Source organism: Streptomyces sp. NPDC088747 (assembly GCF_044751025.1).
GTDB lineage: Bacteria > Actinomycetota > Actinomycetes > Streptomycetales > Streptomycetaceae > Streptomyces.
Genome location: NZ_JBIVKZ010000008.1, coordinates 115344 through 230686, shown reverse-complemented (window position 1 = coordinate 230686; position 115343 = coordinate 115344). Strand labels below are relative to the sequence as shown.

Annotated in this window: 97 protein-coding genes, 2 tRNA genes and 2 pseudogenes (2 of these 101 cut by a window edge); 54 read left to right on the top strand and 47 right to left on the bottom strand. The window is 70.1% G+C overall.

Going from position 1 to position 115343, the window contains the following annotated elements; translation table 11 throughout:
* Both ACIP79_RS20870 and ACIP79_RS20865 read right to left on the bottom strand, forming a co-directional pair.
* On the bottom strand, positions 1 to 1162 hold the 5' portion of the coding sequence (locus ACIP79_RS20870; protein ID WP_401225650.1) for an IclR family transcriptional regulator C-terminal domain-containing protein. 602 nt of this gene lie to the left of the window's left edge; only the first 1162 of its 1764 coding nucleotides appear in the window; its start codon is at positions 1160 to 1162; the stop codon falls past the left edge of the window.
* Positions 1163 to 1467: 305 nt separating this feature from the next.
* Positions 1468 to 2742, bottom strand: coding sequence for a M6 family metalloprotease domain-containing protein (locus ACIP79_RS20865; protein ID WP_401225334.1), 1275 nt, complete (start codon positions 2740 to 2742; stop codon positions 1468 to 1470).
* Positions 2743 to 3154: 412 nt separating this feature from the next.
* Between ACIP79_RS20865 and ACIP79_RS20860 the strand changes: the two genes are divergently transcribed.
* Positions 3155 to 3799, top strand: coding sequence for a TetR/AcrR family transcriptional regulator (locus tag ACIP79_RS20860; protein WP_383678302.1), 645 nt, complete (start codon positions 3155 to 3157; stop codon positions 3797 to 3799).
* Positions 3800 to 4044: 245 nt separating this feature from the next.
* Positions 4045 to 5601, top strand: coding sequence for an MFS transporter (locus ACIP79_RS20855; protein WP_401225332.1), 1557 nt, complete (start codon positions 4045 to 4047; stop codon positions 5599 to 5601).
* A 187-nt stretch (positions 5602 to 5788) separates the two neighbouring features.
* On the opposite strand, the gene ACIP79_RS20850 is transcribed toward ACIP79_RS20855, so the two are convergent.
* Positions 5789 to 6292: a MarR family winged helix-turn-helix transcriptional regulator gene (locus tag ACIP79_RS20850; protein WP_383678305.1), complete on the bottom strand. Its 504-nt coding sequence runs from the start codon at positions 6290 to 6292 to the stop codon at positions 5789 to 5791.
* 169 nt (positions 6293 to 6461) lie between these two features.
* Here ACIP79_RS20850 and ACIP79_RS20845 point away from each other — a divergent pair, with 169 nt between their 5' ends.
* Positions 6462 to 7280 carry a dioxygenase gene (locus ACIP79_RS20845; RefSeq protein WP_383678307.1) on the top strand — a complete coding sequence of 273 codons (819 nt, stop codon included), beginning with the start codon at positions 6462 to 6464 and terminating at the stop codon, positions 7278 to 7280.
* A 109-nt stretch (positions 7281 to 7389) separates the two neighbouring features.
* Here the strand turns inward: ACIP79_RS20845 and ACIP79_RS20840 are convergent, their stop codons facing one another.
* Complete coding sequence (locus ACIP79_RS20840) at positions 7390 to 7908, bottom strand: GNAT family N-acetyltransferase (RefSeq protein ID WP_401225330.1); 519 nt, start codon at positions 7906 to 7908, stop codon at positions 7390 to 7392.
* A 171-nt stretch (positions 7909 to 8079) separates the two neighbouring features.
* On the opposite strand from ACIP79_RS20840, the gene ACIP79_RS20835 reads away from it, so the two are divergent.
* A complete protein-coding gene (locus tag ACIP79_RS20835) occupies positions 8080 to 9078 on the top strand; it encodes an RNA polymerase sigma factor RpoD/SigA (protein ID WP_401225329.1) in 999 nt (332 codons plus the stop codon).
* A gap of 834 nt (positions 9079 to 9912) precedes the next feature.
* A complete protein-coding gene (locus tag ACIP79_RS20830; RefSeq protein WP_401225648.1) occupies positions 9913 to 10587 on the top strand; it encodes a TetR family transcriptional regulator in 675 nt (224 codons plus the stop codon).
* Positions 10588 to 10795: 208 nt separating this feature from the next.
* Here ACIP79_RS20830 and ACIP79_RS20825 read toward each other — a convergent pair whose 3' ends face one another.
* Complete coding sequence (locus ACIP79_RS20825) at positions 10796 to 11803, bottom strand: helix-turn-helix transcriptional regulator (protein WP_401225326.1); 1008 nt, start codon at positions 11801 to 11803, stop codon at positions 10796 to 10798.
* A 108-nt stretch (positions 11804 to 11911) separates the two neighbouring features.
* Between ACIP79_RS20825 and ACIP79_RS20820 the strand changes: the two genes are divergently transcribed.
* From ACIP79_RS20820 to ACIP79_RS20805, 4 genes are all read left to right on the top strand, one after another.
* The gene (locus ACIP79_RS20820; protein ID WP_401225324.1) at positions 11912 to 13438 is read left to right on the top strand and encodes an MFS transporter; all 1527 of its coding nucleotides are present in this window, start codon (positions 11912 to 11914) and stop codon (positions 13436 to 13438) included.
* Positions 13439 to 13696: 258 nt separating this feature from the next.
* The gene (locus ACIP79_RS20815; protein WP_383678316.1) at positions 13697 to 14458 is read left to right on the top strand and encodes a DeoR/GlpR family DNA-binding transcription regulator; all 762 of its coding nucleotides are present in this window, start codon (positions 13697 to 13699) and stop codon (positions 14456 to 14458) included.
* Between the two features lie 98 nt (positions 14459 to 14556).
* A complete protein-coding gene (gene pfkB, locus ACIP79_RS20810; protein WP_401225321.1) occupies positions 14557 to 15510 on the top strand; it encodes a 1-phosphofructokinase in 954 nt (317 codons plus the stop codon).
* A gap of 415 nt (positions 15511 to 15925) precedes the next feature.
* Positions 15926 to 17965: a fructose-specific PTS transporter subunit EIIC gene (locus tag ACIP79_RS20805; protein WP_401225318.1), complete on the top strand. Its 2040-nt coding sequence runs from the start codon at positions 15926 to 15928 to the stop codon at positions 17963 to 17965.
* A 227-nt stretch (positions 17966 to 18192) separates the two neighbouring features.
* Here the strand turns inward: ACIP79_RS20805 and ACIP79_RS20800 are convergent, their stop codons facing one another.
* The 4 genes from ACIP79_RS20800 to ACIP79_RS20785 all read right to left on the bottom strand — a co-directional run bounded on the left by ACIP79_RS20800 (position 18193) and on the right by ACIP79_RS20785 (position 22967).
* The gene (locus ACIP79_RS20800) at positions 18193 to 18942 is read right to left on the bottom strand and encodes a DUF6227 family protein (RefSeq protein ID WP_401225315.1); all 750 of its coding nucleotides are present in this window, start codon (positions 18940 to 18942) and stop codon (positions 18193 to 18195) included.
* Positions 18943 to 19099: 157 nt separating this feature from the next.
* Positions 19100 to 20329, bottom strand: coding sequence for an Ig-like domain-containing protein (locus ACIP79_RS20795; RefSeq protein WP_401225314.1), 1230 nt, complete (start codon positions 20327 to 20329; stop codon positions 19100 to 19102).
* 345 nt (positions 20330 to 20674) lie between these two features.
* The gene (locus ACIP79_RS20790; protein WP_401225311.1) at positions 20675 to 21715 is read right to left on the bottom strand and encodes a P1 family peptidase; all 1041 of its coding nucleotides are present in this window, start codon (positions 21713 to 21715) and stop codon (positions 20675 to 20677) included.
* Between the two features lie 16 nt (positions 21716 to 21731).
* Positions 21732 to 22967, bottom strand: a complete 1236-nt coding sequence (locus ACIP79_RS20785; RefSeq protein WP_401225309.1) for a low temperature requirement protein A — start codon at positions 22965 to 22967, stop codon at positions 21732 to 21734.
* A gap of 196 nt (positions 22968 to 23163) precedes the next feature.
* Between ACIP79_RS20785 and ACIP79_RS20780 the strand changes: the two genes are divergently transcribed.
* Complete coding sequence (locus tag ACIP79_RS20780; protein ID WP_401225308.1) at positions 23164 to 23349, top strand: hypothetical protein; 186 nt, start codon at positions 23164 to 23166, stop codon at positions 23347 to 23349.
* A gap of 67 nt (positions 23350 to 23416) precedes the next feature.
* Here ACIP79_RS20780 and mscL read toward each other — a convergent pair whose 3' ends face one another.
* From mscL to ACIP79_RS20750, 6 genes are all read right to left on the bottom strand, one after another.
* Positions 23417 to 23899 (bottom strand): large conductance mechanosensitive channel protein MscL, encoded by a 483-nt coding sequence (mscL, locus tag ACIP79_RS20775; RefSeq protein ID WP_401225305.1) that lies wholly within the window; start codon positions 23897 to 23899, stop codon positions 23417 to 23419.
* 141 nt (positions 23900 to 24040) lie between these two features.
* Positions 24041 to 24625, bottom strand: coding sequence for a hypothetical protein (locus ACIP79_RS20770; protein WP_401225303.1), 585 nt, complete (start codon positions 24623 to 24625; stop codon positions 24041 to 24043).
* A 442-nt stretch (positions 24626 to 25067) separates the two neighbouring features.
* On the bottom strand, positions 25068 to 25946 hold the full coding sequence (locus tag ACIP79_RS20765; RefSeq protein ID WP_401225302.1) for an S-methyl-5'-thioadenosine phosphorylase: 879 nt from the start codon (positions 25944 to 25946) through the stop codon (positions 25068 to 25070).
* Positions 25947 to 26084: 138 nt separating this feature from the next.
* Positions 26085 to 26429 (bottom strand): FmdB family zinc ribbon protein, encoded by a 345-nt coding sequence (locus ACIP79_RS20760; protein ID WP_383678336.1) that lies wholly within the window; start codon positions 26427 to 26429, stop codon positions 26085 to 26087.
* Between the two features lie 68 nt (positions 26430 to 26497).
* The gene (locus tag ACIP79_RS20755; protein WP_387184676.1) at positions 26498 to 27760 is read right to left on the bottom strand and encodes an MFS transporter; all 1263 of its coding nucleotides are present in this window, start codon (positions 27758 to 27760) and stop codon (positions 26498 to 26500) included.
* A 451-nt stretch (positions 27761 to 28211) separates the two neighbouring features.
* Positions 28212 to 29759 carry a potassium/proton antiporter gene (locus ACIP79_RS20750; protein WP_401225299.1) on the bottom strand — a complete coding sequence of 516 codons (1548 nt, stop codon included), beginning with the start codon at positions 29757 to 29759 and terminating at the stop codon, positions 28212 to 28214.
* A gap of 287 nt (positions 29760 to 30046) precedes the next feature.
* Between ACIP79_RS20750 and ACIP79_RS20745 the strand changes: the two genes are divergently transcribed.
* Positions 30047 to 32803: a penicillin acylase family protein gene (locus ACIP79_RS20745; RefSeq protein WP_401225298.1), complete on the top strand. Its 2757-nt coding sequence runs from the start codon at positions 30047 to 30049 to the stop codon at positions 32801 to 32803.
* A 71-nt stretch (positions 32804 to 32874) separates the two neighbouring features.
* On the opposite strand, the gene ACIP79_RS20740 is transcribed toward ACIP79_RS20745, so the two are convergent.
* The gene (locus tag ACIP79_RS20740; RefSeq protein ID WP_401225296.1) at positions 32875 to 33489 is read right to left on the bottom strand and encodes a 5-formyltetrahydrofolate cyclo-ligase; all 615 of its coding nucleotides are present in this window, start codon (positions 33487 to 33489) and stop codon (positions 32875 to 32877) included.
* A 93-nt stretch (positions 33490 to 33582) separates the two neighbouring features.
* On the opposite strand from ACIP79_RS20740, the gene galU reads away from it, so the two are divergent.
* The 7 genes from galU (at position 33583) to ACIP79_RS20705 (ending at position 39350) form a co-directional block, all read left to right on the top strand.
* Positions 33583 to 34488, top strand: coding sequence for a UTP--glucose-1-phosphate uridylyltransferase GalU (galU, locus tag ACIP79_RS20735; RefSeq protein WP_383678344.1), 906 nt, complete (start codon positions 33583 to 33585; stop codon positions 34486 to 34488).
* Positions 34489 to 34492: 4 nt separating this feature from the next.
* Positions 34493 to 35815 (top strand): gephyrin-like molybdotransferase Glp, encoded by a 1323-nt coding sequence (glp, locus tag ACIP79_RS20730; RefSeq protein WP_401225294.1) that lies wholly within the window; start codon positions 34493 to 34495, stop codon positions 35813 to 35815.
* Between the two features lie 60 nt (positions 35816 to 35875).
* Positions 35876 to 36388, top strand: a complete 513-nt coding sequence (gene moaC / locus ACIP79_RS20725) for a cyclic pyranopterin monophosphate synthase MoaC (RefSeq protein WP_383678348.1) — start codon at positions 35876 to 35878, stop codon at positions 36386 to 36388.
* Complete coding sequence (locus ACIP79_RS20720; RefSeq protein WP_383678349.1) at positions 36385 to 36930, top strand: molybdenum cofactor biosynthesis protein B; 546 nt, start codon at positions 36385 to 36387, stop codon at positions 36928 to 36930. Before moaC ends, ACIP79_RS20720 begins: the two co-directional genes overlap by 4 nt.
* A complete protein-coding gene (locus tag ACIP79_RS20715; RefSeq protein WP_401225645.1) occupies positions 36927 to 37691 on the top strand; it encodes a GNAT family N-acetyltransferase in 765 nt (254 codons plus the stop codon). The genes ACIP79_RS20720 and ACIP79_RS20715 overlap by 4 nt, the downstream gene beginning before the upstream one ends.
* Before the next feature lie 173 nt (positions 37692 to 37864).
* Complete coding sequence (gene glpR / locus ACIP79_RS20710) at positions 37865 to 39181, top strand: gephyrin-like molybdotransferase receptor GlpR (RefSeq protein WP_401225291.1); 1317 nt, start codon at positions 37865 to 37867, stop codon at positions 39179 to 39181.
* Between the two features lie 95 nt (positions 39182 to 39276).
* Positions 39277 to 39350 (top strand) — tRNA-Ala (locus ACIP79_RS20705).
* 153 nt (positions 39351 to 39503) lie between these two features.
* Here the strand turns inward: ACIP79_RS20705 and ACIP79_RS20700 are convergent.
* On the bottom strand, positions 39504 to 39983 hold the full coding sequence (locus tag ACIP79_RS20700) for a GNAT family N-acetyltransferase (protein ID WP_401225289.1): 480 nt from the start codon (positions 39981 to 39983) through the stop codon (positions 39504 to 39506).
* Between the two features lie 83 nt (positions 39984 to 40066).
* Between ACIP79_RS20700 and ACIP79_RS20695 the strand changes: the two genes are divergently transcribed.
* Positions 40067 to 40870, top strand: a complete 804-nt coding sequence (locus tag ACIP79_RS20695) for an exodeoxyribonuclease III (protein ID WP_401225287.1) — start codon at positions 40067 to 40069, stop codon at positions 40868 to 40870.
* Between the two features lie 78 nt (positions 40871 to 40948).
* On the opposite strand, the gene ACIP79_RS20690 is transcribed toward ACIP79_RS20695, so the two are convergent.
* Positions 40949 to 41575 carry a MerR family transcriptional regulator gene (locus ACIP79_RS20690; protein WP_401225643.1) on the bottom strand — a complete coding sequence of 209 codons (627 nt, stop codon included), beginning with the start codon at positions 41573 to 41575 and terminating at the stop codon, positions 40949 to 40951.
* A gap of 154 nt (positions 41576 to 41729) precedes the next feature.
* Between ACIP79_RS20690 and ACIP79_RS20685 the strand changes: the two genes are divergently transcribed.
* The 4 genes from ACIP79_RS20685 (at position 41730) to ACIP79_RS20670 (ending at position 45622) form a co-directional block, all read left to right on the top strand.
* Positions 41730 to 43262: a flavin-containing monooxygenase gene (locus ACIP79_RS20685; RefSeq protein WP_401225286.1), complete on the top strand. Its 1533-nt coding sequence runs from the start codon at positions 41730 to 41732 to the stop codon at positions 43260 to 43262.
* A gap of 205 nt (positions 43263 to 43467) precedes the next feature.
* Positions 43468 to 44385, top strand: coding sequence for an alpha/beta fold hydrolase (locus ACIP79_RS20680; RefSeq protein ID WP_401225284.1), 918 nt, complete (start codon positions 43468 to 43470; stop codon positions 44383 to 44385).
* Positions 44382 to 45266: an SDR family oxidoreductase gene (locus ACIP79_RS20675; RefSeq protein ID WP_401225281.1), complete on the top strand. Its 885-nt coding sequence runs from the start codon at positions 44382 to 44384 to the stop codon at positions 45264 to 45266. The genes ACIP79_RS20680 and ACIP79_RS20675 overlap by 4 nt, the downstream gene beginning before the upstream one ends.
* 92 nt (positions 45267 to 45358) lie before the next feature.
* Entirely contained in the window at positions 45359 to 45622 is a 264-nt protein-coding gene (locus ACIP79_RS20670; protein ID WP_401225279.1) for a hypothetical protein, read from the top strand.
* Positions 45623 to 45760: 138 nt separating this feature from the next.
* On the opposite strand, the gene ACIP79_RS20665 is transcribed toward ACIP79_RS20670, so the two are convergent.
* Positions 45761 to 49357, bottom strand: coding sequence for a S41 family peptidase (locus tag ACIP79_RS20665; RefSeq protein ID WP_401225277.1), 3597 nt, complete (start codon positions 49355 to 49357; stop codon positions 45761 to 45763).
* A gap of 194 nt (positions 49358 to 49551) precedes the next feature.
* On the opposite strand from ACIP79_RS20665, the gene ACIP79_RS20660 reads away from it, so the two are divergent.
* Together ACIP79_RS20660 and ACIP79_RS20655 are read left to right on the top strand one after the other, a co-directional pair.
* Positions 49552 to 50139 (top strand): TetR/AcrR family transcriptional regulator, encoded by a 588-nt coding sequence (locus ACIP79_RS20660; protein ID WP_401225274.1) that lies wholly within the window; start codon positions 49552 to 49554, stop codon positions 50137 to 50139.
* 143 nt (positions 50140 to 50282) lie between these two features.
* Positions 50283 to 52499: an MMPL family transporter gene (locus tag ACIP79_RS20655; RefSeq protein WP_401225272.1), complete on the top strand. Its 2217-nt coding sequence runs from the start codon at positions 50283 to 50285 to the stop codon at positions 52497 to 52499.
* 65 nt (positions 52500 to 52564) lie between these two features.
* Here the strand turns inward: ACIP79_RS20655 and ACIP79_RS20650 are convergent, their stop codons facing one another.
* Entirely contained in the window at positions 52565 to 53476 is a 912-nt protein-coding gene (locus ACIP79_RS20650; RefSeq protein ID WP_401225270.1) for a hypothetical protein, read from the bottom strand.
* Between the two features lie 53 nt (positions 53477 to 53529).
* Positions 53530 to 54006 (bottom strand): ATP-binding protein, encoded by a 477-nt coding sequence (locus ACIP79_RS20645; protein WP_401225267.1) that lies wholly within the window; start codon positions 54004 to 54006, stop codon positions 53530 to 53532.
* A gap of 136 nt (positions 54007 to 54142) precedes the next feature.
* Here ACIP79_RS20645 and ACIP79_RS20640 point away from each other — a divergent pair, with 136 nt between their 5' ends.
* Together ACIP79_RS20640 and ACIP79_RS20635 are read left to right on the top strand one after the other, a co-directional pair.
* Positions 54143 to 54988, top strand: a complete 846-nt coding sequence (locus tag ACIP79_RS20640; RefSeq protein ID WP_401225265.1) for a helix-turn-helix domain-containing protein — start codon at positions 54143 to 54145, stop codon at positions 54986 to 54988.
* Positions 54985 to 55236, top strand: coding sequence for a DUF397 domain-containing protein (locus tag ACIP79_RS20635; protein WP_401225263.1), 252 nt, complete (start codon positions 54985 to 54987; stop codon positions 55234 to 55236). Before ACIP79_RS20640 ends, ACIP79_RS20635 begins: the two co-directional genes overlap by 4 nt.
* A 13-nt stretch (positions 55237 to 55249) precedes the next feature.
* On the opposite strand, the gene ACIP79_RS20630 is transcribed toward ACIP79_RS20635, so the two are convergent.
* Positions 55250 to 55609, bottom strand: coding sequence for an SsgA family sporulation/cell division regulator (locus ACIP79_RS20630; protein ID WP_383678377.1), 360 nt, complete (start codon positions 55607 to 55609; stop codon positions 55250 to 55252).
* 296 nt (positions 55610 to 55905) lie between these two features.
* Here ACIP79_RS20630 and ACIP79_RS20625 point away from each other — a divergent pair, with 296 nt between their 5' ends.
* The 5 genes from ACIP79_RS20625 to ACIP79_RS20605 all read left to right on the top strand — a co-directional run bounded on the left by ACIP79_RS20625 (position 55906) and on the right by ACIP79_RS20605 (position 60288).
* Positions 55906 to 56949 (top strand): energy-coupling factor ABC transporter permease, encoded by a 1044-nt coding sequence (locus tag ACIP79_RS20625; RefSeq protein WP_401225260.1) that lies wholly within the window; start codon positions 55906 to 55908, stop codon positions 56947 to 56949.
* A gap of 1 nt (position 56950) precedes the next feature.
* On the top strand, positions 56951 to 57712 hold the full coding sequence (gene cbiQ / locus ACIP79_RS20620) for a cobalt ECF transporter T component CbiQ (RefSeq protein WP_401225258.1): 762 nt from the start codon (positions 56951 to 56953) through the stop codon (positions 57710 to 57712).
* The gene (locus ACIP79_RS20615) at positions 57700 to 58464 is read left to right on the top strand and encodes an energy-coupling factor ABC transporter ATP-binding protein (protein ID WP_383678383.1); all 765 of its coding nucleotides are present in this window, start codon (positions 57700 to 57702) and stop codon (positions 58462 to 58464) included. Before cbiQ ends, ACIP79_RS20615 begins: the two co-directional genes overlap by 13 nt.
* Before the next feature lie 152 nt (positions 58465 to 58616).
* The gene (locus ACIP79_RS20610; protein WP_383678385.1) at positions 58617 to 59063 is read left to right on the top strand and encodes an organic hydroperoxide resistance protein; all 447 of its coding nucleotides are present in this window, start codon (positions 58617 to 58619) and stop codon (positions 59061 to 59063) included.
* 67 nt (positions 59064 to 59130) lie between these two features.
* Entirely contained in the window at positions 59131 to 60288 is a 1158-nt protein-coding gene (locus ACIP79_RS20605) for a serine hydrolase domain-containing protein (protein ID WP_401225253.1), read from the top strand.
* A 10-nt stretch (positions 60289 to 60298) separates the two neighbouring features.
* On the opposite strand, the pseudogene ACIP79_RS20600 reads toward ACIP79_RS20605, so the two are convergent.
* Positions 60299 to 60421 (bottom strand): annotated as a pseudogene (locus ACIP79_RS20600) (EamA family transporter); the annotation flags it as partial.
* 26 nt (positions 60422 to 60447) lie between these two features.
* On the opposite strand from ACIP79_RS20600, the gene ACIP79_RS20595 reads away from it, so the two are divergent.
* A complete protein-coding gene (locus tag ACIP79_RS20595; protein WP_401225251.1) occupies positions 60448 to 61944 on the top strand; it encodes a recombinase family protein in 1497 nt (498 codons plus the stop codon).
* Here the strand turns inward: ACIP79_RS20595 and ACIP79_RS20590 are convergent.
* The 6 genes and pseudogenes from ACIP79_RS20590 to ACIP79_RS20565 form a co-directional block, all read right to left on the bottom strand.
* Positions 61901 to 62005 (bottom strand): annotated as a pseudogene (locus ACIP79_RS20590) (IS5/IS1182 family transposase); the annotation flags it as partial. The gene ACIP79_RS20595 and the pseudogene ACIP79_RS20590 sit on opposite strands and share 44 nt — an antisense overlap.
* Before the next feature lie 379 nt (positions 62006 to 62384).
* Positions 62385 to 65372: an NACHT domain-containing protein gene (locus tag ACIP79_RS20585; RefSeq protein WP_401225248.1), complete on the bottom strand. Its 2988-nt coding sequence runs from the start codon at positions 65370 to 65372 to the stop codon at positions 62385 to 62387.
* A gap of 215 nt (positions 65373 to 65587) precedes the next feature.
* A complete protein-coding gene (locus tag ACIP79_RS20580; RefSeq protein ID WP_401225247.1) occupies positions 65588 to 66331 on the bottom strand; it encodes an EamA family transporter in 744 nt (247 codons plus the stop codon).
* Positions 66328 to 66855, bottom strand: coding sequence for a YbaK/EbsC family protein (locus ACIP79_RS20575; protein WP_401225244.1), 528 nt, complete (start codon positions 66853 to 66855; stop codon positions 66328 to 66330). Before ACIP79_RS20575 ends, ACIP79_RS20580 begins: the two co-directional genes overlap by 4 nt.
* 85 nt (positions 66856 to 66940) lie before the next feature.
* Positions 66941 to 68617 (bottom strand): penicillin-binding transpeptidase domain-containing protein, encoded by a 1677-nt coding sequence (locus tag ACIP79_RS20570; protein ID WP_401225241.1) that lies wholly within the window; start codon positions 68615 to 68617, stop codon positions 66941 to 66943.
* Between the two features lie 97 nt (positions 68618 to 68714).
* Positions 68715 to 70358: a penicillin-binding transpeptidase domain-containing protein gene (locus ACIP79_RS20565; protein ID WP_401225239.1), complete on the bottom strand. Its 1644-nt coding sequence runs from the start codon at positions 70356 to 70358 to the stop codon at positions 68715 to 68717.
* Between the two features lie 276 nt (positions 70359 to 70634).
* Here ACIP79_RS20565 and ACIP79_RS20560 point away from each other — a divergent pair, with 276 nt between their 5' ends.
* Positions 70635 to 71021, top strand: coding sequence for a hypothetical protein (locus tag ACIP79_RS20560; RefSeq protein WP_401225237.1), 387 nt, complete (start codon positions 70635 to 70637; stop codon positions 71019 to 71021).
* A gap of 80 nt (positions 71022 to 71101) precedes the next feature.
* On the opposite strand, the gene ACIP79_RS20555 is transcribed toward ACIP79_RS20560, so the two are convergent.
* Complete coding sequence (locus ACIP79_RS20555) at positions 71102 to 72841, bottom strand: dolichyl-phosphate-mannose--protein mannosyltransferase (RefSeq protein ID WP_401225234.1); 1740 nt, start codon at positions 72839 to 72841, stop codon at positions 71102 to 71104.
* Positions 72842 to 72947: 106 nt separating this feature from the next.
* On the opposite strand from ACIP79_RS20555, the gene rsmI reads away from it, so the two are divergent.
* The 10 genes from rsmI to ACIP79_RS20505 all read left to right on the top strand — a co-directional run bounded on the left by rsmI (position 72948) and on the right by ACIP79_RS20505 (position 85943).
* Entirely contained in the window at positions 72948 to 73814 is an 867-nt protein-coding gene (gene rsmI / locus ACIP79_RS20550) for a 16S rRNA (cytidine(1402)-2'-O)-methyltransferase (RefSeq protein ID WP_401225232.1), read from the top strand.
* A gap of 281 nt (positions 73815 to 74095) precedes the next feature.
* Complete coding sequence (locus tag ACIP79_RS20545; RefSeq protein WP_401225229.1) at positions 74096 to 74548, top strand: hypothetical protein; 453 nt, start codon at positions 74096 to 74098, stop codon at positions 74546 to 74548.
* 145 nt (positions 74549 to 74693) lie between these two features.
* Positions 74694 to 75566, top strand: coding sequence for a TatD family hydrolase (locus tag ACIP79_RS20540; protein WP_401225227.1), 873 nt, complete (start codon positions 74694 to 74696; stop codon positions 75564 to 75566).
* A gap of 80 nt (positions 75567 to 75646) precedes the next feature.
* The gene (locus ACIP79_RS20535) at positions 75647 to 77071 is read left to right on the top strand and encodes a ubiquitin-like domain-containing protein (protein WP_401225225.1); all 1425 of its coding nucleotides are present in this window, start codon (positions 75647 to 75649) and stop codon (positions 77069 to 77071) included.
* A gap of 256 nt (positions 77072 to 77327) precedes the next feature.
* Positions 77328 to 78218 carry a 16S rRNA (adenine(1518)-N(6)/adenine(1519)-N(6))-dimethyltransferase RsmA gene (rsmA, locus tag ACIP79_RS20530; RefSeq protein WP_401225223.1) on the top strand — a complete coding sequence of 297 codons (891 nt, stop codon included), beginning with the start codon at positions 77328 to 77330 and terminating at the stop codon, positions 78216 to 78218.
* Positions 78215 to 79165, top strand: coding sequence for a 4-(cytidine 5'-diphospho)-2-C-methyl-D-erythritol kinase (locus ACIP79_RS20525; RefSeq protein WP_401225222.1), 951 nt, complete (start codon positions 78215 to 78217; stop codon positions 79163 to 79165). Before rsmA ends, ACIP79_RS20525 begins: the two co-directional genes overlap by 4 nt.
* A gap of 56 nt (positions 79166 to 79221) precedes the next feature.
* Entirely contained in the window at positions 79222 to 81030 is a 1809-nt protein-coding gene (locus tag ACIP79_RS20520; protein ID WP_383685767.1) for an ABC-F family ATP-binding cassette domain-containing protein, read from the top strand.
* A gap of 227 nt (positions 81031 to 81257) precedes the next feature.
* The gene (locus ACIP79_RS20515; RefSeq protein WP_401225220.1) at positions 81258 to 83063 is read left to right on the top strand and encodes a PQQ-binding-like beta-propeller repeat protein; all 1806 of its coding nucleotides are present in this window, start codon (positions 81258 to 81260) and stop codon (positions 83061 to 83063) included.
* Between the two features lie 82 nt (positions 83064 to 83145).
* Complete coding sequence (locus tag ACIP79_RS20510) at positions 83146 to 85032, top strand: PQQ-binding-like beta-propeller repeat protein (protein ID WP_401225218.1); 1887 nt, start codon at positions 83146 to 83148, stop codon at positions 85030 to 85032.
* Between the two features lie 206 nt (positions 85033 to 85238).
* Positions 85239 to 85943 carry a LuxR C-terminal-related transcriptional regulator gene (locus ACIP79_RS20505; RefSeq protein ID WP_383685773.1) on the top strand — a complete coding sequence of 235 codons (705 nt, stop codon included), beginning with the start codon at positions 85239 to 85241 and terminating at the stop codon, positions 85941 to 85943.
* 66 nt (positions 85944 to 86009) lie between these two features.
* On the opposite strand, the gene ACIP79_RS20500 is transcribed toward ACIP79_RS20505, so the two are convergent.
* From ACIP79_RS20500 to ACIP79_RS20490, 3 genes are all read right to left on the bottom strand, one after another.
* Positions 86010 to 86852, bottom strand: coding sequence for an FkbM family methyltransferase (locus ACIP79_RS20500; RefSeq protein ID WP_401225216.1), 843 nt, complete (start codon positions 86850 to 86852; stop codon positions 86010 to 86012).
* Positions 86853 to 86968: 116 nt separating this feature from the next.
* Complete coding sequence (locus ACIP79_RS20495; RefSeq protein ID WP_401225215.1) at positions 86969 to 87262, bottom strand: hypothetical protein; 294 nt, start codon at positions 87260 to 87262, stop codon at positions 86969 to 86971.
* 21 nt (positions 87263 to 87283) lie between these two features.
* Positions 87284 to 89002 (bottom strand): sodium:solute symporter family protein, encoded by a 1719-nt coding sequence (locus tag ACIP79_RS20490; protein WP_401225212.1) that lies wholly within the window; start codon positions 89000 to 89002, stop codon positions 87284 to 87286.
* Between the two features lie 179 nt (positions 89003 to 89181).
* On the opposite strand from ACIP79_RS20490, the gene galT reads away from it, so the two are divergent.
* From galT to galK, 3 genes are read left to right on the top strand one after another with little or no spacing between them, the layout of a single operon-like run.
* Entirely contained in the window at positions 89182 to 90246 is a 1065-nt protein-coding gene (gene galT, locus ACIP79_RS20485; RefSeq protein ID WP_401225210.1) for a galactose-1-phosphate uridylyltransferase, read from the top strand.
* On the top strand, positions 90243 to 91220 hold the full coding sequence (gene galE, locus ACIP79_RS20480; RefSeq protein ID WP_401225208.1) for a UDP-glucose 4-epimerase GalE: 978 nt from the start codon (positions 90243 to 90245) through the stop codon (positions 91218 to 91220). Before galT ends, galE begins: the two co-directional genes overlap by 4 nt.
* Positions 91221 to 92366: a galactokinase gene (gene galK / locus ACIP79_RS20475; RefSeq protein ID WP_401225206.1), complete on the top strand. Its 1146-nt coding sequence runs from the start codon at positions 91221 to 91223 to the stop codon at positions 92364 to 92366. It abuts the gene before it with no gap.
* A gap of 233 nt (positions 92367 to 92599) precedes the next feature.
* Here galK and ACIP79_RS20470 read toward each other — a convergent pair whose 3' ends face one another.
* Positions 92600 to 93055, bottom strand: coding sequence for a GNAT family N-acetyltransferase (locus ACIP79_RS20470; protein WP_401225204.1), 456 nt, complete (start codon positions 93053 to 93055; stop codon positions 92600 to 92602).
* Between the two features lie 255 nt (positions 93056 to 93310).
* Between ACIP79_RS20470 and ACIP79_RS20465 the strand changes: the two genes are divergently transcribed.
* The gene (locus tag ACIP79_RS20465) at positions 93311 to 94078 is read left to right on the top strand and encodes a LuxR C-terminal-related transcriptional regulator (protein WP_383690239.1); all 768 of its coding nucleotides are present in this window, start codon (positions 93311 to 93313) and stop codon (positions 94076 to 94078) included.
* On the opposite strand, the gene tamR is transcribed toward ACIP79_RS20465, so the two are convergent.
* Positions 94037 to 94534, bottom strand: a complete 498-nt coding sequence (gene tamR / locus ACIP79_RS20460) for a MarR family transcriptional regulator TamR (RefSeq protein WP_383690241.1) — start codon at positions 94532 to 94534, stop codon at positions 94037 to 94039. The two genes, ACIP79_RS20465 and tamR, sit on opposite strands and share 42 nt — an antisense overlap.
* 138 nt (positions 94535 to 94672) lie before the next feature.
* On the opposite strand from tamR, the gene ACIP79_RS20455 reads away from it, so the two are divergent.
* Positions 94673 to 95485 (top strand): trans-aconitate 2-methyltransferase, encoded by an 813-nt coding sequence (locus ACIP79_RS20455; RefSeq protein ID WP_401225200.1) that lies wholly within the window; start codon positions 94673 to 94675, stop codon positions 95483 to 95485.
* Between the two features lie 22 nt (positions 95486 to 95507).
* On the opposite strand, the gene ACIP79_RS20450 is transcribed toward ACIP79_RS20455, so the two are convergent.
* Positions 95508 to 96188, bottom strand: a complete 681-nt coding sequence (locus ACIP79_RS20450) for a TetR family transcriptional regulator (RefSeq protein WP_383686629.1) — start codon at positions 96186 to 96188, stop codon at positions 95508 to 95510.
* On the bottom strand, positions 96185 to 97198 hold the full coding sequence (locus tag ACIP79_RS20445) for an acyl-CoA desaturase (protein WP_401225197.1): 1014 nt from the start codon (positions 97196 to 97198) through the stop codon (positions 96185 to 96187). Before ACIP79_RS20445 ends, ACIP79_RS20450 begins: the two co-directional genes overlap by 4 nt.
* 431 nt (positions 97199 to 97629) lie before the next feature.
* Between ACIP79_RS20445 and ppc the strand changes: the two genes are divergently transcribed.
* A complete protein-coding gene (gene ppc, locus ACIP79_RS20440; RefSeq protein WP_401225195.1) occupies positions 97630 to 100362 on the top strand; it encodes a phosphoenolpyruvate carboxylase in 2733 nt (910 codons plus the stop codon).
* Between the two features lie 65 nt (positions 100363 to 100427).
* Here the strand turns inward: ppc and ACIP79_RS20435 are convergent, their stop codons facing one another.
* The 7 genes from ACIP79_RS20435 to ACIP79_RS20405 all read right to left on the bottom strand — a co-directional run bounded on the left by ACIP79_RS20435 (position 100428) and on the right by ACIP79_RS20405 (position 106230).
* Positions 100428 to 100937 (bottom strand): hypothetical protein, encoded by a 510-nt coding sequence (locus ACIP79_RS20435; protein ID WP_383686637.1) that lies wholly within the window; start codon positions 100935 to 100937, stop codon positions 100428 to 100430.
* 110 nt (positions 100938 to 101047) lie between these two features.
* The gene (gene pth / locus ACIP79_RS20430; protein WP_401225641.1) at positions 101048 to 101650 is read right to left on the bottom strand and encodes an aminoacyl-tRNA hydrolase; all 603 of its coding nucleotides are present in this window, start codon (positions 101648 to 101650) and stop codon (positions 101048 to 101050) included.
* A 138-nt stretch (positions 101651 to 101788) separates the two neighbouring features.
* A complete protein-coding gene (locus ACIP79_RS20425; RefSeq protein ID WP_401225193.1) occupies positions 101789 to 102370 on the bottom strand; it encodes a 50S ribosomal protein L25/general stress protein Ctc in 582 nt (193 codons plus the stop codon).
* A gap of 183 nt (positions 102371 to 102553) precedes the next feature.
* Positions 102554 to 103528, bottom strand: coding sequence for a ribose-phosphate diphosphokinase (locus ACIP79_RS20420; protein WP_383686641.1), 975 nt, complete (start codon positions 103526 to 103528; stop codon positions 102554 to 102556).
* 180 nt (positions 103529 to 103708) lie between these two features.
* On the bottom strand, positions 103709 to 105154 hold the full coding sequence (glmU, locus tag ACIP79_RS20415) for a bifunctional UDP-N-acetylglucosamine diphosphorylase/glucosamine-1-phosphate N-acetyltransferase GlmU (RefSeq protein ID WP_401225190.1): 1446 nt from the start codon (positions 105152 to 105154) through the stop codon (positions 103709 to 103711).
* Positions 105155 to 105272: 118 nt separating this feature from the next.
* Positions 105273 to 105343: transfer RNA gene (locus ACIP79_RS20410), tRNA-Gln, on the bottom strand.
* 11 nt (positions 105344 to 105354) lie between these two features.
* Positions 105355 to 106230 (bottom strand): hypothetical protein, encoded by an 876-nt coding sequence (locus ACIP79_RS20405; protein WP_401225188.1) that lies wholly within the window; start codon positions 106228 to 106230, stop codon positions 105355 to 105357.
* A gap of 167 nt (positions 106231 to 106397) precedes the next feature.
* Between ACIP79_RS20405 and ACIP79_RS20400 the strand changes: the two genes are divergently transcribed.
* Positions 106398 to 107714: a sensor histidine kinase gene (locus tag ACIP79_RS20400; RefSeq protein WP_401225186.1), complete on the top strand. Its 1317-nt coding sequence runs from the start codon at positions 106398 to 106400 to the stop codon at positions 107712 to 107714.
* A gap of 303 nt (positions 107715 to 108017) precedes the next feature.
* On the opposite strand, the gene ACIP79_RS20395 is transcribed toward ACIP79_RS20400, so the two are convergent.
* On the bottom strand, positions 108018 to 108512 hold the full coding sequence (locus ACIP79_RS20395) for an SUKH-3 domain-containing protein (RefSeq protein WP_383686157.1): 495 nt from the start codon (positions 108510 to 108512) through the stop codon (positions 108018 to 108020).
* Positions 108513 to 108609: 97 nt separating this feature from the next.
* Positions 108610 to 109125 carry a YwqJ-related putative deaminase gene (locus ACIP79_RS20390; protein ID WP_401225184.1) on the bottom strand — a complete coding sequence of 172 codons (516 nt, stop codon included), beginning with the start codon at positions 109123 to 109125 and terminating at the stop codon, positions 108610 to 108612.
* A gap of 229 nt (positions 109126 to 109354) precedes the next feature.
* Between ACIP79_RS20390 and ACIP79_RS20385 the strand changes: the two genes are divergently transcribed.
* The 3 genes from ACIP79_RS20385 (at position 109355) to ACIP79_RS20375 (ending at position 114151) form a co-directional block, all read left to right on the top strand.
* Complete coding sequence (locus tag ACIP79_RS20385) at positions 109355 to 110368, top strand: SMI1/KNR4 family protein (RefSeq protein WP_401225182.1); 1014 nt, start codon at positions 109355 to 109357, stop codon at positions 110366 to 110368.
* A 7-nt stretch (positions 110369 to 110375) separates the two neighbouring features.
* Positions 110376 to 112979, top strand: a complete 2604-nt coding sequence (locus ACIP79_RS20380) for an SUKH-4 family immunity protein (protein ID WP_401225180.1) — start codon at positions 110376 to 110378, stop codon at positions 112977 to 112979.
* A 284-nt stretch (positions 112980 to 113263) separates the two neighbouring features.
* The gene (locus ACIP79_RS20375; RefSeq protein ID WP_401225178.1) at positions 113264 to 114151 is read left to right on the top strand and encodes a cellulose-binding protein; all 888 of its coding nucleotides are present in this window, start codon (positions 113264 to 113266) and stop codon (positions 114149 to 114151) included.
* A gap of 19 nt (positions 114152 to 114170) precedes the next feature.
* On the opposite strand, the gene ACIP79_RS20370 is transcribed toward ACIP79_RS20375, so the two are convergent.
* A protein-coding gene (locus tag ACIP79_RS20370) for a cation acetate symporter (RefSeq protein WP_401225175.1) crosses the window boundary here: on the bottom strand, positions 114171 to 115343 show its 3' portion. The gene runs 468 nt beyond the window's last position; only the last 1173 of its 1641 coding nucleotides appear in the window; its start codon lies off the right edge, out of view; its stop codon occupies positions 114171 to 114173.

Sequence of the window (115343 nt, the reverse complement as noted above, 5' to 3'; positions counted from 1 at the left end):
TGACGTATCCGAGGTGTTCCAGGGTGATCAGGGCGCGCCGGGCGGTCGCGCGGGCGAGCCCCGTCGCCTGGGCGACCTCGGTGAGGGTCAGCTCGGCGCGGCCCTCCCCGAAGGAGGTGATCACGGTCAGGCCGCGGGCCAGTGACTCGACGAACTCCCGCCCCAGTTCCTGCTTGGAGGCGCCGGTCCAGGTGGCGAGGCCGGACGGCGCTCCCGGTTCGGCGGGCGGGGCCTCGCGCAGTTCCCGTTCCATCGCGGCCACCGCCGCCCGCAGCCGGGGCAGCAGCGTGTCGCGCAGGTCGGCCGCGGTGTGCCGGCTGGTGTGACTCACCACGCTGACCACACAGGCGATGCGCCCCGCCTGCCGTACCGGCATGGAGAGGGCGACGAGCCCCGGCTCGATGAGCTGGTCGTCGAGCGCCCAGCCGTCCTTGCGCGCCTCCTCCGTACGCGCCTCGAAGTCGTCGCCGACGGTGGCGAGCCGCCCCGGCGGGGCAGAGCGGGCCGGAGCGGGACGGCCCGCACGGTCGCGGCCCGCACGGTCGCGGCCCGCACGGTCACGGTCCGCGGGGGCGGCGGCGGCCCAGTTGGACCTAAACGTCCCGGTGGTCCCAGTGGTCCCAGTGGTCCCGGCCGTCCCGGACGGCGCGTCGGCGAACGGCCTGCTCCGCGCCGGTACGGCGGGAAACCCCCGGTCCTCCGGATCGGCCGCCCGGCGCCCGTGCCACCGGGCCCACTCCGCCTCGCCCCACTCGGTGGCGAACAGCGGCCCCGGCGCGGTGCGTTCGGCGGGGAGCAGGTCGCCGATGCGGAAGCTCAGGGACATGGCGCGGCGCCGGGTCGCCTGGTGGATGAAGCGGATGCCGTCCCGGTCGCCGACGGCGAGGGACACCGACTCGTCGAGCTCGTCGGCGAGGGCGTCGGCGTGCGCGTCCAGGAGGCGGGGGAGGCGGAGGGCGCCGAGATAGGCGTTGCCGAGTTCCATCAGACGGGGCGCGAGCAGGGCGTCCCGGCCGTCGAGCCGTACGTACCCCATGCGCGCGAGGGTCGCCGTGATCCGGTCGACGGTGGAACGCGCGAGCCCGGTGGCTCGCTCAAGGCCGCTGAGACTGGACACCCCGTCGGCCTCGGTCAGCCGCCGCAGCACGGCGATACCGCGCATGAGCGGTGCGACGGCCTCAGCGGGCACCCCGGCCACGGCTCCGGGCCCGGCGCTCCCGTCCGGGCCGGTGCCGTTCGACTCGGTTCCAGCCGGAACGACCCCGTCCTCGACCCCGTCCTCGGGCTCGTCCCCAGCGGCCGGCACGACGTTTGATGGCATGGGCTCTCCGTTTGCGGCTCTCAGAAGAGACACGGTAGTCCTTGCCCGGCCACCTCAGCAGGTTCTGAGCGGGGCCTGGGGGGTTCCTGAACAGGTCAGTGGCCGGTCACAGGCAGGTCAGTGACGCACCGGCCGGTCCGGCGGGCTCAGCGCCGGGTCACGTCCACCCGGTAGTTCCCCTGGAGATCCACTCCCGTAACCCTGACGGCGACGCCGGTCCTCGGGTCCTTGAAGGTCTCACCGGGGACGAAGGGCGCGTCGGAGAGTTCCGCGTGAACGTTGGGGGAGCGGGTGCAGCCGCCGCTGTCGCGGTGGGAGTCGTAGACGGTGACGGGGCCGTTGCCGGTGTCCACGTTCGCGTCGACCTTGTAGACGAGGATGCCGGGGCGGCAGACGGCCACGTCGTTGCCGTCGCGGGTGCGCAGTTCGAGGGCGTACCCGGTCCTTGGGCCGGTCGGTACGAAGACCAGTTTGGCCCCGCCGGCCTTGGCGAGCGGGGTGAGCGTGTACTCGGTGGTGCCGGACGCGGACGCGCAGCGGACCTGCGTCTCGTCGAGCCAGCCGAGCTTCCACTTGTGCCAGCCGAGCAGGTCGTTCCCGGCGCCCCAGTCCTCGCTCATGATGTCCCAGTGCCCGACCGCGCCCCCGCCGTCCTGGGTGTAGAGGTCGGGCAGGCCGAAGGTGTGGCCGTTCTCGTGGGGGAGTACCCGGTATCCGGTCTCGCCGTAGGAGCCGGAGCCGTCGTCCTGGCGGCTGTAGACGAAGGAGGCGTTGGAGACCGGGACGCCGTCGGCGACCGGTGCCTCGGCGTTGCCGGCGAAGGTCACCGACAGCACGGTGTCCAGGGCGGAGGGGCCGGCGTTCGGGGTGACCAGCACGTTCAGGAGGTCGTACGAGCGGAAGTCCACGTCGGGGTCGGCGGCGGCCACGATGTCCTGGACCAGCTCGCGGTACCCGGGGTCGAAGGGCGCGCCGCGTTCTATGCCGTACTCCCTGAACGGCTTGGGCATGCGCAGCCAGTGCCGTACGGGGGTCTCGGGGCGGTAGTCGAGGCGGCCGTAGGAGCCGGTCCTGAACCATTCCTGGGTCTGCGGGAAGAACTCCGCGAGGCGGTCGAGCGCGCTGCCCTGACCGGGCGCGTCGGAGAAGTCGACCATCAGGGTGAGGGCGCGGACGGTACCGGTGGAGCGGGCGTATCCGGGCGGTGTGGGTATGCCCTCGCCCATCTGCACGCCGAGCGCGCCGTTGATCATGCAGGAGCCGAGCGCCGTGGAGCGGGCCAGCGCCGTGGAGCCCGCCGTCGTGGAGCCCGCCGTCAGGTGTCCGGTACCGGCGGAGGTGCTGACCGCCAGCGTCAGAACCGCCACCGAGGCGAGCGAGGCCACGCGGCGCGGGCGTATCCGACGGCTGGTCGGCTGCATACGTGAGCCCTTCGCTCGACGGCAGCCGCCGGTCACCGGCTGCACCCTTTCGATCACCCTGTGGTGAGGGGTGCGTAGGCGCGCGCTGGATGGGCCCGATCGTGGGTTTCTCGGATACGGAAGTGTGACTCAGGTCACAGTGAGGGCGGGAAATAACCGGGGATCGTTTCCCCGTTTAGCCAGGTGTCCGAGTGAAACGGGGAGCTAGTCCCCGGATCGCGGAGGCAGTCTTCGGAGAGGCGCGAGAGCGACGAGCGGGACCCGTCGGTGAGAACCGCGAGGCCCGCGAAACCCGCAAGACATACAAGACCTGTAAGACATACAAGTCATGTAAGGCATTGACCCTGTAAGTCATACAAGACCAAAGACCCGCTGGACCTACTGAACCTACGAGACCTACGAGGAGTACGCCGTGGAGACCGCAACCCGAGCGCAGCGCCGAGTGCCCCGGCCGCGCGCCGATGCCCTGCGTAACCGGGAGCGGATCGTCGTCGCCGCCCAGGAGATGTTCATCGAGTTCGGCCCCGAGGTGCCGTTCGACGAGATCGCCCGCCGGGCCGGCGTCGGCAACGCCACGGTGTACCGCAACTTCCCCGACCGCGACGCACTGGTCCGGGAGGTCGTCTGCACGGTCATGGACCGTACGGCCGAACAGGCCGAACTGGCGCTCGCCGAGAGCGCGGACGTGTTCGAGGCGCTGAGCCGCTTCGTGCACGCCTGTGTGGACGAGCGGTTCGGCGCCCTGTGCCCGATGCTCTCCGGCAACTTCGACCAGAACCACCCTGATCTGCGTGCCTCACGCGACCGGATCGAGGCCCTGGTCGAGGGAATGATGGAGCGCGCCCGCGCGACCGGCCAACTGCGTACCGACGTCGCCGTCGGGGACCTGATGGTCGCCGTCACCCAGCTCACCCGACCGCTGCCCGGCACCGCGTGCCAGGGCTTCGACCGCTTCGTGCACCGTCACCTCCAGCTGTTCCTGGACGGACTGCGGGCCCCGGCCCGCTCCGAACTCCCGGGTACGGCCGCGACCATGGAGGGGCTGCGAGGAGCGTGACCACCGCCAGCGGGAGTGATGGCCTGACCGGTTAGCCCCGCGCATCCCACCAGTCCTCATCGACCTGGACCGATCCAGACCGACTTTGACCGGTCGCCGCCGGTCATCACCGGCACAACGCTTCCGGTCATCACCGGCACAACGCTTCCGGCCGTCGCCACAGCCGTCGACGAGCCGTCCCCATCAGTTCGCTTACTCATCACTCATCGTTCTTTTCGCTACGAAGTCCCGGAGTGGGTACTCCCATGTCTGAAACAGCCAAGTCGACAGTGTCGACAGCACCGTCCGACAGTCACGAAGCGCATTCCAATCGCTGGAAAGCGCTCACCTTCATCGCGCTCGCGCAGCTGATGGTCGTCCTCGACGCCACCATCGTGAACATTGCGCTTCCCTCCGCCCAGCAGGACCTGGGGATCTCGGACGGCAACCGGCAGTGGGTCATCACGGCCTACGCCCTCGCCTTCGGTGGTCTGCTGCTCTTCGGCGGCCGCATCGCCGACCTGTGGGGACGCAAGCGCACCTTCGTCACCGGCCTGATCGGCTTCGCCGGCGCGTCCGCCCTGGGCGGCGCGGCCACCACCGAGGCCATGATGCTCGGCGCCCGCGCCCTGCAGGGTGCCTTCGGCGCACTGCTCGCGCCCGCCGCGCTCTCCCTGCTCGCGGTGATGTTCACCGACGCCAAGGAGCGCGCCAAGGCGTTCGGCATCTACGGTGCGATCGCCGGTGGCGGTGGCGCCGTCGGCTTCATCCTCGGCGGTGTCCTCACCGAGTACATGGACTGGCGCTGGACGTTCTTCGTGAACATCCCGTTCGCGATCATCGCCGCCGCGGGCGCGTACTTCGTCATCCGTGAGCCGGCCGGCGGCCGCAACCGTTCGCCGCTCGACATCCCCGGCGTGATCCTGTCCATCCTCGGCCTGGTCACCCTGGTCTACGCCTTCACCCGCGCCGAGTCCGACGGCTGGGGCGACTCCGTGACCGTCGGCCTGTTCGTCGCGTCCGTCGTCCTGCTGGCCGCGTTCGTCTTCACCGAGTCCAAGGTCAAGGCCCCGCTGCTCCCGCTGCGCGTGCTGACCGAGCGCAACCGCGGTGGCGTCTACCTCTCCCTCGGCCTCGCCATCATCGCGATGTTCGGCCTGTTCCTCTTCCTGACCTACTACCTGCAGATCGTGAAGGGCTTCTCGCCCGTCAAGACCGGCTTCGCCTTCCTGCCGATGATCGGCGGAATGATCGTCGGTTCCACGCAGATCGGTACCCGTCTGATGACCCGGGTCCCGCCGCGCCTGCTGATGGCGCCGGGCTTCCTGGTCGCCGCGTCCGGCATGCTCTTCCTCACCCAGCTCGACCTCGACACGTCGTACGCCAGCACGGTGCTGCCGGCGATGGTCCTGCTCGGCCTCGGTATGGGTACCGCGTTCATGCCCGCCATGTCGCTCGCCACCTACGGTGTCGAACCGCGTGACGCCGGTGTCGCCTCCGCGATGGTCAACACCTCGCAGCAGGTCGGCGGCGCGATCGGCACGGCGCTCCTCAACACGATCGCCGCGTCCGCGACCACGTCGTACATCAAGGACCACATCGGCTCGGCCACCTCGCAGTCCCAGCAGCAGCTGGTCCAGCTCCAGGGCCAGGTGCACGGCTACACCAACGCGATCTGGTTCGCCGTCGGCATCCTCGTCGTCGCCGCGACGGTCGCCGCGACCCTCATCAACACCGGCCGCCCGGACATGAGCGCCACCTCCGGCTCGGGTGCGGGAGAGGGCGCCGAGGACGAGTTCCGGGTCCCGGTGGTCGCCCACTGACCCCGGCCGCTCGTACCCCGTAGTACCCCGGGCACCTCGTACCGCGCGTACGGGCGGGGGGTGGGGACGCCTCGCCCGTACGAATCCCAGAGTCCGCCCCGGTTCCGAGCACAACGGAGCCGGGGCGGACCCACGTCCGGCCCGGCTGTGGCTGTGGCTGCGCCGGCTCTGGGCGGCTCTGCGCGGTTTAGCGCAGCCAGGGCAGGTCGGCGCCCGCGTCCGTCGGCTGGAGTCCCTCGGCGATGATCCGCATGGCCTCGCCGAGGGACTTCTGCTGGTCGGGGGAGAGCCGGTCGAACAGGGCCTGCCGTACGGCGGCGACGTGTCCCGGCGCGGTCCGGCTCAGGACCTCGTAGCCGTCGTCCGTCAGGACCGCGAACTGGCCCCGCTTGTCGGAGGGGCAGTCCTCGCGCCGCACCCAGCCGTTCTTCTCCAGGCGCGCCACCGCGTGGGACAGCCGCGACCGGGTGATTTTCGCGTTCATGGCCAGCTCGGTCATCCGCAGCCGCCTGCGCGGGGCCTCGGCCAGCTGTACGAGCAGGCCGTAGTAGACGTGCGGCATCCCCGCGTCGCGCTGGAGCTGGCGGTCGAGATGGTCCTCCAGGAGCGTGGAGGCGTGCATGTAGGCACGCCAGGTGCGCTGCTCCTCGTCGGTGAGCCAACGCGTCTCTTGAGCGGATGCCGTGTTCATGTACTCCACTGTACGAGCCCCTTCTTGAAAATTAAACAAACGGGGACTAGGGTGATGGTTGATATTGAGAGTTCAAGTATTAGTTGAGGTCTTGGTCCAGGTATCAAGGGCGCCCGTCGTTCCGTGTGCCCGTTCCTGTGATCGAACCTGTCCGGAGGGAGTCGCCGTCATGTCTGCCGCCACGTCTGTCGCCACCGAGGAACGTGCCACGCGGGAGCGCATGCCCGCCCTCTACCTCAGTCATGGTGCCCCGCCGCTCGCCGAGGACCCGGTATGGCCCGGCCAGCTCGCCGCCTGGTCCGCCGACCTGCCGCGCCCCAAGGCGATCCTCATGGTCTCCGCCCACTGGGAAGAGGCCCCTCTCGCCCTCGGCGCCGTCGAGACGGTCCCCCTGGTCTACGACTTCTGGGGCTTCCCCCAGCACTTCTACCAGGTGCGGTACGACGCCCCGGGCGCCCCGCGACTCGCCGAGTCCGTCCGCAAACTGCTGCGAGCGCCCGGCACCCCGGTGCAGGACATCCCGGACCGGGGACTGGACCACGGCGCGTACGTCCCGCTCGTGGAGATGTTCCCCGAGGCCGACATCCCGGTCCTCCAGATCTCCATGCCGACCCTCGACCCGGTCCGGCTGATGGAGATCGGCCGGAAGCTGGCGCCGCTGCGCGACGAGGGCGTGCTGATCGTGGGCTCCGGCTTCTTCACCCACAACCTCGCCGCCCTGCGGCACACCGGCGGCGGTGTGCCCTCGTGGTCCAGCGAGTTCGACGACTGGGGTCACCGCGCGCTGGACGCCGGCGACGTGGACGCGCTGCTCGACTTCGAGCGCAAGTCCCCGGCGGGCCGGCTCGCCCACCCGCGCACCGAGCACTTCGCGCCCCTCTTCGTCACCATGGGCGCGGCGGACGCGGCCGGTGAGCTGGACGGGCAGAAGTCCGTGATCGACGGCTTCTGGCTGGGGATGGCGAAGCGGTCGGTGCAGTTCGGCTGAGGTCGGGTGGTGACGGGCTGTGCTGAGGTCCTTGTGACCTCGTGACCTCGTGACCTCGGTCGCCTCGGTCGCCTCGGTCGCGGCTCGGGGCCGGTCGGGGGTCGGCCGGTCACAGCTCCTTCTCGTACCAGGCCACGTCCCAGTACCGGCCGAACTTACGGCCCACCTCCCGGTAGGTGCCGACGTACCGGAACCCGAAGCGTTCGTGCAGCCGCACGGACGCTTCGTTCGGCTGGGTGACGCCCGCGTAGGCGCGGTGCACGTCCTCGCCCGCGAGGGCCGCGAAGAGGGCCTCGTAGAGAAGGGTGCCGATACCGCGGCCGGCCGCGTCGGGGGCGAGGTAGACGGTGATCTCGACCGACGTGGCGTACGCCGGCTTCACGCGGAACGTGCTGCTCGTGGCGTATCCGTGAATCGCCTGTGAGTCCGCGTCCGTGGCAACCATCAGGCGGTGCGGTCCGTCTTCAGGGTGGGAGAGCAGCCACGAGCGACGCTCCTCCGCGGTGAACACAGCGGTATCAAATGTGATGGGCGTCTCGCGTACGTAGTGGTTGTAGATGGCCGTGAGGGCATCGAGATCACTCTCGATTCCCGGCCTGACCTGCACTTCTGTACGTTCTGCCATCATCTGACCCCCCTCTGTGGCCGGACAGGGTACTGCATGATCAGAAAAATCGAGGGGCGGGTTGGGAATTCTGTCCGGATTCCAGTCGTTGTTTCCATCGGATGCAGGGCACCCGGGAGGGTGAGCCCAAAGTGTCCGTCCGACCCGCAAGCCCACCATCGCAAGGGAGCACGCATGGCAACCCGTGCCGTCGCCCGTCGTCAGTCCGCCTCCGGCGAGACCAGCGTCGGTGCACGCAGTGTTCGCGTCGTAGGCGGCGAGATCGCCGACCGCGACCTGGTCGGCATGTACCTCGACGAGATCGCGCGTACACCGCTGCTCGACGCCGCCAAGGAGGTCGAGCTGTCCCAGACCATCGAGGCGGGTGTGTTCGCCCGGCAGATCCTCGAAGGTGCGGAGCAGGCCCAGGCCGACGCGTCCCGCGAGGAGCTGGAGGCGCTCGTCGCCGAGGGCGAGCGGGCCAAGGACGTCTTCATCCGCTCGAACCTCCGCCTCGTCGTCGCCGTGGCCCGACGCTATCCGCGCAGCGGCCTGCCCCTGCTCGACCTCATACAGGAGGGCAACGCCGGCCTGGTCCGCGCGGTGGAGAAGTTCGACTACCGCAAGGGCTTCAAGTTCTCCACGTACGCCACGTGGTGGATCCGCCAGGCCATCACCCGCTCCATAGCGGACCAGTCGCGCACGATCCGCCTCCCCGTCCACCTGGTCGAGGAACTGGGCCGGATCCGGCGCGTGCAGCGCGAGTTCAACCGCGAGCACGGGCGGGAGCCGGAGCACGCGGAGATCGCCGCCGAGCTCGCCTCGACGCCGGAGCGCGTCTCCGACGTCCTGGACTGGGCCCGCGACCCGGTCTCACTGAACATGGCGGTGGATGACAACGGAGACACCCAGTTCGGTGACCTCCTGGAAGACACCTCCGCCGTCTCGCCCGAGCAGTCGGTGATGACACTGCTGCGCAGCGAGGAGCTGGACGACCTGATCGGCCGCCTCGACCAGCGCACGGCCTCGATCATCAAGATGCGGTACGGCATCGAGGACGGCCGGGAGCGCACGCTCACCGAGGTCGGCAAGGAACACGGCCTCACCCGCGAGCGCATCCGCCAGATCGAGAAGCACGCACTGCTCGAACTGAAGAAGCTGGCTCGCGACACGGGGTTCGACGCGGTGGCGTAGGCGTACCGTGAGGTGGAGGGTGGTCCACGCGGACCTTCCTCCACGCGGTTCAGCCTCCGCCGCTGTGGTCGGTCCTTCGGAACCGACAGATGTCGGCCACAAGCTGACCGGAGATGGCCGTCTTAGGCCGCTTCAACTGACTGAGCTCTGGGAACAAGACTTCAGGACCCAGGGTTAGGCCTCCGGGTCCCGGGCATACGCCCTTGACCCCCTGAGCCGAGTCCCGACGCACTCCCCCCCCCCGCGCCGGGACTCTTCCAGAGCCGAGCTTCGACGCCTCCCCCCCCTGGCGTCGGGGCTCGGCTCCATTTTGTTCGCGGGACGGGATGGGGTGGGTATCGCTCGGGGACGGCTGGGGCTTCGTCCGAGTTCCGACGGGGATTCGCCTGTTGCGGGCAAGGGGATCCGCCCGGTCGGACAAGAGGCAAGACCCGGGACGCTCGCGCGTGGGAGGCTGGATCCGGGCAGGTCGTTGACGGGCCACCCCGAACCTGAACCCCGGGGTGACCCGAATGGCAGATTCTGCCACAGGGGCATAACCTGCCGTTCGTGACCGGTACCGAACATGTGGCCCGGCCCTCCTCGAAGGCGGCGGCCTCGGCTGATTCGGTGGACCCGCTGGACTCGGTGGATCCGACCGCTGGGCCGGACTTTCCGGAGCCGGGGTCTCCGGCCGACCAGGAGCCGGGCGAGCGTGGAGCGGCTCCGCGTTCCCCCGATTCCCCTGGCTCCGCCAGTTCTCCCAGTTCTCCGAGTTCTCCGAGTACCCCGAGTTCCTCGTCCGGCGGGCAGGTGCGCCTCTCGCTGATCGAGCGGCGCAAGGCCGCCACCCGTATGGATATCGCTCGGGCGGCAGCGGGCCTCTTCATGCGCGAGGGCCTGCGTGCCACACGCGCCGAGGACATCGCCCGCGCCGCGGGCATCGCCCCGCGCACCTTCTACCGCTACTTCGCGAGCAAGGAGGAGTCCCTCGCACCCCTCTTCGCCGCCGGTGTCCAGAAATGGGCCGAGACGGTCCGCGACGCCCCGGCCCACCTGAGCGTCTCCGAGGCCCTCCGGCACGGGGTGGTCCAGACGATGACGCCCGGCGTCGGGGTACGCGCGGAGTCCCTCCAGTGGGTCCGCTCCCTGCTCCGGCTGGCCGAGGGGAGCCCGGCCCTCCTCAGGGTGTGGTGCGAGGCCTGCCACACGGCGGAACGGACACTGGCGGAAGTACTGGCGGCGCGTAACCCCACCACGCCGGAAGCGGAGGCCCGGCCCACGGACGCCGAGCCCGCGTCCCACGCCCGGCCGTCCGAGGAGCCGCCGCCGTCGTTGTCGTCGTCCGACGCGTCCCCGCCGCTATCCCCCGGACTTCGGCTCAGCGCCGCCGTGGCCAGCGCGGCGGTGCGCGTCGCGGTGGAGGCGTGGGCCGCCGGCGACGACCCGGCGGACGGCCCCACCGGCCCCGTCGCACTCGCGGTCCGCAACCTCGACACCCTCCGCGGCTTCCCATGGCACACGGAGTGACCGAGAGGCCGGGGGCCGGGTGCACCCGGCGACTGACTGACCCGGAGGCGGGTGACCGGGTGACCGGCTGACCAAGCGACCGAGCGACCGAGTGGCCGAGTAGGGGAGACGCCGCGCGAGCCCCGTACGCCGCGCGAACCCCGTACGTTCCCGCGAATCCCGTACGCCCCACCCCACGTGGTCGGATACCCGTCCCCCTGGGCGCAACTCAGCGCCCCGCCCCGCCCTCCGCCAGCCCACTTGAACCCCCACCCCCGCCCCCGCCACGCGTCAACCGTGCCCCCAACTCCCGTACGCACCGCACGAGTTCCGCGGGTTCCCATACCGTGAACTCGCACTCGACCGTCGCGAGTCGTACCGCCAGCCACTCGACGGCGTCGCCGGCCGAGGAGCGCAGTCGGCAGCTGTGGTCGTCGACGGGCTCGGGTACTCCGAGCCAGGGGGGCAGCCGGGTGGCGACGAAGGCGGCGGGTGCGGCGAAGCTGACGTCGAACTCGTACGTCTCCTGGCGCCGGTACATCGACTGCCGCAGAAACTCCGCGGCATCCCCCGTGGGCAGCTCGCGCGGAGTGAAGCGGGCCCCGGTCGCGAAGGGCTCGGCGACCCGGTCGACGCGGAAGGTGCGCCAGTCCTCGCGGTCGAGGTCGTACGCGACGAGGTACCAGCGGCGGCCGGTGGAGACGAGCCGGTACGGCTCGGTCAGCCGTCGCGACGGTGTCCCGTCCTTGGCGCGGTAGGCGAACCGCAGCCGCTCCCGGCCCGCCACCGTCGAGGCCATGACGGTCAGCGTCTCGGGCGCGATGCCGGCCCCGTCGCCGCTGGTGAGCGGCGTGGTCGCCGCCTGCAACGTGGCCACCCGGTGCCGCAGCCGCGACGGCAGCACCTGTTCCAGCTTGGCGAGGGCCCGTACGGAGGCCTCCTCCACGCCCTCCACCGCGTGCCCGGCGCCGGCCCGCAACCCCACCGCGATGGCCACCGCCTCCTCGTCGTCGAGCACCAGGGGCGGCATCGCCTTGCCCGCCACGAGCCGGTACCCGCCGTCGGAACCCTTGGTGGCCTGCACGGGATAGCCCAGTTCGCGGAGCCGGTCGATGTCCCGCCGGACGGTACGACGGGACACCCCGAGCCGGTCCGACAGCTCACCGCCGGGCCACTCGCGGGGTGTCTGGAGGAGGGAGAGGAGCTGGAGGAGCCGGGCAGGCGTGTCCGTGGTCATGTGCGGGCCCCCGTCGTCACGTTGTCGCTTCCATCGGCGTGGTCATGTTCCTCAGAGTGCCGCACCACTAGGACGTGATCTGTCCTAATGGGGTCCTAGCTTTGCCGCATGACCTCCACCGAGACCACTCTCAGCAGTCCGGCCCCCGCGGCCGACCGGCGTCGCTGGTTCGCACTCGCGATCGTGATGACCGCGGCCTTCATGGACCTTGTCGACGTCACGATCGTCAACATCGCGATCCCGTCCATCCAGCGGGACGCGGGCGCCTCGGTCAGCCAGATCCAGTGGATCACGGCGGGTTACGCGCTGGCGTTCGCCGCGGGACTCATCACCGGCGGACGGCTCGGCGACATCCACGGCCGCAAGCGGCTCTTCCTCGTCGGCATAGCAGGATTCACGATCGCATCGGCTCTGTGCGGTTTCGCAGTGAACCCGGAGATGCTCGTCGCCTCCCGCATCCTCCAGGGCGGGATGGCCGCGCTGATGGTGCCGCAGGTCCTGTCGATCGTGCACGCGACCTTCCCGGCGCACGAGCGCGGCAAGGTGTTCGGCCTGTTCGGCGCGATCGTGGGACTGGGAGCCGTGTCCGGCCCGCTGCTCGGCGCCCTGCTCACCGAGTGGAACCTGTTCGGCCTCGAATGGCGCCCGATCTTCCTCATCAACCTTCCGGTCGGCATCGCGGGCCTGATCCTCGGCCGGCGCTTCATCACCGAGTCCAAGGCCCCGCGAGCCCTCAAGCTCGACCTCGTCGGCGTCGCCCTGGTCGCCCTCGGCCTGGTCATGCTGCTCTACCCGCTGACGCGCGGCCGTGAGCTGGGCTGGCCGCTGTGGGGTCACCTGTCGATGGCCGGCGCGCTGGTCGTCTTCGCGGCGCTGGTGGCGTATGAGAAGCGCAAGACGCGGATCGACGGTTCGCCGCTCGTCGAGCTCTCCCTCTTCAAGGTGAAGAGCTTCGCCGCGGGCATCGCCGTACAGACCGTCTTCGGTGTCGGTCTCGGCATCTTCTTTCTGGTCTGGACGCTCTACATGCAGATCGGCCTCGGGTGGAGCGCGCTGCGGGCGGGGCTGACGGGGGTGCCGTTCTCGATCGCGGTGTCGGCGGCGGCCGGTATGTCGGTACAGCTCCTCGTCCCGCGCTTCGGGCGCAAGGTGCTCCAGGCGGGCGCGCTGACCATGGCCGCCGGCGTACTCCTCTACATCTGGGAGTCCGAGCGCTACGGCATGGACATCGCCCCCTGGCAGATGGCGCTTCCCCTGGTGGTCATGGGCGTCGGCATGGGCTTCATCGTGGCGCCGCTGACGGACGCGGTGCTGTCCGAGGTGCCGCGTGAGCACTCCGGTTCGGCCTCCGGACTCATCAACACCGTGCAGCAGATGGGCAACGCGCTCGGTCTCGGCCTGGTGTCCGTCGTCTTCTTCGGCACGATGGCGGACCGGCTGACCCCGGCCGAGGTGGGCCCGGCCTTCGTGAACGCCTTCCAGCACGCGCTGGGCTGGGTCGCGGTGGTGATGACCGCGATCTTCCTGCTGATGTTCGCGCTGCCCAAGCGGCCGGCGCAGCACGTGGAGGGGGGAGAGGGCGCGGACGCCGTGCCGTCCGCGGGCGGCACGAAGGAGCCCGAGCTGGTTTCGTGAGCCAGGACTGACGGGGGCCCGGCACCTCAGGTGCCGGGCCCCTTCGCGCTGCGCTCCAAGGCCGGAAGTCCGTTCCGCTGACCCTTCGTGTCGCGCTCCAGAGCCGCAAGTCCGTTCCGCCGACCCTTCGTGTCGCACTCCGAGCGCCGGAAGTCCGTTCATGCCTGAGTCACGTCCGAACCTGTTTACTTTCTGGAAATCCGGGCGTAGCCTCCGACTGAAACCACAGATTCGGGCATCAGTCGGAGGCGAACGGACATGTACGCACCGGAGCGGCAGCAGGAGATCCTCCGGCTCGCCCGTGACGGCGGCCGGGTGGACGTGGTGTCACTCGCAGAGGAGTTCCAGGTCACCGCGGAGACCATCCGCCGCGACCTGAAGACCCTGGACCGCGCGGGCCTCGTACGCCGGGTGCACGGCGGCGCGATACCGGCCGGGCGCCTGGACTTCGAGCCCGACCTCGCCGAGCGCGAGTACACGGCGGCCGACGAGAAGGACCGCGTCGCCCAGGCCGCCGTCGCCGAACTCCCGCACGACGGCACGGTGATCCTGGACGCCGGATCGACCGTCGCCCGGCTCGCCGGCGCCGTCCCGCTGGAGGCGACGCTCACCGTCGTCACCCACAGCCTGCCGATCGCGGCCCGCCTCGCGGACCACCCCGGCATCCAACTGCACCTCGTCGGAGGGCGCGTACGGCACCGTACGCGCGCCGCCGTGGACGCCTGGGCGCTCCGCGCGTACAGCGAGATCCGCGCCGACGTCCTCTTCATCGCCGCCAACGGCTTCTCCGTCTCGTACGGACTCACCACCCCCGACCTCGCCGAGGCCGCCGTCAAACGCGCGACCATGCGCGCCGCCCGCCGCGTGGTGCTGCTCGCCGACTCCTCCAAACACGGCCAGGAACACTTCGCCCGCTTCGGCGACCTGAGCGACGTGGACCTCCTGATCACCGACCGCGGGCTGAGCCCGGAGAACGCCGTCGCCATCGAGCGCGGCGGCACCGAAGTGCTGTGCGTTTAGGGCGCCGCGAGGCCTGAGCCGAGCGTCCGCATCCCGAGGCGCCGTCTGTGAAAGCGGCAAGTGGCAAGCCACCGCCGTGTGTTGAGAAACGAGTGCGCATGATCCTCACCGTCACCCCCAACCCCTCCCTCGACCGTACGTACGAGGTCCCGTCGCTCGACCGCGGCGAGGTCATCCGGGCCACCGGCGAACGCATGGACCCGGGCGGCAAGGGCGTGAACGTGTCGCGCGCGGTCGCCGCCGCCGGACAGCGCACCATCGCCGTACTGCCCCTGGGTGGCGCACCCGGCGCCCTCGTCGCCGACCTGCTCGACGCCCAGGGCATCGAGGTCGCACCGGTCCCCATCGCCGGAGCCACCCGCTCGAACATCTCCGTCGCCGAACCCGACGGCACCCTCACGAAGATCAACGCACCCGGCCCCGAACTCACCGCCACCGAGGCCGAACTCCTCCTGGACACCGTCCGCGCCCAGTACCGCTCCGGCGAGACCCACTGGATCACCTGCTGCGGCAGCCTGCCGCGCGGACTCGCACCTTCCTGGTACGCCGACCTCGTCGCCCGAGCACACGCGGCGGGCGCCCGGATCGCGCTGGACACCTCAGGACCGGCGCTCCTCGCGGCCCTGCGCGAGCGGCCCGACGTGGTGAAGCCGAACGCCGAGGAACTCGCGGAAGCCGTCGGGCGTCCCCTCGCCACGGTGGGCGACGCGGTCAAGGCCGCCGAGGAGTTGCGCGAGCTGGGCGCCCGCGCCGTACTCGCGAGCCTGGGCGCCGACGGCCAACTGCTGGTCGACGACGCGGGCGCCTGGTTCGCGAGCGCACGGGTGGACGGCGTACGCAGCAACGTCGGCGCCGGTGACTCCTCACTCGCCGGTTTCCTGATCGCCGGCGGCAGCGGCCCCAGGGCGCTGGCCTCCGCCGTCGCCCACGGCGCCGCCGCCGTCCAACTCCCCGGCAGCGTCATGCCGGGCCCGGCCGACCTCGACCCCGCCGCCGTGACGGTCACCTCGGAGATCCCCACGGATCGCGTACTTACGGAGCCGGTGTCGTGAGGGGGCGGTTCGGGAGGTTCGTCGTCGGGGTCCTGGCCGGGACCGCGGCGGGGGTCGAGGCCGGGGCCGGGGCCGGGGCTGCAGCCGGGACCGGAGCTGGGGCTGTCGCCGGGACCGGAGCTTGGGCTGCAGCCGGGGTTGTGCGGCGGCGAGGCCTGTCCGGTCACGCCGCCGGGGGGAAGCGGGACTTCGCCGGCTCCGCCTCCTCCGCGCTCCGTCCAGCGCCTTGCTCCAACCCCGTCTTTACCCCGGTACCAACCCTCGTCCCCACCTCAGTTCACACGCTCGTCCCCACCCCGGTCCCAACCCCCGTCTACGCCCTCACTCCTCTCCCCACCCCTTTCCCCATCCCCGTACTCACCCCCGCCCCCGCCCATGACTTCCCCCGGGCGATACGCGTGCGAAGGAGCCCGCGATGAGCGAGATGATCACCGCGGACCTGGTCGACCTCGACCTGTCCGCCGATACGAAGGAAGCGGCGGCCCGAGCCCTCGCGGAACGCATGGTGACCCTGGGCCGGGTGACCGACCTCGACGGCTTCCTCGCCGACGTGGCCGCCCGCGAGGCCCAGATGCCGACCGGTCTCGACGGTGGCATCGGCATCCCGCACTGCCGGAGCGAACACGTCACCGAGCCGACCCTCGCCTTCGGGCGCAGCGCCGCCGGGGTCGACTTCGGGGCGCCGGACGGACCCGCCGACCTGATCTTCCTGATCGCCGCTCCGGCGGGCGCGGACGACGCCCACCTCACGATCCTGTCCTCCCTCGCCCGGCACCTGATGAACGCCGAGTTCACCACCGCCCTGCGGTCCGTGGACGACGCGGCGACCGCGGCGGCACTCATCCGCGGGGACGAGGTCGCGGAGTCCACGGAGTCCACGGAGCCTGCGGCACCCGCCGCGTCCTCGGCGTCCGGTGAGACCTCCGTCAGCCCGGACACCTCCGAAGAGCGTCCCTTCCGTATCGTCGCCGTCACCTCCTGCCCCACCGGCATCGCGCACACCTACATGGCGGCCGAGTCGCTGGAGAACGCGGGACGCGACAGCGGCGTCGAACTCGTCGTCGAGACACAGGGCTCGGCAGGGTTCACCCGGCTCGACCCGGCGGTCATCGCGGCGGCGGACGGCGTGATCTTCGCTCACGACGTGCCCGTACGCGACAAGGACCGCTTCGCCGGGAAGCCGACCATCGACGTCGGGGTGAAGGCGGGCATCAACCGCCCCGCCGAGCTGATCTCCGAGGTCCGCGGCAAGGCCGAACGCGGCGAGATCTCCGCGGGCTCCGCACCCGGTACGCCGGTGGAGCGAGGCGGCGAATCCGGTGAGGGCTACGGCAGCAAACTCCGCAAGTGGCTGATGAGCGGCGTGAGTTACATGGTGCCGTTCGTCGCCGCGGGCGGGCTGCTGATCGCCCTGGGCTTCGCGATCGGCGGGTACGAGGTCGACAAGGCCCCGTCCGTCATGGACCACTTCATGTGGCTCCAGACGGACAGCTGGGGTGCGCTGTTCTTCCAGATCGGCGGCGTGGCCTTCGACTTCCTCGTCCCCGTCCTCGCCGGCTACATCGCCTACGGCATGGCGGACCGGCCCGGTCTCGTCCCCGGATTCGTCGGCGGCGCCATCTCCCTCACCATCAACGCGGGCTTCCTCGGCGGGCTGGCCGCCGGTCTCATCGCCGGTGCCGTGGTGATCGCGATCCAGAAGGTCAGGATCCCCACCGCCCTGCGCGGCATCATGCCCGTCGTGGTGATCCCGCTGATCTCGGCGGCGATCGTCGGGTTCCTGATGTTCGTGGTCATCGGCAAACCCATCGCCTCCGCCCAGAAGGGCATGACCGACTGGCTCAACGGCCTCACCGGCACCAACGCCATCCTGCTGGGAACCCTGCTCGGCCTGATGATGTGCTTCGACCTCGGTGGCCCGGTCAACAAGGTCGCCTACACCTTCGCCACGGCCGGTATCGCGGTGTCGAGCCCCAGTGACTCGGCGATGAAGATCATGGCCGCGGTGATGGCGGCCGGAATGGTCCCGCCGCTCGCCATGGCCCTGGCCACCACCGTCCGAGGCAAGCTCTTCACCCAGACCGAACGCGAGAACGGCAAAGCCGCCTGGGTCCTCGGCGCCTCCTTCATCTCCGAGGGCGCGATCCCGTTCGCCGCGGCGGACCCGCTGCGCGTCATCCCGTCGTCCATGGTGGGCGGCGCGGTCACAGGCGCCCTGTCGATGGCCTTCGGCGCCACCCTGCGCGCCCCGCACGGCGGCATCTTCGTGGTCCCACTGATCGGCAACCCGTTCCTCTACCTGGTCGCCATCGCCGCGGGCGTCTGCGTCACCACCGCCCTGGTCGTCATCCTGAAGGGCATGCGCAAGCAGGCCCCGGAGGGCGCGGGTGCGGGTGTCGCCGACGCTCCGATATCGGCGCGGACCGAGCGCAAGGAGCCGGTGGCGGCCGCCTGAAACGCCGACCGCCGAACGCTGGCCGTCCGCCGCCTGCCTATGGAGTATCTGCGAACCGCTCGCCTCATCCGCGAGCCGTGTCACGGTCCGGGACAGCAGTCCCGGGCCGTGCTGCCGTCACGGGGGCTCGTGCCCAAGCAGGCGCTGCGTGCTCCGTGCCGCATGTTGCCGTACTCCGTGCCGCTTACTGCTTACTGCGCGCCGCGTACCGCATGTTGCGCTGGGTGTCAGCCGAGCCGGGCCGCGCGCCGCTCCATCGCGTCGCGTGCCGCGTCCTCCGTGGCGTACACCTCGCACATGTGCCGCCGGTCGGGCGTCGCCGTGTGCTCGACCTCCCATAGGGAGATCTCCTGCCCGTCACGCAACAGGAACGCGTGCTCGTAGAGCGAGAAGGACATTCCGGGCCGACCGGTGCGGCAGGGGCGGCCGAACGCCTGGGTGATCTGGTGCGCGAAGGCCTCGCTCATCAGCAGGGTCGCCATCCCGGCCTCCGGCTGGTCCGGGTTCTCCGCCCGGCGCAGCAGCCGCCGCGCGTGATCCGCCGAGTCATCGGGCACGTACTCGTGCCGAGGCTCGGGAAACGGCGTCAGATGCACGAGTACCGCCAGTTCGAAATCCGGTGTGTCCACGGGTAATGGCAGACGGTCCGTGGCGGCGAGCAACTCCTCGTCGTCGACGTACACCTCGTGCTGCGGATCGCTGCCGGGCACCGTGTTGTGCACGAGCTCCCACAACGTGACCGCCGAGCCGTCGGCGAGCAGCCAGGTGTGCCGGTACGTCTCGCGGTGCAGCCCCGCGCTGTGGTGCGCGGAGTGCAGTGAACTGTCGTGCGCCAGCGCGCAGTCGAGCCGCCGTATGGTCTCGTCAGGCAGTTCGAAGGAGTTCAGGGCACGACCGAGGAGTCGCGCGAGATGCTCCTCCGGAGACTCGGGCGACTCGGGTGGTTCGTACGCTGCTGTCTCGTACGGAACGCTCAAGGTTTCTCCCGGCGTTGCTGCATGTCACCTTGTGGGTGCATACCGTAGCCCCTCGGTCGGACATCATGTCCGCGAACCGAGAAAACCTACGCCTGGAAAACGGGCAGGCCGCCCGGAAAGTTCCCGCGCGGCCCGCCCAGCCGTCAAAAAGCCCTCGTCAGACGGTACTTCCCGCGATCCAGGCACTCCACGACATGTTCCAGCCGTTGAGCCCGTTGTCCGGCGCGACGGTCTTGTCAGGGGAGTTCTCGACGGCCACGACATCCCCGATGAGTGAGTTGTCGTAGAACCACTTGGCGCTCGTGTCCCCATTTGCCCCCCGCACGTCGGCGAGTCCCACACAGCCGTGGCTGGTGCCCTCCCGGCCGAAGGGTGGATTGCCCTTGTTGTACCAGTAGTTGCCGTGGATGAACGTCCCCGAAGTCGTCAACCGCATCGCGTGCGGCACATCCGGGATGTCGTACTCCCCGCCATAACCGACCGTCGACCCGTTCATCCGCGTCTGGACGAACTTCTCCGAGATCACCATCTGCCCGTTGTACGTGGTGTGGTCCGGACTCCCTGCCGAGATCGGGACCTTCTTGAGGATCTGCCCGTCCCGCACGACCGTCATGGTCTGCGTGTCGACGTCCACCGTGGACACCTGCGAGCGGCCGATGGTGAAGGTGACGGTCTTCTTCTGCACCCCGAAGACACCGTTCGCGCCCTCGACCCCGTCCAGGTCGATCTTCATCGTGACCTTGGAACCGGCCTTCCAGTACCGCTCGGGCCGGAAGTCGAGCCGCTGTGCCCCGAACCAGTGCCCCTCCACCTGCTGTCCGCTGCTGGAGGAGACCGTGATGTGCGACTGTACGGCCTTCTTGTCGCTGATCACCTTGTCGAAGTTGAAGGAGACCGGCATCCCTACCCCGACCGTGGTGCCGTTGTCGGGCGTGTACGTGCCGATGAAACTGTTGCTGGAAGTGACCGTCGTGAAAATGGAGTTGGCGGCAGCCGTACGCCCGCTCGCGTCCTTGGCCTCGGCCGATATCTGGTACTTCGTACCCCGCTCCAGCTGCTCCTCGGGCTTCCAGGAGGTGCCGTCCGGGGAGATCGCCCCGGCCACGGCCGCCCCGGTCCCGGGCACCGTCATCTTCACGACGGTGAGCTTGCCGCCGCTGACCTTCACACCGGTCGCGTTGATGGACGCGCCCGTCGAACCGTCCTTGGCCGAGATCGTGAGCTTCGCCGTCGACGTCTTGGCCGAACTCGCCCCGTCCGCCTTGCCCTTGCCGCTCTTGCTGTCCGCCTTCGCGCTGCCACCGCAACCGGTGAGGGTGAGGGCGCCGACCATCAGGGCGGCACAGGCCCCCAGTGCGCGCCGCGCTGTCATGTCCGGCGTTGCCACGGGCTGCTCCAGTTTCTCGGGATATGCGTCATCCGCTCCAGTACGTCGAGAAAGAGCGCCCGAGGAGAGGAAGGGTTCCCTCAGCCCACGGTGAACGCCCTCACGTGACAGAACCGGGACAATCCCCCGATTTGCGGGTCCCTCGATCTCCGGGTCCCTCGTGGTCCCTCGTTCTCCGGGTCCCTCGTGGTCCCTCGTTCTCCGGGTCCCTCGATCTCAGGATCTCTCGATCTCCCGATCCCTTGATTACCCGATCTCCTCCGGGAACTTCTCCCTTCCTCAGGAGACTTCTCCCTGGGGGGCCTCCCCCCGCCCCCCGCCCCCTCCCCTCCACCCCCGCGAGACCTACCCCCGCCCCCCGATCCCCCCGTACAACTCCTCATACGCCGGCCACACGCCGCCCGCCCCGTCCACCGACTTCGCGGCCCGCACCGCCCGGACGATCGCCCGTGTCACCACGTCCGCGCCTGCCGCGAGGACGGCGTTGAGCGCGAAGGGGCTTTCGTCGGCCAATGGCCGGGCGCCGGTGGCCAGTGCGAACACCGTGTCCCCGTCGCTCAGCAGATGCACCGGGCGAACGGCGCGCGCGATGCCGTCGTGCGCTGTTCCCGCGAGCTTCTGCGCCTGTGCCCGCGTGATGTCGGCGTCGGTGGCCACGACCGCGAGCGTGGTGTGCAGCGGGGGAGGGCCGTTCTTCGCGGTGGCTTCGGCCAGTCGCCGCCGCGCAGCCTCGTGCACCTCGACCGACGGATACGGCGTACGGCCCTGCATCAACTCCCCGTACAGCGCCCCCGTTTCCGGTTGCATCACCGACCCGGCCGCGTTGACGACCACCAGTGCGGCCACCGTGATCCCCGAGTCGAGCACGGTGCTCGCGCTGCCGATCCCACCCTTGAGGTTCCCGGCGACGGCTCCCGTGCCGGCGCCCACGCAGCCCTCCGGCACCGGGGCGCCGGGCTCGCCGGCGGCGGCCGCCTCGACAGCCGCACGGCCCGTCGACGCGTCCGGCCGTGCCCGGAAGTCGCCGCCACGGCCCAGGTCGAAGACCGAGGCGGCGGGCACGACCGGTACGACCTGGGCAGGGTCGGCGCCCACCCGCACCCCGCGCCCGCGTTCCTCAAGCCACGCCATCACACCGGACGCCGCATCCAGCCCGTACGCGCTGCCGCCGGTCAGTACGACCGCCTCGACCTTCTGCACCAGGTTCCGTGGGTCGAGCGCGTCGGTCTCCTTGGTGCCCGGCCCACCGCCCCGCACGTCCACGGCCGCGATGGCGCCGCCCGGCGGGGCGAGTACGACCGTGGTGCCGGTGAGCCAACCTTCGCCGGTGCGTGTCGCGTGCCCCACCCGCAGACCCGCCACATCCGTCAGAGCGTCAACTGTCATGGCCCCAGTCTTCCCGTTACCCGGCCACCGCCTCCTCCCGCTTGGCCATCCGTGCCGTCAGCACCACCCCGGCCGCCACCGCGAGCGCCGATACGGTGCCCGCCGCGAGCACCGCCCGGTCACCCAGGAACGTGCACACGATGACCAGCAGGGCGGCGGTCGGCAGGACCGCCTGCTGGGCGATACCCACCTTGAAGAAGCGCGCGTGCAGCACCCACACGGTGAGGAGATACAGAGCTGTCGGCAGTGTCACCGCGGCGGACGCGGAGAGTGTCGAGATGTGAGCCTTGCCGACCGCCTGCTCGACCGCGACCTCCAGGCCCGCACCGATCGCGGCGGCCGACGCGAAGATCAGGTAGTGGCCGTAGCCCCAGAGGAAGGATTCTCTGCTGGAGCGCAGATACCCGTGGATAGGCACCACGAAGTAGATCCACCACGCGGAGAAGACGATCAGCAGCCCGCCCGCGGCGATCGGCAGCAGTTCACCCAGGGCGTCGCTCTCGTCCGCACCCGATTTCACCGCGACGGTGGCCGCGGCGATCGTCTCACCCAGCACGATGATCGTGAACAGGCCGTACCGCTCGGAGATGTGGTGCGGATGCCACGGCGTCGCGAAGTCCTTCTCCGCGTACAGCGGGACGCACAACTCGGCGATCCCCATCACCAGGAACACCCAGGGCCGGCCGGCCTCCGGCAGCACCAGCAGCCCCAGCCAGCCGATCAGGCAGATCAGCACGCCGCCCGCGTACCGCAGGGCCATGGTTCTCTCGGGTCCCGTGGCCGAGCGGGCCGCCCGCAGCCACTGCGTGATCATCGCGGACCGCATGATCGCGTAGCCGAGCCAGACGAACAGGAAGTCGTGGTCCTCGACCGCCCGCGACACCCCGGCGGCCAGGACGAGGACGCCGGCGATCTGTACCAGGGTGACGATCCGGTAGGGCACGTCGTCGTTGTCGTACGCCGAGGCGAACCAGGTGAAGTTCATCCAGGCCCACCAGATGGCGAAGAAGATCATCGCGTAGTTGAGGATGCCCTCGCCCGCGTGCCCCTCGGCCACGGCGTGCACCAGTTGGATCCCGGCCTGGGCGATCGCCACGACGAAACACAGGTCGAAGAAGAGTTCCAGCGGCGACGCGACCCGGTGGGCCTCCTCGCGAGCGCGGGCGGACATTCTGCGCACCGGCCTGTGATCGAGAGGCTGTGGCGTCGCTGCGGATCCGGAACCGGAACCGGAGCTGGAAGGGGAGGTCATAGCGCCAAGCACAGCAGAAAAGTCCCGGAAATTCTTGTGAGCCCGTTCACAAGGGGACTTGGGTGCAGCGTCCTTCAGCGGGGGTCCGCCAAGCCCGCGGACCGCGTCTTCCGCCCTCGGTCCGGCGGCCGTCGAGGTGCCGCAGCCCTTGTCCGAGCTGGGTGAGGCCGCAACCCCCTCGGCGTACTCTGGAGGCATGAGCAGCGCCCCCGCCCCCGAGCCCCGCGATCCCAAGCCCGCCGCACTGGACTTCGACGACCCGCTGAGCCGGCAGTCCTCGGACGACACGGACCATGGGTGGGGCGAGCGGCCCGGCAACGACGGCGACAGCGCGGCGGACCTCAAGCGCTTCCTCGACGAGAAGCCGCCGCACCACATCTGAACCGCGTCCCAGTACGTGGGAGCAGCGCCCCACCGCATCCTGGCCCCGACCCCGAGTCCCGCCACCGCTAAGGGGTGTCGTTGCGCTCCGGACCGCGCTGGGCCACCAAGGCGTCGCGGATCTCCTTCAGCACCTGCAGTTCGGTCACCTCGATGACCTCCTGCGTGTTCTCCTTCGCCTTCTGGCGGGCCGCCTGCCGGGCCAGGTACTTGGACATGGGCAGGACCATCAGGAAGTAGACGACGGCCGCGGTGATCAGGAACGTGAGGGTGGCACTGAGGACCGTGCCCCACATGATCGGGATGCCGCTCGTGGCGGTGCCCGTCGCCTCGTCGAACTTGCACGGCGACTTCAGACACGAGCTGTACTGGTCAAGGTCCTTGGTGCCGAACGCGCCCACCAGCGGGTTGATGACTCCCTTCACCAACGAGTTGACGATGTTGGTGAAGGCCGCGCCGATGACCACCGCGACCGCCAGGTCGACGACGTTGCCTCGCATCAGGAAGGCCTTGAAGCCCTCCAGGACACTGGGTTTCTTCTCTTCGCTCACCGAGGGGCCCCTCTGCACAAGTTGTGGAACAAACAGCTCCGCAACCTACGGCAGGGCGTGCCCGGCCTGTCCAATCAGGTAGCTCGAAGGGGGGACTTGACACCGATTCGTCACCTGCGGAGTCACCGGCCGTCGCTTGGTTCAGCACAGTGTCACCGCCAGCCGTGAGGTCGTGCTCGCTCCGGCCAGTCGCGCCGCCGTGTCCCGGGGTACGGAGAGGACGACCAACGCGCCGGTCTCGTCCGCGTCGACCCGCGGCACCTCGGTCACGCGCACCCCGGACGCGACCACCTGTGCGTCCCCGCCGCTGTCCGCCGCGACGATGTCGACCCGGTCGCCGGGTCGCAACAGCCGAACCGTGGCCGCGTCGGCGATCCGTACCGGCGCCGACACCATCTCGGCCGCGCGCCGCCCGCGCACGGGGGTGGAGCCGGAGCCGGCGGCGGACGCGGAGTCGGCGGCGGAACGCGCGGTGCCCACCGGGTGTCCCCGCGCCCGCTCGGTGTCACGAGGGCCCGCCGCGATGAGCGCGGCGGCCGTGACCGCCAGTCCCGCGGCCACGGCCCGCCGCTTGTGCCGGGTGAGGCGCCGCAGTTGGTACCGCCCGCCGCGCACCCGCACGGGGGCGAAGTGCGGCACCTCGCAGGTCGGAGGCGCGTCCGTGCCGGGCGGCCGTACGGGCGGAGCGAGTGAGGTGAGAGCGGGGAGGGGGGAGGGCTGTGCCATGGTGACCACCACCTGTGACGAGAGATCGGCTTGCGGTCCCACGATGAGGCCTCGCGGCCGAGCCCGCCGGGGCCCGTGGACCACCGACAGGTTGTGGACAACTCCCTCACCCGAACGGGAAGTTCCACCACCCGCTCACGGGGCCAGCCTCCCCGCGCACGGCACCCGCCCCCGGCACGCAACAACGCCTCGGCACGCAGCGACACTCCGGCACGCAGCAACGCCTCGATACGCAGCAACGCCCCGGTATGCCGGTCCCGGCCTACCGCTCCCGCATGCCCCGGCCGCCGACCCCCGGCCCCAGCCCCCGCCCAACTGCCGCTGCCCCGCCAACTCCCAGCTGCCGCTGCCCCGCCAACTCCCAGCTGCCGCTGCCCCGCCAACTCCCGGCTGCCGTAGCCGCTGCCCCCGCAAAACCCCCAACCACCATCGCCCCCCACCCCTACGGCAGAACGAACCCCGGATCCATCCCGCCCAGCGCCTTCGCGCACAGGCAGTCCCGTGCCCCGTTCGCCGGCAGTCCCGCGACCGCGTCGAAGAGCACGCCCCGCAGCCGGTCGACGTTCGCCGCGAACACACGCAGCACCTCGTCGTGCGAGACGCCCTCGCCGGTCTCGGCTCCGGCGTCGAGGTCGGTGACGAGGGTCATCGACGTGTAGCAGAGCTCCAGTTCACGGGCGAGCGCCGCTTCGGGGTGACCGGTCATGCCCACCACGGACCAGCCCTGCGCCTGGTGCCAGAGCGACTCGGCACGGGTGGAGAACCGCGGTCCCTCTATGACGACGAGGGTGCCGCCGTCCACCGGCTCCCAGTCCCGCCCGCGCGCCGCTTCCAGGGCGGCCTTGCGCCCGACGGGGCAGTACGGGTCCGCCAGAGACACGTGCACCACGTTCGGCACCGCGCCGTCTGGCAGCGGAAGCCCGTCGAAGTACGTCTGCGCCCGCGCCTTCGTACGGTCCACGAGCTGGTCGGGCACGAGCAGTGTTCCCGGCCCGTACTCCGGCCGCAGCCCGCCGACCGCGCAGGGGCCGAGGATCTGCCGGGCGCCGACGGAGCGCAGCGCCCACAGGTTGGCCCGGTAGTTGATGCGGTGCGGCGGCAGGTGGTGGCCACGGCCGTGCCGGGGGAGGAAGGCGACCCGCCGTCCGGCCAGTTCGCCCAGGAACAGGGAGTCGCTGGGCGGCCCGTAGGGGGTGTCCACCTGGATCTCGGTGACGTCGTCGAGGAAGGAGTAGAACCCCGAGCCGCCGATGACCCCGATCTCGGCCCTGTCCGCCGCCCGCTCTCCGGCAGGGCTCTGCGCGTTCTCCGTGTTCGCCATGAACGGCACCCTAGCCGGGCCGGAAAACGCCGAGGACCCCGCCGTCGTACGACGACAGGGTCCCGTAAGACACAAGCCTTGCGCGGCAGGAACAAGCCTCACGCGGCAGGAACTAGCCCTACGTGGCGGAAACCGGCCTCACGCGGCCGAGCTGCTGCTCGACGAGCCACTTCCCGACGAACCGCTTCCCGACGAGCCACTTCCCGACGACTTCGAGTCCGAGGAGGACGACGAAGAGGTCGAGGGTGTGGACGACGGCTTGGCAGCGGGTGTGGGCGTCGACGCCGGCGAGGTGCTCGACGACGAACCGCGGCTGTCATTGCGGTAGAAGCCGGAGCCCTTGAAGACAATGCCGACGGCCGAGAACACCTTCTTCAGGCGGCCACCGCAGTTGGGGCACTCGGTCAGGGCATCGTCGGTGAACTTCTGCACCGCCTCGAGGCCCTCGCCACACTCGGTGCACTGGTACTGGTAGGTCGGCACTGGTCTTCCTCCTGGCACTCTCACTCAATGAGTGCTAACGACGGTCCATAGTGACGTATTCCGCGAGATCAGTCCACCGCCACCGGCACTCGGTGACCCACGCCACGTGCGACGGTGCGGCTCGCGGGCCGCGTCGCCAGCCGTGATCGCAGCGCCACAAGGGTTATCAGAGCAAGTGCCGTTCCGGCCATCGGCACCAGGAAACCGGCCCCGTCCCAGAAGCGGTCCTCCAGTTGTCCGGAGACGGTGACGGCCGCGGCCTGGCCGAGCGCGACGGCGCCCGTCAGCCAGGTGAAGGCCTCGGTGCGGGCGCCGACGGGCACCAGGCCCTCGACCAGCGTGTAGCCGGTGATCAGGGCCGGAGCGATGCACATGCCGACCAGGAGGCCGATTCCGGCGAGTACGACCACGGAGTGCGCCGCCCAGAGTCCGGAGGCGGTGAGCGCGAGGGCCGCGTACCCGAGGACGAGACGCCGCTGCGGGGCCACCTTCCAGGCGACGGCGCCGCAGACGATCCCGGAGAGCATGTTGCCCGCGGCGAAGACGCCGTACAGGACGCCGTTCAGGCCGGGCTCCCCGATGGACTCGCTGAACGCGGCCAGGGAGACCTGCATGCCGCCGAAGACGGATCCGATGCCCAGGAAGGCGACGATCAGAACGCGTACCCCGGGGACCCGCAGTGCGGAGACGTGCTCCACGCGCGCGTGCCCGTCGCGGGCCACGGAGGGCTGGGTGCCCTTCTGCGCGGCGAACAGGAGGCCGCCGACCAGAGTCAGCGCGGCCTCGGTCAGCAGCCCCGCCGCGGGGTCCACGGCGGTGCACAGGGCGGTCGCCAGCAGAGGCCCGAACACGAAGGTCAGCTCGTCCGTGACGGACTCGAAGGCAGCCGCGGTGGTCATCAGGGGCGAGCCCTGGAGCTTCACGCCCCAGCGGGCGCGCACCATCGGGCCGATCTGGGGGACCGAGGCTCCGGTCGGCACGGCGGCGGCGAAAAGCGCCCACAGGGGTGCGTCCGTCAGCGCGAGCGCGGTCAGGGAGAGGCCTGACAGGGTGTGTACGAGGACGCCGGGGAGGAGTACCGCCCGCTGGCCCAGGCGGTCGGCGAGGCGGCCCGTGAAGGGCGCGAACAGGGCCATGGAGACCCCGGTCACGGCGGCGACGGCGCCGGCGGCACCGTACGAGCCGGTGGTGTGCTGCACGAGCAGCACGATGGAGATGGTCAGCATCGCGAACGGCTGGCGTGCGGCGAAGCCGGGGAGCAGGAACGTCCAGGCGCCGCGCGTGCGCAGCAGCTGCCCGTACCCGGGGCGGGAGGTGACCGTGGATGCCACGGCCGTGCCTTTCTGCCGCCTGGTAGCGCGCCCGTGCGGGGGGCGCCGAGAGCTGTCCTCTTGCGCGGAACTGCGGTAGATACCGGCTGCCCGTCGAGAGGGCACCGCGGCCGCCATACGGTCGCGCCAGCTCTGCGTCAGGCAGAGTTGGTTCGATCAAAGTATGCCTTCATCGTACAGGGAAGATCGGGTCGCCGCCTGTGAAAGCGAGCACCGCGACGCCGTACGCCTGCGAATGCATTTCCGCCGTTAAGGGGCGGTTCGCCTTGACTCCTCGTCGGATCACCCGGCGTCGGCCGGACGAAACGTGGCCCGTGGCCCGTGGTCGTGGCCCGTCGCCGGGTGGCGTGCGTGGCCGAGGCCCGGATCCCCCGGAGGGGAGGGCCCATCCCCCCGGAGCGCCCGTCCCTCGGGCCACCCCTCCCCCCCCCGTTCGACCCCTTCCCCCGTCTCAGCGCGTCCCGTGCCGGTGGCCCGTTCCGTCGCCCGTGGGTGCCGGCCCAAGCCAGTCGGCCAGCTTGCCGCCCTGGCCCACCGCGCGGAGTCGCCGTTCGGCGGCGTCCCGGACGGGGTCGGTCGTGACGACGAGGAGTTCGTCGCCGCGTCGCAGCACGGTCGTGGGCAGGGGCACGAAGGACTTCTCCTCGCGCACGACGAGGGTGACGGCGGCGCCCGCGGGGAGCCGCAGCTCGGCCACCTCCACGCCGTGCATGCGGGAGCCCGGAGGGATGTTCACGGACAGCAGGTGGCCGCGCAGCCGCTCCAGGGGTGCCGATTCGATGCCCAGGTCGGCGGGCCCCTCGGACTCGCCCAGGCGCAGCTTGCGGGCCAGCCAGGGCAGCGTGGGACCCTGGATGAGGGTGTAGACGACGACCAGGACGAACACGATGTTGAAGATGCGACGGCTTTCCTCGATGCCGCTCACCATGGGGATGGTCGCCAGGATGATGGGCACCGCGCCGCGCAGTCCGGCCCAGGACATCAGGGTCTGTTCCTGCCATGGTATGCGGAACGGCAGCAGGCTCAGGACGACGCTGAGCGGCCTGGCCACCACGGTCAGCACCAGGCCTATGACCAGCGCGGGCCAGATGTCGTCGCCCATCTCGTGCGGCGTGACCAGCAGCCCGAGCAGTACGAACATGCCGATCTGGGCGATCCAGCCGAGCCCCTCGGCGAAACCTCGGGTGGCCGGCCAGTGCGGCAGTCGCGCGTTGCCCAGCATCATCGAGGCGAGGTAGACGGCGAGGAAGCCGCTGCCGTGGGCGAGCGCCCCGGCGGCGTACGCCACGACCGCGATGGCCATCACGGCGATGGGGTAGAGGCCGGAGGCGGGCAGTGCCACGTGCCGCAGTCCGAAGGAGCCGATCCAGCCCACCGCGAGTCCGATGGCCGCGCCGATGGCCAGCTCCAGCGCGATCTCGCCGAGCAGTACGTACCAGTGCTCCACCGGGCCCGCCGTGCTGAACGCGACGACGAGGATGACCACCGGGGCGTCGTTGAAGCCCGACTCCGCCTCCAGGACGCCCGTCACGCGCGCGGGGAGGGGAAGTTTTCGCAGCACGGAGAAGACGGCCGCCGCGTCCGTCGAGGACACCACCGCCCCGATGATGAGCGCCTGGCGCCAGTCGAAGCCGATCAGGAAGTGGGCGGCCGTGGCGGTGACCGCGACGCTGACCGCGACGCCGACCAGGGCCAGCGAGGTGGCGGCGGGAAGGGCCGGCCTGATCTCCTTCCACTTCGTGCTGAGGCCGCCCTCGGCCAGGATCACGACCAGGGCCGCGTATCCGATGACCTGGGTCAGTTCCGCGTTGTCGAACTGGACGTCGCCGATGCCGTCCTGGCCCATCGCGACGCCGATGCCCAGGTATGCGAGCAGGGTGGGGAGCCCGCTGCGCGAGGAGATCCGAACCGCTGCCACCGCGACGAGCAGAACGAGCGAGCAGACGAACAGGAGCTGGTTGAGGTGGTGGACAGTCAGCGGCCGTTCCTTCCTCGTCAATCCGGTTCCGGATCGGAGGGTCCGGATCGGCGGACGCGGATCGGCGGACGCGAATCAAAACCCTCGGATCACAACACCGGAAGCCGAGCACTTCAGTGCAAGTACTTCATTACCTTACCTAACTCTTGACGCTTTCTTGACGTTCGCTCCGGCAAGATCGAACGCCCGTCCGTCCGGGTACCCGACTCCGCGTCAAGGCGCGGTGGACCCTGCGCCTATGGTTGCTCCAGCGCTCAGTCAAATGCACAGCCCCGCCTGCCGCTCGCGTTAGGACAGCAAGGACAGCGATGCCCCCCAACACCACCGCCTCTTCCGGCCAAAAGCCCGGCAAGTCCGGCAGGAAGAAGGGGCGCAAAGCCCGACTGTTCTTGATCGTCCTGGTTCTGGCCGTCATCGGGGGCGTCGCCTTCGGCGGGTACTGGGGTGTCAGCACGGTGCGCGCCTCCTTCCCGCAGACCACCGGCGAGACCACGCTCGACGGTCTGTCAGGACCCGTGGACGTCAAGCGGGACAGCTACGGGATCCCGCAGATCTACGCTTCCTCCGACGAGGACCTCTTCATGGCGCAGGGCTTCGTCCAGGCGCAGGACCGGTTCTACGAGATGGACGTGCGCCGGCACATGACCTCGGGCCGGCTGTCCGAGATGTTCGGCTCCGGGCAGGTCGAGAACGACGAGTTCCTGCGCACCCTGGGCTGGGACCGGGTCGCCAAGGAGGAGTACGACACCAAGCTGTCGGACTCCACGAAGAAGTACCTCCAGGCCTACGCCAAGGGGGTCAACGCCTACCTGAAGGGCAAGGACGGCGAGGAGATCTCCCTGGAGTACGCCGCCCTCGGCTTCAGCAACGACTACAAGCCCAGGGAGTGGACCCCGGTCGACTCGGTGGCCTGGCTGAAGGCGATGGCCTGGGACCTGCGCGGCAACATGCAGGAGGAGATCGACCGCTCCCTGATGACGAGCCGCCTCGGGCCCAAGCAGATCGCGGACCTGTACCCGGACTACCCCTACAGCCGCAACGAGACGATCGTCCAGGAGGGCCAGTACGACAGCGCCACCCAGTCGTACGTCCAGGGCGGCACGTCCACCTCGGGCTCCACGGCGGGCACCGGCCTCGCGGGCGACACCGAGGCGCCCACCGGACTGGAGAGCCAGCTGTCGGGGCTCTACGACATTCTCGACGACCTGCCGACCGCCGTCGGAGTGAACGGCAACGGCATCGGCTCCAACTCCTGGGTCGTCTCGGGCGCGCACACGATCACCGGCAAGCCACTGCTGGCGAACGACCCGCACCTGTCGGCCTCGCTGCCCTCGGTCTGGTACCAGATGGGCCTGCACTGCACGAAGATCTCCGCGACGTGCCAGTACGACGTCTCCGGGTACACCTTCGCCGGCATGCCCGGTGTGATCATCGGCCACAACCAGGACATCGCCTGGGGCATGACCAACTCCGGCGTCGACGTCACCGACCTCTACCTGGAGAAGCTCACCGGCGACGGCTACCAGGTCGACGACAAGGTGAAACCCTTCACCACCCGCAAGGAGACCATCAAGGTCGCGGGCGGCAAGTCCAAGACGATCGTCGTGCGGGAGACCGACAACGGACCCCTGCTGTCCGACCGCGACGACGAACTCGTCAAGGTCGGCCAGAAGGCCACCGTCGACACCGCCGCTCCCGACCGCGGGGACGGCTACGGCATCTCACTGCGCTGGACGGCGCTGGAACCCGGCAACTCCATGGACGCCGTCTTCGAGTTGGACAAGGCCTCCGACTGGACCGAGTTCCGCAACGCGTCCGCGTCCTTCGACGTGCCCTCGCAGAACCTGGTCTACGCCGACACCGAGGGCAACATCGGCTACCAGCTGCCCGGCAGCATCCCGATCCGCCCCGACGGCTACGACGGCTCCCTCCCGGCGCCGGGCTGGGACTCCAAGTACGACTGGACCGGCGACTACATCAAGCAGGCCGAGCTGCCCTACGAGTACAACCCGAAGCGCGGCTACATCGTGACCGCCAACCAGGCCGTCGTCGACGAGGACAAGTACCCCTACACGCTCACCACGGACTGGGGCTACGGAACGCGCAGCCAGCGCATCACCGACCTGATCGAGTCGAAGATCAAGGGCGGCGGCAAGATCTCGACCGAGGACATGCGCCAGATGCAGCTCGACAACAGCAGCGAGATCGCCAAGCTGCTGGTGCCCAAGCTGCTGAAGATCGACGTCGACGACAAGGACGTCCGCGAGGCGCAGAAGCTGCTGGAGGGCTGGGACTACACCCAGGACGCCGACTCCGCGGCGGCCGCCTACTTCAACTCGGTCTGGCGCAACATCCTCAAGCTCGCCTTCGGCAACAAGCTGCCCAAGGAGCTGCGGGTCGAGGGCCAGTGCCTGAACGTGGCCCCGGTCGACACCACCGGGCCCGCCGACGAGGACCGGACGGTGCGCGAGTGCGGCCGGCGCGCCGCCGACCAGGCGCAGCCGGACGGCGGCGACCGCTGGTTCGAGGTGGTGCGCAACCTCATCGGCGACGAGGACAACGACTGGTGGGAGTCACCCGGGACGCGGACCGACAAGGCCACCGACACCCGTGACGAGTTGTTCTCCCGTGCCATGGCCGACGCTCGCTGGGAGCTGACAGCCAAGCTCGGCAAGGACATCGACACCTGGAGCTGGGGGCGGCTGCACCGGCTGTTCCTGAAGAACCAGACCCTGGGCACCGAAGGCCCCGGCTTCCTCCAGTACATGCTCAACCGCGGCCCCTGGAAGCTCAGCGGCGGCGAGGCGACGGTCAACGCGACCGGCTGGAACGCGGCGGGCGGCTACGGCGTCGTCTGGGTGCCGTCCATGCGGATGGTGGTCAACCTCGGGGACCTCGACAAGTCGAAGTGGATCAACCTCACCGGGGCCTCGGGGCATGCCTACAGCGCCCACTACACCGACCAGACGGACATCTGGGCCGAGGGCCAACTGCTGGACTGGTCCTTCTCGGAGAAGGCCGTCGAGAACGGCACGAGCGACACGCTGGTCCTGAAACCGTCGTGACGCGATGACGTCGAAAGGGCCCTCCGCGCGCGCGGAGGGCCCTTTCCACGGGGGCGGCGCGGGCCGGGACGTCAGCGGAAACGGCGCACGCCCTCCGGGGTGACCACCGCGTGGACGGGCCGGTCGTGCGGTTCCTCCGGCACCCGCTCGACGACCTCCGGGGCGTACAGCAGCACCACCAGCGCGGGATCGGCCCCCGCGCGCTCCAGACGGGCCAGTACGCGGTCGTACGAGCCCCCGCCGCGCCCCAGCCGCATCCCGCGGGCGTCGACGGCGAGGCCGGGCAGCAGGACGGCGTCCGCCTCTTGGACGGCCGCCGGTCCCAGCCGCGCACCCGCGGGCTCCAGGAGGGCCATTTTCCCGCCGTGCCGGACGAGTTGGAGGGAGTCCTCTCCCGCGTACGGGGCCCAGTCCAGGTCGTTGTCCGGCAGCAGGACCGGAAGCAGCACCCGCACGCCCCGCGCGCGGAGCGCGTCCAGCAGCGCGAGGGTGGCGGGCTCACTCCCCACGGAGACGTACGCTGCCACCGTGCGCGCGTGTGTCAGCTCGGGCAGCTCAAGGGCACGGTCGGCCAGAGCAGCCCCTGTCGCCCGTACGTCATCGGCTGTCAACCTGTTTCTCACCGCGAGGAATTGCCGCCGCAACGTACGCTTGTCAGGCTCGGAACCAGAACTGCTGTGACGCACAGGTTGCTCCTGTAACTTCCTAATATGCTCATATGAGAGTGAATTAACCGGAGCTACAGATTCCGCACATAGCCACCGGATATGGTTGCGGACATGACTGAGTCACACCCCCCAAGGATCAGCAAGGCTGTCATCCCCGCAGCAGGCCTCGGCACCCGGTTCCTGCCGGCCACCAAAGCCACTCCCAAGGAGATGCTGCCGGTCGTCGACAAGCCGGCGATCCAGTACGTGGTCGAAGAGGCCGCGGCGGCGGGTCTTGACGACGTCCTGATGATCACGGGCCGCAACAAGCGCCCTCTCGAGGACCACTTCGACCGCAACTACGAGCTCGAATCGGCCCTCCAGAAGAAGGGCGACGCCGACCGGCTCGCCCGGGTCCAGGAGTCCAGCGACCTCGCCACCATGCACTACGTGCGCCAGGGCGACCCCAAGGGACTCGGTCACGCCGTCCTGTGCGCGGCCCCGCACGTGGGCAACGAACCCTTCGCGGTGCTCCTCGGCGACGACCTGATCGACCCCCGCGATCCCCTCCTCGCACGCATGGTCGAGGTCCAGGAGCGGCACGGCGGCAGCGTCATCGCGCTCATGGAGGTCGCGCCCGAGCAGATCCACCTCTACGGCTCCGCCGCCGTCGAGACCACCGGCGAGGACGACCTCGTGAAGGTGACGGGACTGGTCGAGAAGCCGGACCCGGCGGACGCGCCCAGCAACTACGCGATCATCGGGCGCTACGTCCTCGACCCGCACGTCTTCGACATACTGCGCAAGACCGAGCCCGGTCGCGGCGGGGAGATCCAGCTCACCGACGCCCTCCAGCAGCTCGCCAGCGACGAGAAGGTCGGCGGCCCCGTGCACGGCGTCGTCTTCCGCGGCCGCCGCTATGACACCGGGGACCGCGGCGACTACCTGCGTGCCATTGTCAGACTCGCATGCGAACGTGAGGACCTGGGCCCGGACTTCCGGACCTGGCTTCGCAGTTACGTAGCCGAGGAGATGTAGCGACTTGAGCACCGCCGCGACCCGCGTCACCGGCCAGGACCACACCTGGTCGGTGACCGAGCACCTGGAGGACATCCTCGCGACCGTGCGCCCTCTCGACCCCATCGAGCTGCAACTCCTCGACGCCCAGGGCTGCGTCCTGGTCGAGGACGTCACGGTGCCGGTGTCCCTGCCGCCCTTCGACAACAGCTCGATGGACGGGTACGCGGTGCGGGTCGCGGATGTCGCGGGCGCGAGCGAGGAGTTCCCGGCCGTCCTGACGGTCGTCGGCGACGTCGCCGCGGGCCAGGCCGAGCTGCTCCACGTGGGCCCCGGCCAGGCCGCCCGCATCATGACCGGCGCCCCACTGCCGCCCGGCGCCGAGGCCGTCGTCCCCGTGGAGTGGACCGACGGCGGCCTGGACGAGGGCCCGGTCTCCGGGATGCGGGCCCACAGCACCGCCCCCGAGGGCGCCTTCGGCCAGGTGCAGGTCCACCGCCCGGCCCAGGCACGCGCGCACGTGCGCGCCAAGGGCAGTGACGTGAAGGCCGGAGACCGCGCCCTCGACGCCGGCACGATCCTCGGCCCGCCGCAGATCGGCCTGCTCGCCGCGATCGGCCGCGGCACCGTCCGCGTACGGCCCCGCGCGCGCGTGGTCGTCATGTCCACCGGCAGCGAACTCGTCCAGCCCGACGAGGAGTTGGGCACCGGCCAGATCTACGACTCCAACAGCTTCGCCCTGTGCGCCGCGGCCCGTGACGCCGGAGCCCTCGCCTACCGGGTCGGGGCCGTCGCCGACGAGGCCGAGACACTCCGCGCCACCATCGAGGACCAGCTCATCCGCGCGGACCTGGTCGTCACCACGGGCGGAGTGAGCGTCGGCGCCTACGACGTCGTCAAGGAGGCGCTCTCCTCCGTCGGCGACGAGGACGAGGCGGGCGGCGGCATCGAGTTCCGCAAACTCGCCATGCAGCCCGGCAAACCCCAGGGCTTCGGCACCATCGGCCCCGACCACACCCCCCTGCTCGCCCTCCCGGGCAACCCCGTCTCCTCGTACGTCTCCTTCGAACTCTTCGTGCGCCCCGCGATCCGCACCCTGATGGGCCTCAAGGACATCCACCGCACGACGGTGCGGGCCGTGCTGGAGACCGACAAGGCACTGACCTCGCCCGCGGGACGCCGGCAGTTCCTGCGCGGGACGTACGCGGACGGCCGGGTGACGCCCGTCGGGGGCGCCGGATCACACCTCGTCGCGGCCCTCGCACAGGCCGACTGTCTGATCGTCGTCCCCGAGGAGGACACCTCGGTCGAGCCCGGCACCGAGGTCGACGTGGTCCTGCTCGGCTGACCGGCCCGGGTTGGCGGTACCGTGTCGCGCACAACAGGCCGACCGGGAGCGCCGCAGCACATGACAGTTCCATCCCGGGGGGAGACCCCCGGACCCCCTGCACAGGACCGCCTCACGCACATCGACGAGGCAGGCGCCGCCCGCATGGTCGACGTGTCCGACAAGGCCGTCACCGCGCGCACCGCCCGCGCCAGCGGCCGCGTCCTGGTCTCGCCCCGGGTGATCGAGCTGCTGCGCGGTGAGGGCGTCCCCAAGGGCGACGCCCTCGCGACCGCGCGCATCGCGGGCATCATGGGAGCCAAACGCACCCCGGATCTGATCCCGCTGTGCCACCCGTTGTCGGTGTCGGGTGTCAAGCTTGATCTGTCGGTCGCGGACGACGCCGTCGAGATCCTCGCCACCGTGAGGACCACGGACCGCACGGGCGTCGAGATGGAGGCCCTCACCGCGGTCACCGTCGCGGCGCTCACCGTGATCGACATGGTCAAGGCGGTCGACAAGGGAGCGGTCATCACGGACGTACGCGTGGAGGAGAAGACGGGCGGCAAGTCGGGCGACTGGAGCCGGTCATGACGGCACAGGCCCAGCCGCCGATCGGCGGCGCCCTCGTCGCCCCGTACAGCGCCCTGGTCGTCACGGCCTCCAACCGCGCCGCCGCCGGTGTCTACGAGGACAAGGGCGGCCCCCTCGTCGTGGCCGGGCTCACGTCCTTCGGCTTCGCCGTCGACGGGCCGTGGGTCGTGCCGGACGGCGACCCGGTCGAGAACGCCCTGCGCGCCGGTGCCGAAGCCGGGTACGACGTCATCGTCACCACCGGCGGCACCGGGATCTCGCCCACCGACCGGACCCCGGAGGCCACCCGCGCCGTCCTCGACCACGAGATCCCCGGCATCGCCGAGGCGATCAGGGCGTACGGCAGGGACAAGGTGCCGACGGCGGCGCTGTCCCGGGGACTCGCCGGAGTCGCCGGCGGCACGCTCGTCGTCAACCTGCCCGGTTCCACCGGAGGGGTGAAGGACGGACTGGCCGTACTGGAACCCCTGCTGACGCACGCCGTCGACCAGATCCGCGGCGGCGACCACCCCAGACCCGGCGGCAGCGGGGGTGCGAGCTGAACACCCCATCCTGGCCCGTCGAGCTGGTGGACGGCGACGTCGTCCTCCGGCCGATAAAGGTGCGCGACCAGCGGGCCTGGCGCGAGGTCAACCGCCGCAACCGGGACTGGCTGCGACCCTGGGAGGCGACCATCCCGCCGCCCACGCCCAGCGGGCCGATCGCGCACCGGCCGACCTACCGGCAGATGGTCCGGCACCTGCGCGCCGAGGCCAACGCGGGCCGGATGCTGCCCTTCGTGATCGAGTACCAGGGGCGGCTCGTCGGGCAGCTGACCGTCGCCGGGATCACCTGGGGCTCGATGTGCTCCGGGCACATCGGCTACTGGGTCGACCAGTCGGTGGCCGGGCGCGGAGTGATGCCGACGGCCGTGGCGCTCGTGAGCGACCACTGCTTCCGCACCGTCGGACTGCACCGCATCGAAGTCTGTATTCGCCCCGAGAACGGACCCAGTCGCAGGGTCGTGGAGAAACTCGGATTCCGCGAGGAAGGGCTCCGCCCCCGTTATCTCCACATCGACGGCGCCTGGCGGGACCACCTCGTCTTCGCGCTCACCGCCGAAGAGGTCCCCGAGGGGCTGCTCGGACGCTGGCAGCGGGCGCGCGCGGAGCGGATTCGCTCCGAACAGGCACGGTTGGACCAGACCAGGCCTGGACAGGTAGGACGCGAACAGGTGGGACGCGAACAGGTAGGACACGAACAGGTGGGACCCGGGCAGTCCGGCGCACAGAATCCGAGCAAGCCCGGCAACGCCGGTAAATGAAATAGGTGTTCGAAATTGATCGCTCGGCGATCGACTCGGGGCATTAAATTCGCGGTCCCGGCGGCCTGCTGATCGCATCGGTCACAAAAAAAGCTCGAAATATCAGCCAGATCGTGCGACACACCGACTCAATTGGCAGATGGCCTCACGCAAACCCCTCTACCGTGTGAGGCGTGAGCAGCAGCGGCCTCATCTACGCAGTCATCGTCGGGGCCTGGGCCGCCTACTTGGTGCCGATGTGGCTCCGTAGGCAGGACGAGCTGAACGAAGCCCGTCCGACGGAACGCTTCAGCACCGCCATCCGGCTGCTGTCCGGACGGGCGGGCATGGAGCGTCGATACGCCAAGGACCTGCAGGCGCGCTCCACCGAAGAGGGGGAGCTCAGCGCCGCTCCGGACGGCGTCACCGACTCGGTGGACGTCCGGTCCTTCGCCATGCCCCCGACCCCGACCCCCGCGCCGGCCCAGCAGCGCCCGTCCGCGCAGGCCCAGTCCCGGCCGCAGGTACGGGAGCGGGTCCAGGAGCAGCCTCCGGTTCAGCCGGAGTCGGAGCCGGCGGCGCAGGAACCGGCGCGCGCGGCGCACTCGGCGCCGGCCGCCTCCAGACCCGTACCGCAGCAGTCGGCCAGGCCCAAGTCCGAGGCGCGGTCAGCGTCCCAGGCCCAGGCCTCGCAGCAAACCGGTTCCGTGCCGCGGCAGGCTTCTGCCGCGCGGCGTGCCGCTTCGGCGGAGGCCGCGGCGCGCGCCCGGCGCACGAAGGTGCTCGCGCGCCGACGGCGTACGACGGTGATGCTCTTCCTCGCCTTCTCGCTCGGTGCGATCGTGGCGGCCGTCGGAGGGCTCGCCTTCCTGTGGGCGCCCGGCGTACCGGCGGGGATGCTCAGCGGGTACATCGTCTACCTGCGGGCCCAGGAGAAGCGGCGCTTCACCTACACGATGGACCGGCGCCGGGCCGAGGCCGCGGCGCAGCGGCTGCGGGAACGGCAGCCGCGACGGCGGCCGTCCGCCGAGGCCGCGTCCGACGACCCGGACGACGTCCCGGGACCGGAGACCGACACCGGTCTCTCCGCGCTCGCCGCCGACCGCCGCGCGCTCGTCGAGCAGACCGACCACGCGGAGTGGGTGGACCAGCAGCGTGAGCGTCAGCGCGGCCCCGGCCGCGGTGACAGCTGGGACCCGGTGCCGGTTCCGCTTCCGACGTACGTGACCGCGCCGGTCGCGCCGCGCGCCACCTCCAGCGTCGACCTGGGGGCGCCGGACGCGTGGAGTTCCGCGCGGTCGAGCGCCGTCGAGCCGAATGCGCCAAAGGCGGAGCACGCCGCCGAGGAGGAGTGCGAGGACGACGGGGGCGCCGACGGCGCGGACTGCGCCGACGACGGCCGCAGCGACGCCCGTCGTGCCGCGTCCGCCAAGCGCGCCCGCGAGCGGGGCCGCACCCCGCTGTTCGACCAGTACGAGGACGGGGACCGGCCGCGCGCGGCCAACGAGTGAGCGTGCCGCGACGGGCACTCCGGGCCGACGGCTGACCAGCCAACTACGGATTTCCGGGCACCCTGATGGGGATGCTAGAGTTTCACTCGTTGCAAGGGCCTGTGGCGCAGTCTGGTAGCGCACCTCGTTCGCATCGAGGGGGTCTGGGGTTCAAATCCCCACAGGTCCACACTGCGACCTGTTGGCGAGTCAGATCGTCGGCAGATCTGAAATCCCGCCCAGTTCACTGAACTGGGCGGGATTTCTGTTTGGCGGGCCCGCCGCGGTGCGGTGGGGCCCGTGTGCGGTGCGGTGGTGGCCTCAGCGCATTGCGGCGGTGGCCTCAGTTCAGTGGCTTGGCGAAGCAGCGGCTCATGGGGGAGTCACGGTAGTGGCCGAACTTGGTGCACGGGGTGTAGCCGCTCGACTCGTAGAGGGCTATCGCCTCGGGCTGTTCGGTGCCTGTCTCCAGGACCATGCGGATGCGACCGGCCGTGCGGGCGTCCGCTTCCAGCGCGGCCAGGATGCGGCGGGCCAGGCCGAGGCCGCGGGCCTCCGGGATCACGTACATGCGCTTGAGTTCGGCGTCGCCGTCCGTGTAGCCCTCTTCGTTCTCGTCCTGGGCGCGCCAGCCCCCGGTGGCCACCGGACGGTCCAGGTCGTCGTACGCGATGAGGTAGTGGCCGAGCGGCGGCTCGAACATCGAGGCGTCGAGCGGTGTGACGTCGCCCTCGTCGCCGTAGCGTGCCGCGTACTCGGCCTGCACCTGGTCGTTGAGCTTGACCGCGTCGGGGTGGTCGAAGGGGGTGGGGCGGATATGCATGCGAACCATCGTACTTCTATGCGTCGGGCGGGCTGGACGGATCAAGTGTCGGGCGGGCTGGACGGATTAAGTATCGTGCCTGGGTGCTGACTATTACCTCTGTGAACGTGAACGGGCTCCGGGCGGCCGCGAAGAAGGGCTTCGTGGAGTGGCTCGCCGAGACCTCCGCGGACGTGCTGTGCCTGCAGGAGGTACGGGCCGAGCCGCAGCAGATGCCCGACGAGGTCCGCGCGCCCGACGGCTGGCACGTCGTGCACGCGCCCGCCGTCGCCAAGGGGCGCGCGGGTGTGTCCCTCTACACACGGCGTGAGCCCGACCGGGTGCGGATCGGTTTCGGGTCCGCGGAGTTCGACGCCAGTGGACGGTATGCCGAGGTGGATCTGCCCGGCGTCACCGTCGCCAGCCTCTACCTGCCCTCGGGCGAGGTCGGCACCGAGCGGCAGGACGAGAAGATCCGTTTCATGGGGGAGTTCCTCGCCTACCTGAAGGAGCTGCGCGAGCGCGCCGCCGCCGACGGGCGCGAGGTCGTGGTCTGCGGCGACTGGAACATCGCCCACCAGGAGGCCGACCTCAGGAACTGGAAGTCCAACAGGAAGAACTCCGGGTTCCTGCCCGAGGAGCGGGAGTGGCTCAGCCGCGTCTACGACCCCACCGAGGGCGGGTACGTCGACGTCGTGCGCGCCCTGCATCCCGATGTGGAGGGGCCGTACTCGTGGTGGTCCTACCGGGGCCGGGCCTTCGACAACGACGCCGGGTGGCGGATCGACCTCGCTGTCGCGACTCCCGGGCTCGCGGGCAAGGCCGTCAAGGGGTTCGTGGAGCGGGCGGCGACCCACGGGGAGCGGTGGTCGGACCACGCGCCGGTGACGGTGGTGTACGACCTCTGAGCGGAGGAGCGGAGGAGCGGAGGAGCGGAGGAGCGGGTGCGGGTGCCAGCGCCAGTGGCGGTGCCCGGCCCCGGCGCGCTACGGCCGTACGTCGCGCAGTCGTCGGTCCAGGGCCATCGAGAGTTCCGCCTCCACCACGCTCTTCGCCAGCGGGCGCAGGCGTTTGAGGTCGTCCGGGGTGCGGTCGCCGGTGAGGACCAGGCCGATGAAGAGATCGGCGAGGGCGTCGGCGTGGTCGCGGACGCGGCGGGCCGAGGAGAGGACGTCCGCGAGCGGGACGCCCTCGCGGACCAGGGCCGCCGAGGCGTCGAGCAGGCGGCGGCTGATGTGGACGATCTCGCCGCCGTCGGTGCCGAGGTAACCGAGGTCGAGTGAGGCGGCGAGGTTCTCCGGGGTGGCCTGGCCCGCGAACACGTCGGCCAGTTCCTCGGGGGAGAGGCGGACCGGGGTCTCCTCGGTCGGCTCGCCGAGGCCCAGCAGTTCACCCACGTCCCGGCCGTGGTCGAAGGCTTCCGCCAGTTCCGCGATGCCGTTCAGGGTGTGGCCGCGTTCCAGGAGCGCCGAGATCGTGCGCAGGCGGGCCAGGTGGGTTTCGTCGTACCAGGCGATACGGCCCTCGCGGCGGGGCGGCGGAATCAGTTTGCGCTCGCGGTAGAAGCGCAGGGTGCGCACGGTGATGCCGGCCTCCTCGGCCAGCTCCGCCATCCGGTACTCACGCTTGTCCGTCACGTCGGCACCCTATGTCGTACCGTCGGTAACTTTCCCTGCCGCGACCCCTACCCACGAGTACGAACCTGCCCTAGTCTCCCCATTGCGCCAGTGTTCACTGGCAGAGTCTTGCGCCAAGGGAGGCTTCGGGATGACCGAGCACGAGCACGAGCATGTGCGGGTGGCGGTGATCGGGTCGGGGTTCGGCGGACTGGGGGCGGCCGTACGGCTCCGTCGTGAGGGAGTCACCGACTTCGTCGTCCTGGAACGGGCCGACAGCGTGGGCGGCACCTGGCGGGACAACAGTTACCCCGGGTGCGCCTGCGACGTACCGTCCCATCTCTACTCGTTCTCGTTCGCGCCCCATCCGGACTGGCCGCGCACCTTCTCCGGGCAGGAGCACATCCGGGCTTATCTGGAGCACGTCACGGACGTCTTCGGGCTGCGGCCGCACCTCCGGTTCAACTCCGAGGTGAAGCTGATGACCTGGGACGCGGAGAAGCTGCGCTGGGACATCGAGACCAGCAGCGGGTTCCTGACCGCCGACCTCGTCGTCTCCGCGACCGGGCCGCTGTCCGATCCCCGGATCCCGGACATCGCGGGGATCGACACCTTCCCCGGCAAGATCTTCCACTCCGCCCGCTGGGACCACGACTACGACCTGCGCGGCAAGCGCGTCGCCATGATCGGCACCGGGGCCTCGGCCATCCAGATCGTGCCGGCCATCCAGCCGGAGGTCGCGCGTCTCACGCTCTTCCAGCGCACCCCGCCGTGGGTGATGCCGCGCGTGGACCGCGCCATCACCGGCGCCGAGCGGTGGCTGCACCGGCGACTGCCGGTCACGGCCCGGGCCAGGCGCGGACTGCTGTGGGGAATCAGGGAGTTGCAGGTCCAGGCGTTCACCAAGCGGCCCGAGGAACTGGGGCTGGTGGAACGGCTGGCCAAGCGCAACATCGCGCGGGCGATCAAGGACCCCGCCACGCGCGCCCGGCTGACCCCGGACTACCGGATCGGCTGCAAGCGGATCCTGCTGTCCAACGCCTACTATCCGGCGCTCGCCCAGCCCAACGTGGACCTGGTGACCGGCGGGCTCAGCGAGATCAGGGGCTCCACCCTCGTCGCGGCCGACGGCAGTGAGGCGGAGGTCGACGCGATCGTCTTCGGTACGGGATTCCACGTCACCGACATGCCGATCGCCGAGCGGGTCGTCGGGGCGGACGGCCGGACCCTCGCCGAGACCTGGAAGGGCGGCATGCGGTCGCTGCGCGGCGCGACCGTCGCCGGGTTCCCCAACTGGATGACGATCATCGGACCCAACACGGGCCTCGGGAACTCCAGCATGATCCTGATGATCGAGTCCCAGCTGAACTACCTGGCCGACTACGTACGGCAGTTGGACGTGCTCGGCGGGCGCGTGGCCCTTGAGGCGCGCCCCGACGCCGTGACCGCCTGGAGCGACGGGGTCCAGCAGCGCATGAAGCGCACGGTCTGGAACACCGGCGGCTGCGACAGCTGGTACCTCGACGCCAACGGGGTCAACACGACCGTCTGGCCCGGCACCACCACCGAGTTCCGCAAGGCCACCCGCCGCGTCGACCTGGCGGAGTACGAAGTGCTGCGCGCACCGGCGGAGAAGCCCGCACACCAGGGACGTACGAAGAAGAAGGCGGGGGCCGGAGCGTGAGCCGAGGGGCGTACGAACGAGTGGGCGGGGGCGGGGGCATGCGTCGAGGGGCGTGCGAACGAGTGGGCGGGGGCCGGAGCATGGGCCGAGGGGCGTGTGAACGAGTGGGCGGGGGCCGGAGCATGGGCCGAGGGGCGTGTGAACGAGTGGGCGGGGGACGGAGCATGGGCCGAGGGACGGGGCGAGGAGAAGGCGGGGCCGGGGTATGAGTCGACTGACTTACGTGGCGCATGGGCCCTACGCCCCGCCCGTCGCGGCGCGGGAACTGACCGTCGTCTCCGCCGACGGGGCCCGGCTGCACGTCGAGGTGCACGGATCCGAGGGCGCGCCCGCGGTCGTCCTCGCGCACGGCTGGACCTGCTCGACGGCCTTCTGGGCGGCGCAGATCCGGGATCTGGCCGTCGACCACCGGGTCATCGCCTACGACCAGCGCGGGCACGGGCGCAGTCCCGCGAGCGACGCGTGCGGCACGGACGCGCTCGCCGACGACCTGGAGGCGGTGCTCGCGGCCACCCTCGCGCCGGGTGAGAAGGCCGTGCTGGCGGGGCACTCCATGGGCGGGATGACGCTGATGGCGGCCTCGGCGCGGCCCCGGTTCCGGGAGCACGCGGCGGCCGTACTGCTGTGCAGCACGGGCAGTTCGCGGCTGGTCGCCGAGTCGCTGGTGGTGCCGATGCCCGCCGGACGGCTGCGGACCCGGCTCACCAAGTCGGTCCTCGGTTCGCGGGCGCCGCTCGGGCCGGTCACCCCGCTCGCCCGGCGGATCCTCAAGTACGCGACGCTGGGCGCCGGTTCGTCGCCGGTCATGATCGAGGCGTGCGCGCGGATCGTGCACGCGTGTCCGCGGCGGGTGCGGCACGGCTGGTCGGTGGTCCTCGACGTGCTCGATCTCGACGAGGGCGTACGGCAGTTGACGGTGCCCACCGCCGTGGTGGTCGGTACCGCGGACCGGATGACGCCTCCCGTGCACGCCCGTTCCCTGGTCGCCGCGCTGCCGAACTGTGTCGGGATCACCGAGCTGGCCGGGCTCGGGCACATGACACCGGTGGAGGCGCCCGAGCTGGTCTCCTCCCGGATACGCGAACTGGTCACCACCTACGCACAGATCAAGGAGGGCGCATGAGCAGGGTGAGCCTCGAAGGGCAGGTCGCGGTCGTCACGGGGGCCGCGCGCGGTGTCGGTGAACTCCTCGCCCGCAAGCTCTCCGCGCGCGGCGCGAGGATCGCGCTCGTCGGTCTGGAGGCGGACGAGCTCAAGCAGGTCTCGGAGCGGCTGCACAGCGAGAGCGGGTACTGGTACGCCGACGTCACCGACCACGAGGCGATGGCACGGGTCGCCGAGGAGGTGAAGGAGCGGTTCGGCAAGGTGGACATCGTCGTCGCCAACGCCGGGGTGGCCAACGGCGGTCCCTTCGCCGAGTCCGACCCGGTGGCCTGGCGGCGGGTGATCGAGGTCAACCTCATCGGGTCGGCGGTGACGGCCCGCGCGTTCCTGCCGGTGCTGCTGGAGAGCCGCGGCTATCTGCTCCAGATCGCCTCGCTCGCCGCGATCACGCCGGCCCCGATGATGACGGCGTACACCGCGTCCAAGTCGGGCGTGGAGGCGTACGCGCACAGCCTGCGCGCCGAGGTCGCGTACAAGGGGGTGCGGGTCGGGGTCGGTTACCTGTCCTGGACCGACACCGACATGGTGCGCGGGGCCGACCGGGACGACGTGATGCGCGAGTTGCGGCAGCGGCTGCCGTGGCCGGCCAACAAGACGTATCCGCTGGGTCCCGCCGTGGACCGGATCGTCGCCGGGATCGAGCGGCGGTCCAGCCATGTGTACGCGCAGTGGTGGCTGCGGGGGATGCAGGGCGTGCGCGGCTACCTCCCCGGGATCATCGCGGCGGTCGGACAGCGGGAGATGCGGCGGCTCGACCCGCGGCTCAAGGGCGTGAGCACCGGGCTGGTGGGCGCCGGCGGGGCGGCGGACGAGCAGGAGCGGCAGGGCACCTCACCGTGAGTAGTTGATCGAAATGCGTGCTTTGTACCCCCGTGTAAGTCTGGTCGAGGTTTGACCACCTCACCCACAAACGGGAGTGAAAACTCATGGGTATGAAGGACCAGTTCCAGGACAAGGCCGAAGAGATGAAGCAGCAGGCCAAGAAGAAGATGGGCGAGAACCGGGACGAGGCGAGCGAGCTTTCCTCGCAGCAGCGTGAGCCGGGCCGCCCGGACCGTGAGCGTGGTCAGCAGGGCCGTGAGCCGGGCCGCCCCGACCGTGAGCGTGGTCAGCAGGACCGCGAGCCCGGCCGCCCCGACACGGAGCGGGCGCGCCAGGAGGCCCAGGACCGCTTCGACCAGGACTACGACATCTGATCGTAGGTCCGCACCGGCTTGACCGGAGCGGGGCGCCCTCTTCAACGAGGGTGCCCCGCTTCCGCGTTCGGCTTCGCGGTCCCCGGAGTCGGGCCCCAGGAGTCGGACCCCAGGAGTCGGCTTTCGGGGACCCCGTGTTCAGCCGCGCGGCGGAAGCTCCTCGCGCGGCGGCAGCTTCGGCCTCGTGCGGTCCGGTACGTCGGAGTAGTCCGGCGGGGAGGCCGCCGGACGCAACCGCAGCAGGTCCAGGGCCAGTCGGACCGCGTCGTCGAGCTGGGCGTGTCTGCCCTCCGCCCAGTCCAGCGGCGTACGGAGGATCTCCAGGTCGGGGTCGACACCCCTGTTCTCGACGGACCAGCCGTAGGCGTCGAACCAGGCGGCGTTCATCGGGACCGTGATCACCGTTCCGTCGCCGAGGCGGTGCCGGCCGGTCATGCCGACGACTCCGCCCCAGGTGCGCTGGCCGACGACCGGGCCCAGCTTCAGCAGTTTGAAGGCCGCGGTGATCATGTCGCCGTCGGAGGAGGTCGCCTCGTCCGCCAGCGCGACCACCGGACCGCGCGGGGCGTTGGAGGCGTACGAGACCGGCTGGGCGTCGCGGGTCAGGTCCCAGCCCAGGATCTTGCGGTTCAGCTTCTCGATGACCAGCTCGCTGATGTTGCCGCCCGCGTTGCCGCGCACGTCGACGATGAGCGCGGGCCGGGACACCTCAAGGCGCAGGTCGCGGTTGAACTGTGCCCAGCCGGAGCCGCCCATGTCGGGGATGTGCAGATAGCCGCAGTGTCCGCCGCTCAACTCCCGTACGACGGCCCGGCGTTTGGCCACCCAGTCCTGGTAGCGCAACGGCCGCTCGTCGATGAGCGGGACCACGGCGACCCGGCGCGAGCGTCCCGCGCCCTCCGCCGGGGTGAACGTCAGCTCCACCGTCGTACCGCCCGCGCCCGCCAGCAGCGGATACGGGCCCGTGACCGGGTCCACCGGCCGGCCGTCGACATGGGTCAGCACCGAGCCCTCGCGGATTCCCGTGCCGGCGAGCGGTGAACGGGCCTTGGAGTCCGAGGAGTCGCCGGGGAGGATCCGCTTGAGCATCCAACTGTCCTCCCTGCGCACGAAGTTGGCGCCGAGCAGGCCCTGTGGGCGCTGGTAGTGCGCGGGGCCCTCGTTGCGGCGGGCCGCGGCGACGTACGCGTGCGAGGTGGCCAGTTCGCCGAGCACCTCCCGGAGCAGGTCCGCGAACTCGTCGGGGGAGGCGACTCGTTCGACCAGCGGGCGGTACTGCGCGAGGACCGCGTCCCAGTCGATGCCGCACATGTGTGGGTCCCAGTAGTGGGCGCGGATGACGCGGCCGGCCTCCGCGTACGCCTGGCGCCACTCGGCGGGCGGGTCCACCTCGTGCAGGATGCGGCGCAGGTCGATCCAGACGGTGGAGTCGCCGTCGCCGGACTCGGTGGAGGGGACGGCGCGCAGGTCGTCGTCGTCGACCACGACGAGCCGGCTGCCGTCGCCGCTGACGGCGAACCAGTCGAGATGTTCGACGAGTTCGGACTTCTTCGCCTTGGCGATGTTGAAGTACTCCAGGGTGGGGCGGCCGGAGGTGTCGTCGGGGTTGGCGAAGGTCTCGCCGAGCGCGCCCGAGATCGGCCAGCGCAGCCAGACCAGGCCGCCGCCCGCGACCGGGTAGAGCGCCGAGTACTTGGAGGCGGGGACCGGGAACGGCGTCACCCGGCTCTCCAGGCCCTCCGTCTCCACGATGACCGTGCTGCCGTCGCCCGACTCGTCCTCGACCGGGTCCAGGCCCCCGGCGACCGGGCGGCCGTCGGGGTTGAGCGCGAAGGGGGAGGGGGTCGCGGAGGACAGCGGCACCAGGTACGGGCGGCAGCCGAGCGGGAACGAGAGGTCCCCGGTGTGGACGTCGTACACCGGGTCGAAGCCGCGCCAGGACAGGAACGCCAGATAGCGCCCGTCCCGGGTGAACACCGGGTTCTCGTCCTCGAAGCGGCCGTTCGTGACGTCGACGATCAGGCTGTCTCCTTGCCCCGTCGGGGAAATTCGCGCCATCTTGATCTGGCGCAGCGAGCGGCCGATCCCGGGGTGCGACCAGGTGAGCCAGGCGCCGTCCGGCGAGAAAACCAGGTCCCGCACCGGTCCGTTGATCGACCGGATGAGCTCGATGACCTCGCCCCTCCCGGACCCGCCTCCGGCCTCCGCCCCGGTGACCTCATCGGTGACCTCATCGGTGACCTCATCGGTGACCTCATCGGTGACCTCATCGGTGACCCCACCGGAGACTCCACGGGTGACCCCATCGGACGCGGCTCCGGACGGGCCGACGGTTGCTTCGGCCTCCGCGCCGGGGTCGCCCGCGGTCGCGGCCCCGGCCCCGGCTCCGGGGGTGCCTTCGGCCCCGGTCCCGGGTTCGCCCACGGCCCCCGCCCCGGAGGGGTCCCCGACACCCCCGGACTCCTCCCGACCGTCCTCACCCTCCTCCCGCGTATCGAGCAGCAGCAACCGCCCGTCGTGCGACGCGATCGCCAGCCGTTCGCCCTGTGGGTCCGACACCATTTCCTGTACGCGGCCCAGTGCGCCGGAAGCGAGGCGGCGCGGTTCGCGTGCGCCGCTCGCGCGGGGGAGGTAGGCGATCTCGACGGCGTCCTCGCCCTCCGCGTCGGTGACGTAGGCGACCTGGCCGCCGGAGCCGAGCATCTCGGGGAGCCGGACCCGTACGCCGGGAGTGTCCGCGATGGTGCGGGCGGGACCGTCGCGGTGGGTGAGCCAGTACAGGCTGCCGCGTACGACGACGGCGCTGGCCCGGCCCGTCTCGTCCACGGAGACGCCGTCGACGTGCTGGGCGGCCGGCACCTGGTACGTACGGCGTCCGGCCCGCGGACCGCCCAGGCGCACGTCGAGACGGCGGGGGACCGACCGCGGCGAGAGGTCGTCGACGATCCACAGGTCACCCGCGCACTGGTAGACGACCCGGCTGCCGTCGCTGGAGGCGTGCCGGGCGTAGAAGGCGTCGTGGTCGGTGTGGCGGCGCAGGTCGGAGCCGTCGTACGCGCACGAGTAGAGGTTGCCGACGCCCTCGTGGTCGGAGAGGAAGGTGATCCGGCCGCCGACGAACATGGGGGTGTCGAGGTGCCCTTCGAGGTCGGCGAGCAGCCGGCTTCCGTGCAGCCACAGGCGGCCGGTCGCGCCGCCCCGGTAACGCTTCCAGGCGGCCGGCTCGTGCGGCGGGGTGCCGGTGAGCAGCAGGGTCTGGCGCTCCCCGTCGATGTCGGCGACCGCGATGTCGGAGACCGGTCCCCAGGGGAGCCGCCCGCCGGGGCCGCCGTCGGTGGGGACGCTGTAGGCCCAGGTGAAGTAGGAGAAGGGCTGGCCGTGCGAGGCGACGGCGAGGATGTCGCCGTCGGGGGACCAGCCGCAGACCTGGGTGTCGGGGCTGCCCCAGTAGGTGAGCCGGGTGCCGGGGCCGCCGTCCACCGGCGCCAGATGGATCTCCGGGACGAGGCTGCGCCAGCTCGTGTAGGCGATGTGCCGGCCGTCGGGGGAGAAGCGGGGGTGGCCGACCTTGGTGCGGTCCACGGTGAGCCGCCAGGCCCGGCCCGGGGCGTCGAGGGGGGCCACCCACAGGTCGTCCTCGGCCGCGAAGCAGAGCAGTTCGCCGCTGAGGTGCGGGAATCGCAGGTATCCGGGGGTGCTCGCCCCGGGGGTCGCGTTCTCGTACTCGTCGCTCACCTCCCTATGCTTTTCCGCTCGGAGGGCCATGGCAACTCGTGCGTGGGGCGGGTCGCTGGGTTGAGCCGAGGACTCGTGACACAGGACACGTACGAAACGGTTTCGTTTCGCTGGTTCTCAGGGTATGTTCAGAGTCGTACGAAGGTCTGGAAGGTCTGTCCACGAGTCTGTCGGAGCAGGAGAAGGTGAGTGCGATGGCTGAAGCCGCAACGGTGCGACGCAGTCGGATCACGCCCGAGCGTGAGGCCGAGCTCTACACGGCCGTGCTCGATCTGCTCCGGGAAGTCGGCTACGACGCTCTGACGATGGACGCCGTCGCCGCCCGGACCAAGTCGAGCAAAGCCACCCTGTATCGCCAGTGGGGTGGCAAGGCCGAGCTGGTGGCGAGGGCGATGGGGCACCAGAAGCGGGGCCACGCCGACATCGACACCGGCTCGCTGCGGGGCGACTTCCACGCGATGGTCACCCACAGTGACGACTGCGAGATGGAGCAGAACTCCGCGCTGATGCGGGGTCTGGCCATGGCGATCCACGGAAACCCCGATCTCCTGCTCGCCTTCCGGGAGTTGATCATCGAACCGGAACTGGCGGACATGCGGCGCGTGCTGCAGCGTGCCGTCGACCGGGGCGAGATCCGGCCGGACAACCCCGCGATGGACTACATCGTGCACATGATGATCGGCGGTTTCGCCGCCCGGACCATGATCGACGAACTGCCGCCGACACAGGCCTACCTCACCTCGTACATCGACGCCGTGGTCCTCCCTGCCCTCGGCGCCTGATTCCTCGCCCCTCCCCGCAATCCCTTTTCCTTTCTCGTTGCCCCTGACGCGCCGCTCACGTCGTCGGGCTGATCCCCGCTGCCCCCACTCGGGTGATCGCACCAGCCCCTGCCATCCCACGACCTGACCGGGAGTACGCCCTCGTGGCTACGTTTCTCTACAAACTCGGCCGACTCGCCTTCAGGCGACGGCACTTCGCCGCCCTGATCTGGGTCGCGCTGCTCACCCTCGCGGGCGTCGGCGCGGCAAGCGCCCCCGCCGCGGGCACCACCTCGTTCTCGATACCCGGCACCGAGGCGCAGAAGGCCTTCGACCTGCTGGAGCAGCGTTTCCCCGGCGCCAGCGCCGACGGAGCCACCGGACGCATCGTCTTCAAGGCGCCTGAGGGCGAGAAGATGACGGACGCCGACAACAAGGCGACCGTCGCGAAGACCGTCGACGAACTGGGCGACGGCTCCGAAGTCGTCTCCGTCACCGACCCGTTCACGACGAACGCCGTCAGTAAGGACGGCACGGTCGCCTACACGTCGGTGAAGTACGACCTCCCCGGCATGGAGTTGGCCGACTCGACCAGGGACGCCCTGGAGAAGGCCGGTGACGACGCCCGCGCCACCGGGCTGACCGTCGACGTCGGAGGCGACGCGCTTCAGGCCGCGTCCGAGGCGGGGGCCGTCGGTGAGATCATCGGCCTCGCCATCGCCGCGGTCGTCCTCGTGATCACCCTGGGTTCGCTGGTCGCGGCCGGACTGCCGCTGCTGACGGCGATCATCGGCGTCGGTATCGGTGTCTCCACCATCACCGCCCTCGCCAAGGCGCTCGACCTCGGCGACACCACCTCCACGCTCGCGTTGATGATCGGGCTCGCGGTCGGCATCGACTACGCGCTGTTCATCGTCTCCCGCTACCGGAGCGAACTGGCCGAGGGCCGCGACCGCGAGGAAGCGGCCGGACGGGCCACCGGAACCGCCGGCTCGGCGGTGGTCTTCGCCGGCCTCACGGTCGTGATCGCCCTGGCGGGCCTCTCGGTCGTCGGCGTCCCGATGCTCACCAAGATGGGCCTCGCGGCGGCGGGCACGGTCGTCGTCGCCGTCCTCATCGCGCTGACCATGATCCCGGCGATGCTCGGTTACGCGGGCAAGAAGGTCCGCCCCGCGGGCGAGAAGAAGCGCAGGAAGCCCGAGAGCGACACCTCCGGCAAGCAGGCCAGGCCCAACATGGGCACCCGCTGGGCGAGCTTCGTCATCCGTCGTCCGGCAGCCGTGCTGCTGCTCGGCGTGGTCGGTCTGGGCGCGATCGCCCTCCCGGCCACCCAACTGGAGCTGGGCCTGCCCGACGACGGCTCGCAGCCGACGTCCACGACACAGCGCCGTGCGTACGACCTGCTGTCGGAGGGCTTCGGCCCCGGGTTCAACGGCCCCCTGATGATCGTGGTCGACGCCAAGAGCAGCGACGACCCCAAGGCCGCGGCCACCACGGTGACCGACGGGATCAAGGGTCTCGACGATGTCGTGACGGTCACCCCGGCCGCCTTCAACAAGGCCGGCGACACCGCGACGATCACCGTGATCCCGGACTCCAAGCCCTCCTCGACGCAGACCGAGGACCTGGTGCACGCCATCCGTGACCAGGGCGCCGACGTGACGGCCGAGTCGGGTGCGAAGGTGCTGGTCACCGGCACCACCGCGATGAACATCGACTTCTCGCAGAAGCTCAACGACGCGCTGGTCCCGTATCTGGGTCTGGTGGTCGGTCTCGCCTTCCTGCTCCTGATCGTGGTCTTCCGCTCCATCCTGGTCCCGCTGAAGGCGGCCCTCGGCTTCCTGCTCAGCGTGCTCGCCGCGCTCGGCGCGGTGGTCGCGGTGTTCCAGTGGGGCTGGCTCGCGGGCCTGATCGGTGTCGAGGAGACCGGCCCGATCATGTCGATGATGCCGATCTTCATGGTCGGCGTGGTCTTCGGTCTCGCGATGGACTACGAGGTGTTCCTCGTGACCCGGATGCGGGAGGCGTACGTCCACGGCGAGACGCCGAGCCAGGCCATCGTGACCGGCTTCAGGCACAGCGCCCGGGTCGTGGCCGCCGCCGCGATCATCATGATGGCCGTCTTCGGCGGCTTCATCAGCTCCAGCGAGTCGATGATCAAGATGATCGGCTTCGGCCTCGCGATCGCCGTCTTCTTCGACGCGTTCGTGGTCCGCATGGCGATCGTCCCGGCCGTCCTGGCGCTGCTGGGCAAGAAGGCCTGGTGGCTGCCGAAGTGGCTCGACCGCGCCCTCCCCAACGTCGACGTCGAGGGCGAGGGCCTGCGCAAGCTCGACGAGAAGACGGGCGGGGACGAGGACCGGGAGCTGGTACGGGTCTGAGGTTCGCGTACGGCTGAGAGGGCGTCCCACGTTTCCCGTGGGGCGCCCTGGTCTGTGTCGGGCCCTTACCGCTGCGGTTCGGCCGGGTCCTCGGCGAACACCTCGGAAATGGAGGTGGCGGTGATGGCCTGGTCGATCCAACGGGTCAGGGTGTCGGGGTCGTCGCAGGTGGTGATGAGGTCCCGGTCGGCGTCGGAGACGGGAATGCCGCGACGGTCGAGGTGGTGGAGGAGATAGTTGGCGAGCCCTTCGACCTCCCCCTCGGCGCGGGCCTCGGCGCGGATCTCCTGCGAGATCGATGACGTGAAGAACGAGGTTTCGACGGCCAAGAGTTGCCTCCAGGTCTTGAGGGCCTCGGTCTTGTCCAGGCCCTGGTTGGTGAATTCCGCCCAGATCCGTGCGTTTTCCGGGTCGCGGGCCTCCATGGTCCTCAAGGCTGCCGCCAGTACCTTCAGTGTGCCATCGACCGACCGGTCCCGGCCGTGCAGAATGGCGGACAGAACGGCCATCGGGACGTCGCGTGTGGCCTCGTCCAGGGTTTCGACGAGGGGGACGTCATCCGGTCCGATGACCAGGGGTCGCAGTGCGAGCCCCTGCCACTGCGGCGGCCCGATCTTCACAGGGCGGGCCGCCCATTCGGCGGTCTTACGGTCCTGGCAGATGACGAGGAGTAGCGGGGGGACCTTGTACTTGTCGTTCAGGAAGGCCATGTACCAAGCCCAGCTGAAGTGTTTGGACTTGTCCGGCTTTCCCTGCGCCTCGACAGCAAGGATGTAGGTGCCGTTCGCCTCCTCGATGCGTAACAGCGTGTCCACTCGCCGCTCCACCGGCTGGTTCTCGGTGAGGTCGGTAGGCAGTTCGGTGACAGTGATCGGCGTTCCAAACGCCGGGATGCCTAGCTTGCGGGTGAGGCGAGGGAAGAGGCCGGGTTCGTGCCGGATGACACGGTGCATCGCCTCGTGATTGGAACTGACCATCGCGGAGATTGCGCTCCTTTCGGAATGAACGATGAGGAGCATATGACGAAGGACTATTCGGAAATCCAGCCAATTGGTCGATGATCACCCCTGTGGGTGACCGGCCCGCCCACCGTCACCTCGGCCCAGACCGTCTTGCGTGGCGGGAGAGCCGATGTCACGCCCCAGCGGTCCGCCAGTGCGTCCACGATGAGGAGGCCGCGTCCTGAATCCGCCTGCGGCTCCGGCCGGTTGAGCCGGGGGAGGCGGTCACCGCGGGTGTCCGTGAGTTCGATGCGGAGGGTGTCGCCGACCACGTACAGCGTCAGGCGGAAGTCGCGGCCCGGGATCCGGCCGTGGGTCGCGGCGTTGGCCGCCAGCTCGGCGACGATCTGGCTCGGCGCCTCCAACGGGAGCCCCCAGCTGCGGAGTTGTTCGACGGCGAGCAGCCGGGCCAGGCGGGCGCCGCGAGACGTGGGGGACAGGAGCACGCTGAAGTTGCGGATGGGGTGGCCGAGTTGGGGGTGGGGGGCGGCGGCTTCTTGATTCACATCACTCAGCGTGGCCGACTCTGCGTACGGTGAGGAGTCGCGGCGCGTGTACGTACCGTTACTGTCCGGCGTTTGTCTCGGGCTGTCTCGGCTGTCTCCGTGCCGTACGGGTACGAGTGCGCGTTGGAGGTGGGCGATGAGCGAAGACGTGGACGAGGCGGGCTGGGGCATCGAGCCGGGCGACGAGATGGCGCCGATGATCGAGGTCGTCGGCGGCGTGATCCGGTTCCACCGGGAGGCCGCGGGGATGGGCGCGGCCGACTTCGGGGAGGCCATGGGGTACGGCGAGGACATGATCCGCAAGATCGAGCGCAGCGCGCGGATCCCCCGGCTGGAGTTCCTCTACCAGGCGGACGAGGTCCTCAACGCGGGCGGAGCGGTCACCGCGCTGCGGGTGCACACGGAGAAGGCCCGGTACCCGAAGAAGGTTCGTGAGTTGGCTCAACTGGAGGCGCGGGCGGTTGAGTTGCTCCTGTACAGCAACCACAACATCCATGGGTTGTTGCAGACTCCGGAGTACACGAAGGCGCTGTTTGAGATGACGCAGCCTGCGCTCTCGTTGGATGTGGTGGCGAGGGAGACCGACGCCCGTGCGGCCCGGAAGACGATTCTGGAACGGGATCCTGCCCCGACGCTCGGTTTCGTCCAGGAACAGGTGACGCTGGAGCGCCCCTACGGGGGGAAGATGGTCCTACGTCGACAACTCGAATACCTGCTGGAGGTGGCGCGGTTGCGGAACGTCACGCTTCAGATCATGCCGACGGACCGGGAGGAGCACGCCGGAACGCAGGGTCTGATCGAGGTGCTGAAGTTCCAGGACGGCACCGCTGTCGGGCGTTCAGACGGAGCGTTCAACGGTCGCCCGGTCTCAAGTCCCAGGGATCTTCGCATCCTTGAACTGCGCTATAGCATGATCCGGGCACAGGCCCTCACGCCGAGGGAGTCGCAAGCCTTCATCGAACAAGCGCTGGGGAGACTATGAGCACCACGGAACTCCACTGGTTCAAGAGCAGCTACAGCAGCAGCGGTGAACCCGGCGACTGCGTCGAGGTGGCGCTGGACTGGTTCAAGAGCAGCTACAGCGACAGCAGCGAACCCGGCGACTGCGTAGAGATAGCCGTCGCCCCCGCCACCATCCACGTCCGCGACTCCAAGAACACCCAGAGCCTCTGCCTCACTGTGAACCCCACCACGTGGACGGACTTCGTGACGTACGCGGCGGGAAGGTAGACCCCGACGCCGGTCAGCGACCCACCGGCGTAGCCGTGGCCATGTACGTCCGTCGAAGGAACCGCACCAGCGTCTTCGACTCGAACTGGACGACCGCGACGCCCTCCGTGGAGTGGAACTCCAGGACGGCCTGGACGCGGCCGCAGGGCCAGACTCGGATGTCGCCGCTGGTGACGGGGGAACGCAGGCCCTGTTCGAGGAGTTCGCGGGCGAGGACCCACTCGTGGGGGCCGGGGAGGGTGACGTGCACCTGGCGCGGGTCGGTGTCCGGGTCATAGCGAAGGGCGACGGGGACGGCCCGGTGTTCGTCGGCGGCGGTGTCCGCGGCGTCGGTGACGATATGAGCGCGTGCGTACTGTTCGACGGCGGACATGGGCCGACTCCTTACGCTGCGTAACCTGTGCGGAATCTATGAATCCGCCACCTCTCCAATGTCGCACACTCCGTGAGATCCGCTCCCGGGCGCCCGACCGGCCCCTCCTCCCTGTCTCCTACTCTCCTGCCCGACCCCCGCACGGCCCATGTCTCCCGCCGGACGCCCGCAGGGTGACGTCGCCCACCATGAGCCCCGCGGTCACCCCCCTCGGAGCCCCCGCCCGACGCCCGCCCGGTTATTCATAGCTACCTCGCTCTTGCGAGACGTTCGCAACAAGGCGCTATTCTCGTACGGTGCATGTGCCTGACGGATTCATAAACGCCCCAGTCTCCGCGGTCACCGGAGTAGTCGCCGCCGGTGCCATCGCCGTGAGCCTCAAGGGGGCCCGCCGCGAGCTCGACGAGCGGACCGCGCCGCTCGCCGGCCTGGTCGCCGCCTTCATCTTCGCCGTGCAGATGCTGAACTTCCCGGTCGCCGCCGGGACCAGCGGACACCTGCTGGGGGGAGCGCTGGCGGCGATACTCGTCGGCCCCTATACAGGGGTCCTCTGTGTCTCCGTGGTCCTGCTGATGCAGGGCATCCTCTTCGCGGACGGCGGCCTCACCGCGCTCGGCGTGAACATCACGGACATGGCGATCGTCACGACCGTCGTCGCGTACGCCGTCTTCCGCGGCCTGGTGAAGGTGCTCCCGCGCGGACGCCGCTCCATCACCGCCGCCGCCTTCGTCTCCGCGCTCCTGTCGGTGCCGGCCGCCGCCGTCGCCTTCACCCTCCTCTACGCCCTCGGCGGCACCACCGACGTCGCGATCGACAAGGTCGCCACCGCCATGGTCGGCGTCCACATCCTCATCGGCATCGGCGAGGCCGCGATCACCGCGCTCACGGTCGGCGCCGTCATCGCCGTACGACCGGATCTCGTGTACGGCGCCCGCGGCCTCACCCCGCGGCTCAAGCTGCGCGTCGGCGGCGAGCTGGTCGACGCGCCCGCGGCCGAACCGGTGCCCGTCGCCGCCCGCGTCTCCCACCGCAAGGTGTGGATCACCGGCCTCGTCACCTCCCTCGTCCTCGCCGGGTTCGTCAGCTTCTACGCCTCCGCCAACCCCGACGGCCTGGAGAAGGTCGCCACGGACAAGGGCATCGACAAGAAGGCCGAGGAGCACGCGGCGGCCGACTCCCCGCTCGCCGACTACGGCGTCAAGGACATCGACAACACCCGGCTCTCCGGCGGCCTCGCGGGCGTGATCGGTGTCGGCGTCACCGTCGTCGCGGGTACCGGGATCTTCTGGGCCGTCCGCAGGCGCCGTACGGCCGAAGCGTCACCCACCCAGGTCGCCTGAGATGGGTTCGGGCCACGCCCACAAGCTCTACCGGCACGGACACTCGCCGGTGCACGCCCTGCCGCCGCACACCAAACTCGCGGCCACCTTCGCCTTCGTGGTCGTGGTCGTGTCCACGCCGCGCGAGGCGATGTGGGCGTTCGCGCTGTACGCCGTGCTCCTCGCGGGCGTCGCGTACCGGGCGCGGGTGCCCGCCCTCGTCCTGCTGAGGCGGCTGCTGATCGAGGTGCCGTTCGTCGCCTTCGCGGTGCTCATGCCGTTCGTGGCACAGGGCGAGCGGGTCGACGTGCTGGGCATGTCGCTGAGCGTGAACGGCCTGTGGGGCGCCTGGAACGTGCTGGCCAAGGGAACGCTGGGCGTCGCCGCCTCCGTACTGCTGGCCTCGACCACCGAACTGCGCGAACTGCTCCTGGGCCTCCAGCGGCTGAAGCTCCCGCCGCTCCTCGTGCAGATCGCGTCCTTCATGATCCGGTACGGCGACGTCATCACGGACGAGATGCGGCGGATGCGGATCGCGCGGGAGTCGCGCGGCTTCGAGGCGAGCGGGGTCAAGCACTGGGGGGTGCTCGCGAAGTCGGCGGGCGCGCTGTTCATCCGCTCCTACGAGCGCGGGGAGCGCGTGCACCTCGCCATGGTGAGCCGGGGGTACACCGGCTCGATGCCGGTCATCGACGAGGTGACCGCGTCCCGGGCACAGTGGACCTACGCCCTCGCCCTACCGTCCGCCGCGCTCGTCGTATGTCTGTTGGGATGGACCCTGTGACCCTGTCTCCCTCACTGGAAGTGGCCGGACTGGCCTACGCCTACCCCGACGGGCACCAGGCCCTCTTCGGCGTCGACCTCACCGTCGGACGAGGCGAGCGCGTCGCCCTGCTCGGGCCGAACGGCGCCGGCAAGACCACCCTCGTGCTGCACCTCAACGGCATCCTCAGCGGCGGCGCCGGGACCGTGACGGTGGCCGGACTCCCCGTCGGCAAGCGGCACATGGCGGAGATCCGGCGCAAGGTCGGCATCGTCTTCCAGGACCCGGACGACCAGCTGTTCATGCCGAGCGTGCGGGAGGACGTCGCGTTCGGACCGGCCGCGGCGGGCATGAAGGGCGCCGAACTGGAGGCGCGGGTCGTCAGCGCGCTGGAGCAGGTCGGCATGGCGGAGTTCGCCGACCGCCCGCCGCACCACCTCTCCTTCGGGCAGCGGCGCCGGGTGGCCGTGGCGACCGTCCTCGCGATGGAACCGGAGATCCTCGTCCTGGACGAGCCGTCCTCCAACCTCGACCCCGCCTCGCGGCGCGAACTCGCCGACATCCTGCGGTCGTTGGACGTCACCGTCCTCATGGTCACGCACGACCTGCCGTACGCCCTCGAACTGTGCCCCCGCGCCCTCGTCCTCAGCGACGGCGTGATCGCGGCCGACGGGAAGACCGGCGAGCTGCTCTCCGACGAGAAGCTGATGCGCACGCACCGGTTGGAGCTGCCCTTCGGATTCGACCCGCGCTCCGTGACCCAGGGCGCCTGACCTCGGCTGACCTCGCCTGACCTCGGCCTGCTCGCGACGAGCGGACACGACCCGTTGCTACCCCCTGGTAACCGGTGTCTCGTGTCACTCGATAACGTGTGCGCGATGCAATCAGTCGCCCTTGCGGCGCCCGCCCCGGGGGAGGTCTCGCCATGATCGACGGCACCGCTGTCGACACCCGCCCGACGAAGATCATGTACGTCGCCGAGGCGACCGCGCACGCCGGCCGGGACGGCTATGTCACCAGCCAGGACGGCCAGCTCGAACTGAAGGTCGCGATGCCGCCGGCCCTCGGCGGCGACGGCAACGGCACGAACCCGGAACAGCTCTTCGCGGCCGGCTACAGCTCCTGCTTCCACAACGCGCTGGTCATGGTCGGCCGCCGCTCCGGCTTCGACCTCTCCGGCTCCACGGTCGCCGCGAAGGTCGGCATCGGCCCCAACAAGCGGCGCGGTTACGGCCTCGCCGTCGCCCTGAGCGTCTCGCTGCCCGTCGTCGACCAGGACGTCGCGGCCAAGCTGGTGGACGAGGCCCACGACGTCTGCCCCTACTCCAACGCCACCCGCGGCAACATCGAGGTCACGATCCTGCTGGGCTAGGAATCGCGGCCTGTGTGTGCGTGTTGCACGCACTGGTGGCAGGTGAGAGGCGACAGGGAGTACGGACGTGGACGTGAACGGCACAGTCGCCGCGGGCTTCGAGCCGGTCAGGAAGGCGTTCGCCGCGAACTTCGACGTGCTCGGCGACCGGGGCGCGGCCGTCGCCGTGTACCGCGACGGGCACAAGGTCGTCGACCTGTGGGGCGGCACGCGGGACGTCGACGGCACCACGCCCTGGGAGCCGGGCACCGCGCAGATCGTGCGCTCCGCGACGAAGGGCGTCGCCGCCGCCGTACTGCTCATGCTGGCCGGGCGCGGCCTGCTGGACCTCGACGCCCCGGTAGGCACGTACTGGCCGCAGTACAAGTCGCGGGGCAAGGAACGCACCCTCGTACGGCATGTCCTCGCGCACCGGGCAGGCGTGCCCGTCCTGGACCGGCCGCTGACGCCCGCCGAGGCGGCGGATCCCGATCTCGGGGCCGCCGCGGTGGCCGCGCAGACGCCCGTCTGGGAGCCCGGCGCGGACCACGGCTATCACGCGCAGACCTACAGCTGGCTGACGGGGGAGCTGGTACGGCGGGTCAGCGGGCGTCCGATCGGTGACTGGATCGCCGACGAGATCGCCGGGCCGCTGGGCCTGGACCTGTGGCTCGGGCTGCCCGCCGCGGAGGCGGGACGGGTCGGCCGGGTCGGACAGATCGACGCCCCGGCGGCGCCGGGCGGCCTGCGGACCAGGCCCAAGCGGTCGGTCTCCGAGGCCTACGCGGATCCCGCGTCGCTGACCCGCCGCGCCTTTGCCGCGATCACCCCGCTGCCGGACGAGAACGACGCCGCGTACCGGGCCGCCGCCCTGCCCGCCTCCAACGGCATCGCCACGGCGGAGGGCCTCGCCCGCTTCTACGCCTCGCTGATCGGGAAGGTGGACGGCGTACGGCTGTTCTCCCCGTCGACCGTCTCGGCGGCCCGCACCGAACAGTCCGCGGGACCGGACCGCGTCCTGGTCGTCAACACCCGCTTCGGGCTCGGCTACATGCTCCACGGCACGGCCTCGCCCCTCCTCTCCCCGGGCTCCTTCGGACACCCCGGCCGCGGCGGCGCCCTCGGCTTCGCCGACCCCGAGTCGGGCATCGCCTTCGGCTACGTGACCAACGGCTTCCGCAAGAGCGTCACGGCGGACGCGCGCGCCCAGGCACTCGTGGCGGCGGTCCGCACCTCCCTGCCCTGACCCCCGCGCCTCACCCCGTGTGCAGCATCAGCCCGATCCCCACCACCAGGAGCCCCGCCGCCGCGATCCGGGGCGCCCCGAACCGCTCCTTGAAGAAGACGGCTCCTATGGCGGCGCCGACGATGATCGATGTCATACCGGGCTCATACAGTGTTTGTCATGAGCCGATCCAAGTTAGCCAAGGCGGCCGTCACCCCGGGCGAGCCCGCAGCCATCTACTGCCGTATCTCGCACACCAAGGACGAGGATCAGACCGGCGTGGACCGGCAGGAACGCATCTGCCGGGAGATCGCCCAACGTCTCCAACTCCGCATCGAGTCCGCCCACATCTACGTGGACAACAACCGTTCGGCCTGGCAGCGCAACCGCAAGCGGCCAGGTTGGGAAGAGATGCTCAAGGCGATGGGGGAGGGGGCAATCCGACACGTCATCGTCTATCACCCCGACCGCCTCATGCGGCAGCCCAAGGACCTCGAAGAGCTTCTGTCGATAGCCGACGACAAGCGCGTCCTGCTGCACGGTGAGGCGAACCGGCGCGATCTGTCGGACCCCGACGACCGGTTCATCCTCCGTATCGAGGTGGCCCACGCCTGCCGCTCTTCCGATGACGCGTCGCGCCGCCTCAAGGACGCCTTGAAGGACCACGCCCGCGAAGGCCGTCCACACGTGGGTAACCGGCCGTACGGCTACACCCGCGACGGAAGCGCGATCGTCGAGGAGGAAGCGGAGATCGTCCGTGAGGTCTACCGCCGCTACTTGGATGGCGAGTCACCGAACCACTTGGCCCAGGACCTCGCCGCACGTGCCATCCCGACGTCCAAGGGCAAGACCTGGAACCCCGAGAACGTTCGTCATCTCCTGTCGTCCCACTTCGTGGCCGGACTGCGATTTCACCTGGGCGAAGAGGTGGCCGCGGGGACGTGGCCGGCCATCATCGACCGGGGGCAGTGGGACGAGGTACAGCGGCTACGGGAGTACCGCTCCCAATGGCACAGTGACACGAAGAAGCGTCCGATCCGGAACTACATCCTGCGCGGCGTCGTCACGTGTGCGTGCGGGTCCCGCATGGGAGGTACGAACGGGGACCGGTACGCCTACTACCGGTGCAACCGCGCCGACAACACCGATCAGCAGAAGTGCAACCGCTCCATCTCGGCCAGGCCCCTCGAAGAGTTCGTGCGAGACGTGGCAATCAAGGTTCTGACCAAGCTGGACACCTCTGGCTACGAGCCCGCTATGACTACGCGCCCCGAGGCAGACGTAGCCGCGGACGAGAAGGACCGCGAGAAGCTGCGGGAGTTGAAAGAGCTGTGGCTCAACGAGGACGACTTCACGACCGCCGACTTCCAGGGCATGCGCGCGCCGATCGTCAAGCGGATGAAGGAGCGGCAGCGGAAGACCGTCAAGCGGCCGGTAGTCGTGTTGGAGGGGATCGCCGGACCGGAGGCCGAAGCCAACTGGGAGAGGCTGGAGTTGGCGGAGGACTACGCGCGCATGAACGCGATCTATCGGTTCTTGTTCGCCGCTGTGATCGTTCGCCCGCCTACGCGGAGGGCAGGGGGTTCGACACGGGGCGGGTGGAGATCGAGCCGAACCCGTTCGACTATCGTGCTTACAACCCCTTACGTAGTGTGCGGAGTTGTCGGTGGGGGATGAGGCAGCAGGCGAGTTTGAGGAATGCTGCGTGGATGTCGACCCTGCGTTCCCATCGGATGCGCGAGCAAAGCCAGGCCCCAACTGCTGATGTCCCGAAGCACCTGAAGGGCCCTATACGCGGTCTGCCGTAGGGCCCTTCAAAGGGTGCGCTAGACGGGAGAGTTGTTCGAAGTCCGAGTCTGGTCAGAAGCTGTGGGCAGGAGGGATGTTCCTGGCGACAGCCGTGCGATATGAGATTAGATCGGGACGTACCCCTTCTCTCACCTCAAGCGGCTGATTGCTTTGAGCGCGGCACGGGCGACGGCCGGGCTGGGGCGAGGCGGAGACAGCAACGCAGGCCCGGCCGGCGCCTGGGCCGCGCGCGGTGAGCGGAGCGAGCCGCCTTGAAGCCAGTGAGGAAGGTTGTAACTCAGTCGCGGTTCCGGTGACGCGGACCCTCGCTATTCAAGAAAAGACCCCCGGTAAGTCGGCCCATCCAAACTCAGGTCAACAGTAAGCATCCGGCGGAAAGGATTGGCAAGATTTTTCTCCCGCCGTCCGATATCTCGATAACCGAGGATTATGATCCCTGAGACGGCGAGTGCGCCGATCCCGGTGGACCAAACCCCCATAGATATAATAAGGAGTTCTAGTGATAGGAACAGAAAGCAGGGAGCCCAGAAAAGCATGGACATGGCAAAAAGAACTTCCCCTGTTTCTGATTGATGTAATTCTCTACTGAGGAAGAAAAAGGAAATCACTGCAACGGAAAGTGCCAGAAACGTCCAGCTTGCTGGGGCGGAAAGACTGGACCATGGCCTCTGTGTAGGAGGAATCCAAGAGGGGTGCGATTTGATTACTGTAGTCAAAGCGCGCGCGAGAGCGGCAGTGAGCAAAACGCCAACCACGCTTCCAGCGATCCAATGCATCAAAGGCTTCAGCAGCACAGGCGAGCGGGGCGGTGCCACGCAAGCAGCCTGCCATGTGCTCTTGGTTAACTCCGGACCTTTTTTCTGTTCGACCAGACGTGCAAGAAGTATTGTTTCGACCTCTCGTGGAAGTAGCCCACACAGGTGACAGTAAAGGGAAGGGAGAAGCCTATGCCGACGGAATATCTCTGCGAACTCATCTCGGCGCTGTCGACCGATCAGAGAATGCACCCAGTTGTAGATCTGCTGGCTATCCGAGCCAGTTCTTCCCTGCCGCAGGTGTGAGGGGGTGGTTCCCTGGTTGTAGCGGTACCGTTCGATTCCGAGGGCCGCTATGGGAGTACCGATCCTGCGGTCTATCTCCCGTACCTCGATCGGTTCATCCGGCATGGGTGGTTCGGGTGCACGCTCATCCAGATGCCCGTTGTCCAAAAGAAAGCCTATACGCCCTGCTATACGGCGCAGGCTGGGAGAAGACTCCTGAGCATTCCATAGCCAGTGATACACGGCATCTGTCTGCGGAGTTTCGCACTCTCGCAGGGCCTCTTCTACATCTGGTACACGAATAAGCGATGCCAGCAGCCAGGCTGCCCGGCGGGCCGTGGTCGTGTGGTTCCATAAGAGCGCAGCAAGCTCCGTTGCCGCTGCCGGTGTACCGATGGTGCCCAGAGCGTCGACGGCCCAGATATCCTGCCGGACAGCTGCTGCCAGCGCGAGCTGAGGAATGGCAATCTCCCCCATAGAGCGGAGTGCCGCCCGAGCCCCCGCACGGCGCTCATCGTCTGTCTCCAACTCGCCGAGGCATAATGCCGCTTCCTGCCGGTCGGACGCTGCCAGGGCGCGCAGCGCTGCCGCCTGAGGTTCGGAGAGAGGTTCCCAAGCGATGCGGCGAAGCAGTCCAAAAGTGTCATTGCCTCGGGGCGTGTTGTTGGATGCAAGAGCGCCGAGTGAGTTTACGACAACGGTTCCTTCGTTCCCGGTGGTATCCAACCGCCCCAGGAAATAGGTGATGATCTCTTCGGCTAATCCTGCGCTAACAGATGTGGCGTCTGCGAGACTTTCCAGAGCGAGGATTTTGCTGTCGCTCCGGGTGTCTGCGAAAAGCTGAGAGATGACCGGAGTGCAGTCGACACTGGCAACGGCACACCAGAGTTTAACGACTTCCCGCCAGGCCCCCGGATCATTTCGGTAGTTTCTGATAAGCCTGCCGGGGGCGTCGTGAAGTGCTTGCGCCGTGAGGAATTCTTGGAGCGTGAGGTGTGCGAAACCGTACTGGCTCTTTAGAGCGTCCAGAGGCCGCAGTAGCTGGCTGCGCTCCACGATCTCGTCCCGCAGTGGCAGTACGTGATCGGTGTCTAGATCAAAGTCGGGTAGCAGGTCACGGACAACTGATTCCAGATTCGTACCTGATATGGCAAGACGATCGTCCCGCTCCGCCGAAGCCTCATGCATGGTAAGTGCGATGTGCTGAAGTACGAGCGCCTTGCGGTTTGCGTGGTACTGGGCGATAGCCCGGGTACGTCCTAATTGTCTATCGCGGTCGAGGAGATGTGAAATTGCTGCTTTGTAAAAGCCTGCACGGCTCTTGGGGAGAGGGCCAAATTCCTCTGCGCGATCTCCTGACTGAAGGTAGGCGATGATGGTCAAGAGGAGCGGTCGCCGGGCAATTCGCATAAGCTCACGATTGCTGCGAAGAGAGGCAATGACGCCGTTAACGTTCAGGGTAGCTTCGGCTTTATTCCAGTTGTTGAGGAAGCGTCGCATCGATGCATCATCAAACTCTGCGATGCGTGCAACACAAGAGAACTCAGGACTGAGCTGCCCGTCGTATACGGCAGTGCGGCAAGTGACGATCATGGGGCAGCCCACGTGAGTTCGCGCAAACTCGCGGAGTTCCCCTTCCACCCGCTCACGGTCTTCACGCCCCACCTCATCGAGACCATCAAAGAAGACTCGAAGGCGCCCGGAATCCAACATTCTTTCCACCAGCGAAGAGGCGCCCAGTATTTTCGCTTGACTAAATTCAGCAATAATTGAATCCCGGAGGCTTCTACGGGATGCGTTGCAATTATGCAGATTGATTATGACAGGAACTTGATTGTCGTCGCCTTTTTCTGCCCATCGCAGAATTTCGGACTTCAAAAGTAGAGATTTTCCAGCACCGGGTTCCCCCAGCACGACAATCCGGGAAGTGCTGTTTAACGTCTCACTCATGTCGGTTCGTTCCGTGCCGACAGTCGACTGGAGAGGGACGTAAATGCGCCGGATGTCAATATTGACTGTGTCGAACCCCAGCGGATGGCGGCCATGCCACGCTTCGACGCGCTGACGGTAACGTCGAAGCTGCCTTCCGCCGACCCGTCGTATGGACCCCCTCTGCCGGAAAACTGAGTCCACGGTGCGTGAAGCGAAACCCTTCATCAGCTCACTAAAATATGCGGCGAGAAGGAAGATCGCAGCAAACACGACTGCCGCAACACCCGCCCCGTAGGGCAAGACTTTGTCGAATTGATCAGCCACGAGAGCATCGTAGAGAAGAGGCATGTGCACCGGGGCCTATACTCAGAAATTTCTCTTCTCGATGGGTCCCATCGCCTCGCCTCCCGGCAGCGCATCTGACCGTGGTGATCAAATCGGTAAGCAAGGGACGCGGACGCACTGCCTGCACCCGCGTCGGGCGCCGACGTTCCGCCAGTGATGGCGAAATCACGAGTTCGGCCCATGCCATTGCTGCATCAGCAAGACTTGATCGACGATTCGCGCAGCGCCGCGATCGGTGCCAGTTCCGCGCGGGTCTGGGCCCACAGGACCAGGCCGTACGCCGAGACGGAGAGGGCCGCGCCGAGCAGGCCGAGGGGGGCGAACGGGCGCAGGACGCTGAGGAGTTCGCCGCGCCAGTGGTGGAGGGCGTACAGCGGGATCACGAAGCCCTCAAGGGCCATCAGCCAGGCGATGTAACCGAGGGAGGAGCCGGAGGCGCGGACGCCGAGGCCGTCCACGACGGTGTACGCGGCGATCGACACGCCGGTCGCCAACGCGGCGCCGATCGCCGCCCAGTTGGGACGGCGGCCACGCAGGCCCCACAGCGCGACACCCGTCAGGCCCGCGCAGGACAGCGCGATCCCGGCCGTCGCCCAGCCGTCGGGCACCTCGTGCGCGAAGACCGCGGCCAGTGCCGTGACGATCAGTGGAGCGGTGCCGCGGGCGATCGGGTAGGCCTGGCCGAAGTCGCCGAGCCGGAAGGACCGCATCAGCAGGACGTAGTAGGCGATGTGGATCAGGGCCGAAGCGATCAGATACGGCCAGGCCCCGGACGCCGGTACCGGCACGAACGGTGTCATGGCAAGCCCGATCAGCAGGCCGCCGCCCGCGATCAGGGTGAAGCCGGCCAGCTTGTCGGTGATGCGGTGGGCGATCGCGTTCCAGCACGCGTGGGTGACCGCGGCGAGCAGGACGGCCGCGGTGACCAGCGGGGTCACAGGGACTGCTCGCGCACGTCCACCAGGGTGCCGCCCGCGTGGGCGATCAGGGTCTTGGGGTCCATCGGGAACACGGCGTACGGGGTGCCCGCGGCGGCCCACACCGTGTCGTGGTCGAGCAGTGAACGGTCCGCCAGGACACGGGTCCTGGACCTGTGCCCGAAGGGCGGTACGCCGCCGATGGCGTACCCCGTCGTCTCCCGCACCAGCTCCACCTTGGCCCGCGTCACCTTCGCCGCGCCCAACTCCCGCCGTACAAGCTCGACATCGACCCGGGAGGCGCCGTCCATGAGGACGAGGACCGGCACCCCGTCCGCCGCGAAGATCAACGACTTGCAGATCTGGCTCAGTTCACAGCCGATCGCCGCGGCGGCCTCGGCGGCGGTGCGGGTCGCGTCCGGGAAGCGCCGGACCCGCGGGATCAGGTCGCCGAGCCCCAACTCCCGCAGGGCCTCGGCGAACCGGGGGTGCGCGGCGGACTCTTCGGGCGCGTTCGCGCTGGTGCTCTCATCGGCGGCGGTCATGTCCGGCACGTTAGCGGTCGGTGTACGGGGCAGGCGAATGAGTTCCGGGGAACGGATACCGGCCGCCCCGGCTGTCAGACAGGCCCTAGCTCGCAGCCTTCAGCAGCGCCGCCACGATCGGGCCCGCCGTGTCGCCGCCGTGGCCACCCTGCTGGACTACGCCCGCCGCGGCCAGATCGCCCTTGTACGCGGTGAACCAGCCGTTCGGCTTCTTCTGGCCGTCGACCTCGGCGGAGCCGGTCTTCGCGCCGTAGTCGGGGCCGAGACCGGACATCGCCTCGGCGGCGGTGCCGTACGCGGCGGTGTACCGCATGAGTTCGCGGAGTTGGGAGAGGGTGTCGGCCGACAGGGTGCGGGAGGCGGTGGCGAGCGTGCGCTTGTCCACGGACGGGGCGACCAGGTACGGCTGGTGGAAGGTGCCCGCCTTGACGGTGGCGGCGACCGACGCCATGTTCAGCGGGTTCATGCGGACCCCGCCCTGGCCGATCAGCGAGGCCGCCATCTGCGCAGCCGACTGCACCGGCACCGAGCCGTCGAAGGTCGGGACGCCGATCGCCCAGTCGTTCATGCCGAGGCCGAACACGTCCTGGGCCTGCTTGGTGAGGCTGTCGTTCTCCAGGTCGCCCGCCTGGCTGATGAACGCGGTGTTGCAGGACCGCGCGAAGCTCGCCTTGAACGTGCCGTTCTTGATCTGGAAGTCGTCGTCGTTGTGGAACTTCCAGTTGCCGTACGTGAACGTCTTGGGGCACGGGTGCTGCTCGTCGGCCGAGGCGAGGTCCTTGTCGATGAGCAGCGAGGCCGTGATGACCTTCATCGTGGAGCCGGGGGCGAGGGAGCCCTGGAAGGCGGTGTTGAAGCCGTGGCTCTGGTTCGCGACCGCGAGGATCTCGCCGGTCGAGGGGACCATCAGGACCACCGACGACTTGGCCTTCTTGGCCACCTGCGCCTCGGCCGCGGCCTGGAGGGTGGGGCTGAGGGTCGTCTGAACGGTCCCCGGCGTGCCCTCGCTGAGTGTCAGCAGTGTCTTGTCCGGGGTCTTCTCCGCGCCCTTGGCCGCGGCCTTGCGGATCACCTGGAGTTCGATGCCCGCCTTGCCGCCGGCCGTCTTGCCGTACTTCTCGCGCAGTCCGTCCAACACCGTGCCCAGGGACGGGTACTTGGCCGTGGTCAGCTTGCCGCCGTGCTTGTCGAGGGCCGTGATCGGGGGCGTACCGGACTCGCCGGTGACCAGCCGGTCGCCGTCCTGGAGGTCGGGGTGCACCACGGACGGCTTCCAGCCGACCAGCGCGACACCGTCCTCGGCCCGCCGTACGACCGTCAGCTTCGACTCGTACGAGAGCGGCTTGCTGGTGCCCTTGTACGTGACGGTGCCCTTGACGGAGAACGGCAGGGTGGCGCCCGTCCGGGTGCCGCTCGTCAGGGTCACGCCGGTGATGTGCGCGTCCTTGGTGTAGCCGGTGAGCAGCGTCTTGGCGGCGGCCGGGTCGTCGGTGGCCGCGGCGGCGCCGGCGACGGCGCCGCTCTGCCAGGCGGTGAGGAACTTCGTCGCCGCGGTGGTCACCTCGACGGCGGACAGCGGGCCGGTCTTGACGTCCTTGCGGTCGGCGGCCGTCGACGTCCTGTCCTCGGCCGCCGCGTCACCGCCGTACAGGCTGTACGCGCCGAACGCGCCGCCGACGACGGCCAGGGCGATCACTCCGCCCAGGACGGCCGGCTTCGCCTTGATGCCCTTGCGTTCGGCGACGCGTCTTCTGTTGCCCACAGCTACCTGTCCTCCGCTGGTTCCCCTGGTGCCCCCGCGCCCACACACACCTCAACGAGAGGCACCACCCTAGGGTCCCGTGCTGTGAGGAGTGACTTCAGCCACCGCTTCGTAGCACACCTGCGACGATCGGCCCGGCCGCGTCGCCGCCGTGGCCGCCGCCCTGGACCAGCGCGGCCGCCGCGATGTCGTCGCGGTAGCCGGTGAACCAGCTGTCGGACACGGCCTTCCCGTCGACCTCGGCCGAGCCGGTCTTGGCGCCGATGCTGCCGCCGAGTCCGGCCATGACCTTGGCGGCGGTGCCGCTGACCGCGGTGGCGTTCATCATCGAGCGGAGCTGGGAGACGGTGTCCGCGGGCAGTCCCTTGGCGGTGGCCAGTTGGCGGTCGTCGAGCTCGGGCGACACGATGACCGGCTGCCGGAAGGTGCCGGTGATGGCGGTCGCCGTCACCGAGGCCATGTTCAGCGGGCTCATCTGGACCTGGCCCTGGCCGATCGCGTTCGCCGCGCGGTCCGGGCCGCCGGAGGCGGGGACGCTGCCGTCGAAGGACGCGATGCCGGTCTTCCAGTTGTCCTGGCCGAGACCGAACCGGGTCTGCGCCTCGGTCGTCAGCGACTCGTCGGTGAGGGGCCTCGCGTCGCTGCCGTCGATGAGCTTCACGAAGGCGGTGTTGCAGGACCGCATGAAGCTGTTGGAGAGGCTGGCGCTCTCGTTGGGCTCCATCCCCGTGAGGTTCTTGAAGGTCTGGCTCTGCCAGGTGGCGGTCGGCGGGCAGGGCGCGGGGCCGTTCATCGAGGTGACGCCGTTGTCGATGAACATCGCCGCGGTGATGATCTTCATCGTGGAGCCGGGGGCCACCTTGCCGAGGAAGGCCGCGTTGAAGGCGTCCTCGCGGTTGTTGGCGACGGCGAGGACCTCGCCGGTGCTCGGTTTCACGGCGACCACGGACGACTGGTCGTAACTCTTGACGGCCTGCTCGGCCGCCGCCTGCGCGGTCGCGCTGAGCGTGGTGCGCAGCTTGCCGGGCACGCCCTTGGCGAGGGTCAGGAGTGTCGTGTCGCCCGCGTTCTGGTCCGCGTGTCTGATCGCCAGCTCGACGCCGGCGGTGCCGCCCGCAGAGTCGCCGTACTTCTCACGCAGTTCGTCCAGGACCGGGCCGAGGGACGGGTACTTCTTCGCGCTCAGGACAACGTTGTTCCGGTCCACGGCCTCGATCGGCGGGTTCGCCGCCTCGCCCGTGACGAAGGTGTCGCCCTTCTCCAGGTCGGGGTGGACGACGGACGGCTGCCAGTCGACCAGCGCCTTACCGGTGGTGCGCCCGCGTACGACGGTCAGCTCGGAGTCGTACGAGAGTGGCTTGCTCTTTCCGTCGAACGACACCGTCGCCTTGACCGAGAACGGCACGGACGCGCCGGACGGCGTGCCCGGTGTGATCCGCACGCCGGTGATGTGCCCGGTGTCTCCGTAGCTGGTCAGCACCAGTTGCGCGTCCGCGTCGTTGTTCGTGTACCCCGCCGCCGTGACCGCGTCGCCCTTCTCCCAGGCGGCGAAGAACCCGTCCGACGCCTCCTTGACCTCGTCGGCGTCCGGCGGCCCGCTCTTCACCGCGGCGGGACCCGACGAACCGGAGCCCCCGTCCCCGCTCACCGCGTTCACCACGTTGTAGGCGCCGTACCCGGCACCCCCCACCATCACCGCGAACACCCCGCCGACGATGACGCTCTTCGCCCCCTTGCGCATCCCGCGCTCCCCTCCCCGTGTACGCCTCCCCGAACTTATGAACGCGTTCAGAAAAGGTCGTCTCCTCGCACTCTATGCGCGAGCAGTGACACGTGGGAGCGGTGTTCCCCGATTGTTAGACCGGACCATCGGGCCCGGGTGGCCGGCCACGTACGTGAACACCGACCGCCGATGGGGATGGCCCCGGCTCGCTGGGTAACTCCTACACGGGCGTGGACGGGGGAGTCGGCTCGTCGAAGGCAGTGACCTTGAGGGCATTTGACAGGAGGCAACGCTTTGGAACTGTGGACGATCATCGCGGCGTTATCCGCCGTGATCGCGAACGTCATCTCCGTGTTCTTCGCTCGCCGCAGCCTGCGCAAGGCTGACGCCGCACTGGAACAGAGCCGGGTCCAGGCGGAACTGAGCCTGCAGCGGGCGGACTTGGCACTCGCGCAGGCCCAGCAGCTGTCGCGGGAATCCCTGCACGCCCACTGGGCGATCGACGGTGCGATGTCCGCCATAGCGTGGCGCGAGCAGGTGCTCGGGCTGTACGACCGGGGCCTCTCGGCGGAGAAGATCCGCCGCATCATGCTCCTGGAGGACGGCGGCGCCGGCTACGAGGCCAGCAACGGGCGCATCGACGACATCCTCAGGGAGATGCCGCCACGGCCTCGGCCGTGATGACGAACACCGGGGGCATCGACCGGCGACCAACGAGGGGGCGCGGCGACCCGCCGCGCCCTCTCGATGATTGTGACCGGCTAGACCCACGTATCCAGCCACATCCGTGACCGCCAGCTGTCGATGGGGATGGCCTGGCCCGTGTAGATCGGCCAGAAATAGATGAAGTTCCAGGCGATCAGGAGGACCAGGACTCCTGCGGCGGTGGCTCCTGCTACTCGGCGGCGTTCTGTGGAGCCCGGGGGGCCGATGATCGCGCCGATCATCATCGTGACGGCCAGGCAGAGGAAGGGGACGAAGACGACGGCGTAGAAGAAGAAGATCGTGCGCTGCTGGTACATGAACCAGGGGAGGTAGCCGGCCGCGATGCCGCAGGCGATCGCGCCCGCGCGCCAGTCGCGGCGGAACACCCAGCGCCACAGGACGTACAGGATCGCGAAGCAGGCCGCCCACCACAGGAGCGGGGTGCCGAGCGCCAGGACCTCGCGGGCGCACTTCTCGCCCGCGTCCGTGGGGCAGCCGTCGGTGCCGGGGGCCGGGGACTCGTAGAAGTAGGAGACCGGGCGGCCCAGGACGAGCCAGCTCCACGGGTTCGACTGGTAGGTGTGCGGGGAGGAGAGGCCGACGTGGAAGGCGTAGACCTCGTTCTCGTAGTGCCACAGGCTGCGCGCCCAGTCGGGGATCCAGGTGAAGTCGCCGCCCCTGCCGTCGGTCACGGCCCAGTTGCGGTAGTAGCCGCCCTTGCCGTTCTCGGGCGAGAGGATCCAGCCGGTCCAGGAGATCAGGTAGGTGGCCATGACGACCGGGACGGTGGACACGAACGTGATGAGCGCGTCGCGCCTGAGGGCCACCAGGTACGGGTATCGGGCGCCGGCCACGCGGCGGGCGGCGACGTCCCAGAGGAAGGTCATCGCACCGAACGCGAGCAGGACGTAGAGCGCGTTCCACTTGGTGCCGAAGGCCAGGCCCAGCATGAGGCCTGCCGCCCAGCGCCACGGGCGCCAGCCCAGGCGGGTGGTTCTGGCGATGTGAGCGTCGGGGCGTACGAAACCGTTCTCGTCCGGCGGTAGCGCGGCGGCCAGTCTGGCGCGGTTCCTGTCGCGGTCGATGACCAGGCAGCCGAAGGCGGCGAGGACGAAGAACATGAGCACGCCGTCGAGCAGGGCGGTGCGGCTCATCACGAAGTGCAGGCCGTCGACCGCCATCAGCGCGCCGGCCAGGCAGCCGAGGAAGGTGGAGCGGAACAGACGGCGCCCGATCCGGCAGAGCAGCAGCACCGACAGCGTGCCGAGCAGCGCGGTCATGAAGCGCCAGCCGAAGGGGTTGAACCCGAACATCCACTCGCCGAGCCCGATGACGTACTTGCCGACCGGCGGGTGCACGACATAGGCCGGGTCGGTCGGGATCCGGACGTTGCCGTCGCCCTGGAGGATCAGGGTGTTGGCGTCCTTGGGCCAGTTGACCTCGTAGCCGCGGTTGAAGAGCCCCCAGGCGTCCTTGGCGTAGTACGTCTCGTCGAATATCACCGCCCTGGGACTGCCCAGGTTCCAGAACCGCATCAGGCCGGCGACCAGCGTCACCAGCAGCGGTCCTCCCCACGCCGACCAGCGCGTCACGCGCTCGGCGGCCTTCTGGCGCAGCCCGATCGCCGCCCAGATGCGCGGGCTGGGCTCGGCGTACGGCGGCACCAGCCGCTCGCGTACGTCGATGGGCGGCGTCGCCGTGTATCCGAAGCGGCGCAGCCGCTGCTGCCACGACGGCCGCTGGTCTTCGGCGGCCTGGCCCTGCCGGGTGTCCGTGGAGGACGCGGTACTGGTCACCGCGCCATCGTAGGGAACCCATCTGTGGGAGTCCCGCGCCTGGGCCCATCCGTCCGGATTGCCTGCGGATGAGCCCGCCTCCGTGGGTCCCTGCGAGGATGGGGCGGTGAACGGAATCCTTGTGTTGGCAGGCACCCCCATCGGTGACATCTCGGACGCGCCGCCCCGGCTCGCCCAGGAACTGGCCGGGGCCGATGTCGTCGCCGCCGAGGACACCCGGCGGCTGCGCCGGCTCACCCAGGCGCTGGGCGTGCAGATCGGCGGCCGCGTGGTCTCGTACTTCGAGGGCAACGAGGCCGCCCGTACGCCCGAACTCGTCGAGGCGCTGGTCGGCGGGGCGCGGGTGGTGCTCGTGACCGACGCCGGGATGCCGTCGGTGTCGGACCCCGGATACCGGCTGGTCGCGGCGGCCGTCGAGAAGGACATCAAGGTCACCGCCGTACCCGGCCCCTCCGCCGTGCTCACCGCGCTCGCGCTGTCCGGGCTGCCCGTGGACCGCTTCTGCTTCGAGGGCTTCCTGCCGAGGAAGGCCGGCGAGCGGCTCTCCCGGCTCCGCGAGGTCGCCGAGGAGCGCCGCACCCTCGTCTACTTCGAGGCGCCGCACCGCCTCGACGACACCCTCGCCGCGATGGCCGAGGTCTTCGGCGCCGAGCGCCGGGCCGCGGTCTGCCGCGAGCTGACCAAGACGTACGAGGAGGTCAGGCGGGGCCCGCTGGCCGAGCTGGCCGCCTGGGCCGCCGAAGGGGTACGGGGCGAGATCAGCGTCGTCGTCGAAGGCGCCCCGGAGAAGGCCGAACTGCTGGACGCCGCCGAGCTGGTGCGCAGGGTCCAGGTGCGCGAGGAGGCGGGGGAGCGGCGCAAGGAGGCGATCGCGGTGGTCGCGGCGGAGGCCGGGATTCCCAAGCGGGAGGTCTTCGACGCGGTGGTGGCGGCGAAGAACGCGGCCAGGGCGGGCGCCTCGCAGGCTCCGTAGGCCCCGCCGGAAACTCGCGCGAAGCGCCGGGAACCCCGGCCTCGTGATCGCCCGTGAGCAGGGCGTCGGCGCTGCTCCAAAAACGGGCAAAGGGCCCTCGCGAAAGGCAAAGCCCAGGCCCGCCACCAGAGGTGTCGAGGCAAGGAAAGGCCAAGACGGCTCCAACACTCGACAGGTCTCGTGCGCTCGCCCCGGCGGAGGCGTCCACTGGATGACAGGGACGCTCCGTCCCTCCGCCTCCGCCGGCCGGAGGCGCTTGTCCAGCGGACAGAGGAGCTGGCATGAGTGAGATCGCAGGACAGACCGGTCCCCGCAGCGCAGCGGCCACCGCCGTCGTCAACGAGTCGTACTCCTTCGCCTGCATGCGCTGCGGGCACGGGTGGGAGCAGTCGTACGAGATAGAGCACCACCTCAACGCCGAGGGCACCGAGTTCGTGATGTACGTCGCGAACGGACAGGTCGTGCCGTCGCCGCTGAGCCGGCCCACCTGTCTGAACTGCGACAACCACGTGGTGCGCATCATGCGCGCCGGGCAGGTGTCCTCCGCCCAGGACTCCTTCCACCGCCTCCAGCGGACCCAGCAGCGGCAGCGGCCCGTGGAGGCCGGTCAGGAAGCGTACGAGGAAGCGCGCGAGGAGTCCCCCGGGCGGGCGCAGGACGCGCCGCACCGGGAGCCGCACCACTGGCACCTCTCGGACCTGCTGCACCCGTTCGCGCACCGCAGGGCGGGGTGACCCCCGGGCGGGGTCGGGTGTCCCTGAGAGGGCCCGGGGTCGGGTGTCCCTGAGAGGGACCCGGGTCGGGTGTCCCTGAGGGGGCCCCGGGGCTCGGGATCGGGCTCGGGTGAGGCCGGGCGTGCCCCTTTCGTAGGATCGGGGCATGCCCTCCGACAGGACCGAAACCCCGCCCCTCCCCGAGCCGTTGCGCGTGCCCGTCGCCGACTCGCACACCCACCTCGACATGCAGTCCGGCACGGTGGACGAGGCCCTCGCGAAGGCCGCCTCGGTCGGCGTGACGACGGTCGTCCAGGTCGGCTGCGACGTGCAGGGCTCGCGCTGGGCGGCGAAGACGGCCGCCGCGTACGACGCCGTCCACGCGACGGTCGCGCTGCACCCCAACGAAGCGCCCCGGATCGTGCACGGCGACCCCGACGGCTGGTCCCGGCAGGGCGAGCGGTCCCCGGGCGGTGACGCCGCGCTGGACGAGGCGCTCGCCGAGATCGACAGGCTGGCCGCGCTGCCGCAGGTCAAGGGCGTCGGCGAGACCGGGCTCGACCACTTCCGCACCGGACCCGAGGGCGTGGCCGCCCAGGAGCGGTCCTTCCGGGCGCACATCGAGATCGCCAAGCGGCACGGCAAGGCGCTGGTCATCCACGACCGCGACGCCCACGCCGACGTGCTGCGCGTCCTCAAGGAGGAGGGCGCTCCCGAGCGGACCGTCTTCCACTGCTACTCCGGTGACGCGGCGATGGCCGAAGTGTGCGCCCGCGCCGGGTACTTCATGTCCTTCGCCGGCAACATGACCTTCAAGAACGCCCAGCCGCTGCGCGACGCGCTCGCCGCCGCGCCGCTGGAACTCGTCCTGGTGGAGACCGACGCGCCGTTCCTGACGCCCGCGCCGTACCGCGGACGGCCTAACGCGCCGTATCTCATTCCGGTCACGGTCCGCGCGATGGCCGCGGTGCGCGGCATCGACGAGGACGCCCTGGCGACCTCGATCTCCGCGAACACCGCGCGTGCGTTTGATTACTGACGCATAACGCTAACGGGGGTTCCTCCGGGGGGAGGCGCCGGGCAGAGCCGCGACTCCGTGTAGTCGCGTCGCTTTGGAGAGTGACGACCGCTCCGCTAGGTTCTGGTCGCCCACCGTCTTCCTCCACCTGCCCTCCGGAGCGTGCCGTCGTGAGCAACTCGCAGTACGAGCCGTACGCGCCGCCGTATACGCCGACCTACGGGGACACGTATGTGCCCGCGTACGAGGCGTACGAGGCGTACGAGGTCGATGAGGCGCGTGTGCCGGAGTCGGACCTGTCGGACCTTCCCACTGAGCCCCGGCTGCCTCGGCAGGCCGCCTTCGAGAGCGTCTCCGACGGCGGCGCCGTCGTATCGGGCGGCGGGCGTGCCGAGGCCCGGCGCGCGTCCCGGCGCAAGGGGTCGGGCGAGCGCCCCGAGTCCCTGCGGCGGCTGCTCCCGCAGGCGCTGGTCGTGGCGTTCCTGGCCGGCGGGACCTCCGCCTTCGTCGCCAACGACAAGGCGATCGAGCTCAGCGTCGACGGGAAGCCGCGCACGCTGCACACCTTCGCGGACGACGTGACCGAACTGCTCGCCGCCGAGGGCGTAGACGTGGGGGCGCACGACGTCGTGGCGCCCGCGCCCGGCACCGCTCTCGCCACCGGTGACGAGGTCGCCGTGCACTACGGGCGCCCCGTGCGCCTCACGCTCGACGGGCAGCCGCGCGAGGTGTGGACGACGGAGCACACGGTGGCCGGCGCGCTCCGGCAGCTCGGGGTGCGCGCGGAGGGGGCGTACCTGTCGGCCTCGCGCTCCCAGCGGATCGGCCGCGCCGGGCTCACCCTCGACGTCCGTACCGAGCGCACCGTGACGATCATGGCGGACGGCCGGGCGCGGACGATCCGGACGAACGTGGCGACCGTGGGGGAGACCCTCGACGAGGCCGGGATCACCCTCCACGGGCAGGACACCACCTCCGTCGCGGCCGGCAGCTTTCCCCGTGACGGGCAGACGGTCACCGTCATGCGGATCACCGGGAGCAAGGAGGTCCGCGAGGAGTCGATCCCGTTCGCCGTGGAGCGGACGCGGGATCCCTCGCTGTTCCGGGGCACCGAGGTGGTCGAGCGGGCCGGGCAGCCCGGGGCCCGGCGGGTCACGTATCTCCTGCGGACCGTCAACGGTGTCAGGCAGAAGCCGCGGCGGGTGCGTTCCGAGGTGGTGCGGGAGCCGCGGGCGCAGGTGGTGAAGGTCGGTACGAAGCCGATGCCCACGTCTGTCGGTGGAGCGGATCATCTTGACTGGGCCGGGCTTGCCGCCTGTGAGTCGGGGGGGCGGGCCGGGGCGGTGGATCCCTCCGGTACGTACGGAGGGCTCTACCAGTTCGACACCCGGACCTGGCAGGGGCTCGGCGGTGCCGGGCGGCCTCAGGACGCGCCCGCCGCGGAGCAGACCTTCCGGGCGAAGAAGCTGTACGTGCGCCGAGGGGCGAGTCCTTGGCCGCACTGTGGTGCGCGGTTGCAGGGGTGAGGTTTTTCGCCCCCTCCGCCCCTTCCCGTCCCGTCTCTCGGGGGCTCCGCCCCCGAACCCCCGCTCCTCAAACGCCGGAGGGGCTGAAATTTTCCGCCGGGCGGCGCTAGAAATCTTTCAGCCCGTCCGGCGTTTGAGGACGAGCGCGTCAGCGCGATGCGGGGGTCTGGGGGCGGCAGCCCCCAGAAACAAGGGACGGGTAGGGGCGGAGGGGGCGAGGAAACGCCGGGGCCCGATCCACCCGTACCCTTGCCTCGTGAGCAGTCCCACCTCCGACGCCCTCCTGGGCCCCGCCGACGTCCGCGAACTCGCGGGTGCCCTCGGCGTGCGGCCCACCAAGCAGCGCGGCCAGAACTTCGTGATCGACGCGAACACGGTGCGGCGCATCGTGCGTACCGCCGACGTGCGCCCCGACGACGTGGTCGTCGAGGTGGGCCCGGGGCTCGGCTCCCTGACGCTCGCGCTGCTGGAGGCCGCGGACCGGGTCGTCGCGGTGGAGATCGACGACGTACTCGCCGGGGCGCTCCCGGCGACCGTCGCGGCACGCATGCCGGAGCGCGCCGGGCGGTTCTCGCTCGTGCACAGCGACGCGATGCGGGTACGGGAACTCCCCGGCCCCGCCCCCACCGCGCTCGTCGCGAACCTGCCGTACAACGTCGCCGTCCCCGTGCTGCTGCACATGCTGGAGACCTTCCCGTCCATCGAGCGGACGCTGGTGATGGTGCAGGCCGAGGTCGCCGACCGGCTCGCGGCGCCGCCGGGCTCGAAGGTGTACGGCGTGCCGTCGGTGAAGGCCAACTGGTACGCGGACGTGAAGCGGGCCGGTTCCATCGGGCGCAACGTCTTCTGGCCCGCGCCGAACGTCGACAGCGGGCTGGTGTCGCTCACCCGGCGCGCCGAACCCATCAGGACCACCGCGTCGAGGCGCGAGGTGTTCGCCGTGGTGGACGCCGCCTTCGCGCAACGGCGCAAGACGCTGCGCGCCGCCCTCGCAGGGTGGGCGGGATCCCCGGCCGCCGCCGAGACCGCGCTCGTCGCCGCCGGAGTCTCACCGCAGGCCCGCGGCGAGTCCCTCACGGTCGAGGAGTTCGCCCGCGTCGCCGAGCACGCCCAGCACGCCCAGCACAAGGAGTCCGCGGCAAAGTGACCGTGACCGTACGCGCCCCCGCCAAGGTCAACGTGCAGCTCTCGGTGGGCGGCGCCCGCCCGGACGGCTTCCACGACCTGGCCAACGTGTTCCTCGCCGTCGGCCTGTACGACGAGGTCACGGTGACCCCGGCTGACGAGCTGAGCGTCACCTGCGTGGGCACCGACGCCGACCAGGTCCCGCTGGACGTGACGAACCTGGCCGCCCGTGCCGCGATCGAGCTCGGCCGCCGGTACGGCGTGGACCCCCGTGTGCACATCCACATCGCCAAGGACATCCCCGTCGCGGGCGGCATGGCGGGCGGCAGCGCCGACGGCGCCGCGGCCCTGCTCGCCTGCGACACCCTGTGGGGCACGAACGCCTCGCGCGGAGAACTCCTGGAGATCTGCGCCGAGTTGGGCAGCGACGTGCCGTTCGCTCTGGTCGGCGGGGCGGCGCTCGGCCTCGGGCGGGGCGAGCGGCTGAAGGCCCTGGAGGTCGGCGGGACCTTCCACTGGGTGTTCGCGTCCGCCCACCGCGGGCTGTCCACCCCGGCGGTGTTCCGGGAGTTCGACCGGATGAACGAGGGCGTGCGGATCCCCGAGCCCGTCGCCTCGCCGGAACTGCTCGCCGCCCTCGCGAAGGGGGACGCCGCCGCCCTCGCGGGCGCCGTCTCCAACGACCTCCAGCCCGCCGCTCTCTCGCTCTTCCCCGAACTGTCCAGGACCCTGGCCGCCGGCCGCGCCGCCGGAGCCCTCGCCGCGCTCGTCTCCGGTTCGGGTCCGACCACCGCGTTCCTCGCCCGCGATCCGGAGTCCGCGGACGCGATCGCCGGGGCGCTGTCCGCCTCCGGCACCTGCCGGACGGTGCGCACGGCGTCCGGGGCCGCGCCGGGGGCCACGGTCCTCGCGCCGGGGGCCACGGTCCTCGTACCGGGTGCCACGGTGCCGGCGCCGGGCGCGCACTAGTCTTGAAGGTCGATCGTCAGTCGTGAAGGTCGATCGTCCACCCTGTCAGGAGAGAAATGGCCGTCAACCTCGTCAATGTCGAGTCCGTCAGCAAGGTGTACGGCACCCGTGCACTGCTCGACGGGGTCTCCCTCGGCGTCAGCGAGGGTGACCGCATCGGCGTCGTCGGCCGCAACGGCGACGGGAAGACGACCCTGATCCGGATGCTCGCCAAGCTGGAGGAGGCCGACTCCGGACGCGTCACCCACTCCGGCGGGCTGACCCTCGGCGTGCTGACCCAGTACGACTCCCTCGACCCCGAGGCCACCGTCCGGCACGAGGTCATCCGGGACATGGCCGACCACGAGTGGGCGGGCAACGCCAAGATCAGGGACGTACTGACGGGCCTGTTCGGCGGCCTCGACCTGCCCGGCTTCCCGCAGGGGCTGGACACCGTCATCGGCCCGCTCTCCGGTGGTGAGCGCCGCCGTATCGCGCTGGCCAAGCTGCTCATCGAGGACCAGGACCTGGTCATCCTCGACGAGCCGACCAACCACCTGGACGTCGAGGGCATCGCCTGGCTCGCCAAGCACCTGCGCGAGCGGCGCTCGGCCCTCGTCTGCGTCACCCACGACCGCTGGTTCCTCGACCAGGTCTGCACCCGCATGTGGGACGTGCAGAAGGGCGACGTGTACGAGTACGAGGGCGGCTACTCGGACTACGTCTTCGCGCGCGCCGAGCGGGAGCGGATCGCCGCCACCGAGGAGGTGAAGCGGCAGAACCTGGTGCGCAAGGAGCTGGCCTGGCTACGCCGCGGCGCCCCCGCCCGTACGTCCAAGCCGCGCTTCCGTGTGGAGGCCGCCAACGAACTGATCGCGGACGTGCCGCCGCCGCGGGACACCTCCGAGCTGATGAAGTTCGCCAGCTCCCGGCTCGGCAGGACCGTCTTCGACCTCAAGGACGTCACCGTCCAGGCCGGCCCCAAGGTGCTGCTCAAGCACCTGACCTGGCACCTCGGCCCCGGCGACCGCGTCGGTCTGGTCGGGGTCAACGGCGCGGGCAAGACCTCGCTGCTGCGGGCCATGGCCGAGGCCGCCCGCAGCGACGGCGACAAGCAGCCGGTCGCCGGACAGATCGTCACCGGCAAGACCGTCAAGCTCGCCTACCTCTCCCAGGAGGTCACCGAACTCGACCCCACCTGGCGGGTGTTGCAGGCCGTCCAGGCGGTACGCGACCGGGTCGACCTCGGCAAGGGCCGCGAACTGACCGCGGGCCAGCTCTGCGAGACGTTCGGCTTCAACAAGGACAAGCAGTGGACGCCCGTCGGGGACCTCTCCGGCGGTGAGCGGCGGCGGCTCCAGCTGCTGCGCCTGCTGATGGACGAGCCCAACGTCCTCTTCCTCGACGAGCCCACCAACGACCTGGACATCGAGACCCTCACCCAGCTGGAGGACCTGCTCGACGGCTGGCCCGGGTCGATGATCGTGATCTCCCACGACCGGTTCTTCATCGAGCGGACCACGGACAACGTGTACGCGCTGCTCGGCGACGCCACGCTGCGGATGCTGCCGCGCGGGATCGACGAGTACCTGGAGCGGCGCAGGAAGATGGAGGAGGTCGCGGCCGCCGCCGTACTGGCCGCCGCGCCCGCCCCCACCGCGAAGGCCGCCTCCGCCGCCGACGCCCGCGCCGCCAAGAAGGAACTCCAGAAGATCGAGCGGCAGTTGGACAAGGCCTCCGAGAAGGAGACCAGGCTGCACGCCCAGATCGCGGACAACGCGACGGACTTCGCGAAGGTCGCCGAACTCGACGCCGAACTGCGGAGGTTGACCGGGGAGCGCGAGGAACTGGAAATGCGCTGGCTGGAGTTGGCCGAAGACGCCTGATCCGGGCGCGTGCGCCGTGCGCGCGGGGCGTGAAGGCCCCGTGAAGGCGCGTAACGACCCCATCACGGGCCGGTCCTCCCTTGGGAACAGGGGGAGCACCGGCCCGGTGTCATGACCCCGCACAGTGATAGAAAGAGCCGTCTGAGAAAAGTCTGAGAACCACCGGGTATGGCGGGAATCCAACGCCGCCGGTGGGGCGCCGCATCAGTGAACAGGGGGACGCGCTGATGAGTCAGCCGCCGAGTCAGCCGCCGCAGGGCGGGTTCGGAGCACCGCAGGACCAGTCCGGCGCAGGGGGGTTCGGCCCGCCGCAGGGCGCTCCGCCGACGCCCGCGCAGCCTCCGCACGCCCCGACGCCGCCACAGGGACCGCCCGCGGGACCGCCACAGCCGGGTTACGGGTATCCCCAGCAGCCGGGTCCCTACGGTCAGCCGCAGCAGCCCGGCCCCTACGGCCAGCCGGGTCCGTACGGCCAGCCGCAGCAGCCGGGCCCGTACGGTCAGCCCGGTCCCTACGGGCAGCAGCCGGGCTACGGCTATCCGCCCCAGGCGCAGTACCCCGGCGGACCCGGCACGCCGCCTCCCGGTGGCTCCGGCGGGTCCGGTGGCTTCTTCCGGGGCAAGCCCGCGGTGATCATCGGTGCCGCGGTGGCGGCACTGCTCGTCATCGGCGGCACCGTGTTCGCCGTCAACAGCGGTGGTGACGACGGGGACAGGAAGCCGGTCGCGGAGAAGAGCGACGATGGCAAGGCCACCGGCTCCCAGGACCCGGTCAACCCCGGCGACGGCAGCGGCGACGGCGGCGAGGACCCGGAGAACCTCAACGAGGGCCGCCAGGCGGGCGAGTCGAAGGTGCTCTGGTACAAGGGGGCGCCCGACGCCCCCGGTTCGGGCGCCGACGCACCCGGCCAGTGGATCACCGACAAGGCCGCGGTGAAGGCGGCGTACAAGCAGCTCTTCGCCTTCAACGTCGGTGACGGCAAGCCCGCCTGGGAGACGCTCACCTTCCCGCAGAAGATCTGTGCGGTCACCCCGCAGAAGACGTCCGCGGACAAGGTCGTCGTCGCCTACATGAGCGGTGTGAGCGACAGCGCCAAGTGCAACCAGCTCCAGGAGGTCGACCTCGCCACCGGCACGAAGGGCTGGACCGCCGAGGTCGCCGACGGCGCGCTCTTCGACAGCGCCCTGTCCATCGAACTCTCCCTCGTCGGCGACACCCTGATGGTCGGCCGGTCCATGTCGGGCACCGCGTACGACGCCTCCACCGGCAAGAAGCTGTGGAACAAGGAGAAGTACGGGCAGGCCTGCTACCCCTCCGCGTTCACCGGCGGCGCCAAACTGCTCACCGTCGCCTCCTGCGGCGCCAGCACCGACAACGAGCACGACGAGGTGCAGGAGCTCGACCCGGCGACCGGCAAGGCCCGGTGGACCAAGAAGATCCCCAAGGGCTGGAAGGTCGCGCGCGCCTACTCCGTCGAGCCCGTCGTCCTCTACCTCACCAACGAGGACAAGGACCAGTGGAACATCTCCACGCTGAAGAACGACGGCACGCTCCGTTCCCAGGTAGACGTCGACGAGACGTTCGCGCCCGAGTGCGGCTGGGCCATCCTCGCCCGTGACCTCCAGGGCTGCACCGGTACGGCCTCGGACGCCAACACCCTCTACCTGCCGACCGAGGCGACGACCGGCGCCAACGAGATCGTCGCGATCAGCCTGGAGACCGGCAAGGAGAAGTGGCGCGTCAAGTCCCCGGCGGACGAGTCGATGCTGCCGCTGAAGACGGACGGCACGAACCTCATCGCCTACGTCCAGCCGTCGTACGACGCCGGCGGCCAGGTCGTGTCGATCCCGACTTCCGGCAGCGACCACAAGCCCACGAAGCTGCTCCAGAACCCGCAGGGCACCGCGCAGATCGAGAACGGCTTCTTCTCCAAGGCGGTCGACTACGTCGACGGGCGCTTCTACATCTCCACCACCCGGCTGACGGGCACGGGCGAGGCCGAGGAGAAGCTGATGCTCGCCTTCGGCGAGTGACCGGCCGCTCCCGCTCCGCCCCGCTCCGGCCCCACCGCGACCTCGTCGCCCTCGTCCCCTTCACACCCGAGGTACCCACGTCATGACCCAGCCGCCGCCCCCGCCGCCCCCCAACGAGCCGCCGCAGAGCCAGCCGCCGCAGGACCCGCCGCCCGGTGGTTTCGGCGCACCGCAGGATCCCCCGCCCGGTGGTTTCGGCGCGCCGCAGGATCCGCCCCCGGGTGGTTTCGGCGCGCCCCAGAGCCCTCCTCCGGGTGGTTTCGGCGCCCCGACGCCCCCGCCGCCCGCGCAGGGTCCCGGCTACGGCTATCCGCAGGCGGCCTCGGCCGCCGCTCCGCCGCAGCAGCCCTACGGCTACCCGCAGACCCCGCCCCCGCCGGCCGGCGGACCGGGTTACGGCTACCCGGGCCCGCAGCAGCAGCCGCAGCCTCCGTACGGCTATCCGCAGCAGGCGCCCTACCAGGCGGCGCCATACCCCACCGTCGTCCAGGGCGCGGGCGGCGGACGGAAGTTCAACAGCTCGGTCGTCATCATCGTGGCGGCCGTGGTGGCCGTCGCGCTGATCGTGGGCGGCGGTGTCCTGTACGCGAACTCCTCCGGCGACGACAGCAGGAACAACTCCTCGGACACGACGGGCGGCGGCACCGGCGGCAAGGACGACAAGGGCGACAAGGGCGACGACACCCCGTCCGGCGGCGGAGGCAAGGAGAAGGTGCCGTCCGACACGAGTTCCAAGGTCCTCTTCCAGGTCCCGGCGCCGGCTGTGAAGGACGACCTCAGTGTGACCACCGTCGGCTCCTGGCTCACCGACAAGGTGTACGCCAAGAGCGGCAACGCCGAGATCGTCGGCTACGACCCCGAATCGGGTGCCAAGCTCTGGACCATCCCGCTCCCCGGCCCGGTGTGCCTGGCCAGTCGCCACACCAACGACGCCGATCGGACAGCGATCGTCTACGAGCCGGCCATGCCGACCAACGACGCTCCGTCGCACGGTTGCAGCGAGGTCGCGGCCCTTGATCTCGGCACGGGCAAGAAGCTGTGGACGAAGACCGTCAAGTCCGGTGACCAGAAGATCAGCCTCGGCAACGTCACCGTGAGCGGAAACACCGTCGCCGTCGGCAGTACCAGCGGCGGCGCCGGCCTGGACATCTCCACCGGCAAGTCGCTGTGGGCACCGAAGCCGACCGACACCTGCTACGACTCCGGGTACGGCGGCGGCGATGCCCTGGTCGCGGTCCGCAAGTGCGGTGAGTACGGCAGCAACAGGCAGCTCCACATCCAGACCATCGACCCGAGGTCGGGGAAGGTGGTCTCCGAGTACGAGATGTCCAGCGGTATCGAGTACGCGAGCGTCGTCTCGACCAATCCGCTCGTGGTGGCCGCCGACGTCGGCGACTCCGCCGGTGACGGCAGTGGCATCTCGGACTTCTTCTCCATCGACAACAAGACCGGCAAGCTGCTCACCAAGATCTCCGCGCCGGGTAAGAAGTACGCCGCCAAGTGCGACGGCATCACCAAGATCGAGGCCTGTTCGCAGCTGGTGGTCGGCAACGACAAGCTCTACATCCCGACGGAGGAGCACGACGGCGGCGCCGAGTACAGCCGGACCAACGAGATCGTCGCCTTCGACCTGGCCACCGGGAAGCAGACCGGCGAGCGCGCGGACGCGGGTGACGGTTACAACATCTCCCCGCTGCGCATGGACGGCGGCAACGTCCTCGCGTACAAGCGACCGCCGTACGACAAGGGCGGCCAGGTCGTGACCATCGACGGCACCTCGTTCAAGGAGACCAAGCTCCTGGAGAACCCGGCGACCGAGACGGTCCGCGACGCGGAGACCAGCATGCTTCCGGACTACGCCGAGATCATGTACAGCGGCGGCCGTCTGTACATGTCCCAGGTCTACGCCCGCAAGCCGTCCAGCGCGGATGACACGGAGTACCTGGCGGTCGCCTTCGGCACGAACTGAACTCCCGCCCCTGCTCAGGGGCGGGACCGTGCACGTACCCCTCATCACTCCCGAATGCGAGGAATTTCGGTAATCCGGGGCACTTCTCTCCAGTAGGGGAAGCGCAACGTCGAACAAGCGTGTAGCTTCCGGTGGATGGAGAGCCGGGGGGCTCCTAATCCACGGGGAACCAGTGGGGATGCTTGGGGGAACTGGGGGGTTGCTCGATGGGAGTGCGGCTCATGGTGGTCGACGACCACCGGCTGCTCGCGGAGGCGTTGGCCTCGGCCTTGAAACTGCGCGGGCACCGGGTGCTCGCCGCCGCGGCGCCTGCCGCCGGGGCGGCGGAGCTGGTGATCACAAGGGCACCCGAGGTGTGCCTGATCGGTACGGCGACACCGGCCGAGCCGGGGATCTTCGACCCGGTGGTGAAGATCAAGAAGGAGCGGCCGCAGGTGGCGGTCCTGGTACTCGGCCCGGTCCCGAACCCGCGCGGCATCGCCGCCGCGTTCGCGGCCGGTGCCTCGGGATACGTCCGTCACGACGAGCGCATAGAGGGCGTCGAGCGGGCGATCATGAAGGCCAGAGCGGGGGAGGCGGCCGTGGCGCCGCAGCTTCTCCAGGGCGCGTTCAGCGAACTGCTCAACCCGGCGGCGCAGCCCGACGACGAGGGCCAGCGGCTGCTCCAGATGCTGACACCCAGAGAGGTGGAAGTACTGGTGCGGGTCGCGGACGGTGAGGACACCCGGCTCATCGCGGCCGGCATGGGGATCGCGCCGTCCACCGCACGGACCCATGTCCAGCGGGTGCTGATGAAACTGGGCGTGGGCTCGCGTCTTGAGGCGGCGGCACTGGCGGCCCGTACGGGGCTGCTGGACCGGGCGGGACCGGTGGCGCCGTCGTTCGCCGACGTGCCGCAGGATCCGCGGTAGCCGCGCCGGGGCGGGGCCTGGCCGGGGTTGCGCGATCCGCGCTCCCCGGCTCCCCACTCTCTGCCCCTAGTCGCGGGGCGTGAACAACAGGTTCCGCGTGCCCTTGGGGCGGTCGGCGGTCGAGGGGACGAGTGACCCGTCGGCCTCGGCGATCCAGTGGCAGTCGTAGCCGAGCGGGCCGAACTCATCGAGGAGCGGGTCGAGGGGCGCGTTGACCAGCGCCTCCAGGATGACGTGCGGCCGGTCGCGCTTGAGCACCTGCCGGGCGCCCTTGAGGACCGACATCTCGTGGCCCTCCACGTCGATCTTCATGAGGTCCAGCTTCTTGTCGGCGAAGACCTCGTCGAGCTTCATGAGCTGGATGCGCTTCAGCTCGGCGCCGTCGGGGACCATCTCCAGGGACGAGCCGGTGGAGAGCAGGTTCGCGGAGAAGCGGACACTGATGTCGGCCCAGCCGGCCTCGCTGGAGACACCCGCCTGGTAACGCTTCACGTTGGAGGCGCCGTTGCTCCGCACGTTCACCGCGAGACGGGCGTGGATCATGTCGACGGGCTCGAAGGAGTGCACCTTCGCCGCGGGGTTGGCGAGCGCGGCGATCATCGAGAAGTACCCGACGTGCGCGCCGACGTCGGCTATCGTCTCGCTCTTCGCGGCCAGCCGTGCCCACGTGCCGAGCGAGCCGGGCTCGTACCCGAAGTGACCGTTCCACAGCGTCTCGAGCGCCACCGCGTCATCGTTCACACAGAACATCACGAAGGGCGGACAGTACGGAGAGTCGATCTCGACGTAACCCCGGAACGGGTGCTTCTTCCGGTGGACACGGATGATCTCACCCGCTGCGACCGGCCGGACGATGGTGGAGTGGGCCAACGTACGAGCATTGGCTTCTTCGAGCTCGGAGAGGCGCATCACGCGATGGTAGAGCTGTGGCCAGAGCCTGTCGCCCGGTTCGGACTCATCCAAGATGAACATAAATGTTCGCCGGGGCCGGAGTCCCCCGAGGGGACGCCGGCCCCGGGTGGGCCCTACTCCTTCGTGGGCAGTTCGTCGCCCTCGATCACCGGCGGCACGGTCGGCCGCAGTTTCAGCCAGACCAGGAAGAACAGCCCGAGGGCGAGCATCGCGAGGCCCGTCCAGAGGTTGATGTTGACGCCCTCGGCCTTCTTGAGGTCGGCGTCGGACGGGGAGATGCCGGCGATCGTGACGATGACGCCGTAGACGACGAACAGGCCGCCGATGATGCGCCGGATGTCGAAGAGGCTGGCGGCGGTCGCCGACCTGCTTTCCAGATCGGTGACTTCGCGCTGGAGATCAGACATGAGGGTTCGGCCTCCGATCGGTCAGAAGGAGAAGGGGATGTAGCAGATGGCGGCGAGGACGATGGCGCCCCAGCCGAGCAGCGCGGGCTTGCGGTACCAGGCGTCGTCGCCCGCGCCGGGCGGTTCCTCCATGCCGGGGGAGCGGGTGCCGTAGACCAGGCCGGCGAGTTCCGCCTCCGGCTTCGGGGCGGTGAAGAGGGTGACGGCCACCATGACCACCGCACCCGCCACGAAGCCCACGATCGCCGAGACGAAGTTCGCGCCCTGGTCGCTGGGGATGCTGATGATGCCCTGCTTGTAGATCCAGAAGTAGTTGACCATCGCGGCTGTGGTGCCCGCGAGCAGGCCCCAGACGCCGGACTTCATCGAGGCCCGCTTCCAGAACATGCCGATGATGAAGACCACGAACATCGGCACGTTGAAGAAGGAGAAGAGCGTCTGGAGGTAGCTCATGATGTTGGAGAACGACGAGGCGATGAACGCCGTGCCGATCGACGCCAGTACGCCGACCGCCGTGATCAGGCGGCCGAACCGCACGTAGTAGCCGTCCTCGCGGTCCTTGACCACGTACCGCTGCCAGATGTCCGTGGTGAACACCGTGTTGAAGGACGAGACGTTGGCCGCCATGCCCGCCATGAAGGCGGCGAGCAGGCCCGTCACCGCGATGCCGAGCACGCCGTTCGGGAGCAGTTCCTGCATCAGGTACGGGATCGCGTCGTTGTACTGGAGGTCCGAGCTCGCGGTGCCGATGTTCGGGACGAGGACGGCGGCGACCAGACCGGGGATCATCACCAGGAAGACGATGAAGATCTTCGGGAACGCGGCGATGAGCGGGGTGCGCTGGGCCGCCGAGAGGTTCTTGGCGGACAGGGCGCGCTGGACCTCGGCGAAGTTCGTCGTCCAGTAGCCGAAGGACAGCACGAAGCCGAGGCCGAGGACGATCGTCAGCCAGTTCGCGCCGAGCGGGTTGGCGTCGCCGATGCCCGTACCTCCCCAGGCGGAGAGGAAGTTGTCGCCGTGCGACTTGGTCAGGGAGTCCGACAGGCCGTCCCAGCCGCCGACCTTCTTCAGGCCGAGGATCGTGATCGGGATGAGCGCGGCGAGGATCACGAAGAACTGGAGCACTTCGTTGTAGATCGCCGAGGAGAGGCCGCCGACCGTGATGTACGCGAGCACGAAGAAGCCCGCGACCACGATCGCCACCCACTGGGGCCAGCCGAGGAGCGCCTCGACGACGATGGCCATGGCGTACAGGTTGACGCCCGCGATCAGCACCGCCGCGAAGGCGAACAGGATCGAGCTCAGCAGATGTGCGGACTTGTCGAAGCGCTGGAGCAGGAACTCCGGCACCGAGCGGACCTTGGAGCCGTAGTAGAACGGCATCATCACCAGGCCCAGGAAGACCATCGCCGGGATGGCGCCGATCCAGTACCAGTGGACGACCGCGACGCCGTACTGCGCGCCGGTCGCCGCCATGCCCAGGATCTCGGTCGCGCCCAGGTTGGCCGCGACGAACGCGAGGCCGGTGACCCAGGCGGGCAGTGAACGCCCGGACAGGAAGAAGTCCAGGCTGGTCTTCACCGAGCGGCGGGCCGCGAGGCCGATGCCGAGGACGACGACGAAGTAGATCGCCAGGATCGTGTAGTCGAGCGCGTTCGTGGGGAGACGGAGCCCTTCGGCGAGGTAGCTGTGGTTGAAGGCACCGGTCGATCCGGCTGCCTGATATGTGGGGGACTGCATAGGAACTCGCTTCGTCGCGTGAACGTATCCGAGCGGAACCTACGCCTCCATCTTTAGAAACTGAACAGAAGGGGTGATGTTCTTTGTTTGATTGTGATGTTGACGTCGGTGGTGCATTGTGGTTTGTTGTGTTCGGTTCTGTTTGAAGCTTTGTTGGGCGCGGATGGAGAGTTCCGACTGTGAAGAAGACCTCGACCCGGCTGGCCGACGGTCGTGAGCTCATCTACTACGACTCGCACGACGACACGGTGCGCGACGCGGTCGACCGCCGCCCGCTCGACCCGACCGTCACCACCTCCGAGGTGCGCCGCGACCCGCTGCTCGGCGACTCGGTCGCGATCGCCTCGCACCGCCAGGGCCGCACCTACCACCCCCCGGCGAACGAGTGCCCGCTGTGCCCCTCCCAGGGCGACCGGCTGAGCGAGATCCCGGACTCCTCGTACGACGTCGTCGTCTTCGAGAACCGCTTCCCCTCGCTGGCCGGCGACTCCGGCCGCTGCGAGGTCGTCTGCTTCACCTCCGACCACGACTCCTCCTTCGCCGACCTCACCGAGGAGCAGGCCGGCCTGGTCCTCGACGCGTGGACGGACCGGACGGCCGAGCTCTCCAACCTCCCCGCCGTCGAGCAGGTCTTCTGCTTCGAGAACCGCGGCGCCGAGATCGGCGTGACCCTCGGACACCCGCACGGGCAGATCTACGCCTACCCCTTCACCACCCCGCGTACCGCGCTGATGCTGCGCTCCCTCGCGGCGCACAAGGAGGCGACCGGCGGGGCGAACCTGTTCGACGAGGTCGTCGCCCGCGAACTGGCGGACGGTTCGCGGGTCGTCCTGGCGAGTGAACACTGGATCGCCTTCGTGCCGTACGCCGCGCACTGGCCCTACGAGGTGCACCTCTACCCCCGCCGTCGCGTGCCGGACCTGCTCGGACTCGACGAGGCCGCCCGCACAGAGTTCCCCCAGGTCTATCTGGAACTCTTGAGGCGCTTCGACCGGATCTTCGGCGAGGGTGAGCCCGCGACGCCGTACATCGCGGCCTGGCACCAGGCGCCCTTCGGCGCGCTGGAGGAGTTCGAGGGCGTCAACCGCGACGACTTCGCGCTGCACCTGGAGCTTTTCACCATTCGCCGCACTTCGGGCAAGCTGAAGTTCCTCGCGGGATCCGAGTCGGGGATGGGCGTGTTCATCAACGACATCCAGCCGGAGTCCGCGGCTCAGCGACTGCGAGAGGTAGCGAGTTCATGAGTGGGAAGTACCTGGTCACGGGTGGCGCGGGCTATGTCGGCAGTGTCGTCGCGCAGCACCTGATCGAGGCCGGCCACGAGGTCACGGTCCTCGACAACCTCTCCACCGGCTTCCGCGAGGGCGTCCCCGCCGGGGCCGCCTTCGTCGAGGGTGACATCCGCGACGCCGCCAAGTGGCTGGACTCCTCCTACGACGCCGTCCTGCACTTCGCCGCCTTCTCGCAGGTCGGCGAGTCCGTCGTGAAGCCCGAGAAGTACTGGGACAACAACGTCGGCGGCACGATGGCGCTGCTCGGCGCCATGCGCGACGCGGGCGTCCGCAGGCTCGTCTTCTCCTCCACCGCCGCGACCTACGGCGAGCCGGAGGAGGTGCCGATCGTCGAGTCCGCGCCCACGAAGCCGACGAACCCCTACGGCGCCTCCAAGCTCGCCGTCGACCACATGATCACCGGCGAGGCGGCGGCGCACGGACTGGCCGCGGTGTCCCTGCGGTACTTCAACGTGGCTGGCGCGTACGGCAGTTGCGGCGAGCGGCACGAGCCCGAGTCGCACCTCATCCCGCTGGTGCTCCAGGTCGCGCAGGGCCGCCGCGAGGCCATCTCGGTCTTCGGCGACGACTACCCGACGGTGGACGGCACCTGCGTCCGCGACTACATCCACGTCGCCGACCTCGCCGAGGCGCACCTGCTCGCCGTCGCGGCGGCCACCCCCGGCGAACACCTGATCTGCAACCTGGGCAACGGCGAGGGCTTCTCCGTCCGCCAGGTCATCGAGACCGTCCGCCAGGTCACCGGGCACCCGATCCCCGAGATCCTGGCCCCGCGCCGCGGCGGCGACCCGGCGGCGCTGGTCGCCTCGGCCGCCACCGCCCGCGACCGGCTCGGCTGGAACCCGTCCCGCGCGGATCTCGCGGGGATCGTCGCGGACGCGTGGGCGTTCGCGCGGCACATCGAAGACAGCGCAAGGGAGCAGTAGGTGGGGGTTCGCGAGGGATTCGAGGAACTGTACGGAGCCGCCCCCGAGGGGGTCTGGGCCGCTCCCGGCCGGGTCAACCTGATCGGCGAGTACACGGACTTCAACGAGGGTTTCGTGATGCCCCTCGCGCTGCCGCACACGGCGGTGGCGGCGGTGTCACGGCGCGACGACGGCGTGCTCCGGCTGCACTCGGCGGACATCGAGGGTCCGGTCGTCGAGCTGCACCTGGACGCCCTGGTGCCGCTGACGAACACCAGCTGGGCCGCGTACCCGGCGGGCGTCGTGTGGGCGCTGCGCGAGGCGGGCCACACCTCGGTCACCGGCGCGGACGTGCACCTCGCCTCCACCGTGCCGACCGGCGCGGGCCTCTCCTCCTCCGCCGCGCTGGAGGTCGTGACGGCGCTCGCCCTCAACGACCTCTACGAACTCGGCCTCACCCGGCCCGAGTTGGCCCGGCTCGCGCAGCGCGCCGAGAACGACTTCGTCGGCGTGCCCTGCGGGATCATGGACCAGACCGCCTCCGCGTGCTGCACCGACGGGCACGCGCTGCACCTCGACTGCCGGGACCTGTCCATCCGGCAGGTCCCCTTCGACCTGGCCTCCCACGGGCTGTCGCTGCTGGTCGTCGACTCGCGCGTCAAGCACGCGCTCGGCGACGGGGAGTACGCCGAGCGGCGTGAAGGGTGCGAGGAGGGCGCGCGGGTGCTCGGGGTGTCGCATCTGCGGGATGTGGCGTACGAGGGGCTCGACGAGGCTCTTGCGCGCCTGTCCGACGAGCGGGTGCGCCGTTACGTTCGCCATGTCGTGTCCGACGATCACCGGGTTGAGCGGGTCATCGGGCTGCTGGACGCGGGGGATGTGCGGGCGATCGGGCCCGTTCTCACCGAGGGGCACGCCTCCCTCCGGGATGATCTGCGGATCTCCTGCGAGGAGTTGGATCTTGTGGTGGCTTCGGCGAATTCCGCGGGGGCGCTCGGGGCGCGGATGACCGGGGGTGGTTTCGGGGGGTCGGCGGTCGTCCTCGTGGAGGTCGCCGACGTCGACACCGTCACCAAGGCGGTCGAGGAGGCCTTCGCCGCGGCCGGCTACACCGCGCCGCGGGTGTTCCCGGCCGTGCCGTCGGCCGGCGCCCGCCGCGTGAGCTGAACACCGGCTTCTTTCGCCCCCTCCGCCCCTACCCGTCCCGTCTCTCGGGGGCTCCGCCCCCGAACCCCCGCTCCTCAAACGCCGGAGGGGCTGAAATTTTCCGCCGGTCGGCGCTAGAAATCTTTCAGCCCGTCCGGCGATTGAGGACGAGCGCGAAGCGCGAAAGGGGGGTCTGGGGGCGCAGCCCCCAGGAACGGGATGGGAAGGGGCGGAGGGGGCGAGAACCGTTTCGGTCAGCTCAGGCGCTTCGTCAGGGTGTACTCCGTGATCCCCGGGGGGTAGTCGGGGATGACGGCCACCACCTCGTAGCCCTGCTTGCGGTAGAAACCGGGGGCCTGGAAGTCCCAGGTCTCCAGGCGGGCGCTTCCGCAGCCGCGTTCGTCGCGGGCGATCCGCTCGGTTTCGGACAACAGCCGAGACCCGAGCCCCGTCCCACGGTGACGGTCGTCCACCCAGAGATACGTCACGTGCAGCCACCCCGCCCAGGTGTGCCCGACCAGGCCACCCGCCAGGGCCCCCGCCCCGTCCAACGCCCAGACCTGGAGCGGAACTTCACGTTCCGCCGGTGTTCCGCGCAGCGCCCGCAGGACCGGAGACGCCGCCGTGTTGGTGTCCAGCAACCGCCTGCGGAGCAGATCACGGCGTTCTTTGTCGTCTCCTGTCTCAATGCGAAACATAAGGCTCACCATAAACGGGTCGGCCAATCAGTTCTGTGAATTGCCTTCCCCTCCGTGCCCCCGGCCTTACTCTGTGAACAGCACCGGTGGGGGCCGGTGCTGTTCAGGGGGCGAGACAGTCGGGTACGACGCCCGAAGTGGGGGTAGCAGTTACGGACGGCGGCGGCCGTGCGGCTGCGGCACCCCGCCTCCCGAGTCGCAGACGCGGTCTCGGGATACTTCGGGCGCCGTACCCGCACCGGTCGTCCCCCGACAGTGGGGGTTTCAGTGGTTCGCATCCGAGTACTGGTCGTCGACGACCACCGCATCTTCGCCGAGTCGCTCGCAGCCGCACTCGCGGCCGAGCCCGACGTCGACGTGTCCGCGGCGGGCAGTGGTCCCGCCGCGTTGCGCTGCCTGGAGCGGGCGGCTGCGGAAGGCCGCAGATTCGACGTACTGCTCGTCGACGCGGACCTGGGCGGCAACCTGCCCGGTATGCGTCCGGCCGTGCCGGTCCAGGAGAGCAACGAGGACGGTCTTGTGGACGGGATCTCGCTCGTCGCGGGAGTCCGGTCCGGCCAGCCGAGCGTACGGACCGTCGTGCTCGCCGAGAAGGACGATCCGCGCCGGGCCGCGCTCGCCCTCCAGGCCGGCGCCTCGGGCTGGGTCGCCAAGGACTGTTCGCTGTCGCGGCTGCTCACCGTCATACGGGGTGTGCTGCGCGACGAGACCCATCTGCCGCCCGCCCTGCTCACCGGGGTGCTGCGCGAACTCACCGCGGCCCGCAAGCACCGCACCGAGAGCGAACGGCTCGTGGAGTCCCTCACGCCGAGGGAGCGGGAAGTGCTGCGGTGCATGGTCGCCGGGCTCGGACGGAAGGCCGTCGCCGAGCGGCTCTTCCTCTCGCCGCACACCGTCCGGACCCATATGCAGAACGTCCTGGGCAAGCTGGGCGTGCACTCCACCCTCGCCGCCGTCGCGCTGGCCCGCCGAGCCGGCGTCGGACCGGTCGACCTATCCGGGAATGTTGTCGAACGGGGCGGTCAACTGGCGTAGCAGTCCCGCCAGTTCTCCCCGCTGCGCCCTGCTCAGCTCCGCCAGGATCGCCCGCTCCTGCTCCAGCAGGCCCGCCAGTGCCTGATCGGCGCGGTCGCGGCCCTCGTCCGTCAGGCGCACCAGCACACCACGGCGGTCGGTCGGATCCGGGAGCCGCTCCACCAGACCCTTCTTCGTCAGCCGGTCGATGCGGTTCGTCATCGTGCCGGAGGTGACGAGAGTCTGCGTGAGCAGTTGCCCGGGGGAGAGCTGATACGGATCGCCGGCGCGCCTGAGCGCGGTCAGGACGTCGAACTCCCAGGGTTCCAGGCTGTGCTCGGAGAACGCCAGCCTGCGGGCGCGGTCCAGATGCCGGGCCAGCCTGCTGACCCGGCTGAGCACTTCGAGCGGTTCCACGTCGAGGTCAGGGCGCTCCCGGCGCCATGCTGCGACCAGCCGATCGACCTCGTCCTCCATGACGATCAGTGTAGTGGTTGTGTCGACGTGAAGTCTCTTGACGTCAAGATAGTCCGGGTGTGAGGCTGGGGTCCTGCCCGAAGCCCCAGCGGGGACCCGGGCCTGAGACTCCGCCCGTGCACCGAGGAGGCGCCCCGCATGCCCGCCGCCACCACCCCCGTCTGGGACCCGAGCCAGTACCTCCGCCACGCGGACCACCGTGCCCGGCCGTTCGCGGACCTCCTCGCCCGCGTCCCCGCCCTGCCCGGCACGCCCGCCCGCATCGCCGACCTCGGCTGCGGGCCCGGCAACGTCACCACCCTGCTCGCCGAGCGCTGGCCGGCCGCGCACATCACCGGCTACGACAACTCCCCGGAGATGCTGGCCAGGGCGCGTGCGCTCGCCGGTCCCACCTCCGGCGGCGGCAGCCTCGACTTCGACGCCGCCGACGCCCGGACCTGGACGCCCTCGACGCCGTACGGCCTGATCATCAGCAACGCGACCCTCCAGTGGGTCCCCGGGCACACCGACTCCTTCGCCGCCTGGGTGGCCGGCCTGGCCCCCGGCGGCACCTTCGCCTTCCAGGTGCCCGGCAACTTCGACGCCCCCAGCCACCGGCTGATGCGCGAACTCGCCCACTCCGCCCGCTGGAGGAACCACCTGGCCGACGCCCTGCGGCACGACGACGCCGTGCACACCCCGGCCGCCTACCTCGAACACCTCACCGCCCTCGGCTGCGCGGCCGACGTCTGGGAGACGACGTACCTCCATCTCCTGGCGGGCGAGGACCCGGTCCTGGCCTGGGTGAAGGGCACGGGCCTGCGGCCGGTCCTCACCGCGCTGGGGGAGGCGGACGCGGAAGCCTTCGTCGCCGAGTACCGGACCGCTCTGCGCGAGGCCTACCCGGCGACGGAACACGGCACGGTGTTCCCCTTCCGCCGCGTCTTCGCCGTGGCGACGCGTACGGCCTGAGGCCCGCGGCCTGCTTAGCGCGTCAGCTCTTGCGGTGGCCGATCAGGCGGGGCTTCGCCTCCAGGCCGTCGAGGCCGTGCCAGGCGAGGTTCACCAGATGGGCGGCCACCTCCGCCTTCTTGGGGCGGCGGACGTCCAGCCACCACTGGCCGGTGAGCGCGACCATGCCGACCAGGGCCTGGGCGTACAGCGGCGCGAGCTTGGAGTCGAAGCCGCGGCTCTTGAACTCGCGGCCCAGGATGTCCTCGACCTGGGTGGCGATGTCCGAGATCAGGGACGCGAAGGAGCCCGTGGACTGGGGAATCGGGGAGTCGCGGACGAGGATACGGAAACCGTCCGTGTACTCCTCGATGTAGTCCAGGAGCGCGAAGGCCGCCTGCTCGCACAGCTCACGGGGGTGACCCGCCGTGAGCGAGCTGGTCACCATGTCCAGCAGGCGGCGCATCTCGCGGTCCACCACCACCGCGTACAGGCCCTCCTTGCCGCCGAAGTGTTCGTAGACCACCGGTTTGGAGACCCCGGCCTTCGCCGCGATCTCCTCCACCGACGTGCCCTCGAAACCCTTGGCCGCGAAGAGGGTGCGGCCGATCTCCAGCAGCTGCTGACGGCGCTCGGCGCCGGTCATGCGGGTGCGGCGCGGGCGCCGCGCTTTCTCGTTGCTGCTCGGGGTGCTGCTGGAGTCGGTCGCCACGCCGTCAATCATGCCGGGTCGGCGGCTTCCGTCTGGCGGCGGGAGTCGGACCCGTCCGTATTACGGCGGGAATCGATACGCGAGCGTGACGGCCAGCGCACGTCGTACGCCCAGCCGAGCTGCTCGCACCAGCGGATGATCCGGGCCGAGGAGTCGAGCTGGCCGCGCTCCACACCGTGCCGCGCCGAGGTCGGGTCGGCGTGGTGCAGGTTGTGCCAGGACTCGCCGCAGGAGAGCACGGCCAGCCACCACACGTTGCCGGAACGGTCACGCGACTTGAAGGGGCGCTTGCCCACCGCGTGGCAGATCGAGTTGATCGACCAGGTGACGTGGTGCAGCAGCGCCACCCGGACCAGGGAGCCCCAGAAGAAGCCCGTGAACGCGCCCCACCAGGACATCGTCGCCAGACCGCCGATCAGCGGCGGAAGGGCCAGCGAGAGGATCGTGTAGTACAGGAAGTGGCGCGAAATCGCACGGATCGCCGGGTCCTTGATGAGATCCGGCGCGTACTTGTCCTGCGGAGTCCGCTCCTCGTCGAACATCCAGCCGATGTGCGCCCACCACAGGCCCTTCATCAGAGCCGGAAGCGTCTCCCCGAAACGCCACGGAGAGTGCGGGTCACCCTCGGCGTCGGAGAACTTGTGGTGCTTGCGGTGGTCGGCGACCCACCGGACCACCGGACCCTCGACGGCCATCGAGCCGGCGACCGCCAGCGCGATCCGCAGCGGGCGTTTCGCCTTGAAGGCACCGTGGGTGAAGTAGCGGTGGTAGCCGATCGTGACGCCGTGGCAACCCAGGTAGTAGAAGAAGACCAGCAGGCCGAGGTCGAGCCAGCTCACTCCGCCGTAGTTCCAGGCCAGCGGCACCGCGGCCACCAGTGCGAGGAAGGGGACGACGATGAAGAGGAGGAGCGCGAACTGCTCAAGCGAACCCTTCTTCTCACCGCCCAGCGTGGCGGAGGGGAGCGGGGTCTCGTTGTTCGCCTGCGGGGCGTCGTCGATCACATCGGAGCTCGTGGTCATGGGCGTCCCCTGTGGGGTTCGAGGGTGGAGACAGATGTCCGGGGAGAGGGAGAGGGAGAGAACCAGATACCGGAATGAGCGGTGAACCGAGTGCCCGGGAACGCGTCCCTCAAGCCTCCGGCCCTTCCGGTACCGCGCTACGGGCCCAGGGTCCTCCCTGTGTCTGACGGGATTACCTACGCTTCCGTAACCTACGGCGTCGTAAGTATGGCAGCGAGTAGCGCGGCGGCAAGGGCCCGTGAGCCTGCGCGTCCGTGTGGACACCTATCCTTGGAGTCGGTCGGACAGCGCGGTCCGTTCTGATTGATTCCCGGATGCCACATTCCTAAGCGGCACCCGCCGCGCGGTCGCCACCCGGGTTCCCTCCCAGCCGAGCTTCAGACGAGCTTCCACTCTTCAGACGAGCTTCAACACTGCAAGGAGCCGCACCTGTGAGCAGTGCCGACGACCAGACCACGACGACCAGCAGCGAGCTGCGCGCCGACATCCGCCGGTTGGGCGACCTGCTGGGCGAGACCCTGGTCCGCCAGGAGGGTCCCGAGCTCCTCGAACTGGTCGAGAAGGTCCGCCGCCTGACCCGCGAGGACGGCGAGGCCGCCGCCGAGCTGCTGCGCGGAACCGAACTGGAGACCGCGGCCAAGCTGGTCCGCGCCTTCTCCACCTACTTCCACCTCGCCAACGTCACCGAGCAGGTGCACCGCGGCCGCGAACTGCGGGCCAAGCGAGCCGCCGAGGGCAGCCTCCTCGCCCGAACGGCCGACCGGCTCAAGGACGCCGACCCCGAACACCTGCGCGAGACGGTCAAGAACCTGAACGTCCGCCCGGTGTTCACCGCGCACCCCACCGAGGCCGCGCGCCGTTCCGTCCTCAACAAGCTGCGCCGCATCGCGGCCCTCCTGGAGACCCCGGTCATCGAGGCCGACCGGCGCCGCTACGACACCCGTCTGGCCGAGAACATCGACCTGGTGTGGCAGACCGACGAGCTGCGCGTCGTACGCCCCGAGCCCGCCGACGAGGCACGCAACGCCATCTACTACCTGGACGAGCTGCACGCCGGCGCCGTCGGGGACGTACTGGAGGACCTCACGGCCGAACTGGAGCGCGTCGGGGTCACCCTCCCGGACGAGACCCGGCCGCTCACCTTCGGCACCTGGATCGGCGGTGACCGCGACGGCAACCCGAACGTCACCCCCGAGGTCACCTGGGACGTGCTGATCCTCCAGCACGAGCACGGCATCAACGACGCCCTGGAGCTGATCGACGAACTCCGCGGCTTCCTCTCCAACTCCATCCGCTACACGGGCGCCACCGAAGAGCTGCTCACCTCCCTCCAGACCGACCTGGAGCGCCTTCCGGAGATCAGCCCCCGCTACAAGCGGCTGAACGCCGAGGAGCCCTACCGGCTCAAGGCCACCTGCATCCGCCAGAAGCTGGAGAACACCAAGAAGCGGCTGGCCACGGGCACCCCGCACGAGGCCGGACGCGACTACCTCGGCACGGCCGAGCTTCTGCACGACCTGACGCAGATCCAGTCCTCGCTGCGCGAGCACCGCGGCGCGCTGTTCGCCGACGGCCGGATGAACCGCACCATCCGCACCCTCGCCGCCTTCGGCCTCCAGCTCGCCACCATGGACGTACGCGAGCACGCCGACGCCCACCACCACGCGCTCGGCCAGCTCTTCGACCGCCTGGGCGAGGAGTCCTGGCGCTACGTCGACATGCCCCGCGACTACCGCACCAAGCTCCTCGCCAAGGAGCTCAGGTCCCGGCGCCCGCTGGCCCCCACCCCGGCTCCGCTGGACGCCGCGGGAGAGAAGACCCTCGGCGTCTTCGAGACCGTCAAGCGGGCCCTGAAGATCTTCGGGCCCGAGGTCATCGAGTCGTACATCATCTCTATGTGCCAGGGCGCGGACGACGTCTTCGCCGCGGCCGTGCTGGCCCGCGAGGCGGGACTGCTCGACCTGCACGGCGGCTGGGCGAAGATCGGCATCGTGCCGCTCCTGGAGACCACGGACGAGCTCAAGGCGGCCGACACGATCCTTGAGGACATGCTGTCCGACCCCTCCTACCGACGGCTCGTCGCCCTGCGCGGAGACGTCCAGGAGGTCATGCTCGGCTACTCCGACTCCTCCAAGTTCGGCGGCATCACGACCTCGCAGTGGGAGATCCACCGCGCCCAGCGCCGCCTGCGCGACGTCGCCCACCGCTACGGCGTACGCCTGCGCCTCTTCCACGGCCGCGGCGGCACCGTCGGCCGCGGCGGCGGCCCCTCGCACGACGCGATCCTCGCGCAGCCCTGGGGCACGCTGGAGGGCGAGATCAAGGTGACCGAGCAGGGCGAGGTCATCTCCGACAAGTACCTGGTGCCGTCGCTGGCCAGGGAGAACCTGGAACTGACCGTCGCGGCCACCCTCCAGGCGTCCGCGCTGCACACCGCCCCGCGCCAGTCCGACGAGGCACTGGCCCGCTGGGACGCGGCGATGGACGTCGTCTCCGACGCGGCGCACCAGGCGTACCGCAGGCTCGTCGAGGACCCCGACCTGCCGACCTACTTCCTCGCCTCCACGCCGGTCGACCAGCTCGCCGACCTGCACCTGGGCTCACGGCCCTCCCGCCGCCCCGGCTCGGGCGTCTCGCTCGACGGACTGCGCGCCATCCCGTGGGTGTTCGGCTGGACCCAGTCCCGGCAGATCGTCCCCGGCTGGTACGGCGTCGGCTCCGGCCTCAAGGCCCTGCGCGAGGCCGGCCTCGACACCGTGCTCGACGAGATGCACGAGCAGTGGCACTTCTTCCGCAACTTCCTGTCCAACGTCGAGATGACGCTGGCCAAGACCGACCTGCGGATCGCCGGCCACTACGTCGACACCCTCGTACCTGACGAGCTCAAGCACGTCTTCGACGCCATCCGCGCCGAGCACGAGCTCACCGTCCGCGAGGTGCTGCGCATCACCGGCGGAGAGAAGCTGCTCGACACCCACCCCGTCCTCCAGCAGACCTTCGCCATCCGCGACGCCTACCTGGACCCGATCTCCTACCTCCAGGTCGCCCTGCTCAAGCGCCAGCGCGAGGAGGCGGCGGCCGGCGCCACCCCCGACCCGCTGCTCTCCAGGGCACTGCTCCTGACGGTCAACGGCGTGGCGGCCGGCCTGCGCAACACCGGCTGACCACGCGCGTACGACGGTGCCCCCGAGCCGGCCGGCTCGGGGGCACCGTCGTACGCACTCGTGGTTCACAACGCCAGGAAAGTCGCCGTCAGCTGCACGAACCCCGCCGCCGCGAGCACCCACCCCAGGCGCGTCCGCCGCAGGCCGCCCGCGACCACCACCGAGGCGAGCAGCAGGGCGCCGCCGAACGGGACCCAGGAGTAGAGGAGCCCGCCGGTGCCCGAGCGGACGACCTCGGCGCTGCCGGGCTTCACGGTCACCGCGTAGACCCGGCCCTTCTTGACCGCGACCGACTCCTCGATCGTGACGCGGGCCCGCGCCGTCGATCCCGTCGAGCCGGGGGTGTAGGGCCCCGTGCAGGTGTCCGACCCGCACGCCGTGACCCGCATCGTGCCGTGCTCCCGGCCCTTGCCCAGCATCACGTGCTGGGCCGAACCCCAGGAACCCCAGACACCCGCGACCAGGATCAGCACCGCGACCGTACCCATCGCGGCGAGCCGGCCGAACCGCAGCGCCGCGTGCGCGTTCCTGCGGGAACTCTTACCTGAGGTGACGGCGGGCATGGCGGGGATCATTGGCCATGGCCCTGCGCTTGGTCAACTCAGCCGGGGGACAAGTCCCGAGTTGTGCGAATCTTTCGCCGCCCACGGGAGCCGAGAGGCAGGAGCCGTGAGAAATGTGGCGGTCAGGAGTTGTACGAACTCTGCGCCCGCTCCAGACCCTCGATGACCAGACACTCCACGGCGTCCGCCGCACGGTCCACGAGGTAGTCGAGCTCTTTGCGCTCCACCGACGAGAAGTCCTTCAGCACGAAGTCGGCCACCTGCATACGCCCCGGCGGACGCCCGATACCGAACCGCACCCGGTGATAGTCCGGACCCATCGCCTTCGTCATCGACTTCAGCCCGTTGTGGCCGTTGTCCCCGCCGCCGAGCTTCAGCCGCAGCACGCCGTGGTCGATGTCCAGCTCGTCGTGGATCGCGACCACATGCGCGAGCGGCACCTTGTAGAAGTCGCGCAGCGCGTTCACCGGGCCGCCCGACAGGTTCATGTACGACATCGGCTTGGCCAGCACCACCCGGCGGTTCGCCGGTCCGGGCGGCCCGATCCGCCCCTCGATCACCTGGGCCTGCGCCTTGCCCGCCCGCTTGAACTTCCCGCCGATCCGCCCCGCCAGCACGTCGGCCACCATGAAGCCCACGTTGTGCCGGTTCATGGCGTACTCCGGGCCGGGATTGCCCAGCCCCACGACCAGCCAGGGGGCGGCTGGGTCGGTCGTCGTCGTCACGTCCGTGTCTCCCATGTGTCCTTGATACGCGCCGTGGCCCGGATACGGGACGGGTCCCGCACACGCGCCGTGTTCTCGATACGCGTCGGCCGCCGCTCCCGGGGGAGCGGCGGCCGGCAGACGATGACTCGGTGAGGATCAGGCCTCGGTGGTCTCGGTCTCCTCGGCGGAGGCCTCCTCCGCCTGGGCGGCCAGGACCTGGAGGACGACCGCGTCCTCGTCGATCACCAGCGTGGTGCCCTCGGGCAGCGGGATGTCCTTGGCGAGGATGGCGGCGCCGGCCTCGAGACCCTCGATGGAGACGGTGACCGACTCCGGGATGTGGGTGGCCTCGGCCTCGACCGTCAGCGTGCTGAGCACGTGCTCGAGCAGGTAGGCACCCGGGGCCAGCTCGCCCTCGGTGTGGACGTAGACCTCGACGGTGACCTTCTCGCCGCTCTTCACGGTGAGCAGGTCGACGTGCACGAGGGAGCCCTTGATCGCGTCGCGCTGGACGGCCTTCGGGATCGCCAGCTCGGTCTTGCCCTCGATGTCCAGGGTGAGCAGGACGTTCGCGGTACGCAGGGCGAGCTGGAGCTCGTGGCCCGGGAGCGTGACGTGGACGGGTTCGGCACCGTGACCGTAGACAACGGCCGGAACCTTGTTGTCGCGACGGATGCGGCGGGCGGCGCCCTTGCCGAACTCGGTACGGGTCTCGGCGGCGAGCTTGACGTCGGACATGTCACTCCTCGTAGAACAGATGGGGAAGATGGTCACCCGGCCAATAAATCGGCCTGCTACGAAGAGCGCGTCGATAACGGACCGCCGTACCCGCCTTCACAGCGGTACGGCCTCCCTCGCCGAGCAACTGTGACAGCTTACTGGGCGGGAAGGCCGTACCAGAAATCGATCTACGAGCGGGGCTCAGTGCTCCTCGAAGAGGCTCGTCACCGAACCGTCCTCGAACACCTCGCGGACCGCGTTCGCGATCGTCGGCGCGATGGAGAGCACCGTGATCTTGTCCAGCTCCAGCTCACCCGGGGTCGGCAGGGTGTCCGTGAAGATGAACTCGCTGACCTTGGAGTTCTTCAGGCGGTCGGCGGCCGGGCCGGAGAGCACCCCGTGCGTGGCCGTCACGATGACGTCCTCGGCGCCGTGCGCGAACAGGGCGTCCGCCGCGGCGCAGATCGTGCCACCGGTGTCGATCATGTCGTCGACCAGGACGCAGACGCGGCCCTTCACGTCACCGACGACCTCGTGGACGGTGACCTGGTTGGCGACGTCCTTGTCGCGGCGCTTGTGCACGATCGCCAGCGGGGCGTCGAGACGGTCGCACCAGCGGTCGGCGACGCGCACCCGGCCGGCGTCGGGGGAGACCACGGTGAGCTTGGAGCGGTCCACCTTCGCGCCCACGTAGTCCGCGAGGATCGGCAGCGCGAAGAGGTGGTCGACCGGGCCGTCGAAGAAGCCCTGGATCTGGTCGGTGTGCAGGTCGACCGTGAGGATCCGGTCGGCGCCGGCCGTCTTCATCAGGTCGGCGATCAGCCGCGCCGAGATGGGTTCACGGCCACGGTGCTTCTTGTCCTGCCGCGCGTAACCGTAGAAGGGCACGATCACGGTGATGCTCCGGGCGGAGGCCCGCTTCAGAGCGTCGATCATGATCAACTGCTCCATGATCCACTTGTTGATCGGAGCCGTGTGGCTCTGCATCAGGAAGCAGTCGGCGCCGCGCGCGGACTCCTCGTAGCGGATGTAGATCTCGCCGTTGGCGAAGTCGAAGGCCTTGGTCGGGACTACCCCGACACCCAGCTTGTGGGCGACCTCCTCGGCAAGCTCGGGGTGGGCGCGGCCGGAGAAGAACATCATCTTCTTCTCGCCGGTCGTCTTGATCCCGGTCACAGCACTGTCTCCTCAGAGGTGTCTCAGCAGGGTGCGAGAGGACCTCTCGGCCGCGGGCGGGCTCACACGAGTCAGCCGCGTGCGAGCTTGCCTTGAGAGGCACTTGCGAGAGGTCTTCCCAGCTGGGGGTGCGGGTGTGCGTTTATCACGGTACGCCGTGTCGGACGCACCGGTTTCCGGTCAGCCTTCGCCCTCCGGCTCCCGGGAAGCGGTCTCCGCGGCCTTCGCGGCGGCGCTTCCCGGCCGCTTGCGCGCCACCCAACCCTCGATATTCCGCTGCTGGCCCCGGGCCACGGCCAGCGAACCGGGCGGTACGTCCTTGGTGATCACCGAGCCCGCCGCGGTGTAGGCGCCGTCCCCGATAGTGACAGGAGCCACAAACATGTTGTCCGATCCTGTACGGCAGTGCGAGCCCACCGTGGTGTGGTGCTTGTCCTGCCCGTCGTAGTTCACGAACACGCTGGCGGCACCGATGTTCGAGTAGTCGCCGATCGTCGCGTCGCCCACGTACGACAGGTGCGGGACCTTCGTGCCCTCGCCGATCGTCGCGTTCTTCGTCTCGACGTACGTGCCGACCTTCGCCTTGAGACCGATGCGGGTCCCGGGGCGGAGATACGCGAACGGACCGACGTTCGCCTGCGGGCCGACCTCGGCGCCGTCGGCCACGGTGTTGTCGACCCGGGCCCCGGCGCCCACCGTCGTGTCCTTGAGTCGCGAGTTGGGGCCGACCTCCGCGCCCTGGGCGAGGTGCGTGGCGCCCTGGAGCTGCGTGCCCGGGTGCACGATCGCGTCCCGCTCGAAGGTGACGGTGGCGTCGACCCAGGTGGAGGCCGGGTCGACGACCGTGACGCCGGCGAGCATGGCCTCGGTCAGCAGCCGGTCGTTCAGGGTGCGGCGGGCCTCGGCGAGCTGGACGCGGTTGTTGATGCCGGCGATCTCGCGGTGGTCGCCCGCGACGGAGGCGCCGACGCGGTGGCCGGCCTCGCGCAGGATGCCGAGGACGTCCGTCAGGTACTCCTCACCCTGGCTGTTGTCCGTACGCACCTTTCCGAGGGCGTCCGCGAGGAGCTGCCCGTCGAAGGCGAAGACGCCCGAGTTGATCTCACGGATCGCGCGCTGGGACGCGTCGGCGTCCTTGTGCTCGACGATCGCGGTGACCGCGCCGCCGGCGTCTCGCACGATGCGGCCGTAGCCGGTCGCGTCCGGGACCTCGGCGGTCAGTACGGTGACCGCGTTGCCGTCCGTGGTGTGGGTCGCGGCGAGGTCGCGCAGCGTCTCGCCGGTGAGCAGCGGGGTGTCGCCGCACACGACGACGACGGTGCCGTCGACGACGCCGCCCAGCTCCTCCAGGCCCATGCGCACCGCGTGACCGGTGCCGTTCTGCTCCGCCTGTACCGCGGTGCGTACGCCGGGGTCGGTCGCGCCCAGGTGCGCGGTGACCTGCTCACGGGCGTGGCCCACCACGACGACCAGGTTCTGCGGGTCCAACTCGCGTGCGGCGGCGAGTACATGACCGACGAGGGAGCGGCCGCAGATGTCGTGCAGGACCTTGGGTGTGGCCGACTTCATACGGGTGCCCTCACCCGCTGCGAGGACGACGACGGCTGCCGGGCGGTTGGCGCTCACGGGTATGCCCTTCGGCTACGGATGGCTGGGGTGTGGACATCCGCAGGATACCGGGGGGTTTCAGGGGGGACATGAGAGCGGGCCCTGACTTGGCTGTCAGGGCCCGCTCTTCGAAGGGCTCCCGGGGAAGGAATCGAACCCTCATTCAATGGACCAAAACCATTTGTCCTGCCATTAGACGACCCGGGATTGCTTGCGCGCTATGTCCGATTCTCCGAATCGGTGTCGCGTGCGGACAACACTATGCCGTACCACCAGCCTTCGACGCGACGGTACAAGTCGGCTCCGCCGAGCACGTCCACACGGAGACATCCGCGGTAGCCCTCGTCGGTGTTCATGCGGTTCGTGCTCGGGCTGTGCTTCTTGAGCGTGGTCTTGAGGAGACCGGCCGCCTCGATGCCCACATGGTGTGCCCAGAACTCCTCGGCGGCTTTCACGTCGGCGCTCTCGTGGATCTGCACCGAGAACCTGTGCCGCGACTGCTCGACCTTCAGTAGGCGCAGCCAGGACAGAAAGACCGTGATCATGTTCGGATCACTGTTCACGAAGGTGATCCGCTCCTGGCGGCGGTACGGCTTGTTCTTGGATCCCTCGGCCCAGTAGAGGCCCACACCCACCAGGAAGAGCTCGCGCTCGGTCATGACACCGACCTCTTCGGTCGCGCGGCGCCGGGTCTGCCGGCGCTCCTCCTCCCTCCTCTGCATCGTGGCCTCCCAGCCGCGCTTGGCGATCGCCGAGGCCTCCTCAGGGGTGCGCTTCTCCCGTTCGGGCTTCGGCAGATCCCGTACCCACAGCGAGATCGAACCTTTGGAGCACCCCAGCTCCACCTGGATCCGGTCGTACGTCCAGCCCTTCAGCCGTAGCTCACGGGCGCGTGCGCGGAGGTCGTCCTTCGCGTTCGGGCGCTTGGTCCAGGCCGGGGGCGGCTCGCCTTCCAGGAGGCGGTTGAGGATGTCGTTGTTGTCGACGTGGAGCCGATCGCGGATCTGGCGGCGGCTGAGTCCGGCCCGTCGCAGAGCCAGTGCCCGCTCCCGCAGCCCCTCGAAGTCCGCGTACTTGCTGTGTGCGTTTGCCATGGGCATACCGTCCGGGCGGAATGTGGGCCTCCGGTGTCGAACGGTGATCGATTCAGCAGTTCGAGGGATATCGGGTGGTTTCGCTTCTGTTTGATTGAGGGGTGTGGTGTAGGCCAGTAGGCGAAACTCACCGGAAAAGGGGCGGGGGGCGACCGTAGGCTGGAGGCATGACCACGACGGGGGAAGAGCACACCGCGGCCGGGACCGGGCCGTGGTGGTGGGTCAGGTGGCGCAGCGCGGTGCTCGACGCGAGCCTCGCGGGGGTGTCGGCGGCCGAGTGCGGCATCGAGGGGATCCGGTTCGCGCACGACGCGGGGTTGCCGGTTCCGGTCGGGGTCGGGTTCGGGCTGCTCGCCGGGCTGACGTTGCTGTTGCGGCGGAAGTGGCCGATCGCCGTCGTCCTGGTGTCGATCGCCATCACGCCCGCGCAGATGGGCTTCCTGATGGGGCTCGTCGGGCTGTACACCCTGGCCGCGTCCGAGCTGCCCCGGCGGATCACCGGGGCGCTGGCGGGGATGTCCTTCGCGGGCATGCTCATCGTCACGTTCGTGCGGGCGCACCAGGGGGTGGTGCGCGGGGACGTGGCGATGGGGGACTGGTTCGTCCCCTTCATCTCCCTGACGACCGCCCTGGGGATGACCGCGCCGCCCGTACTGCTCGGGCTGTACGTCGGGGCGCGGCGCCGGCTGATGGAGAGCCTGCGGGAGCGGGCGGACTCGCTGGAGCGGGAGTTGCAGTTGCTCGCGGAGCGGGCGGAGGAGCGGGCGCAGTGGGCGCGTAACGAGGAGCGGACGCGGATCGCGCGCGAGATGCACGACGTGGTGGCTCACCGGGTGAGCCTGATGGTCGTGCACGCGGCGGCGCTCCAGGCGGTCGCACGGAAGGATCCCGAGAAGGCGGTCAAGAACGCGGCGCTCGTGGGGGACATGGGGCGTCAGGCGCTGACCGAGCTGCGGGAGATGCTGGGGGTGCTGCGTACGGGGGGACTGGACGCGCGGGTTCAGCCGGTGCCGCTGGCCGCGGTGGCCGTCGCGGCGGCGGCTGCCGCGGCGGCGTCGCGGGTCGCCGGGGATTCCGTGGACGGGCCGTCGTTGGCCGAGCTCGACGAGCTGGTGGGGCAGTCCGCGGCGGCCGGGATGGTGGTGGATCTGTCCGTCGAAGGGGACTCGCCGGGGTATGCGGCGGAGGTCGAGCAGACCGCGTTCCGGGTGGTGCAGGAGGCGCTGACGAACGTGCACAAGCATGCGGCCGGGGCGAAGACGTATGTGCGGTTGGCGCATCGGGTGTCGGAGATCGCGATGCAGGTGGAGAACGAGTGTCCGCCGGAGGTGGGGGTGGATTCGTCCGTGCGGTTGCCCAGTGGGGGGAATGGGTTGGTGGGGATGAAGGAGCGGGTCAGTGCGTTGGGGGGTGTTTTTGTGTCGGGGCCCACGGATGGTGGGGGGTTTCGGGTGTCCGCGGTGATTCCGGCGGGGGGTGGGTGACGGCGGGGGTGGTGGGTGGGTGACGCCGGGTGGGTGGGTCGGGGCCGGGGGCCGGTACATCCGCCCGTCGCCGCCGGATCAGACGCCGGTTGAGTGGGGACGGGTCCGGTGACGCGGGCGTACGCGACGGGCATGTGATGTACCGGCCCCGGCCCCTTCCGTCGGTGGGCGGCTCCCGGTGAGATTTTTCAGCCCGTCCGGCGTTTGAGGACGAGCGCGTCAGCGCGTTGCGGGGGTCTGGGGGCGGAGCCCCCAGGTACGGGATGGGTAGGGGCGGCGGGGGCGAGGAAAGGGTGGCGGGGGCTAGTTCGTTGTGAGGCGGATGGGGTCGATGCCGGCGAGGAGGGTGTGGAGGGCGGTGTCGATGTCGGGGCCGAGGAACCAGTCGCCGGTGTGGTCGAGGGCGTAGACGCGGCCCTCGGCGTCGATGGCGAGGAGGGCGCGGTTGCCGGACTCCTCGCCGAGGGGGCAGACCTCGGTGTCGAGGGCGCGGCCGAGGTCGCCGAGGGTGCGGGCGAGGTGGAGCCCGTGGAGGGGGTCGAAGTGCAGCGCGGCCGGGGCGATCTGCCGCCCGGGTCCGGGCGAGGTGACGTGCAGGCCGCCGAACTCGGCCCACGCCTCGACGGCCGCAGGAAACACCGCATGCTGATGCCCGGCCGGCGACTCGTGCCCGCGCAGCGCGTCGGCCCAGTACTCGGCCTGCTTTATGTCCCAGCGCCCGGGCTGCCAGCCCGCGTTGCGCAGGGCGGCGTCCACGGGTACGGGGAAGCGTGTGGTGGAGGTGCGGTCGGCGTGCATGTGTTCTTCGTCCGTCGAGTGTCGGGTGGGCGCGGGTCGTCCGTCCGTCGTGCGGGCGGCTGTCATCGCCGTTGTACGTACGCGGGGGTGGGGGAGTTCAGGCGTCCGGCGCCGTCGGGTCGACGATGCGTACGCCGAAGTGGTCGCTGAGCGCCGTGCAGGCACGGCAGGGCTCGGCGAAGCTGCCGTGCAGCGGGTCGCCGTCCTCGCGGATGCGGCGGGCGGTGAGCTTGGCGTGCTTGAGGGCCTTGCGGGCCTCGCCGTTGGTGATCGGCTTGCGTCCGGCGCGCTTGCTGCGGGCGTTGTCGACGGCGGCGATGTGCCGGGAGATGAGGATCGCCTCGGCGCAGCGGCCGGTGAAACGGTCGCGTTGCACATTGGTGAGGGTGTCGAGGAAGTCCTGTACCAGCGGGTGAAGAGTGGGTGGCTGGTCGCCTCGTGCCGCGGTGCCGGTGAGAGTCTCGCCGCGTACGGAGAGGGCGGCGGCGACGGTGGGGAGTATGCCGTCGCGCCGGTGCAGGAGGGCGGGGACGGCTTGCGTGTCGGCGCTGCTCCAGCCGACTCTGGGGTCCCCGGAGGTGTCCGGCTGTGGCCCTGTGTGCGTGGCGCTCATGATCGTTTTTTCCTCCCGTGCATCCCCCGGTGCGGACACAGACTGCCAAACGGCGCGGCGGGTGGGGAAGCTGGGGCGGTGCGACACGCCCGGTCTTCGTCGCACCGTCACGGCGAGGTGACGGCAGGTCACGGAACCGGAGGCCCGGTGACCGAGGTCCTTCAACCGCATAGGCTGTCGACATCCGCGATCCATACCGCTATTGACAACGCCGCAGGGGGCAACCGCCATGACGACAGGTCGGCTCGGGCAGCAAGCCGCGCCGCCGAACGCGGCCTACGCCGGGCAGGTCGTACATTTCCCGGATCCGGTCCGGGCGGCCCGCCACCCCAGGGGTGTGCGGATCGACGAGTACGGCTATCCCGACTTCTCGGCGTACGCGCGTGCCGCCGCGGAGATCGCCGAGCCCCCGGAGGGGTTCGGGGTGGACGAGTTGCGCCTTACGGACTACGTGTCCGCGAACGCCGCGCTCGCCGCCACCGGTCATGACCTGTGGGACACGATCCCCGCGGTGGCGACTCCGCACGGCTGGACCTGGCACCACGTGCCGGGGACCCGGCGCCTCGAACTCGTCCCCGTCGATGTGAAGGCGTTGCTGCGGCATCACGGCGGGCTCGCGACCGCGCCGGTGGATCACGAGAAGCGGGGCACGCGTCCGTTGCAGGAGACGTGGCCGGCGCACTTCGGGCTGCCGAAGTCGTCGGTCGCGGTGACCGAGCAGCAGGTGCAGGGGGTCGAGGAGGAACTCGGCTACCGGCTGCCGGGTGCCTACCGGTCGTTCCTGAAGGCGGCGGGCGGCTGTGCGCCGGTGGGTGCCGCGCTGGACGCCGAGTTGGGGCTCCTGGTGGACCAGCCGTTCTTCACGGTGCGTGACGAGGCGACCCTCAACGACCTCGTCTACATCAACAAGTGCCTGCGTGACCATCTGACCAAGGACTACCTCTGCGTCGCTTTCGTTCAGGGCGGTCTGCTCGCCGTGAAGGTGAAGGGCGAGGGGATCGGGTCGGTCTGGTTCTGTGCGTACGACGATGTCCGCGACCGGGACGCCTGGCCGCCCGCGGAGCGGGTGCGGCGGCTGCTGCTGCCCTGTGGTGACGACTTCGACCAGTTCCTGTCCCGGCTCGCGGGCAATCCGCCGGAGTTGGAGACGGTGGCGAACCTGATGGTGGACGGCGGCTTCGCGAGCTCCGTTCCTGTCTCCGTGGCGGCTTCCGCGGCTTCCGCGTCTTCGGTGGGGGAGTGAGCGTTCGATGGTGACCTTCGCGCAGGCGCAGGAGCGTGCCGAACAGTGGATCAACGGGGACGTGGTCGCGTACCAGCACCGTGAGGTGCGGGTACGGGAGTTCGAGCTCGGGTTCGTGGTGTGGGCCGAGGACCGTCCTGACGGTCCGCGTTCCGACGGGGGCGCGCAGCGGCTCGTCATCGCCCGGGACAGCGGGGAGGCCACGTTGTGGCCCTCGCTGCCGGTGGGCGAGGTGATCCGCCGGTACGAGGAGCAGTACGGGGTGTCGGACGCGGCTCCGGAAGAGGCGCCCGCCCCTGTGGCCCGGGTCGATCTGAACCAGACGTCCTTCCTGTTGAGTCCTCCCGAGTGGTTGCAGGACGCCGCGGACAAGCTGGGCATCCAGGACCGGCGGTCCTCGGCGACGGGCGCGCCGTCCGACGGGGCCGGGTCCCGTCCGGCCGCGGCCGCGGCTCCGGGCGCGTCCTCCGGTGGCGGCGGTACGGCGTGGCCACCGGCCGGCGGCAGCCAGGGTTCGGGTGCGCCCGGTGTGCCCGTCGACGCGACTCCGTGGGCGGGGACCGACACCAACGCCGACGCCGGTGAGGACCGTTCCGTACCGCTGCCGGCGACCGTGTTCGCGCCGCCGCTGACCGACGCCGACCGCCCCGGCACTCCGCCGCCGCACGCCAAGACCGCCCTGATGTCCGGGGGCAGCCAGCTTCCGCGTACGGCGACGGCGCCGGCGGTCGAGGACCCCGCCGCGTCGCAGGGCACGCCTCCTCCGCGACCGTCCTCGTACGGCTATCCGCAGGGTCCCCCCGGCGGTCCCCAGGGCACGCCTCCTCCGGGACCGCCTTCGTACGGCTACCCGCAGGGGCCGGGCCCGGTGGCCAGTACGCCGCCGCCCGCCGCTTCCGCTCCGGGTGCGCCCGCCTACGGGTTCCCGCGGGGGCCGGGTGGAGCGCCGGGTACGCCGCCGCCGGGTGTGCCGCCGGTTGCGGGTACCCCGGGTGTGCCCGGTACGCCGCCGCCCGTCGCGCCGCCGCGGGCCGACGCCGGTGACATCGCCGAGGCCGCGACCAGCAAGGCGCAGCCGCCGAAGGGCGCGCGGGGTCCGGCGAGCCCTCCGCCTCCGCCGAGTGCGCCGGGTGTGCCCGGCTCGCGTCCGGGAAGTCCGCCTCCGCCGCCAGGGCCCGGTGCTCCAGGTGCCCCAGGTGCTCCCGCCGGTGGGTACGTACCGACACGGCTCGTCCCGCAGCTCGGGCCGGACGGGCCCGGTGGGGCCGGCAACCCCGGTGGTCCCGGTGTCTCTGAGGGTGTTCATCACGCCGCGACGATGCTGTCCGGTCCGCCGGTCGGTGGTCCTGGCGCGCCCCAGCCGCCGGGTGCTCCGGGTGTCCCGGGTGCGCCCAAGCCGCCGGGCGCCCCCGGCGCCCCCGGTGCGTCGCAGCCTCCCGGTGGCACGCCCCCCGGCGGCGTTCACCACGCCGCGACCATGCTTTCCGGTCCGCCGGTGGGAGGTCCCGGTGCGCCGCCGCGTCCGCAGGCTCCCGGCATGGTCCCGGGCGCGCCCCAGCCCCTGCCGGGCCAGTACCCCGGGAGCCCGGGTCAACAGCCTCCGGCGCCCACGGCGTACGGCTATCCGCAGACGGGTCAGCCGACGGTCGGACCTGGCTACCAGGCCGTGCTGCGTTATCGCGCGCAGGACGGTTCCGAGCAGCAGCTGATCCGGCGTTCCGCGCCGGGTACGCCGCACCCGGAGTGGCAGATGCTGCACGAGCTGCGGGCGATGAACGTGCCGCCGCAGCAGGTGCTGGAGCTGCACACGGAGTTGGAGTCCTGTGAGCTGCCGGGCGCGTACTGCGCGCGGATGATCAGGGAGACCTGGCCGCAGGCACGGATCACGAGTATCGCCCCTTACGGCACGGATCACGCGAGCCGTCAGCAGGGGATGAGTCAACTCCTCGCGCACCAGGGGGAGTTGCACCAGGTGGCGGACGGTCCCGCGCGGCTCGCGCCGGTGCGGGCGCCGATTCCGCCGGTGCAGCCCGCGCCGCCGGTACCGCCGGAGGCGATCGGGCAGGAGCTGGCGGCGGCCTTCGGGCCGGGGGTGTTCCGGTTCGACCAGGTGGCGGTCTCGCGGCAGGGTGTGCCGAACATCGTGGCGCACACGCTCGTGGTGGCCGGGCTGCCCGTCGACATGGGCCCGTTCTTCTGGGCGCAGGCGCAGCCGGGCCGTCCGGTGCCGACGCTGGCGGAGCTGGCGGCGGAGCGCGGGGTGCAGCCGTCCTCGGACGCGGGCTCCTACCTCGTGATGGGCAGTGACTTCGGCAAGGCGATCTGTGTCCAGTACGGCACGGCGAACATCGTGGCCGTACCGGTGGAGGCGGGTCCGGGCGGTGCTCCGGTGCCGCCGCAGTTCGTGAACACCGGGCTGCCCGAGTTCGCGCGCTGCCTGGCCCTGCTCGGCCGGATGTGGCGGCTGCGCTTCGGGCTGAACCAGGAGCAGGCGGGCCGCTGGACCGTCGACTTCCAGGCCCAGCTCGCCTCCCTGGACCCGGCGGCCCTCGGGTCGCCGGAGAGCTGGTGGTCGGTGCTGCTGGAAGAGATGTGGGACGGCCTGCTGTAGGGCCGGCACAGCACGTACGAAGGAGGCGCTCGACCCGCGTGACGGGTCGGGCGCCTCTCTCGTGCGGCCCCGGGCAGGCCGCCCGGGACGACGGAGGCGGACCCCGTGGTCGAGAGCCCCGACCGCACCTGACGCGCCCTCGGCCGAGCCGATGGGCGGAGTGTCGCGTTATGAACACTTCCGTCTGATCCATCAAGATGTCCGCGAAATCGTCATTCGAAATGTCGGCTTTCTGATGGTTCGGCGTCGTCATTTCGTGAGTGCCCGCGGAGAGGGGTTCAAGGATGAGCAGCGCAGCGCTGCCGCCGCACGGCTTCACGGCCGTACGGGGGCGTGGTTACCGTCCCGAGCAGGTCGACGCGTACGCCGAGGGGCTCTCCCGGGACCGCGACGCCGCGTGGGAACGGGCGGCCCGGCTGACCGTGCTGGCCAAGGAGATGGACGCGGAGGCGGAGCGGCTGCGGGAGGTCGTCGCGGGGCTCGCTCCCCAGACGTACGAGTCGCTCGGGGAGGGGGCCGGGCGGCTCTTCGCGCTGGGCGTGGAGGAGGCCGCGGCGGTACGGGACAACGCGCGCCGGGACGCCCGGCGGATGGTGGAAGAGGCCGAGGCGGCGGGCGGGCGGCTGCGGGAGGCCGCGGCGGAGTACGCCGACGAGGTGCGCGGCGAGGCCGAGGAACGCGCCCGGCAGCGGATTCTCGCCGCCCGCGCCGAGGCCGACGAGACGCGGATCTCCGCCCGGCGCGCGATCAAGGCGGCCCGCGGTGAGGCGCTGGCCGCGCTGCGGGAGGTGCGGCGGCGCACCGAGGGACTGCTCACCGAGCAGGAGAAGGAGCACGCCGCGCGCTGGGAGGAGGCGGACCGTGCGGCGGCCGACCGGGAGGCGGCGCTCGACGCGCACCACGAGCGGCAGGTCGAGCGCGCCGAGGCCGCGGTGGTCGAGGCCCGGCGGGCCCTCGCCGAGATGGAGGAGTCGGTGCGGCACGGGCAGGAGGACGCGGAGGCGCGGGCCGCCGAGGTGCTGGCGGAGGGCAGGGCGCGGGAGGACCGGATCGCCCGGGAGACCGAGCGGGTGCTGCGCGAGCACGGGGAGCGGTGGGACGACGTACGGGCCCACATGGACCACGTGCGGTCGAGTCTCACCGCTCTGACGGGGCGGGCCCCGGCGGAGTAGCCGCGGCGGGCACCCGCCCTCACTCGCCTCTGGTGCGGTCCGCTCCCGCCAGGATCCAGCTCTCCACCGCCTCGTACTGCTTGCGCTGCTCCTCCGCCTTCCTTCTCCCGGAAACCACCGTCCCGAGCCATCCGTAGGCGAAGCCGAGGGGGATCGACACGAGGCCCGTCGTGGTGAAGGGGAACCAGTTGAAGTCGGCGTCCGGGAAGGCGGCGGCGGGGGAGCCGGAGACGAGGTTGGTGCCGGGCATCAGGACGAGGACGGTGAGGGTGCCGCCGATGAGGGTGGCGAGGAGGCCGGTGCGGGTGTAGCGGCGCCAGAACAGGGTGTAGACCAGTGCGGGGGCGAGGGCGGAGGCGCCCAGGCACAGGGACAGGGTGATCAGGGGCTGGAGGCTGCGGTGCTGGACGAGGGTGGCCAGCAGGATCGCGACGGCGCCGACCGCGAGGGCGGAGACGCGGGCCAGCAGCATCTCGCGGCGCGGGGAGAGCTCGTCGGTGTGGCGGCGGCTGCCGCGGAACACCCTGGCGTGGGCGAACAGGTCGTGGGCCAGGGAGTTGGCGCAGGCCAGGATCATGCCGGCCACCGAGGCGAGCAGGGTCAGGAAGAGCGCCGTGGTCACGGTGGTGAAGAGCAGGGTCTCGGCCGTCGAGACGTCGGGGCCGAACGCGGCGCGTGAGCCCAGCAGATAGGCGGTGTTGCCCTGCGGGTCGGCGTCGGCGATCGTGGCGCGGCCGATCAGGGCGGTGGCGCCGAGGCCGATGACCGTGATGACGAGGACGAACAGCGCGACGCAGAGCACCGCCCAGGACATCGAGCGGCGTACCTGCCGGGCGCTCCTCGCGGTGTACATGCGCATGGTGACGTGGGGCAGGCAGGCGCCGCCGAGGACCACCGTGAGTTGTGAACTGATCATGTCCAGGCGGGGGTTGGCGCCGCCGGAGAACTGGAGCCCGGACTGGAGGAACGCCTGGCCCGACCCGCTGCCCCGCGCCGCCGCGTCCAGGAACGCCCCCGGGTTCCAGTCGAAGCGGTGCAGGACGAGCAGGGCGACGACCACGCCCGAGCCGAGCAGCATCACGATCTTCAGGATCTGTATGAGGGCGGTGCCCTTCATGCCGCCGATGGCCGCGTAGCTGATCATCAGGGCGCCGAGCCCGATGACACAGCCCGTTTTCACCGAGTCGCCGGA

Excerpts from the sequence above, each read along its gene's own strand:
- ACIP79_RS20865 (WP_401225334.1), bottom strand. The coding sequence starts at position 2,742 with ATGCAGCCGACCAGCCGTCGGATACGCCCGCGCCGCGTGGCCTCGCTC.
- ACIP79_RS20855 (WP_401225332.1), top strand. The coding sequence starts at position 4,045 with ATGTCTGAAACAGCCAAGTCGACAGTGTCGACAGCACCGTCCGACAGT.
- ACIP79_RS20850 (WP_383678305.1), bottom strand. The coding sequence starts at position 6,292 with ATGAACACGGCATCCGCTCAAGAGACGCGTTGGCTCACCGACGAGGAG.
- ACIP79_RS20845 (WP_383678307.1), top strand. The coding sequence starts at position 6,462 with ATGTCTGCCGCCACGTCTGTCGCCACCGAGGAACGTGCCACGCGGGAG.
- ACIP79_RS20840 (WP_401225330.1), bottom strand. The coding sequence starts at position 7,908 with ATGATGGCAGAACGTACAGAAGTGCAGGTCAGGCCGGGAATCGAGAGT.
- ACIP79_RS20835 (WP_401225329.1), top strand. The coding sequence starts at position 8,080 with ATGGCAACCCGTGCCGTCGCCCGTCGTCAGTCCGCCTCCGGCGAGACC.
- ACIP79_RS20830 (WP_401225648.1), top strand. The coding sequence starts at position 9,913 with ATGGATATCGCTCGGGCGGCAGCGGGCCTCTTCATGCGCGAGGGCCTG.
- ACIP79_RS20825 (WP_401225326.1), bottom strand. The coding sequence starts at position 11,803 with ATGACCACGGACACGCCTGCCCGGCTCCTCCAGCTCCTCTCCCTCCTC.
- ACIP79_RS20820 (WP_401225324.1), top strand. The coding sequence starts at position 11,912 with ATGACCTCCACCGAGACCACTCTCAGCAGTCCGGCCCCCGCGGCCGAC.
- ACIP79_RS20815 (WP_383678316.1), top strand. The coding sequence starts at position 13,697 with ATGTACGCACCGGAGCGGCAGCAGGAGATCCTCCGGCTCGCCCGTGAC.
- pfkB (WP_401225321.1), top strand. The coding sequence starts at position 14,557 with ATGATCCTCACCGTCACCCCCAACCCCTCCCTCGACCGTACGTACGAG.
- ACIP79_RS20805 (WP_401225318.1), top strand. The coding sequence starts at position 15,926 with ATGAGCGAGATGATCACCGCGGACCTGGTCGACCTCGACCTGTCCGCC.
- ACIP79_RS20790 (WP_401225311.1), bottom strand. The coding sequence starts at position 21,715 with ATGACAGTTGACGCTCTGACGGATGTGGCGGGTCTGCGGGTGGGGCAC.
- ACIP79_RS20785 (WP_401225309.1), bottom strand. The coding sequence starts at position 22,967 with ATGACCTCCCCTTCCAGCTCCGGTTCCGGTTCCGGATCCGCAGCGACG.
- ACIP79_RS20780 (WP_401225308.1), top strand. The coding sequence starts at position 23,164 with ATGAGCAGCGCCCCCGCCCCCGAGCCCCGCGATCCCAAGCCCGCCGCA.
- ACIP79_RS20770 (WP_401225303.1), bottom strand. The coding sequence starts at position 24,625 with ATGGCACAGCCCTCCCCCCTCCCCGCTCTCACCTCACTCGCTCCGCCC.
- ACIP79_RS20765 (WP_401225302.1), bottom strand. The coding sequence starts at position 25,946 with ATGGCGAACACGGAGAACGCGCAGAGCCCTGCCGGAGAGCGGGCGGCG.
- ACIP79_RS20745 (WP_401225298.1), top strand. The coding sequence starts at position 30,047 with ATGCCCCCCAACACCACCGCCTCTTCCGGCCAAAAGCCCGGCAAGTCC.
- galU (WP_383678344.1), top strand. The coding sequence starts at position 33,583 with ATGACTGAGTCACACCCCCCAAGGATCAGCAAGGCTGTCATCCCCGCA.
- moaC (WP_383678348.1), top strand. The coding sequence starts at position 35,876 with ATGACAGTTCCATCCCGGGGGGAGACCCCCGGACCCCCTGCACAGGAC.
- ACIP79_RS20720 (WP_383678349.1), top strand. The coding sequence starts at position 36,385 with ATGACGGCACAGGCCCAGCCGCCGATCGGCGGCGCCCTCGTCGCCCCG.
- ACIP79_RS20700 (WP_401225289.1), bottom strand. The coding sequence starts at position 39,983 with ATGCATATCCGCCCCACCCCCTTCGACCACCCCGACGCGGTCAAGCTC.
- ACIP79_RS20690 (WP_401225643.1), bottom strand. The coding sequence starts at position 41,575 with ATGGCGGAGCTGGCCGAGGAGGCCGGCATCACCGTGCGCACCCTGCGC.
- ACIP79_RS20685 (WP_401225286.1), top strand. The coding sequence starts at position 41,730 with ATGACCGAGCACGAGCACGAGCATGTGCGGGTGGCGGTGATCGGGTCG.
- ACIP79_RS20680 (WP_401225284.1), top strand. The coding sequence starts at position 43,468 with ATGAGTCGACTGACTTACGTGGCGCATGGGCCCTACGCCCCGCCCGTC.
- ACIP79_RS20675 (WP_401225281.1), top strand. The coding sequence starts at position 44,382 with ATGAGCAGGGTGAGCCTCGAAGGGCAGGTCGCGGTCGTCACGGGGGCC.
- ACIP79_RS20670 (WP_401225279.1), top strand. The coding sequence starts at position 45,359 with ATGAAGGACCAGTTCCAGGACAAGGCCGAAGAGATGAAGCAGCAGGCC.
- ACIP79_RS20660 (WP_401225274.1), top strand. The coding sequence starts at position 49,552 with ATGGCTGAAGCCGCAACGGTGCGACGCAGTCGGATCACGCCCGAGCGT.
- ACIP79_RS20650 (WP_401225270.1), bottom strand. The coding sequence starts at position 53,476 with ATGGTCAGTTCCAATCACGAGGCGATGCACCGTGTCATCCGGCACGAA.
- ACIP79_RS20640 (WP_401225265.1), top strand. The coding sequence starts at position 54,143 with ATGAGCGAAGACGTGGACGAGGCGGGCTGGGGCATCGAGCCGGGCGAC.
- ACIP79_RS20635 (WP_401225263.1), top strand. The coding sequence starts at position 54,985 with ATGAGCACCACGGAACTCCACTGGTTCAAGAGCAGCTACAGCAGCAGC.
- ACIP79_RS20630 (WP_383678377.1), bottom strand. The coding sequence starts at position 55,609 with ATGTCCGCCGTCGAACAGTACGCACGCGCTCATATCGTCACCGACGCC.
- cbiQ (WP_401225258.1), top strand. The coding sequence starts at position 56,951 with ATGGGTTCGGGCCACGCCCACAAGCTCTACCGGCACGGACACTCGCCG.
- ACIP79_RS20615 (WP_383678383.1), top strand. The coding sequence starts at position 57,700 with ATGGACCCTGTGACCCTGTCTCCCTCACTGGAAGTGGCCGGACTGGCC.
- ACIP79_RS20610 (WP_383678385.1), top strand. The coding sequence starts at position 58,617 with ATGATCGACGGCACCGCTGTCGACACCCGCCCGACGAAGATCATGTAC.
- ACIP79_RS20595 (WP_401225251.1), top strand. The coding sequence starts at position 60,448 with ATGAGCCGATCCAAGTTAGCCAAGGCGGCCGTCACCCCGGGCGAGCCC.
- ACIP79_RS20575 (WP_401225244.1), bottom strand. The coding sequence starts at position 66,855 with ATGACCGCCGCCGATGAGAGCACCAGCGCGAACGCGCCCGAAGAGTCC.
- ACIP79_RS20565 (WP_401225239.1), bottom strand. The coding sequence starts at position 70,358 with ATGCGCAAGGGGGCGAAGAGCGTCATCGTCGGCGGGGTGTTCGCGGTG.
- ACIP79_RS20545 (WP_401225229.1), top strand. The coding sequence starts at position 74,096 with ATGAGTGAGATCGCAGGACAGACCGGTCCCCGCAGCGCAGCGGCCACC.
- ACIP79_RS20540 (WP_401225227.1), top strand. The coding sequence starts at position 74,694 with ATGCCCTCCGACAGGACCGAAACCCCGCCCCTCCCCGAGCCGTTGCGC.
- ACIP79_RS20520 (WP_383685767.1), top strand. The coding sequence starts at position 79,222 with ATGGCCGTCAACCTCGTCAATGTCGAGTCCGTCAGCAAGGTGTACGGC.
- ACIP79_RS20515 (WP_401225220.1), top strand. The coding sequence starts at position 81,258 with ATGAGTCAGCCGCCGAGTCAGCCGCCGCAGGGCGGGTTCGGAGCACCG.
- ACIP79_RS20510 (WP_401225218.1), top strand. The coding sequence starts at position 83,146 with ATGACCCAGCCGCCGCCCCCGCCGCCCCCCAACGAGCCGCCGCAGAGC.
- ACIP79_RS20505 (WP_383685773.1), top strand. The coding sequence starts at position 85,239 with ATGGGAGTGCGGCTCATGGTGGTCGACGACCACCGGCTGCTCGCGGAG.
- ACIP79_RS20500 (WP_401225216.1), bottom strand. The coding sequence starts at position 86,852 with ATGCGCCTCTCCGAGCTCGAAGAAGCCAATGCTCGTACGTTGGCCCAC.
- ACIP79_RS20495 (WP_401225215.1), bottom strand. The coding sequence starts at position 87,262 with ATGTCTGATCTCCAGCGCGAAGTCACCGATCTGGAAAGCAGGTCGGCG.
- ACIP79_RS20490 (WP_401225212.1), bottom strand. The coding sequence starts at position 89,002 with ATGCAGTCCCCCACATATCAGGCAGCCGGATCGACCGGTGCCTTCAAC.
- galE (WP_401225208.1), top strand. The coding sequence starts at position 90,243 with ATGAGTGGGAAGTACCTGGTCACGGGTGGCGCGGGCTATGTCGGCAGT.
- ACIP79_RS20470 (WP_401225204.1), bottom strand. The coding sequence starts at position 93,055 with ATGGTGAGCCTTATGTTTCGCATTGAGACAGGAGACGACAAAGAACGC.
- tamR (WP_383690241.1), bottom strand. The coding sequence starts at position 94,534 with ATGGAGGACGAGGTCGATCGGCTGGTCGCAGCATGGCGCCGGGAGCGC.
- ACIP79_RS20455 (WP_401225200.1), top strand. The coding sequence starts at position 94,673 with ATGCCCGCCGCCACCACCCCCGTCTGGGACCCGAGCCAGTACCTCCGC.
- ACIP79_RS20450 (WP_383686629.1), bottom strand. The coding sequence starts at position 96,188 with ATGATTGACGGCGTGGCGACCGACTCCAGCAGCACCCCGAGCAGCAAC.
- ACIP79_RS20445 (WP_401225197.1), bottom strand. The coding sequence starts at position 97,198 with ATGACCACGAGCTCCGATGTGATCGACGACGCCCCGCAGGCGAACAAC.
- ACIP79_RS20435 (WP_383686637.1), bottom strand. The coding sequence starts at position 100,937 with ATGATCCCCGCCATGCCCGCCGTCACCTCAGGTAAGAGTTCCCGCAGG.
- ACIP79_RS20425 (WP_401225193.1), bottom strand. The coding sequence starts at position 102,370 with ATGTCCGACGTCAAGCTCGCCGCCGAGACCCGTACCGAGTTCGGCAAG.
- ACIP79_RS20405 (WP_401225188.1), bottom strand. The coding sequence starts at position 106,230 with ATGGCAAACGCACACAGCAAGTACGCGGACTTCGAGGGGCTGCGGGAG.
- ACIP79_RS20400 (WP_401225186.1), top strand. The coding sequence starts at position 106,398 with ATGACCACGACGGGGGAAGAGCACACCGCGGCCGGGACCGGGCCGTGG.
- ACIP79_RS20395 (WP_383686157.1), bottom strand. The coding sequence starts at position 108,512 with ATGCACGCCGACCGCACCTCCACCACACGCTTCCCCGTACCCGTGGAC.
- ACIP79_RS20390 (WP_401225184.1), bottom strand. The coding sequence starts at position 109,125 with ATGAGCGCCACGCACACAGGGCCACAGCCGGACACCTCCGGGGACCCC.
- ACIP79_RS20385 (WP_401225182.1), top strand. The coding sequence starts at position 109,355 with ATGACGACAGGTCGGCTCGGGCAGCAAGCCGCGCCGCCGAACGCGGCC.
- ACIP79_RS20380 (WP_401225180.1), top strand. The coding sequence starts at position 110,376 with ATGGTGACCTTCGCGCAGGCGCAGGAGCGTGCCGAACAGTGGATCAAC.
- ACIP79_RS20375 (WP_401225178.1), top strand. The coding sequence starts at position 113,264 with ATGAGCAGCGCAGCGCTGCCGCCGCACGGCTTCACGGCCGTACGGGGG.